Source organism: Shinella sp. G-2 (assembly GCF_050172695.1).
Lineage (GTDB): Bacteria > Pseudomonadota > Alphaproteobacteria > Rhizobiales > Rhizobiaceae > Shinella.
The window spans coordinates 166,154-277,313 of sequence record NZ_JBBEYH010000005.1; the positions used below are offsets into that span (position 1 = coordinate 166,154).

At 66.2% G+C, this 111,160-nt stretch carries 113 protein-coding genes and 1 pseudogene (1 of these 114 only partly in view); 48 read left to right on the forward strand and 66 right to left on the reverse strand.

Features of this window, described 5'->3' with window-relative positions; genetic code table 11:
• From V8U06_RS11605 to dxs, 5 genes and pseudogenes are all read left to right on the forward strand, one after another.
• On the forward strand, positions 1-230 hold the 3' portion of the coding sequence (locus V8U06_RS11605; RefSeq protein ID WP_226920121.1) for an SRPBCC family protein. Its footprint begins 214 nt before the window's first position; 230 of the gene's 444 nt are visible here — the last part of the coding sequence; its start codon lies beyond the left edge, outside the window; the stop codon is at positions 228-230.
• A complete protein-coding gene (locus V8U06_RS11610; protein WP_427140739.1) occupies positions 227-445 on the forward strand; it encodes a hypothetical protein in 219 nt (72 codons plus the stop codon). Before V8U06_RS11605 ends, V8U06_RS11610 begins: the two co-directional genes overlap by 4 nt.
• Positions 446-532: 87 nt before the next feature.
• Positions 533-941, forward strand: a pseudogene (locus V8U06_RS11615) (DUF1801 domain-containing protein).
• Between the two features lie 20 nt (positions 942-961).
• The gene (locus V8U06_RS11620; RefSeq protein ID WP_427140740.1) at positions 962-1,366 is read left to right on the forward strand and encodes a DUF1801 domain-containing protein; all 405 of its coding nucleotides are present in this window, start codon (positions 962-964) and stop codon (positions 1,364-1,366) included.
• 238 nt (positions 1,367-1,604) lie between these two features.
• Positions 1,605-3,524, forward strand: coding sequence for a 1-deoxy-D-xylulose-5-phosphate synthase (dxs, locus tag V8U06_RS11625; RefSeq protein WP_427140741.1), 1,920 nt, complete (start codon positions 1,605-1,607; stop codon positions 3,522-3,524).
• A gap of 19 nt (positions 3,525-3,543) precedes the next feature.
• Here the strand turns inward: dxs and V8U06_RS11630 are convergent, their stop codons facing one another.
• Complete coding sequence (locus V8U06_RS11630) at positions 3,544-4,554, reverse strand: DUF4424 domain-containing protein (protein ID WP_427140742.1); 1,011 nt, start codon at positions 4,552-4,554, stop codon at positions 3,544-3,546.
• Positions 4,555-4,733: 179 nt separating this feature from the next.
• Here V8U06_RS11630 and V8U06_RS11635 point away from each other — a divergent pair, with 179 nt between their 5' ends.
• The 3 genes from V8U06_RS11635 to V8U06_RS11645 are packed head-to-tail and all read left to right on the forward strand — an operon-like array spanning position 4,734 to position 7,052.
• On the forward strand, positions 4,734-5,006 hold the full coding sequence (locus V8U06_RS11635) for a hypothetical protein (RefSeq protein WP_427140743.1): 273 nt from the start codon (positions 4,734-4,736) through the stop codon (positions 5,004-5,006).
• A gap of 40 nt (positions 5,007-5,046) precedes the next feature.
• Positions 5,047-5,799 (forward strand): TlyA family RNA methyltransferase, encoded by a 753-nt coding sequence (locus V8U06_RS11640; RefSeq protein WP_427140744.1) that lies wholly within the window; start codon positions 5,047-5,049, stop codon positions 5,797-5,799.
• Complete coding sequence (locus V8U06_RS11645) at positions 5,796-7,052, forward strand: class I SAM-dependent RNA methyltransferase (protein WP_427140745.1); 1,257 nt, start codon at positions 5,796-5,798, stop codon at positions 7,050-7,052. The genes V8U06_RS11640 and V8U06_RS11645 overlap by 4 nt, the downstream gene beginning before the upstream one ends.
• 49 nt (positions 7,053-7,101) lie before the next feature.
• Here the strand turns inward: V8U06_RS11645 and V8U06_RS11650 are convergent, their stop codons facing one another.
• The 3 genes from V8U06_RS11650 to V8U06_RS11660 form a co-directional block, all read right to left on the reverse strand.
• Entirely contained in the window at positions 7,102-9,249 is a 2,148-nt protein-coding gene (locus V8U06_RS11650; protein WP_427140746.1) for a methyl-accepting chemotaxis protein, read from the reverse strand.
• A 117-nt stretch (positions 9,250-9,366) separates the two neighbouring features.
• On the reverse strand, positions 9,367-10,128 hold the full coding sequence (locus V8U06_RS11655) for a crotonase/enoyl-CoA hydratase family protein (RefSeq protein ID WP_226920131.1): 762 nt from the start codon (positions 10,126-10,128) through the stop codon (positions 9,367-9,369).
• 137 nt (positions 10,129-10,265) lie between these two features.
• Complete coding sequence (locus V8U06_RS11660) at positions 10,266-12,038, reverse strand: acyl-CoA dehydrogenase (protein ID WP_427140747.1); 1,773 nt, start codon at positions 12,036-12,038, stop codon at positions 10,266-10,268.
• Positions 12,039-12,223: 185 nt separating this feature from the next.
• Between V8U06_RS11660 and V8U06_RS11665 the strand changes: the two genes are divergently transcribed.
• Entirely contained in the window at positions 12,224-12,658 is a 435-nt protein-coding gene (locus V8U06_RS11665; protein WP_427140748.1) for a GNAT family acetyltransferase, read from the forward strand.
• On the forward strand, positions 12,651-13,211 hold the full coding sequence (locus V8U06_RS11670; RefSeq protein ID WP_427140749.1) for a GNAT family N-acetyltransferase: 561 nt from the start codon (positions 12,651-12,653) through the stop codon (positions 13,209-13,211). The genes V8U06_RS11665 and V8U06_RS11670 overlap by 8 nt, the downstream gene beginning before the upstream one ends.
• Positions 13,212-13,220: 9 nt before the next feature.
• On the opposite strand, the gene V8U06_RS11675 is transcribed toward V8U06_RS11670, so the two are convergent.
• The gene (locus V8U06_RS11675; RefSeq protein WP_427140750.1) at positions 13,221-13,766 is read right to left on the reverse strand and encodes a BA14K family protein; all 546 of its coding nucleotides are present in this window, start codon (positions 13,764-13,766) and stop codon (positions 13,221-13,223) included.
• A 164-nt stretch (positions 13,767-13,930) separates the two neighbouring features.
• Here V8U06_RS11675 and V8U06_RS11680 point away from each other — a divergent pair, with 164 nt between their 5' ends.
• The gene (locus V8U06_RS11680) at positions 13,931-15,025 is read left to right on the forward strand and encodes a glycoside hydrolase family 25 protein (protein ID WP_427140751.1); all 1,095 of its coding nucleotides are present in this window, start codon (positions 13,931-13,933) and stop codon (positions 15,023-15,025) included.
• Here V8U06_RS11680 and V8U06_RS11685 read toward each other — a convergent pair whose 3' ends face one another.
• Entirely contained in the window at positions 15,026-16,966 is a 1,941-nt protein-coding gene (locus V8U06_RS11685) for a DUF2207 domain-containing protein (RefSeq protein WP_427140752.1), read from the reverse strand.
• 14 nt (positions 16,967-16,980) lie between these two features.
• Entirely contained in the window at positions 16,981-17,529 is a 549-nt protein-coding gene (locus V8U06_RS11690; RefSeq protein ID WP_226920138.1) for a LemA family protein, read from the reverse strand.
• A 192-nt stretch (positions 17,530-17,721) separates the two neighbouring features.
• Between V8U06_RS11690 and V8U06_RS11695 the strand changes: the two genes are divergently transcribed.
• The gene (locus V8U06_RS11695; RefSeq protein WP_226920139.1) at positions 17,722-17,919 is read left to right on the forward strand and encodes a hypothetical protein; all 198 of its coding nucleotides are present in this window, start codon (positions 17,722-17,724) and stop codon (positions 17,917-17,919) included.
• A 4-nt stretch (positions 17,920-17,923) separates the two neighbouring features.
• Here V8U06_RS11695 and V8U06_RS11700 read toward each other — a convergent pair whose 3' ends face one another.
• The 9 genes from V8U06_RS11700 to V8U06_RS11740 all read right to left on the reverse strand — a co-directional run bounded on the left by V8U06_RS11700 (position 17,924) and on the right by V8U06_RS11740 (position 24,052).
• Positions 17,924-18,469 carry an AAA family ATPase gene (locus V8U06_RS11700; RefSeq protein WP_427140753.1) on the reverse strand — a complete coding sequence of 182 codons (546 nt, stop codon included), beginning with the start codon at positions 18,467-18,469 and terminating at the stop codon, positions 17,924-17,926.
• A 1-nt stretch (position 18,470) separates the two neighbouring features.
• Positions 18,471-19,433, reverse strand: a complete 963-nt coding sequence (locus tag V8U06_RS11705; RefSeq protein ID WP_371826625.1) for a glycine--tRNA ligase subunit alpha — start codon at positions 19,431-19,433, stop codon at positions 18,471-18,473.
• Between the two features lie 295 nt (positions 19,434-19,728).
• Positions 19,729-20,799: a dTDP-glucose 4,6-dehydratase gene (locus V8U06_RS11710; protein WP_427140754.1), complete on the reverse strand. Its 1,071-nt coding sequence runs from the start codon at positions 20,797-20,799 to the stop codon at positions 19,729-19,731.
• A 200-nt stretch (positions 20,800-20,999) separates the two neighbouring features.
• Complete coding sequence (locus V8U06_RS11715) at positions 21,000-21,191, reverse strand: hypothetical protein (protein WP_226920142.1); 192 nt, start codon at positions 21,189-21,191, stop codon at positions 21,000-21,002.
• Between the two features lie 58 nt (positions 21,192-21,249).
• Entirely contained in the window at positions 21,250-22,125 is an 876-nt protein-coding gene (locus V8U06_RS11720) for a S49 family peptidase (RefSeq protein ID WP_427140755.1), read from the reverse strand.
• 63 nt (positions 22,126-22,188) lie between these two features.
• On the reverse strand, positions 22,189-22,509 hold the full coding sequence (locus V8U06_RS11725; RefSeq protein WP_427140756.1) for a type II toxin-antitoxin system RelE/ParE family toxin: 321 nt from the start codon (positions 22,507-22,509) through the stop codon (positions 22,189-22,191).
• A complete protein-coding gene (locus V8U06_RS11730) occupies positions 22,509-22,772 on the reverse strand; it encodes a CopG family ribbon-helix-helix protein (protein WP_427140757.1) in 264 nt (87 codons plus the stop codon). The genes V8U06_RS11725 and V8U06_RS11730 overlap by 1 nt, the downstream gene beginning before the upstream one ends.
• A 49-nt stretch (positions 22,773-22,821) precedes the next feature.
• Complete coding sequence (locus tag V8U06_RS11735; protein ID WP_427140758.1) at positions 22,822-23,598, reverse strand: tRNA1(Val) (adenine(37)-N6)-methyltransferase; 777 nt, start codon at positions 23,596-23,598, stop codon at positions 22,822-22,824.
• A gap of 232 nt (positions 23,599-23,830) precedes the next feature.
• Positions 23,831-24,052: a DUF2007 domain-containing protein gene (locus V8U06_RS11740; RefSeq protein WP_226920145.1), complete on the reverse strand. Its 222-nt coding sequence runs from the start codon at positions 24,050-24,052 to the stop codon at positions 23,831-23,833.
• A gap of 108 nt (positions 24,053-24,160) precedes the next feature.
• Here V8U06_RS11740 and V8U06_RS11745 point away from each other — a divergent pair, with 108 nt between their 5' ends.
• From V8U06_RS11745 to moaB, 4 genes are all read left to right on the forward strand, one after another.
• Positions 24,161-25,177 carry a polyprenyl synthetase family protein gene (locus tag V8U06_RS11745; protein ID WP_427140759.1) on the forward strand — a complete coding sequence of 339 codons (1,017 nt, stop codon included), beginning with the start codon at positions 24,161-24,163 and terminating at the stop codon, positions 25,175-25,177.
• Positions 25,178-25,340: 163 nt separating this feature from the next.
• Positions 25,341-27,182, forward strand: a complete 1,842-nt coding sequence (locus tag V8U06_RS11750) for a tetratricopeptide repeat protein (RefSeq protein ID WP_427140760.1) — start codon at positions 25,341-25,343, stop codon at positions 27,180-27,182.
• A gap of 4 nt (positions 27,183-27,186) precedes the next feature.
• Positions 27,187-28,083: a 4-(cytidine 5'-diphospho)-2-C-methyl-D-erythritol kinase gene (locus tag V8U06_RS11755; RefSeq protein WP_427140761.1), complete on the forward strand. Its 897-nt coding sequence runs from the start codon at positions 27,187-27,189 to the stop codon at positions 28,081-28,083.
• A complete protein-coding gene (moaB, locus tag V8U06_RS11760; protein WP_427140762.1) occupies positions 28,070-28,618 on the forward strand; it encodes a molybdenum cofactor biosynthesis protein B in 549 nt (182 codons plus the stop codon). Before V8U06_RS11755 ends, moaB begins: the two co-directional genes overlap by 14 nt.
• 97 nt (positions 28,619-28,715) lie before the next feature.
• On the opposite strand, the gene V8U06_RS11765 is transcribed toward moaB, so the two are convergent.
• Complete coding sequence (locus tag V8U06_RS11765) at positions 28,716-29,249, reverse strand: glycosyl transferase (RefSeq protein WP_427140763.1); 534 nt, start codon at positions 29,247-29,249, stop codon at positions 28,716-28,718.
• A gap of 134 nt (positions 29,250-29,383) precedes the next feature.
• Between V8U06_RS11765 and V8U06_RS11770 the strand changes: the two genes are divergently transcribed.
• The 5 genes from V8U06_RS11770 (at position 29,384) to V8U06_RS11790 (ending at position 33,092) form a co-directional block, all read left to right on the forward strand.
• Positions 29,384-30,541: a PA0069 family radical SAM protein gene (locus V8U06_RS11770; RefSeq protein ID WP_427140764.1), complete on the forward strand. Its 1,158-nt coding sequence runs from the start codon at positions 29,384-29,386 to the stop codon at positions 30,539-30,541.
• Positions 30,542-30,773: 232 nt separating this feature from the next.
• A complete protein-coding gene (locus V8U06_RS11775; protein ID WP_427140765.1) occupies positions 30,774-31,424 on the forward strand; it encodes a ribonuclease HII in 651 nt (216 codons plus the stop codon).
• Between the two features lie 193 nt (positions 31,425-31,617).
• Positions 31,618-31,932 carry an ArsR/SmtB family transcription factor gene (locus V8U06_RS11780; RefSeq protein WP_427140766.1) on the forward strand — a complete coding sequence of 105 codons (315 nt, stop codon included), beginning with the start codon at positions 31,618-31,620 and terminating at the stop codon, positions 31,930-31,932.
• Complete coding sequence (locus tag V8U06_RS11785; RefSeq protein WP_427140767.1) at positions 31,929-32,288, forward strand: SRPBCC family protein; 360 nt, start codon at positions 31,929-31,931, stop codon at positions 32,286-32,288. Before V8U06_RS11780 ends, V8U06_RS11785 begins: the two co-directional genes overlap by 4 nt.
• 180 nt (positions 32,289-32,468) lie before the next feature.
• Positions 32,469-33,092, forward strand: coding sequence for an ATP-dependent Clp protease proteolytic subunit (locus tag V8U06_RS11790; protein ID WP_427140768.1), 624 nt, complete (start codon positions 32,469-32,471; stop codon positions 33,090-33,092).
• A 197-nt stretch (positions 33,093-33,289) separates the two neighbouring features.
• On the opposite strand, the gene V8U06_RS11795 is transcribed toward V8U06_RS11790, so the two are convergent.
• The 12 genes from V8U06_RS11795 to V8U06_RS11850 form a co-directional block, all read right to left on the reverse strand.
• Complete coding sequence (locus tag V8U06_RS11795) at positions 33,290-33,775, reverse strand: F0F1 ATP synthase subunit B (protein WP_427140769.1); 486 nt, start codon at positions 33,773-33,775, stop codon at positions 33,290-33,292.
• A gap of 11 nt (positions 33,776-33,786) precedes the next feature.
• Positions 33,787-34,440 carry a F0F1 ATP synthase subunit B gene (locus V8U06_RS11800; RefSeq protein WP_226920156.1) on the reverse strand — a complete coding sequence of 218 codons (654 nt, stop codon included), beginning with the start codon at positions 34,438-34,440 and terminating at the stop codon, positions 33,787-33,789.
• Between the two features lie 90 nt (positions 34,441-34,530).
• Entirely contained in the window at positions 34,531-34,758 is a 228-nt protein-coding gene (locus V8U06_RS11805; RefSeq protein WP_024270186.1) for a F0F1 ATP synthase subunit C, read from the reverse strand.
• A gap of 66 nt (positions 34,759-34,824) precedes the next feature.
• Positions 34,825-35,577: a F0F1 ATP synthase subunit A gene (locus V8U06_RS11810; RefSeq protein ID WP_226920157.1), complete on the reverse strand. Its 753-nt coding sequence runs from the start codon at positions 35,575-35,577 to the stop codon at positions 34,825-34,827.
• A 61-nt stretch (positions 35,578-35,638) separates the two neighbouring features.
• A complete protein-coding gene (locus V8U06_RS11815; RefSeq protein WP_226920158.1) occupies positions 35,639-36,034 on the reverse strand; it encodes an AtpZ/AtpI family protein in 396 nt (131 codons plus the stop codon).
• A 275-nt stretch (positions 36,035-36,309) separates the two neighbouring features.
• On the reverse strand, positions 36,310-37,485 hold the full coding sequence (locus tag V8U06_RS11820) for a cell wall hydrolase (RefSeq protein ID WP_427140854.1): 1,176 nt from the start codon (positions 37,483-37,485) through the stop codon (positions 36,310-36,312).
• A gap of 229 nt (positions 37,486-37,714) precedes the next feature.
• A complete protein-coding gene (locus V8U06_RS11825; RefSeq protein ID WP_427140770.1) occupies positions 37,715-39,616 on the reverse strand; it encodes a potassium transporter Kup in 1,902 nt (633 codons plus the stop codon).
• A 14-nt stretch (positions 39,617-39,630) separates the two neighbouring features.
• Positions 39,631-40,614, reverse strand: coding sequence for a magnesium transporter CorA family protein (locus tag V8U06_RS11830; RefSeq protein WP_427140855.1), 984 nt, complete (start codon positions 40,612-40,614; stop codon positions 39,631-39,633).
• 138 nt (positions 40,615-40,752) lie between these two features.
• The gene (gene apbC / locus V8U06_RS11835) at positions 40,753-41,967 is read right to left on the reverse strand and encodes an iron-sulfur cluster carrier protein ApbC (protein WP_427140771.1); all 1,215 of its coding nucleotides are present in this window, start codon (positions 41,965-41,967) and stop codon (positions 40,753-40,755) included.
• A gap of 114 nt (positions 41,968-42,081) precedes the next feature.
• Positions 42,082-42,825, reverse strand: a complete 744-nt coding sequence (locus tag V8U06_RS11840) for a helix-turn-helix transcriptional regulator (protein ID WP_427140772.1) — start codon at positions 42,823-42,825, stop codon at positions 42,082-42,084.
• 90 nt (positions 42,826-42,915) lie between these two features.
• Complete coding sequence (locus tag V8U06_RS11845; RefSeq protein ID WP_427140773.1) at positions 42,916-43,653, reverse strand: helix-turn-helix transcriptional regulator; 738 nt, start codon at positions 43,651-43,653, stop codon at positions 42,916-42,918.
• A 263-nt stretch (positions 43,654-43,916) separates the two neighbouring features.
• On the reverse strand, positions 43,917-44,705 hold the full coding sequence (locus V8U06_RS11850; RefSeq protein WP_427140774.1) for an IclR family transcriptional regulator: 789 nt from the start codon (positions 44,703-44,705) through the stop codon (positions 43,917-43,919).
• 105 nt (positions 44,706-44,810) lie between these two features.
• Here V8U06_RS11850 and V8U06_RS11855 point away from each other — a divergent pair, with 105 nt between their 5' ends.
• The 5 genes from V8U06_RS11855 (at position 44,811) to V8U06_RS11875 (ending at position 48,953) form a co-directional block, all read left to right on the forward strand.
• Positions 44,811-45,572 (forward strand): SDR family NAD(P)-dependent oxidoreductase, encoded by a 762-nt coding sequence (locus tag V8U06_RS11855; RefSeq protein WP_427140775.1) that lies wholly within the window; start codon positions 44,811-44,813, stop codon positions 45,570-45,572.
• Positions 45,572-46,501: a 2-dehydro-3-deoxygalactonokinase gene (locus V8U06_RS11860; protein WP_427140776.1), complete on the forward strand. Its 930-nt coding sequence runs from the start codon at positions 45,572-45,574 to the stop codon at positions 46,499-46,501. The genes V8U06_RS11855 and V8U06_RS11860 overlap by 1 nt, the downstream gene beginning before the upstream one ends.
• Before the next feature lie 14 nt (positions 46,502-46,515).
• Entirely contained in the window at positions 46,516-47,154 is a 639-nt protein-coding gene (locus V8U06_RS11865; RefSeq protein WP_427140777.1) for a 2-dehydro-3-deoxy-6-phosphogalactonate aldolase, read from the forward strand.
• Positions 47,151-48,035 (forward strand): SMP-30/gluconolactonase/LRE family protein, encoded by an 885-nt coding sequence (locus V8U06_RS11870; protein WP_427140778.1) that lies wholly within the window; start codon positions 47,151-47,153, stop codon positions 48,033-48,035. The genes V8U06_RS11865 and V8U06_RS11870 overlap by 4 nt, the downstream gene beginning before the upstream one ends.
• A 204-nt stretch (positions 48,036-48,239) precedes the next feature.
• Positions 48,240-48,953 (forward strand): PRC-barrel domain-containing protein, encoded by a 714-nt coding sequence (locus V8U06_RS11875; protein WP_427140779.1) that lies wholly within the window; start codon positions 48,240-48,242, stop codon positions 48,951-48,953.
• Between the two features lie 111 nt (positions 48,954-49,064).
• On the opposite strand, the gene V8U06_RS11880 is transcribed toward V8U06_RS11875, so the two are convergent.
• The gene (locus tag V8U06_RS11880) at positions 49,065-50,606 is read right to left on the reverse strand and encodes a trimethylamine methyltransferase family protein (RefSeq protein WP_427140780.1); all 1,542 of its coding nucleotides are present in this window, start codon (positions 50,604-50,606) and stop codon (positions 49,065-49,067) included.
• Between the two features lie 88 nt (positions 50,607-50,694).
• Between V8U06_RS11880 and V8U06_RS11885 the strand changes: the two genes are divergently transcribed.
• A complete protein-coding gene (locus tag V8U06_RS11885) occupies positions 50,695-51,621 on the forward strand; it encodes a LysR substrate-binding domain-containing protein (RefSeq protein WP_427140781.1) in 927 nt (308 codons plus the stop codon).
• A 158-nt stretch (positions 51,622-51,779) separates the two neighbouring features.
• Here the strand turns inward: V8U06_RS11885 and V8U06_RS11890 are convergent, their stop codons facing one another.
• Entirely contained in the window at positions 51,780-53,030 is a 1,251-nt protein-coding gene (locus tag V8U06_RS11890; RefSeq protein WP_427140782.1) for a pyridoxal phosphate-dependent decarboxylase family protein, read from the reverse strand.
• Between the two features lie 117 nt (positions 53,031-53,147).
• Between V8U06_RS11890 and V8U06_RS11895 the strand changes: the two genes are divergently transcribed.
• Positions 53,148-54,155, forward strand: coding sequence for a dimethylarginine dimethylaminohydrolase family protein (locus V8U06_RS11895; protein WP_427140783.1), 1,008 nt, complete (start codon positions 53,148-53,150; stop codon positions 54,153-54,155).
• 75 nt (positions 54,156-54,230) lie between these two features.
• Here the strand turns inward: V8U06_RS11895 and V8U06_RS11900 are convergent, their stop codons facing one another.
• The 3 genes from V8U06_RS11900 to V8U06_RS11910 are packed head-to-tail and all read right to left on the reverse strand — an operon-like array spanning position 54,231 to position 57,138.
• On the reverse strand, positions 54,231-55,406 hold the full coding sequence (locus V8U06_RS11900) for an acyl-CoA dehydrogenase family protein (RefSeq protein ID WP_427140784.1): 1,176 nt from the start codon (positions 55,404-55,406) through the stop codon (positions 54,231-54,233).
• Complete coding sequence (locus V8U06_RS11905; protein WP_427140785.1) at positions 55,403-56,338, reverse strand: hydroxymethylglutaryl-CoA lyase; 936 nt, start codon at positions 56,336-56,338, stop codon at positions 55,403-55,405. The genes V8U06_RS11900 and V8U06_RS11905 overlap by 4 nt, the downstream gene beginning before the upstream one ends.
• Positions 56,339-56,343: 5 nt before the next feature.
• The gene (locus tag V8U06_RS11910) at positions 56,344-57,138 is read right to left on the reverse strand and encodes an enoyl-CoA hydratase-related protein (protein ID WP_427140786.1); all 795 of its coding nucleotides are present in this window, start codon (positions 57,136-57,138) and stop codon (positions 56,344-56,346) included.
• A 207-nt stretch (positions 57,139-57,345) separates the two neighbouring features.
• Between V8U06_RS11910 and V8U06_RS11915 the strand changes: the two genes are divergently transcribed.
• Both V8U06_RS11915 and V8U06_RS11920 read left to right on the forward strand, forming a co-directional pair.
• Entirely contained in the window at positions 57,346-58,047 is a 702-nt protein-coding gene (locus V8U06_RS11915; protein WP_226920177.1) for a GntR family transcriptional regulator, read from the forward strand.
• 86 nt (positions 58,048-58,133) lie between these two features.
• Positions 58,134-59,267 carry a CaiB/BaiF CoA transferase family protein gene (locus V8U06_RS11920; RefSeq protein ID WP_427140787.1) on the forward strand — a complete coding sequence of 378 codons (1,134 nt, stop codon included), beginning with the start codon at positions 58,134-58,136 and terminating at the stop codon, positions 59,265-59,267.
• A gap of 50 nt (positions 59,268-59,317) precedes the next feature.
• On the opposite strand, the gene V8U06_RS11925 is transcribed toward V8U06_RS11920, so the two are convergent.
• The 3 genes from V8U06_RS11925 to V8U06_RS11935 all read right to left on the reverse strand — a co-directional run bounded on the left by V8U06_RS11925 (position 59,318) and on the right by V8U06_RS11935 (position 63,013).
• Complete coding sequence (locus tag V8U06_RS11925) at positions 59,318-59,653, reverse strand: PilZ domain-containing protein (RefSeq protein ID WP_427140788.1); 336 nt, start codon at positions 59,651-59,653, stop codon at positions 59,318-59,320.
• A gap of 111 nt (positions 59,654-59,764) precedes the next feature.
• Entirely contained in the window at positions 59,765-61,120 is a 1,356-nt protein-coding gene (locus V8U06_RS11930; protein WP_226920180.1) for a putative bifunctional diguanylate cyclase/phosphodiesterase, read from the reverse strand.
• 195 nt (positions 61,121-61,315) lie between these two features.
• Positions 61,316-63,013 (reverse strand): response regulator, encoded by a 1,698-nt coding sequence (locus tag V8U06_RS11935; protein ID WP_427140789.1) that lies wholly within the window; start codon positions 63,011-63,013, stop codon positions 61,316-61,318.
• Between the two features lie 21 nt (positions 63,014-63,034).
• Between V8U06_RS11935 and V8U06_RS11940 the strand changes: the two genes are divergently transcribed.
• The 3 genes from V8U06_RS11940 (at position 63,035) to V8U06_RS11950 (ending at position 65,451) form a co-directional block, all read left to right on the forward strand.
• Positions 63,035-63,235: a hypothetical protein gene (locus V8U06_RS11940; protein WP_427140790.1), complete on the forward strand. Its 201-nt coding sequence runs from the start codon at positions 63,035-63,037 to the stop codon at positions 63,233-63,235.
• Between the two features lie 86 nt (positions 63,236-63,321).
• Complete coding sequence (gene mutL, locus V8U06_RS11945) at positions 63,322-65,127, forward strand: DNA mismatch repair endonuclease MutL (RefSeq protein ID WP_427140791.1); 1,806 nt, start codon at positions 63,322-63,324, stop codon at positions 65,125-65,127.
• A gap of 87 nt (positions 65,128-65,214) precedes the next feature.
• Positions 65,215-65,451 carry a DUF2093 domain-containing protein gene (locus V8U06_RS11950; protein ID WP_226920183.1) on the forward strand — a complete coding sequence of 79 codons (237 nt, stop codon included), beginning with the start codon at positions 65,215-65,217 and terminating at the stop codon, positions 65,449-65,451.
• Between the two features lie 42 nt (positions 65,452-65,493).
• On the opposite strand, the gene lpxK is transcribed toward V8U06_RS11950, so the two are convergent.
• The 6 genes from lpxK to V8U06_RS11980 form a co-directional block, all read right to left on the reverse strand.
• Positions 65,494-66,534, reverse strand: a complete 1,041-nt coding sequence (gene lpxK / locus V8U06_RS11955) for a tetraacyldisaccharide 4'-kinase (RefSeq protein ID WP_427140792.1) — start codon at positions 66,532-66,534, stop codon at positions 65,494-65,496.
• Between the two features lie 96 nt (positions 66,535-66,630).
• Entirely contained in the window at positions 66,631-67,365 is a 735-nt protein-coding gene (locus V8U06_RS11960) for an HAD family hydrolase (RefSeq protein ID WP_226920185.1), read from the reverse strand.
• An 11-nt stretch (positions 67,366-67,376) separates the two neighbouring features.
• Positions 67,377-68,690 carry a lipid IV(A) 3-deoxy-D-manno-octulosonic acid transferase gene (gene waaA / locus V8U06_RS11965; protein WP_427140793.1) on the reverse strand — a complete coding sequence of 438 codons (1,314 nt, stop codon included), beginning with the start codon at positions 68,688-68,690 and terminating at the stop codon, positions 67,377-67,379.
• A 107-nt stretch (positions 68,691-68,797) separates the two neighbouring features.
• On the reverse strand, positions 68,798-69,034 hold the full coding sequence (locus tag V8U06_RS11970) for a DUF4170 domain-containing protein (protein WP_226920187.1): 237 nt from the start codon (positions 69,032-69,034) through the stop codon (positions 68,798-68,800).
• Positions 69,035-69,147: 113 nt separating this feature from the next.
• On the reverse strand, positions 69,148-69,951 hold the full coding sequence (locus tag V8U06_RS11975) for a 3'(2'),5'-bisphosphate nucleotidase CysQ (protein ID WP_427140794.1): 804 nt from the start codon (positions 69,949-69,951) through the stop codon (positions 69,148-69,150).
• 4 nt (positions 69,952-69,955) lie between these two features.
• Positions 69,956-71,302: a TldD/PmbA family protein gene (locus tag V8U06_RS11980; RefSeq protein ID WP_427140795.1), complete on the reverse strand. Its 1,347-nt coding sequence runs from the start codon at positions 71,300-71,302 to the stop codon at positions 69,956-69,958.
• A 109-nt stretch (positions 71,303-71,411) separates the two neighbouring features.
• Here V8U06_RS11980 and V8U06_RS11985 point away from each other — a divergent pair, with 109 nt between their 5' ends.
• Entirely contained in the window at positions 71,412-73,196 is a 1,785-nt protein-coding gene (locus V8U06_RS11985) for a monovalent cation:proton antiporter-2 (CPA2) family protein (RefSeq protein ID WP_427140796.1), read from the forward strand.
• Positions 73,197-73,241: 45 nt separating this feature from the next.
• Here the strand turns inward: V8U06_RS11985 and V8U06_RS11990 are convergent, their stop codons facing one another.
• The 3 genes from V8U06_RS11990 to V8U06_RS12000 are packed head-to-tail and all read right to left on the reverse strand — an operon-like array spanning position 73,242 to position 76,573.
• Positions 73,242-74,111 (reverse strand): patatin-like phospholipase family protein, encoded by an 870-nt coding sequence (locus V8U06_RS11990; RefSeq protein ID WP_427140797.1) that lies wholly within the window; start codon positions 74,109-74,111, stop codon positions 73,242-73,244.
• A gap of 26 nt (positions 74,112-74,137) precedes the next feature.
• Entirely contained in the window at positions 74,138-74,698 is a 561-nt protein-coding gene (gene rsmD / locus V8U06_RS11995; protein ID WP_427140798.1) for a 16S rRNA (guanine(966)-N(2))-methyltransferase RsmD, read from the reverse strand.
• Between the two features lie 6 nt (positions 74,699-74,704).
• A complete protein-coding gene (locus tag V8U06_RS12000; protein WP_427140799.1) occupies positions 74,705-76,573 on the reverse strand; it encodes a pseudouridine synthase in 1,869 nt (622 codons plus the stop codon).
• Between the two features lie 99 nt (positions 76,574-76,672).
• Between V8U06_RS12000 and V8U06_RS12005 the strand changes: the two genes are divergently transcribed.
• On the forward strand, positions 76,673-77,101 hold the full coding sequence (locus V8U06_RS12005; protein ID WP_427140856.1) for a nucleoside deaminase: 429 nt from the start codon (positions 76,673-76,675) through the stop codon (positions 77,099-77,101).
• On the opposite strand, the gene V8U06_RS12010 is transcribed toward V8U06_RS12005, so the two are convergent.
• From V8U06_RS12010 to V8U06_RS12035, 6 genes are all read right to left on the reverse strand, one after another.
• Positions 77,102-77,587 carry a GNAT family N-acetyltransferase gene (locus V8U06_RS12010; RefSeq protein WP_226920195.1) on the reverse strand — a complete coding sequence of 162 codons (486 nt, stop codon included), beginning with the start codon at positions 77,585-77,587 and terminating at the stop codon, positions 77,102-77,104. It abuts the gene before it with no gap.
• A 47-nt stretch (positions 77,588-77,634) separates the two neighbouring features.
• Positions 77,635-78,246, reverse strand: a complete 612-nt coding sequence (locus tag V8U06_RS12015; RefSeq protein ID WP_427140800.1) for a hypothetical protein — start codon at positions 78,244-78,246, stop codon at positions 77,635-77,637.
• Between the two features lie 177 nt (positions 78,247-78,423).
• The gene (gene ileS / locus V8U06_RS12020; protein WP_427140801.1) at positions 78,424-81,315 is read right to left on the reverse strand and encodes an isoleucine--tRNA ligase; all 2,892 of its coding nucleotides are present in this window, start codon (positions 81,313-81,315) and stop codon (positions 78,424-78,426) included.
• A gap of 257 nt (positions 81,316-81,572) precedes the next feature.
• A complete protein-coding gene (locus V8U06_RS12025; RefSeq protein WP_427140802.1) occupies positions 81,573-81,860 on the reverse strand; it encodes a hypothetical protein in 288 nt (95 codons plus the stop codon).
• A 71-nt stretch (positions 81,861-81,931) separates the two neighbouring features.
• On the reverse strand, positions 81,932-82,912 hold the full coding sequence (locus tag V8U06_RS12030) for a bifunctional riboflavin kinase/FAD synthetase (RefSeq protein WP_427140803.1): 981 nt from the start codon (positions 82,910-82,912) through the stop codon (positions 81,932-81,934).
• Between the two features lie 20 nt (positions 82,913-82,932).
• Entirely contained in the window at positions 82,933-83,781 is an 849-nt protein-coding gene (locus V8U06_RS12035) for a TIGR01459 family HAD-type hydrolase (RefSeq protein WP_427140804.1), read from the reverse strand.
• 320 nt (positions 83,782-84,101) lie between these two features.
• Here V8U06_RS12035 and groES point away from each other — a divergent pair, with 320 nt between their 5' ends.
• The 3 genes from groES (at position 84,102) to V8U06_RS12050 (ending at position 87,119) form a co-directional block, all read left to right on the forward strand.
• The gene (groES, locus tag V8U06_RS12040; RefSeq protein WP_097135412.1) at positions 84,102-84,398 is read left to right on the forward strand and encodes a co-chaperone GroES; all 297 of its coding nucleotides are present in this window, start codon (positions 84,102-84,104) and stop codon (positions 84,396-84,398) included.
• A 53-nt stretch (positions 84,399-84,451) separates the two neighbouring features.
• The gene (gene groL / locus V8U06_RS12045) at positions 84,452-86,089 is read left to right on the forward strand and encodes a chaperonin GroEL (protein WP_427140805.1); all 1,638 of its coding nucleotides are present in this window, start codon (positions 84,452-84,454) and stop codon (positions 86,087-86,089) included.
• A gap of 583 nt (positions 86,090-86,672) precedes the next feature.
• Positions 86,673-87,119 carry a hypothetical protein gene (locus V8U06_RS12050; protein WP_427140806.1) on the forward strand — a complete coding sequence of 149 codons (447 nt, stop codon included), beginning with the start codon at positions 86,673-86,675 and terminating at the stop codon, positions 87,117-87,119.
• A 186-nt stretch (positions 87,120-87,305) separates the two neighbouring features.
• Here V8U06_RS12050 and V8U06_RS12055 read toward each other — a convergent pair whose 3' ends face one another.
• The 7 genes from V8U06_RS12055 to V8U06_RS12085 form a co-directional block, all read right to left on the reverse strand.
• On the reverse strand, positions 87,306-90,104 hold the full coding sequence (locus V8U06_RS12055; RefSeq protein ID WP_427140807.1) for a bifunctional diguanylate cyclase/phosphodiesterase: 2,799 nt from the start codon (positions 90,102-90,104) through the stop codon (positions 87,306-87,308).
• Between the two features lie 181 nt (positions 90,105-90,285).
• Positions 90,286-91,503, reverse strand: coding sequence for an NAD(P)/FAD-dependent oxidoreductase (locus tag V8U06_RS12060; protein WP_427140808.1), 1,218 nt, complete (start codon positions 91,501-91,503; stop codon positions 90,286-90,288).
• A gap of 91 nt (positions 91,504-91,594) precedes the next feature.
• Positions 91,595-92,302 carry a glutathione binding-like protein gene (locus V8U06_RS12065; protein WP_427140809.1) on the reverse strand — a complete coding sequence of 236 codons (708 nt, stop codon included), beginning with the start codon at positions 92,300-92,302 and terminating at the stop codon, positions 91,595-91,597.
• 150 nt (positions 92,303-92,452) lie between these two features.
• Positions 92,453-93,148 carry an ATP phosphoribosyltransferase gene (hisG, locus tag V8U06_RS12070; protein ID WP_427140810.1) on the reverse strand — a complete coding sequence of 232 codons (696 nt, stop codon included), beginning with the start codon at positions 93,146-93,148 and terminating at the stop codon, positions 92,453-92,455.
• Entirely contained in the window at positions 93,145-94,278 is a 1,134-nt protein-coding gene (locus V8U06_RS12075) for an ATP phosphoribosyltransferase regulatory subunit (RefSeq protein ID WP_427140811.1), read from the reverse strand. The genes hisG and V8U06_RS12075 overlap by 4 nt, the downstream gene beginning before the upstream one ends.
• 6 nt (positions 94,279-94,284) lie before the next feature.
• The gene (hisS, locus tag V8U06_RS12080) at positions 94,285-95,796 is read right to left on the reverse strand and encodes a histidine--tRNA ligase (protein ID WP_427140812.1); all 1,512 of its coding nucleotides are present in this window, start codon (positions 95,794-95,796) and stop codon (positions 94,285-94,287) included.
• A 78-nt stretch (positions 95,797-95,874) separates the two neighbouring features.
• Entirely contained in the window at positions 95,875-96,510 is a 636-nt protein-coding gene (locus V8U06_RS12085; protein ID WP_427140813.1) for a helix-turn-helix domain-containing protein, read from the reverse strand.
• A 249-nt stretch (positions 96,511-96,759) separates the two neighbouring features.
• Between V8U06_RS12085 and V8U06_RS12090 the strand changes: the two genes are divergently transcribed.
• From V8U06_RS12090 to copM, 3 genes are all read left to right on the forward strand, one after another.
• Positions 96,760-97,200 carry a hypothetical protein gene (locus V8U06_RS12090; RefSeq protein WP_427140814.1) on the forward strand — a complete coding sequence of 147 codons (441 nt, stop codon included), beginning with the start codon at positions 96,760-96,762 and terminating at the stop codon, positions 97,198-97,200.
• Between the two features lie 40 nt (positions 97,201-97,240).
• Complete coding sequence (locus V8U06_RS12095) at positions 97,241-97,561, forward strand: hypothetical protein (protein ID WP_427140815.1); 321 nt, start codon at positions 97,241-97,243, stop codon at positions 97,559-97,561.
• 67 nt (positions 97,562-97,628) lie between these two features.
• On the forward strand, positions 97,629-98,024 hold the full coding sequence (gene copM / locus V8U06_RS12100) for a CopM family metallochaperone (RefSeq protein WP_427140816.1): 396 nt from the start codon (positions 97,629-97,631) through the stop codon (positions 98,022-98,024).
• Between the two features lie 309 nt (positions 98,025-98,333).
• Here copM and V8U06_RS12105 read toward each other — a convergent pair whose 3' ends face one another.
• Together V8U06_RS12105 and V8U06_RS12110 are read right to left on the reverse strand one after the other, a co-directional pair.
• On the reverse strand, positions 98,334-98,477 hold the full coding sequence (locus V8U06_RS12105) for a hypothetical protein (RefSeq protein WP_226920213.1): 144 nt from the start codon (positions 98,475-98,477) through the stop codon (positions 98,334-98,336).
• Between the two features lie 229 nt (positions 98,478-98,706).
• Positions 98,707-99,336 carry a DNA-3-methyladenine glycosylase I gene (locus tag V8U06_RS12110; RefSeq protein ID WP_427140817.1) on the reverse strand — a complete coding sequence of 210 codons (630 nt, stop codon included), beginning with the start codon at positions 99,334-99,336 and terminating at the stop codon, positions 98,707-98,709.
• A gap of 215 nt (positions 99,337-99,551) precedes the next feature.
• On the opposite strand from V8U06_RS12110, the gene V8U06_RS12115 reads away from it, so the two are divergent.
• Together V8U06_RS12115 and V8U06_RS12120 are read left to right on the forward strand one after the other, a co-directional pair.
• The gene (locus V8U06_RS12115) at positions 99,552-100,292 is read left to right on the forward strand and encodes a L,D-transpeptidase (protein ID WP_427140818.1); all 741 of its coding nucleotides are present in this window, start codon (positions 99,552-99,554) and stop codon (positions 100,290-100,292) included.
• A 144-nt stretch (positions 100,293-100,436) separates the two neighbouring features.
• The gene (locus V8U06_RS12120) at positions 100,437-101,147 is read left to right on the forward strand and encodes a L,D-transpeptidase (RefSeq protein WP_226920214.1); all 711 of its coding nucleotides are present in this window, start codon (positions 100,437-100,439) and stop codon (positions 101,145-101,147) included.
• Positions 101,148-101,199: 52 nt separating this feature from the next.
• Here V8U06_RS12120 and V8U06_RS12125 read toward each other — a convergent pair whose 3' ends face one another.
• The 4 genes from V8U06_RS12125 to V8U06_RS12140 form a co-directional block, all read right to left on the reverse strand.
• A complete protein-coding gene (locus V8U06_RS12125) occupies positions 101,200-101,640 on the reverse strand; it encodes a hypothetical protein (protein ID WP_427140819.1) in 441 nt (146 codons plus the stop codon).
• 78 nt (positions 101,641-101,718) lie between these two features.
• A complete protein-coding gene (gene glcF, locus V8U06_RS12130) occupies positions 101,719-103,017 on the reverse strand; it encodes a glycolate oxidase subunit GlcF (RefSeq protein WP_427140820.1) in 1,299 nt (432 codons plus the stop codon).
• Positions 103,018-103,237: 220 nt separating this feature from the next.
• The gene (locus V8U06_RS12135) at positions 103,238-104,437 is read right to left on the reverse strand and encodes an FAD-binding protein (RefSeq protein ID WP_427140821.1); all 1,200 of its coding nucleotides are present in this window, start codon (positions 104,435-104,437) and stop codon (positions 103,238-103,240) included.
• Positions 104,434-105,870, reverse strand: a complete 1,437-nt coding sequence (locus V8U06_RS12140; RefSeq protein WP_226920218.1) for an FAD-linked oxidase C-terminal domain-containing protein — start codon at positions 105,868-105,870, stop codon at positions 104,434-104,436. The genes V8U06_RS12135 and V8U06_RS12140 overlap by 4 nt, the downstream gene beginning before the upstream one ends.
• Positions 105,871-106,102: 232 nt before the next feature.
• Here V8U06_RS12140 and aphA point away from each other — a divergent pair, with 232 nt between their 5' ends.
• The 3 genes from aphA to V8U06_RS12155 are packed head-to-tail and all read left to right on the forward strand — an operon-like array spanning position 106,103 to position 108,263.
• Complete coding sequence (gene aphA, locus V8U06_RS12145) at positions 106,103-106,792, forward strand: acid phosphatase AphA (protein ID WP_226920219.1); 690 nt, start codon at positions 106,103-106,105, stop codon at positions 106,790-106,792.
• 21 nt (positions 106,793-106,813) lie between these two features.
• Positions 106,814-107,710: a LysR family transcriptional regulator gene (locus V8U06_RS12150; protein WP_427140822.1), complete on the forward strand. Its 897-nt coding sequence runs from the start codon at positions 106,814-106,816 to the stop codon at positions 107,708-107,710.
• A gap of 40 nt (positions 107,711-107,750) precedes the next feature.
• Positions 107,751-108,263 (forward strand): hypothetical protein, encoded by a 513-nt coding sequence (locus V8U06_RS12155; RefSeq protein WP_427140823.1) that lies wholly within the window; start codon positions 107,751-107,753, stop codon positions 108,261-108,263.
• Here the strand turns inward: V8U06_RS12155 and V8U06_RS12160 are convergent, their stop codons facing one another.
• Positions 108,264-109,541: a DUF3422 family protein gene (locus V8U06_RS12160; RefSeq protein ID WP_226920222.1), complete on the reverse strand. Its 1,278-nt coding sequence runs from the start codon at positions 109,539-109,541 to the stop codon at positions 108,264-108,266.
• Between the two features lie 143 nt (positions 109,542-109,684).
• Between V8U06_RS12160 and V8U06_RS12165 the strand changes: the two genes are divergently transcribed.
• Entirely contained in the window at positions 109,685-110,479 is a 795-nt protein-coding gene (locus tag V8U06_RS12165; RefSeq protein WP_427140824.1) for a FadR/GntR family transcriptional regulator, read from the forward strand.
• 81 nt (positions 110,480-110,560) lie between these two features.
• Positions 110,561-111,073, forward strand: a complete 513-nt coding sequence (locus V8U06_RS12170) for an NUDIX hydrolase (protein ID WP_427140857.1) — start codon at positions 110,561-110,563, stop codon at positions 111,071-111,073.
• The last annotated feature ends 87 nt before the right edge of the window (positions 111,074-111,160 follow it).

Genomic DNA, 111,160 nt, shown 5'->3' on the forward strand with positions numbered 1-111,160 from the left:
CCCTGACCTATACCTGGAACCACGTGCATGACGACCCGGCCTTCGACCTCAGGAGCGTCGTGAACTTCACGCTCACCCCCACGGCGGCGGGAACGCTGCTGCGCATGGAACAGACCGGCTTCCGGCCGGAGCAGAAGCAGGCCTTCGGCGGCGCACGTTATGGCTGGGAACAGCACTTCACCAATCTCGAGCGGGTTCTGGCCGGGCTGGAACAGGGGGAAGCGCAATGAGCTGGACCCTGAAGATCCGCCAGGTCCATCGCTGGCTTTCGATGCTCTTCACCCTTGCGGTCCTCGTCAACATCGCCGCGATGACGCAGGGCCAGCCGCCCCTCTGGGTCGGCCTCACCGCGCTCTTCCCGCTCATCCTGCTGCTGGCGAGCGGCCTCTATCTCTTCATGCTACCCTATGCGGCGCGGTGGCGGCGCAACCAGGCACTACGGTGACCCCGTTCATCGGAACCGCTCTGATCTTTGTTTGTCGCATGCCCTTCCGAAGCGACGCCGCTACGGCAGGGTATGCAGGAGGACGCCATGGCCGGCGAGAAGACCGATAAACCCGTGCTGCTTTCGGGCGGCAACCCGCAGATCGCCAAGGGTTACGGCGATGGCCCGGTCAAGGCCTATATCGCGGCCATGCCCGGCTGGAAGCGCGATGCCGGGCGCGCCCTCGATACCCTTGTCGAGAAAACCGTGCCCGGCGTGCACAAGGCGGTGAAGTGGAACTCGCCCTTCTACGGCGTGGAGGACGGCACCTGGTTCCTCAGCGAAATACATCAAGCTGACCTTCTTCCGCGGCACCTCGCTCGACCCCGTGCCGCCGGAGGCTTCCAAGACCGCGCAAACGCGCTACTTCCACATCCACGAAAACGACGCGCTGGACGAAGGGCGGCTTGCCGACTGGATCCGGCAGGCGAGCCGGCTTCCCGGCGAACGCATGTAGAGATCGAGAAAGGACCCGCCATGGACAAGGCCGCCAGCGAGACGCAATCCCCTTCCGACCTGATCGACCGGCGCATCGCCGATCTTGCCGACTGGCGCGGCGAGACGCTGGCCCGGCTGCGCGCCCTGATCCGGGAAGCCGACCCCGAGGTCACCGAGGAATGGAAATGGCGCGGCGTGCCGGTCTGGGAGCATGACGGCATTATCTGCACCGGCGAGACCTACAAGACGGCCGTGAAAATGACCTTCGCCAAGGGCGCGTCGCTGGACGATCCGGCTGGTCTTTTCAATTCCAGCCTCGACGGCAACACCCGCCGCGCCATCGATGTCCACGAGGGCGAGACGATCGATGCGGACGCGCTGAAGGCGCTGATCCGCGCCGCCGTCGCGCTCAACCAGGCCTCCCGCGCGAAAAAGAAGAGGTAGCCATCATTCCGACGCGCGGCGATGCGACATCTGCAAAATGCCGCATTTGCCCGACACGACTTCGTGAATGCGTCGGTTTGCGCGGTATCAATCCGGCGAAATACGCTCTAGACTTGCTGAAACGGTTGAAATCCCGCGCCGCATTCTGCATGTGACAGACGAGCGCGGTATATAGACCGCATGCCCGGACCATGCCTTCGCGAGGGAGCCATGGCCGGCGTGACAACGAGGCCTGAGAGTGACACAGACGCCAGCCACCCCCCTGCTCGACAAGGTCCGCATTCCGGCGGAGCTGAAGGCCGTGGACGACCGCGACCTGCCGCAGCTTGCCGCCGAACTGCGCGCCGAGATGATCGACGCCGTCTCGCGCACCGGCGGGCATCTGGGCGCGGGCCTCGGCGTGGTGGAACTGACCATCGCCATCCACAAGGTCTTCGATACGCCCAAGGACCGGCTGATCTTCGACGTCGGCCACCAGTGCTATCCGCACAAGATTCTGACCGGCCGGCGCGACCGCATCCGGACGCTGCGCCAGGAAGACGGACTTTCCGGCTTCACCCGCCGCGCCGAAAGCGAATACGACCCCTTCGGCGCCGCCCATTCCTCGACCTCGATCTCCGCCGGCCTCGGCATGGCGGTGGCCGCCGATCTCTCGGGCGAGCACCGCAATGTCATCGCGGTCATCGGCGACGGCGCGCTTTCGGCCGGCATGGCCTACGAGGCGCTGAACAATGCCGGCGCGCTCGACGCGCGCCTCATCGTCATCCTCAACGACAACGACATGTCCATCGCCCCGCCGACCGGCGCGATGAGCGCCTATCTCGCGCGCCTTGCCTCCGGCCGCACCTATATGGGCTTCCGCGAACTCGGCAAGAAACTGACGGCCTATCTCGGCAAGAAGGTCGACCGGGCCATCACCCGCGCCGTCGAGCATGCGCGCGGCTATGTGACGGGCGGCACGCTGTTCGAGGAGATGGGCTTCTACCATATCGGCCCGATCGACGGCCATTCCTTCGAGCATCTCCTGCCGGTGCTGCGCAATGTGCGCGACAATTCCAAGGGCCCGGTGCTGATCCACGTCGTCACCCAGAAGGGCAAGGGCTATCCGCCGGCGGAAGCCGCCGCCGACAAGTATCACGGCGTCAACACCTTCGACGTCATCACCGGCACGCAGGCGAAGGCCAAGCCGAATGCGCCGGCCTATACGTCGGTCTTCGCCGATGCGCTGGTGCAGGAAGCCGGCTTCGACGACAGGATCGTCGGCGTCACCGCGGCCATGCCCTCCGGCACCGGCATCGACAAGCTCGCCGCCGCCTATCCGTCGCGCACCTTCGATGTCGGCATTGCCGAGCAGCATGCCGTGACCTTCGCCGCCGGCCTTGCCGCCGAGGGCTACAAGCCGTTCTGCGCGCTCTATTCCACCTTCCTGCAACGCGGCTACGACCAGGTGGTGCACGACGTCGCCATCCAGGGCCTGCCCGTGCGCTTTCCCATCGACCGCGCCGGTTTCGTCGGCGCGGACGGGCCGACCCATGCCGGCTCCTTCGACACGACCTATCTTGCGACCCTGCCCGGCTTCGTGGTGATGGCCGCCGCCGACGAGGCGGAGCTGAAGCACATGGTGCGCACCGCCGCCGCCTATGACGACGGCCCGATCTCCTTCCGCTATCCGCGCGGTGAGGGCGTCGGCGTGGAAATGCCGGCACGTGGCGAAATCCTCGAGATCGGCAAGGGCCGCCTCGTCAAGCAGGGCTCCAAGGTCGCCCTCCTCTCCTTCGGCACGCGCCTTGCCGACTGTTTGCTTGCGGCCGAGGACCTCGACGCGGCGGGGCTTTCCACCACCGTCGCCGACGCGCGCTTCGCCAAGCCGCTCGACCATGACCTCATCCGCCAGCTTGCCCGCCACCACGAGGTGCTGATCACCATCGAGGAAGGCGCGGTCGGCGGCTTCGGCAGCCATGTGCTGCAGTTCCTGGCGATGGAAGGCCTGCTCGACCACGGCCTCAAGGTGCGCCCCATGGCGCTACCCGATATCTGGATGGAACAGGCCAAGCCCGAAGCGATGTATGCCAAGGCCGGCCTCGACCGCGCCGGCATCGTCTCGACGGTGTTTCAGGCGCTGGGCCAGAAGGCGGTCGGCGTGGGCGCCGCGGGCTGAACAAGCCCTTTCGAAGGCCCTACTGCGCCTCGCTCGGCTTCAGGAGCAGGATGTCGATCTCCCGCTCGGGATAGAAATCCTTCGCCGTCATCTCGAAGGTCGTCGGACCGGTTTTCCTGACGCCTTCGCCGCAGAAGCTGACGAGGTTTTCCGGCGCGCCCTTGTCGATGGTCAGCGAGAAATCCTTGATCGGGCCGGACCAGTTGGCCCCGGTCGTCAGCACATAGGAAATCCAGGCCTCGAAGAGGTAGGGCTTTCCCGCCTGCATGGCTTTCTCGGCCTCTTCGGCGCGCCTGACGATGTCGCCCTCCAGGCAATAGCGCTCGACATATTCCTCGTAGCGCTTGCCCCTGGCCTTGCCGTCTTCCAGGAAGCTGATGCCGACCGTGCCGCCGACGCTCGGCTTGTAGCGATGCTGCACCGTCACCGGTTTGCCGGCCGGGAAGGTGGTGCGCCACCAATAAACCGATTTCAGCGACCAGAGCGGCGTTCGATAATCCTTCATGCCGCTGCCGTCGTCGTCATAGGTATCGATGAAGATGAGGCCGCGGGCGATCCAGTCGGCCGCCACGTCCTCGGGCAGCGCCTTGAGGGCCGCCTTCGTCGCCTTGGCATAGGGCAGCAGGGGAATGCCCCGCGCCTTCAAATCCTCGGTCACATCGATATCGGCGGCATAGGCGCGCTGCTGAAGCGTGACCGCGGCGGCCTTGCCATCCTGCGCGGCGGTGAAACCGAGATAGTTGTCCGCCTCGACATCGTCGATGGCGACATTGGCATAGGGATCGCCGCCGATATCCGGCATGGGGAAGGCGACAAGGCCGGAAACGTCCTTTTCCGACGTGTTGGTGAAGACGTAGTCGACACGGATTTCCGTCGGCGAGATGAACAGCGCCTCCCGCGTCATCTCCACCTCCGGCGTGCGCACGAAGGTGAGGCCGCCGGTCTTCAGCTCCGCCATCGTATCGTTGGCCAGCGCGGGCGGGGCGGAAAGCAGAAGGAGAAACGGCAGCAGGCGGCAAGCGGTCTTCATCGATATCCCCCGAGGCGACGGGACGATAACAGCCGAAACGACGGGCCGCGGCAAGCGGTTCTCACGCTTTCTCAACCATGCCGTTTTGCCCGGCCGTAACCACGTCCCTTGGGCGTTGCGAAACCTCCGCCTGCTAGTGTCCGCGACAACGACAGAAGAACCGGACAGGGATTTCCACCATGCGCCATGCGCTGCTTGCGGCTTTCGCCGCCACGCTTTGCCATGTCTCCATCGCAGCCGCCGAAGAGCAGCCCTCGCACGACCCGGCCATCGAGGCGGCGGCCATCGCCATCCTGCAGAAGAAGCTGCCGGATATCCGCAAGTCGCACGGGATCGGCGAGGAGCCGCGGATCGTGCACGAGGCCCGGCCGGAGCGAAAGCCGCAGGGCATTTCCGCCCTTATCGACCCCGTTTCCCTGCAAAACCATGCCGGCCGCATCATCTGGCTGTGAGCGGACTTGCCTCTTTCCGCCCAAGGCGTCATGAGAGGCAATGTCCGACCCCAATGAAACCATCCGCCTCGACCAGCTCCTGCTGAATGCCGGCCTCGTCGCCAGCCGTTCGCGGGCGCGCGATGCCATCACGCGCGGCACCGTCACGGTGAACGGCCGCCTCGTCACCAAGCCGAGCGCAGGTTTTCCCGCCTCCGCCGTCCTTGCCATCGACGACCCGGCGCAGGCCTATGTCTCGCGCGCCGCGCTGAAACTGACGGCGGCGCTCGATCACTTCGCGCTCGATCCGCGGGGGCTCGAATGCCTCGACATCGGCGCCTCTACCGGCGGCTTCACGCAGGTGCTGCTGGAGCGTGGCGCGACCCATGTCGTCGCCGTCGATGTCGGTCATGACCAGTTGCATCACAGCCTGCGGGAAGACCCGCGCATCACCAATCTCGAAGGGCTGAACGCCCGGGCGCTCGGCCGGGCCGATCTCGCCGGCCGGCCCATTCGCGCGGTGGTCTCCGACGTCTCCTTCATCTCGCTGAAGCTCGCCCTGCCCCCGGCCCTCACGCTTGCCGAGCAAGGCGCCTTCTGCGCCCTTCTCGTCAAACCGCAATTCGAGGCGGGGCGCGAGGCGATCAGCAAGGCCGGCCTCCTCAAGGACCCGGACAGCGCGCCCGCTGTCGCCGCCGAGCTGGAACGCTGGCTCGTCGAGGAGATGGGCTGGCAAAGCCTCGGGCTCGTCCCCTCGCCCATTACCGGCGGCGACGGCAATGTCGAATTTCTTCTTGGAGGCCGAAAGCCATGACCACGGAAACCCTCACCATCGCCCGGCTCGGCAGCGGCGGCGACGGCATCGCCGAGGCGCCCGGCGGCCCGGTCTACGTGCCTTTCACCCTGCCCGGCGAAACGGTCGCCGTCGCACGGGTGAAGAACCAGGGCACCGTCATGTCCATGGCGGTCGCCTCGCCCGAGCGGGTGGAGCCGCCCTGCGCGCATTTCGGCCCCGACGGCAGGAACGGCACCTGCGGCGGCTGCACGCTGCAGCATGCCAGCGACGCGCTCTACCATGACTTCAAGCGCAATCTCGTCATCCAGGCGCTGAAATCCAAGGGCCTGACGTCAGAGGTCGCGCCGCTGGTCACCGCCCGGCCGGGCGAGCGCCGCCGCGTGGTCTTCACCACGCGCAAGACGGAAAAGGGCATGCTGCTCGGCTTCAACCAGGCCGGCAGCCACCACATCGTCTCCATCGACCACTGTCCGATCTCCAGCGACGGCATCGTCTCCCGGCTCGATGCCATCCGCCGCATCGCCGCTTCCATCGCCACGTCGAGCGAACCCTTCCGCGTCACCGTGCTCGAAACGCTCTCGGGTCTCGACCTTGCCTTCGAGGGCGTGAAGAAGGTGGGCGACAAGGAACGCCGCGCCGTCACCGAGACCGTGCTGGCGCTGCGCGGCATCGCCCGCGTCTCCAGCGACGGCGAAATCCTCATCGAGCCGCAGAAGCCGGTGATCGATTTTTCCGGCGTGCGCGTTTCTCCGCCCGCCGGCGGCTTCACGCAGGCGACGAAGCCCGCCGAGGACGCCATGGCAAATCTGGTTCTGGAGGCGCTCGGCAAGGCCAAGCGCGTCGCCGACCTCTTCGCCGGCTCCGGCACCTTCGCGCTGCGCATCGCACAGAAGGCCAAGGTGCATGCGGTGGAGGGCGAGGAAAAGGCGCTGAAGGCGCTGGATCAGGCTGCCCGCAACACGCAGGGCCTGAAGCCCGTGACGGTGGAGCGGCGCGATCTCTTCCGCCGCCCGCTGATGGCCTCCGAGCTCAAGGTCTACGACGCCGTGGTCTTCGACCCGCCGCGCGCCGGCGCGGAGGACCAGTGCAAGGAGCTCGCCCGCTCCGGCGTGAAGACCATCGTCGCCGTCTCCTGCAATCCCATCAGCCTTGCCCGCGACCTCGCCATCCTCACCGCCGCCGGCTACCAGATCCGCCGCGTCACCCCCATCGACCAGTTCCTCTGGTCGGCGCATGTCGAAGCGGTGGCCGTGCTGGAAAAAGCCGCATAACGAAAAAGGCCCGGAGCGATCCGGGCCTCTTGTTTTAGGGTAGCACCATTCAGGCCGCGCGGCGTGCGGGCCTGCCGGCGTAGCCGGCCGTCTCGTTGCCGAGACGGAACTGGGCGAGCAGCGCGTTCAGCGCGGCAGCCTCCGAGGCAAGACCGTGGCTGGCGGCCGTCTGTTCCTCGACCATCGCGGCGTTCTGCTGCGTGCCCTGGTCCATCGTGTTGACGGCCGTGTTGATCTCCTGCAGGCCCGTCGACTGTTCGCGGGCAGCGGTCACGATGGCGTTGACGTGGCCGTTGATTTCCTGCACCTCGCGCACGATGGCTTCGAGGGCGGCGCCCGTCTCGTCGACCAGCGATACGCCGGAGCGGACCTGTTCGCCCGATGTGGTGATCAGCGCCTTGATCTCCTTGGCCGCATTGGCCGAGCGCTGGGCGAGCTCGCGCACTTCCTGCGCCACGACCGCAAAGCCCTTGCCGGCTTCGCCCGCACGCGCTGCTTCCACGCCGGCGTTCAGCGCCAAGAGGTTGGTCTGGAAGGCGATGTCGTCGATGACGCCGATGATGTTGGAGATCTCGTGCGAGGACTTCTCGATGCCCTGCATGGCCGAGACGGCGCGGCGCACCACCTCGCCCGATTTCTCGGCGCCCGTGCGGGTGCGCGAGACGAGCGAGCCGACTTCTTCGGCGCGGCGGGTCGAATCCTTGACGGTGGTGGTGATCTCTTCCAGCGCGGCGGCGGTCTCCTCGACCGAGGCGGCCTGCTGTTCGGTGCGGCGGGCAAGATCATCGGCGGCCGAGCGGATTTCCGTCGCGCCGGCGTCGATGGCGCGGGCGTTCTGGCCGACGGTCGTCATGGCCGTGTGCAGCTTGGTCACGGAATGGTTGAAGTCGCTGCGCAGACGGTCGAGATGGCCGGCAAAGGGCGCGTCGATGCGATGGGCGAGATCGCCTTCGGCCAGGCGGCCGAGGCCATCCGCCAGCGCCTCGACGGCGTGCTGGATCTCGGCGGCTTCGCGGGCCTTGAGGGCTTCGCGCTCGCGCCGCTCGCTTTCGGAAAGCACGCGGCCCTCCTCGGCGGCGTTTTCGAGACGCGAACGCTCGATGGCGTTGTGGCGGAAGACGGCGACGGCGGCGGCCATGCGGCCGATCTCGTCCTTGCGCTCCTCACCCGGGATTTCCATACCGACGTCGCCCGAGGCGAGCTTGTCCATGGCCGTGGTCATGTCCTTGACCGGACGCACGACGAGGCGCGACAGCACGGTGGCGAGGAAGCCCATCATGACGATGACGGCGAGCACCGTAGCGATCGTCGCAGCGATGCGGAACTGGTCGATGGCGGAGAAGGCGATGCCGCTGTCGATGGTGAAGCCGAGATACCATTCCACCGACGGCAGGCCGGTGACCGGCACGAAGGAAACCAGCACCGGCTTGCCGGCATAGGTCGTGTGGGTGATGCCGCCGCCGATGGCGGGCGTCGTTTCCGGGAAGGCGTCGGCGAGTGTCTTGGTGACGAGCGCCTTGTCCTGATGCACGAGGATCTGGCCGTTCTTGCTGACGAGGAAGGCGAAGCCCGCGCCGCCGAGATCGACGGAGTTGACCATCTCGACCAGCGACTTCAGCGAAAAGTCGCTGCCGGCGACGCCGCGCAGCGTGCCTTCATGCTTGACGGGCGTGGCGGCGCTGATGATCAGGTCGTTGGTGGAGGCGTCGACATAGGGCTCGGTCAGCACGGAGCCGCCCGCCTTCACCGCATCCTGGTACCACGGGCGCTGCCGCGGATCGTAACCTTCCGGCATGGCCGATTTCGGCCACATGGTGAAGGTGCCCGCCTCGTCGCCGACATAGGTGGTCATGAACTGGCCGACCAGCACGTCGTTCTGCAGCACGCTCTCGATGCCAGCGGCATCGGCCGCCTTGCCGGCGGCATTGGCGGCCATCTCGGTCAGCGCCACGCGGGCGGTGAGCCAGTTGGCGATGCTCTGCGCGGCCTGCTTGCCGGAACTGTCGATGCTTTCCTCGACGGACTTGGTCAGCACGCTGCGCTGCAGGCTGTCGATATACAGAGAGAAGCCGGTGAAGGCGGCGATGACGACGAGGGACGCGACGACGAGAATGCGCGTCATGAGATTGGAGCGCTTGGACACGGAAATTCCTTCGGGCGCGCCCGTCGATGGGCGGGGCGCGATGCTGAACGGCATGCCGGAGGGCAAGGATCGGACGCATCATGCGGCCGCCGGCAGGACGCCGGAGAATGCCGTACCATAGGAAAACGTGTTTAAGGCCCTGTTAAAATTGACAGACCACAAATCGCAAGGTCAGCCCTTGCCGCGTGCCATGAAGGCCTCGAAGGCGGCGCGCGCTTCCGGGCTTTTCAACTGCGCGGCGAAGTGGCCGGCTTCCTCGTCGATGCGGGCGGCGACCTCCGCCCGGTCGCCGCGCACGAGGCTGCGGGCGATGGAAAGCGCCTTGGGCGGCTTGGCGGCAAGGCGCCTTGCAGCGGCAAGCGCCGCGCCCTCCACCGCGCCCGGCTCGACGACGGCATAGACGAGGCCGGCATCGCGCGCGGCCGTCGCGGAAAAGCCTTCACCGGCGGCAAGCAGCGCGAAGGCGCGCTGGTGGCCCATCAGACGCGGGGCGAGCAGGCTGGAGGCGGCTTCCGGCACCAGGGCGAGATCGACGAAGGGCGTGCGGAACTCCGTGCGGATCGAGGCATAGGTCAGGTCGCAATGCAGGTGGATCGTCGTGCCGATGCCGATGGCAAGGCCATCGACGCCGGAGACCAGGGGCTTGCCATGCGCGGCAAGCGCATGGAGGAAATCCAGCACCTCGCGGCCCATCGAGCCGCCCATGGCGAAGGCCAGAAAATCGTTCATGTCGTTGCCGGCGGAAAAGCATCCGTCGGAACCGAGGAACAGGGTGGCGCGCACGCCGTCATCCGCATCGCCAGCCTTCAGCGCGTCGGTCATCGCCTGGTACATGGCGCGGGTGATGGCGTTCTTCTTTTCCGCGCGGTTGAGGCGGATCACCTGCACGCCGGGGGCGTCGTCCGGGCGTTCGATCAGAATGTGGTCGGTCATGGTCTCTCCCGGGGCCTTGCCCCTCATCCGCCTGCCGCCCCTCCCCCAAACGGGGCGAAGGGCTGGCCGCGTCGTTTCGTTCGCACCCGCCGCGCTCCCGTTTCGCAAGAGCGCCAGGGTGCAGGGCAGCGTCGATGTCAGCCGAGCACGGCGCGCGCCGCTTCCAGGCTCGCCGCGCCCGACATCACCCGGTCCTTCAGCGCCGCCGTCTCGCCGATGACGTTTTCCGCGGCAAAGCGGCAGAGCGCGGCGCGTTCGCCGTTGCGGCCGTCGCCGCCATCGGCAAGCGCGCCCTTGGCGAGATAGGCGCCGGTCAGAACGAGGCCGAAGAGGCGCTGATAGGGCGTCGCGCCGGCGAGCGCCTCGGCCTGACGGCCTTCGGCGAGCGTGGCGAGCAGCCATTCGGTCGCCGTTTCGAGATCGGCGATGCTGGCCTCCAGCCGGTCGCCGGTCTCGCCGAGCGCCGGGGCATTGGCGGCGCGGGCCTTGGCGGCAATGTCGCGCAGTTCGGCGATGAAGCCGCGTACATGGTTGCCGTCCGAAAGCGGCAGCTTGCGCGTCACGAGGTCGATGGCCTGGATGCCGTTGGTGCCTTCGTAGATCGGCGCGATGCGGGCGTCGCGATAGAGGCGGGCCGCGCCCGTCTCCTCGATGAAGCCCATGCCGCCATGCACCTGCACGCCGAGCGAAGCGACGTCGACGCCGGCATCGGTGGCAAAGCTCTTGGCGATGGGGGTGAGCAGGCTGGCGCGCTCGGCCCAGTGCCTGGCATCATCGCCATGCGAGAGGTCGACGGCGTGGGCGCAGGCATAGGTGATGGCGCGGGCGCCCTGGGTCAGCACCTTCATGGTCAGCAGCATGCGGGCGACGTCGGGGTGCTCGATGATCGGGCTCATGCCGGAGCCCTGCCAGCCGGGCGCCTTGCCCTGCGTGCGGTCCCTGGCATAGGCGATGGCCTTCTGCGTCGCGGCCTCGGCGATGGCGACGCCCTGCATGCCCACGGCAAGGCGGGCGTTGTTCATCATGGTGAACATGCAGGCAAGGCCGCGGTTCTCCTCGCCGATCAGCCAGCCGATGGCGCCGGCTTCATCGCCGAAGCGGCCGTCGCCATAGATCATGGTGCAGGTCGGCGAACCGTGAATGCCGAGCTTGTGCTCGATGGAATGGCAATAGGCGTCGTTGCGCACGCCGAGCGAGCCATCCGCATTGACGAGGAACTTCGGCACGAGAAAGAGCGAGATGCCGCGCGTGCCGGCGGGCGCGTCCGGCAGGCGGGCGAGCACCAGATGCACGATGTTGTCGGTGAAATCGTGTTCGCCATAGGTGATGAAGATCTTCTGGCCGAAGAGGCGGTAGGTGCCGTCGTCGCGGCGCTCGGCGCGGGTCTTCATCACGCCGAGGTCCGAACCGGCATGGGGTTCGGTGAGGTTCATCGAGCCCATCCATTCGCCCGACACCATCTTCGGCAGATAGGTGGTCTTGAGGTGGTCGGAGCCGTGCGTCGTCAGGGCCTCGATGGCGCCGATGGTCAGCGTCGGGCCGATGGCGAAGGCCATCGAGCCGCTGTTCCACATTTCAAGCGCGGCGACATGCAGCATGTGCGGCAGGCCCTGCCCGCCGAAATCGGGCGATGCCGTCAGCGAATTCCAGCCGCCTTCCGCCCAGGCCTTGTAGAGCGCCGGCCAGCCATCGGGCATGGAGACCTTGCCGTCGGCAAGGCGCGCGCCCTGCCTGTCGCCGATCTCGGCGAGCGGGGCGACCTCTTCCGTCGCGAAGCGCCCGGCCTCGGAGAGGATGGCATCGACGAGGTCGTCGGTCAGGTCGCCCAGATGGCCGCCATCCAGCGCGGGCGTCAGCCCTGCCACATGCTTCAGCGTGAACGCAATCTCCTCGACCGGCGCCTTGTACATCTCTATCCTCCTCATCGTGCCCCAGACGGGCGGGGCAGCTCGTGCGGCAAGATTATTGATTTTTACGTAAACGTCAATGTTCGCGATGCCCTTCCACACGAAACAGGCGACGGCCTGCCTTGCCGCCCCCGATGCGATGCTCCATTCTGCCGGCGATCTCACGGAAGAGCGGAATCCGATCGGCGATGGCGCGCATAACGACCTATGAAAACGAGCATTTCTCCGGCGTCGAGGCGCTCTGGCAGGAGGCCTTCCCCGAGGATACGCCCTGGAACGACGCCGCCGCCGCCATTGCGGAGAAGATGCGCTTCCAGCCCGAGCTGATGCTGGTCGCCCTCGATGAAAACCGGGTGATCGGCTCCGTCATGGCCGGCTATGAGGGCCATCGCGGATGGATTTCGCGCATCGCCGTGCTGAAGTCGCACCGGGCGCTCGGGATCGGGCAGGACCTGTTGCGCGAGGCCGAACGGCGCCTCGCGGCGCTCGGCTGCATCAAGGTGAACCTGCAGGTGGTCGAATCGAATGCGGCGACGGTCGCGTTCTACGAGACGTCCGGCTACCGCGTCGAACCGCGGATCAGCATGAGCAAGCTGCTTCGCCGAGGCCCGGACCATGCATAGACCCGCGGCCGATGCCTACCGGCTGCCGGAGGCGTTTTCGACCGACCGCTTTCTCGTCCGGCGTGTCCGCGCCGCGGATGCGGAGGCGATCTTTGCGGGATGGTGCCGCGACCCCGATGTCACGCGCTATCTGACCTGGCGGCCGCATGCCGACGTGTCACAGGCCCGCGACCTTGTCCGCCGCGCGGATCAGGAATGGCGCGGCGGCACCAGCTTTCCGGCGGTCATCAGTCCGCGCACGTCACCCCATAGTTTGATCGGCATGGTGCATCCGCGCCTTTCGGGAACGCGGGTTTCCTATGGCTGGCTGGTGCGCCGTGACCATTGGGGCCAGGGCGTGGCGAGCGAGGTGGTGCGATGGGTGGTGGAGAATGCGCTTGCCCATCCCGCCATCTTCCGCGCCGAGGCGACCTGCGACGTGGAGAACGGCGCCTCGGCCCGCGTCATGGAAAAGGCCGGCATGACGCGCGAAGGGGTGCTGCGCCGTTACACGCTGCACCCCAATCTTTCCGCCGAACCACGCGACAGCTTTCTCTATGCGCGCGTGCGCTGATCCGCTCGCCTAGCGATAGGGCGAGATGCACTGGCGGCGCGGGCCGCCATAGGGCTGGAACGTATTGTCGTAGGCCCTGTAGGACCGGTAGCGGTTGGCGCACCAGCTTACATGCGTACCGCCGCCATAGCTGCGGTCGTTTGCAATGGCGCCGCCGATGATGGCGCCGGCACCGAAGGCGGCAAGTGGGAACCAGAAGCCATTGTCATGGCGGCGGTAACCGGGCCGTGCGTAACGGTATCCGCGATGGCCGCGATACCAGCCGTCGCGATAGCCGTGCCGGCGGTCCCAGCGACGGCCATCCCAGCGTCGTTCGGCCCAGCGTTCGCGCTGCGCGCTGTCGCCGTACCATTCCTTTTCTCCGCGAATGGGGCCACGCCACTGGCGGCGCAGATACCAGCGCGGATCGCCGTCGCGGACGAGCTGAATGTCGGTTCCGCCACCTGCGGGCTCCACCTTCACAACCGGCAGCGGCGTCGCGCTGACGGGAACGACGGGTGTGACGGCGAACAGCGCCGACAAGGCAACGACGAGGCATTTGCTGGACAGTCTCATGGCGCTTCTCCCTGATGGTGAGCGGTTTGACACGACAACGCGAGGCGGCGGCAATTGTTCCGCAAGGCGCCCGTTGCGGCAAGGGACCGGTTTAGCGCTTCGTTAACCATGCCGGCCGCACCATCGCCGCTTGCGGAGGACCAGCGATTCGCAAAGGAGCGTGCATGACTTCGAAGCAGCTTTTCGGCCTTGGCGCCCTTTTTCTCGCCGCGACCCTGCCCCTGCCGGCCGCTGCGGCCGATCTGGAGCCGTGGCGCAAGACCGACAACGCCATCGTCATCGATGCCTATGAGCTGAACGAGATCGACTGGTCGGACATGCTGTCCGACAAGCGCATCGCCGGCTTCATCTCGAAAGCCTCGGACGGGCTGCCGGAAAGCTATAGCTGCAAGGGCGAGCATGGCGGCGACACGGTCGCGCACTGCAAGACCATGTGGCGCAAATATGCCGTGAGCCGCGAACTCTACCAGACGCGCCGGCTGCTCGCCCGCTCCAAGGGTCTGCTCTGGGGCGCCTATCACCTGGCCCGGCCCGGCAACCCCGTCGACCAGGCCAATCATTTCCTCGACTATGCCGAGCCGCAGGCCGACGAGATGATGGTGCTGGATATCGAGGGCATCGATCCCGACAACTACATGTCGCTTGCGGATGCGCAGGTCTTTGCCGGCCATGTGAAGACGCGCACCGGCCGCTATCCGGTGCTCTACACCAACCATGCCACGGCCCGCTACATCGCCGCCAACCGCGACACGTATCGCATCCTTTCGCGCCTGCCGCTCTGGTATGCCCGCTACAAGCCGGGCATTGCCGGCAGCTTCCCCATGGGCAACTGGGACAATTACGCGCTCTGGCAGTTCTCCGCCGCCGTCAACTGTTCCAAGCGGCGCTGCCCCTACCGGGTGAAGGGCGCGGAAAACGACATCGACGTCAATGTCGCGCCGATGAGCCGGGCCGAGCTGAAAGCCGTCTGGGCCTTCGGCAGCCTGCTGCCGGAAAAGCCCTTCGAGCCGGTGGACGACATGCTCACCGCCTCCATTCCCGCCTCCGGCGCGCTGAAGGCGACGGGCGAGGCCCTGGCATCCACCGGCGCGGCGGCGCAGACGGCAGGAGCGATCACGCTCGCCTCCAGCGCCACCGGCAGCTTCGCCGTCAGCGTCTCGGCTTCCGTCGGCACCGGCCTTGCCGTGACGGGCGCGGCCACGGCAACGCCCGGCCGCAGCATGGTCGAGGTCACGCCGCTGAACTATCAGGATTTCTGACTACCAGCCGCCGCCACCACCGCCGCCGCCACCGCCGCCCGAGAAGCCGCCGCCCCCGCTCGATGAGAAGCCGGAGGATGAGCTTTTCGGCGGATCTGGCAGCGACGAGGTCATCGTGTCCGCCATCGAGCCGGCAAAGCCGCCGACCCGGTCGGAGAAGTTGCCCGACGAGAAGCTGTCGCCGTGATACCAGCCCGGCTGGTAGGCGGCCGCGGCGCCGGCGGCCGCGGCGGTCAGCAGCCAGCGGTCGAAGGTCTGCGACCACGGCTTTTCCACGCCGAGCGCCACCGCATAGGGCAGCAGGGTTTCAAAATGGCGCGGCGACATTTCGGGCGCGCCGGCCATGTTCATGCGGTCCTTTTCGGCGAGCGTCAGGTATTGGCGCAGCCCCTCGATGCCGTCCATCATCTTGCGGCCGAGCGGCGTCGGCGCCCCCATCAGGAAGAAGAAGACGAGGTTCGCCACCACGATGCCGCCGATGGCGGCAAAGAGCGGCAGATGGCCGGCCGCCGCGCCGGTGGCGAACAGCGTGATGCCGATGCCGCCAAAGACCGTCAGGAAGACGAAGCCGACGAAGGCGATGATGACGACGGCGGCGATGCGCGCGCCGAGCGATTTCGCCCGCCGGAAATTCTGCCCCAGCACCAGCGAGAAGATCGCCACGAAGACCGAGGCGAAGACGGGCAGGATGACGAGCACAATGCCCTCCTCGGGCAGCGAGCCGAGAAAGACCAGCGCGGCGAGGCAGGCGAGCGAAAGCACGATGCCGCCGAAGACCTGCGGCCAGTTGGCGAGGTAGTATTTGCGCCGGTGTTCCTTCTCCATCGCATCGCGGAAATCCCCGCCGAGCTTCTGCACGCGCTTGCCGTTGGATTTCTGGATGACGAAGAGGCTGCCGGTGGTGGGAAGCGCGGCCAGCAGCGTCGCTTCGCCGGTCGGCAGCGGGGTGTCGACCGGCTTGTTGGTGCGGGTGGCGGTGATCGACGTCTTGAGGTCGTTGAGTTCCACCAGACCCTTGACCGCGAGATTGAGGAAGGAGGCGGAGATGGCCGTCCAGCCCTGCCCGCCGAAGCCCTTCTCGTCGATATAGTTGACGAGCGCCGGCGACATGCCCTCCGGCGCATCCCAGCGCGGCACGACGACGCCGCGCGGCGGATCGCGGCCGACCGAAAGCCAGGCCCAGAGATAATAGCCGACGACGAGAACGAGGCCGCCAAGCGCCAGGATGAGGTTGCGGTTGTCCTTGAAGAACAGCGCGCGCTCTTCCGCCGCCGTCGGCTTGTCGATGCTGCCGGCAGGCATCTTGACGCCGATCGTCAGGCCCTCCTGCGGGCCGAGTTCGCGTGTCGTCTCGAAGAAGGCCGTGTTGCCGCGGTTTTCCGCCCGCGCATTCCTGTCCGTGACGCCATAGGCGCCCGTGAAATAGGTGAGTTCCTGCGCCTCGACGCCCGGCGGCAGGGTAACCGTGGCGCTTGCCCGGTAGATGGGAAAGGCCCATTGCGTGCCGGTGACGTTCCAGAACAGTTCGTCATGGGTGTCGAAGAAGCGGATCTGCCGCGTCGTCTCGTAGGAGAGGCGATACTGGTGGAAACCGGGATCGAGCAGCACGTCGGACGAACCGAAGTAGATGCGGATGCCGCCGCGGATCGTCTCGGTGCGGTAGGGCTCCGGCCGGCCGTCGCGTTCGACGCTGAGCACCTTGAAGCCCACCTCCTTCTCGCGCCCTTCGGCATCCTTGAAGGTCAGCGGGAAGTCCCGGTAGACGCCGCGGCGGATCTGGTTGCCTTCGGCATAGACGCGGATCGCCTCCGTCACCGTCAGCGTGCCGTTCTTCGCCACCGCGATGTCGGAATGGTAGCGGTCGAAATATTCTTCCGCCCGCGCCCCGCCCCCGACGAGGAGGCAGAGCCATAGCGCCAGGAGGGCGGCGATCCGCGGCATGAGGGACTCCAGATCTAGAATTTCACGGTCGGCACGGCCCGGTCGGCCGGGTTCTCGATCTCGAAATAGGGCGCCTTCACGAATTTGAAGAGGTTCGCCAGAAGATTGGAAGGGAAACTCTCGACCTTCACGTTGAGATCACGCGCCGCGCCGTTGTAGTAGCGCCGCGACATCTGGATTTCGCCCTCGATGGTCTCCAGCGTCTGCTGCAGCTCGGCGAAATTCTGGTTGGCCTTGAGGTCCGGATAGGCCTCGGCGAGTGCGAAGATGCGGCCGAGCGCCTGGCTCAGCATGCCTTCCGCCGCGGCGCGGCCGGCGACATCGCCCGCCGGCACCGCCTGGGCGCGGTTGCGCAGTTCGACGACCTTTTCCAGCGTCTCCCGCTCATGGGCGGCATAGCCCTTAACGGTCTCCAGGAGATTGGGGATCAGGTCGGCGCGGCGCTTCAGCTGCACGTCGATGCCGGACCAGGCCTCCTCCTTCATCTGCCGTGCGCGCACCAGGCCGTTATAGACGACGATGGCATAGAGGACGACCGCTGCCGCAATACCCAGACCGATCATGAAAGTCTCCGCTCCTTCTTGGCGTTTGGCGGGAGATTAACATTCGTGCGGCGGCTGGAAAGCCCCCATGGCGATAGGTCCGCCGTCAAGGGCTGCCCGGCCCGCTCTCCGGATGTCACCGGGGGAACCGCGCCGCGGACCGCTTTGCCCGATAGTCGCTTCATCGACAACACGAACCTTGAAGCAACCGTCATGAAAGCCCTCGCCCTCACCATCAATGTCATCGGTTTCACCGCCCTCTTCCTCGCCTATGCCACGGGCGCTGCGGTCGAACGTCCGACGGGTGTGCGCCGGGCCCTCCAGACCTATGCCGGCCAGCTTCCGACCGGTTCCTTCCCCACCCTGAAGCCCGTCTGGGAACTCGGCGTGACGGTTTCCGCCCAGGCCTGAACCGTCAGGCGAGACGGCCGGCAATCACGCGCGCGGCCTCCTCGGCGGCAAGCGCCGTGACATCCAGTTCAAAGCGGATATCGGCTGGGGCGCGCAGCAGGCGGTGACGGGCGCGCAGGCCCTCCAGCACCGAGAGATCGACGAGCTTGCGATGGCCGGCCCGCTCGCCCGCGACGAGCCGGCGGCGGTTCTCGTCGAGATCGCAGTCGAGCACGACGGCGGCAAGGCGCGCGCCGCGCGCTCGCGCGAGGTCGAAGTACCATTCGAAGGTTTTCTGGTCCGCCGCGTCGTCCGAAAGCGCGTCGGTGAAGACGTAGCTGCTGCCGGGCGGCACGCGCGACAGATGGTCGAAGACCGCGCCGCGCACGGCCTCACGCAGCGACCGGTTCAGGGGATCGGCGCGGGAAAACAGCGCCTCCGCCGGATTGATCATCGTGTGATTGTCGAGAAGCCTTGCGCCGAGGCGATCGGCCAGAAGGCGGCCGATCGTCAGCTTTCCCGTGCCCGGCCAACCGTTGATGTGAACGATCAGGTCGGGCACGGCCGCCATGTCAGGCGGCGTCCTTGGCCCAGTTCACGCCGCCGGCATCGGTCAGCAGGAAGGCCTCGCCGCAGGCCTTGGCCAGCGTGCGCACGCGCAGGATATAGCTCTGGCGCTCGGTGACGGAGATGACGCCGCGCGCATCGAGCAGGTTGAAGACATGCGAGGCCTTGATGCACTGGTCATAGGCCGGCAGCACGCATTTGTGCAGACGCTGGTTGTCCGCATCGCCCGGCGCCCCGGCGGCGAGCAGCGCCTGGCATTCCTTCTCCGCGTCGATGAAGTGCCGGTGCAGCATGGCGGTATCGGCAAACTCGAAGTTATGGCGGGAATATTCCTGCTCGGCCTGCAGGAAGACATCGCCATAGGTGATCTTCTCGTCGCCCTCGCGGCCGTTGAAATTGAGGTCGTAGACATTGTCGACGCCCTGCACATACATGGCGAGGCGCTCGAGACCGTAGGTCAACTCGCCCGCGACGGGCGCGCATTCGATGCCGCAGACCTGCTGGAAATAGGTGAACTGCGAGACTTCCATGCCGTCGCACCAGCATTCCCAGCCGAGGCCCCAGGCGCCGAGCGTCGGGCTTTCCCAGTCGTCTTCCACGAAGCGCACGTCATGCAGCAGCGGATCGAGGCCGATGGCGGCGAGCGAACCGAGATAGAGTTCCTGCAGGTTCGACGGGTTCGGCTTCAGGATGACCTGATACTGGTAGTAGTGCTGCAGGCGGTTCGGGTTCTCGCCGTAGCGGCCATCCGAAGGGCGGCGCGAGGGCTGCACATAGGCGGCGCGCCACGGACGGGGGCCGAGCGCGCGCAGCGTGGTCGCCGGATGGAACGTGCCGGCGCCGACTTCCATATCGTAGGGCTGCAGCACCGCGCAGCCCTTGTCCGCCCAGTAATTGTGCAGCGTCAGGATCAGCCCCTGGAAGGAGCGGGTCGGATTCATGTGGTCAGGCAGGGCGGCAGAGGTCATCGGCGTGGGTCCGGGCATTCTTTGAAAGCTGGCGGACTGGTGCCACGATGCGCCAGATGGGTCAAGGGTTTCGGGAGGCTGGTGCCGTTCGGGCGTGCCGCGCCGTACCCCCCTCTGCCCTGCCGGGCATCTCCCCCTCACGGGGGGAGATTGGATGGAGCACCGTCTCCCCCTCTCCCTGACGTCCCAGGTCAGGTACCGTCATTGCCTTTTGCCGATCTCCCCCCTTGAGGGGTAGATGCCCGGCAGGGCAGAGGGGGGTGCAGCGAAAAATCAGGCTACGTTATGGGCGCGCTCAATGCCGCTCCAGCGAGCGGAAGAGCCCGGAGCCGGCGGCCTGCGTGACGGCCTGCACGCGCTGGGGCGCAAGGTCGGGCACCTGGGCGAGGCGGCGGCGGGCGCCGCCGGGAACGCGGGCGCCATACCAGGCGGCCAGCATCGGCAATTCGCGGACGAGCGTGCCGCGGGCGCGCCAGCCGAGCGCCTGCAGCGCCGTGGTGTCGAGCGGCGGGCGGCTTGCATTTTCCGGCCGGCCATTGGTGAAGCTGACGCCGGAAATCGGATCCTGCACCGCATCGAGCACCATGCGCGCGATGGAGAGCACGTCATAGACCTCCTCGCCGGCGACATTGTAGGTGGCGTTCGCCGTGCCGCGCGTGACGACCGCGCGCAGCGCCGAGCAGAAATCCGCCATGGTGACGAAGGCGCGGGTCTGCGCGCCATTGCCATGCACCGGCAGCGGCCGGCCGACGGCGGCCAGTTCGAGGAAGAGCGGCAGCAGCTTCTCGGTGTTCTGGCGCGTGCCGACGATGTTGACCGGGCGCAGCACGCGGATATCGAGATCGAAGGAACGCGTGAGACCGGCGATCAGCATTTCGGCGGCCGCCTTGGAGGCGCCGTAGGGATTGTCGGGCAGGAGCGGCGCCAATTCGCCCACCGCCTGACCGGCGCCGGCACCGTAGACTTCCGCCGAGCTGACATGGATCATCAGCGGCACGCGGCGGCGGCCCATCGCCTCCACCAGAACCTGCGTGCCGAGCGCATTGGCCACCGTGAACCGTTCCGGCACGGAGAAGGCGCGCTCGACATGGCTTTCGCCGGCCGCATGCACCACGAGGTCGGCGTCCTTCAGCATCTCGGTCACCAGATCGAGATTGCCGACGTCACCCTCCTGCAGCGTCACGCGGCCGGAGCGGAAGGCGGCGTCGAGATGGGACATGTCGGCGGCATAGGTGAAAGCGTCGAGCACGCGGATGCGGGCATTCGGGCAATGGGCCAGAAGGTCGTCGACGATATGCGAACCGACGAAGCCCGCGCCGCCCGTCACGACGATGGTGCGGATACGGTCGAGATCGAGCGAGGCCATGGGATACTCCGTTCAGCAGGCACGTCACGGGCCGCCTCGTGCGACCCTTCTGCCTGACAGATCATCCCTCCTGCGCGCGGGCGCAATGATAGCCCCTCGTAAATCCGGCATTAACCTTACGGGGCGTGGTTAATGTGCCGAAACGGCACAAAAGGCGGTATTTCAAGGCGTTCGCGCCGGCACGCAACCGTGCCGCAACGCTACTCCTCGTCGCGGCGCACGCGATATTCGCCGGTCTCGGGATCCTTGACGAGCGTGCCCGTCGCGCCGGTGCGGCGCTCCTCGTCGGCGCGCTTGCGCAGCCGGCTCAGCCGCTCGGCATCGGCCACGAATTTGCGGTAGCCGAACCAGGCAAGGCCGACGACCAGCAGCAGAAAGATGATCTGGGCCATCGCCCCTCCCCCAATGTCTTCTTTATTCTTGTTCGTGCATTCTCGTTGTGCCGGCGCCCTATCCGGAAAGGCCGTAACGGCCCCAGAGCGCCTTTTCCTCCGCCAGGCCGGCCACCGCCGCCACGCCGGCCGAGCCTATACGCTCCGCCATGTCGCCGGAAAGCCCCCCGATACCGGGCGTCTTGCGACCGAAGAGGCCCTTCGGCGCGGCGACGAGTTCGAGGCGCGTCGTCGGTCCATAGCGTCGCTTCAGCTCCGAGCGCATGTCGGAGAGGCCATCGACCAGGCCGAGCGCGCGGCCGCGCGTGCCGGTCCAGAACAGACCGGAGAAGAGATCCGGGTCATCGGCCAGCCGGCCGCCGCGGCGCGCCTTGACCATGTCGATGAAGACCGCGTGGATTTCGAGCTGGAGGGATTTCAGATAGTCGATCTCGTTTTCCCGCTCCGGCTGGAAGGGATCGAGGATCGCCTTGTTGCTGCCGGCCGTATAGACGCGGCGCTCGACGCCGATCTTCTTCAGGAGTTCGGGGAAACCGAAACCGCCTGAGACGACCCCGATGGAGCCGACGATGGAGGTCGGGTCGGCGAAGATCTCGTCGCCGGCCAGCGCGATCATGTAGCCGCCGGAGGCCGCGACGTCCTCGACGAAGACGAGCACATGCTTGTTCTTCTCGGCCGCAAGGTCGCGGATGCGCTGGAAGATCAGCCGCGACTGCACCGGCGAGCCGCCGGGCGAATTGATGGAAATGGCGACGGCGGGCGCGTCCTTGTAGGAAAAGGCCTTTTCAAGCGCCGGCGCGGCGGTGGCAAGGTTCAGCGGCGGGCGGAACTGGCTGCCGTTCGCCATGATGGCCCCGTGCAGCCGCACGACCGGAACGACGATGCCTTCCTTGCGGAACTTCTTCGGCACCAGCCTCTTCAAAAATCCGGCCATCGTACACCTTGCCTCCTGTTTCGTTGCCCGGCTGATGTATGCATGGCGAGGCAAAACGCAAGATCACGGCACCTCGTAATCGGTGTCGTCATCGATTGGGATACCTGGCTCGGCCTGCCGGCCATGGCGCACCAGAAGAACGAGAACAGCGTCATCGACCAGCTCGTAGTCCACGCGATAATCGCCGAGAACAATGCGATAGATGCCGCTCAAGGGAATATCCTGCCGCAGGAAACCGGAATGGGGAAACCGCGAAAGCTGCTTGCCGAGGCGCGCGACGCTTGCGCGAAACGCCCCAGCCACTACGGGATGACGAACCCGCAGATAGCGCATTTCCTGTTCGATGAAGGCTCTGGCCGGCGGCGCGAACAGAACCCGGCGCATCACGCCGCGTTGCCCGGCAGACTGTCGTCCAGATCGGCCAGCAGATCGTCCAACGCCACCGCGCCGTCTTGCGCGGCGGCCTGGCGCGCCTGATCGATCTCCAGGACCTCCTGCCCTTCACCCGCCAGATAGGCCTTCATCGCCCGCACCATGACCCAACTGCGGGACCGGCCGGAAACGCGCGCGATCGCCTCAATCCCGGCCAGGACGTCACTGGGGAGGCGGAGCGCAATCGGGTCGGACAAATTTCTTTGTTTTTCCATGAAAAACCCCGTATTTTGTAATACAGATTCTTCGATTATCGCACATTTGTCAACGCGGCAGGCGGGGATAGGCGGCACGGCCGTTGTTGAGATCGTCGACGAAGGGCGTGAAATCGTGCTGGCCGGGCGCGTGCATGACGAGCGGCATGCGCAGGGCGAGCCGGGTGCGCGCGCCCTTGATGGCGGTGACGAGGATGCGCAGCGCGCTTTCTCCGTCGCGCGCATGGAGGGCGGTGATCTCGATGCCGCCGAAGCGGCGACCGCAGGCGGCGATGATCTCGGCGATCGATTGCGGGCGAGCGATCAGCGAGAGCTGGCCGCCCGGCTTCATGATGGCGCCGGCGGTCTTGATCCAGCGTTCGAAGAGATCGTGTTCCATGGCATGGGCCTCGGCCTTCAGGGCATCGGGCGTGCGGCTGTCGACGCGGTCGTTGAAGGGCGGGTTCATGATGACGTGATCGTAGACGTCGTCCGCAAGCCCCGCCGCGATGCGCGCCTTGCCGGAAAGCGAGACGTCCGCCTCCAGCACGGAAACACGGGAAGCGAAGGCGGCGTTTGCGGGCAGCGCCAGCGTCTTGCGGGCAAAGCCGGCCATCAGCGGCACGCGTTCGACCAGCAGCACCTCGGCCTTTTCGATGCGCGCGGCAACGGCAAGGCCGGCGGCGCCCGCCCCCGCACCGAGATCGGCGACACGCATCGGCCCCTCGCCCGCCACCAGCGCGGCGAGCAGCATGGCGTCCATGCCGGAGCGATGGCCGATGCCCTTCGGCTGGACGAGATGGAAGCGGCCGTAATGGAAGGCGTCGACGGTTTCGGTGACGCTCATGGGCGGGGCGCCTTACCGGAGACGTGAAGCGCGTGGCTTACCCCCCTCTGCCCTGCCGGGCATCCCCCCCTCACGGGGGGAGATTGGAAGGAGGGCATGCTCCGGCCTGCGCCACCGTCGAAGGGGATGGAAAGCCTATCCCCTTGGTCGATCTCCCCCCTCGCGGGGGAGATCGACCAAGGGGCAGAGGGGGGCATTCCGGCCGCGGACGTCTCGGCAAGAACCATCCCGTTCACGGCCGCAGCTCCGCCGCGAGCCCGGCATCCGTCAGGATGCGGCGCGCCTCGTCCTCGCGGTCGCTTTCCACGAGAAACCGGCGCGGCAGCATGCCGAGCGAGCCCTCCAGTATGCTCATGCCCTGGTCGGCGATGAGGCAGTGGATGCCGGCCTCCTTCATCAGGCTTTCCGCGAAGGAGAGCAGGACGGCGTCGTTGGTGCGGATCAGTTCGATCATTCCGGTCGTTTTCCAGCCATAATTCCGGAGGCGGGACAATTCGCCTCTTGCCGCAGATGGCCCCGCTTTCTATTGTCTTTCAACAGGAATGAACAGGAGTCCGGGCATTTGGGCGTCGTGATACCGCTTGAAGAAGGCAAAAACAAACAGGCGTCGGTAAAGCCGCTCGTCGACCTGACCAAGGCCGATATGGAACGGGTGAACCAGCTCATCCTGTCGAAGGCCGGCTCGGACGTGCAGATGATCCCGGAGGTGGCCAACCACCTGATCTCCTCCGGCGGCAAGCGCCTGCGTCCCATGCTGACGCTCGCGGCCGCCTCCATGTTCGGCTATGACGGCGACCAGCACATCAAGCTCGCCACGGCCGTCGAGTTCATGCACACGGCGACGCTGCTGCATGACGACGTGGTGGACGAGAGCGACCTTCGCCGCGGCAAATCCACCGCGCGCATGATCTGGGGCAACCAGGCGAGCGTGCTGGTCGGCGACTTCCTGCTCGGCCAGGCCTTCAAGATGATGGTCGAGGTCGGTTCGCTGGAGGCGCTCGACGTGCTCTCCACCGCCGCCACCGTCATCGCCGAAGGCGAAGTGCTGCAGCTCTCCGTCGCCAAGAACATGGAGACGACCGAGGACGACTATCTCCAGGTCATCCGCGCCAAGACGGCCGCGCTCTTTGCCGCCGCCGCCGAAGTCGGCCCGATCATCGCCAATACCAGCAAGGCCGAGCGCAACGCGCTGAAGTCCTACGGCATGAATCTGGGCCTTGCCTTCCAGCTCGTTGACGACGCGCTGGACTATGGCGGCAAGGCGGCCGATCTCGGCAAGAACACCGGCGACGACTTCCGCGAAGGCAAGATCACCCTGCCGGTCATCCTGTCCTGGCGCCGCGGCACGGCGGAAGACCGGGCTTTCTGGCGCGAGGCCATCGAAGGCGGCCAGAGCGACGACGCCAATCTCGAACGCGCGCTCGGCCTCATCACCCGCTATGGCGGCTTGACGGACACCATCGCCCGCGCCCAGCACTACGGCACCATTGCCCGCGACGCGCTCGCCCCGCTGCCGGCGACGCCGTGGAAGAATGCGCTTCTGGAAGTCATCGACTTCTGCATCGCCCGCGTCAGCTGACCGGAAAGCCGAGCCGGCGCGGCAGGATTTTCTTGCCGCACCGCGCCAAAAAAGCCATTCTCTGCCGTCATGAGTCCGTGACTGATTTGGGCGCCATCGTGGCAGGACCTGCCACGTTCGGCCTCCGGGGCGAACTTCATACTTTCAGGCGAGAGGCATTTTGATGCGGCATTCCCTTTTCCTTCGGCTTCTTTCCGGCGTGGCGCTGGCGGCCAGTCTTGCGCTCACCGGACCTCTCGCGGCCTACGCGGAGGAAAAGCCCGCAGCGGCCGCCGCCGAGGAAACGCCGTTCGATCCCCTGAGCGTCAACACCTTCTCCGGCGCGTTCCTTGCCGCCCGCACGGCGGACTTCGACAAGGATTACGAGACCGCCGTCGCGCTCTACAAGATCGCCCTGCAGTTCGACCCCACCAATGCCGACGTCAAGCAGCGCCTGATGGTGACGCAGCTGATGAACGGCGACTTCGAGGAAGGCGTCAAGTTCGCCGACGTCCTGAAGAACGACGCGGCCGTCGAGCGCATCACCTCGGTCGTGCGCGGCATGGAGGCGATCCGCAAGCGCGAATACAAGACCGCCGAGCGGATCCTCGTCTACAAGGGCCCGAACGACCTCGACCGCATGATGAACGACCTGCTGCTCGCCTGGGCCAAGTTCGGCGACGGCAAGCCCAAGGACGCGCTGAAGCTCATCAGCGGCATGGAAGGGCCCGAATGGCTCGCCATCTTCAAGAACTACCATGCCGGGGCGCTGGCCGCTGCCGCCGGTGACAAGACGACGGCGCGCGCCCGGCTGAACGAGGCGATCCTCGACCGCAACGGCGCCAGCGCCGCGCCGGATACGTTCCTGCGCGCCGTGATGGCGCTGGCGCGCCTGGAAGCGCGCGACGGCAACAAGCAGAAGGCGCTCGACGCCATCGCGGTCGGCGACAACTTCATCAGCAGCTACGCCCCGCTGAAGGCGCTGCGCCAGAGCATCGAGGCCGGCGACAAGCAGGAGCAGCAGGTGCGCACCGCCGCCCAGGGCGCGGCCGCCGTGCTCTTCTCCATCGGCGGCGCGCTCAACCGCGAGGGCGCCGAAGACATCGTCACGCTCTATCTCCAGGTCGCCCGCGCGCTCGACCCCGACAGCGACGACGTGCTGGTGCTGCTCGGCGGTCTTGCCGAGAACCAGAAGAAGGCCGACCAGGCCATCGAATATTACCGCGCAGTGCCGGAGAAATCGCCGATGCGGCGCATTTCCGAGCTGCAGCTCGGCCTCAACCTTGCCGACGCCGGCAAGGTGGAAGAGGCCAAGAAGCACCTCCAGGCGCTGATCGACGCCGACCCGTCGGACCTGCGTTCCTATCTGGCGCTGGGCAGCGTCTATTCCGACGCCAAGGACTTCCGCGCGGCGGGCACGCTCTACGACAAGGCCGTGGCGGTCATCGGCTCGGTGCCGGCCCGCAACCACTGGAGCATCTTCTTCCAGCGCGGCATCGCCTATGAGCGTCTGAAGGAATGGGACAAGGCCGAGCCGAACTTCCGCAAGGCGCTGGAGCTGAATCCGGACCAGCCGCAGGTGCTGAACTATCTCGGCTATTCCTGGGTGGACATGAACATGAACCTCGACCAGGGGCTCGACATGATCCGCAAGGCCGTGAGCCTCAAGCCGGATGACGGCTATATCGTGGATTCGCTCGGCTGGGCCTATTTCCGCATGAGCCGTTTCGATGACGCGGTGGCCGAACTGGAACGCGCGGCCGAACTGAAGGCCGGCGATCCGACGATCAATGATCACCTGGGCGATGCCTACTGGCGCGTCGGCCGCAAGCTCGAAGCCACCTTCCAGTGGAACCGCGCGCTCGGCCTGAAGCCGGAAGAGGCGGAAATCCCGAAGATCAAGCTGAAGATCGAAAACGGCCTGCCGGAACTGAAGAAGTCCGAGCCGGCCTCTGCCGAGGCCAAGGAAGACAAGCCGGTGCAGAACACCTCGCCGGAAGGCAAGGCGGCAGACCGCAAGTCCTGACCCGATGCCGGCGGACAGCCTTTCGGGTTTCGCCCGCATCGAGCGGGCGCCCGCCAAGATCAACCTCGCGCTCGCCGTCACCGGCCGGCGCGAGGACGGTTATCACCTTCTCGACAGTCTCGTGACCTTCACCGCCTTCGGCGACCGCCTCGCGCTGTCGCCGTCGCGCGAAGACCGCTTCACGCTTTCCGGCCGGTTCTCCGACGGGCTTTCCGCAGACGCCGACAATCTCGTCACCCGCGCCCGTGATCGCCTGCGCGCCGCCCTTGCCGGCAGCGGGCAGGCCGCGCCGCCCGTGCACATCCATCTCGAAAAGAACCTGCCCATCGCCTCCGGCATCGGCGGCGGCTCGGCCGATGCGGCGGCGACCCTGCGCGCGCTCGGTGCGCTCTGGCAGGCGGACCTGCCGGAGGAAACGCTTGCCGCCATCGCGCTCAGCCTCGGCGCGGACGTGCCGATGTGCCTTGCCGGCCGGCCGCTGGTTGCCCGCGGCGTCGGCGAGGACATCACCCCCCTCGCCCTGCCGGCGCTTTCCATGGTGCTCGCCAATCCGCTCGTCGGCGTCTCGACGCCGGCCGTCTTCAAGGCGCTCGCCTCGCGAAACAATCCGCCGCTTGCCCTTCCCGCCGCACCCGCCGACTGGCTGGCGGCCATCGCGACGCTGCGCAACGATCTCGAGCCGCCCGCCCGACAGCTTTGCCCGGAGATTTCCCGTATTGCCGAGGCGCTCGCCGCGACCAATGCGCGCGTCGTGCGCATGTCCGGTTCCGGCGCGACCTGCTTCGCGCTATATCCAGCGGAGGACGCGGCAAGGGCTGCGGCGGCCACGCTCTCGCAGCGCCATCCGCACTGGTTCTTCGCCGCCACCACCACGCTGGGAGCGACCGATGGCGCGCATTGACGAAACGAGACCCTTCCTTCCCGTCGGCATCGCTGTGCTGACCGTCTCCGACACACGCACGCCCGAGACCGACAAATCCGGCGATACGCTCGTCGCCCGCATCGCGGAGGCCGGCCACCGCCTTGCCGCACGCGCCATCGTCAAGGACGACGTCAGCGCCATCCGCGCGCAGGTCGAGACCTGGACGCGCGATGCCGCCGTCGACGTGGTCATCACGACGGGCGGCACGGGCTTCACCGGCCGCGACGTGACGCCGGAAGCGCTGGAACCGATCTTCGAGAAACGCATGGACGGCTTTTCGGAAGTCTTCCACCGCATCTCCTACGACAAGATCGGCACGTCGACGATCCAGTCACGCGCGACGGGCGGCGTGCTCAACGCCACCTTCGTCTTCGTGCTGCCGGGCTCACCCGGCGCCTGCAAGGACGCCTGGGACGGCATCCTCAAGGCGCAGCTCGACTATCGTCACATGCCCTGCAATTTCGTGGAAATCATGCCGCGTCTCGACGAGCACCTGAAGCGCTCGGCGGGTTAGAGCATGTCAGGTTCATATTGAACCAGACATGCTCTGAATTCTTTTGTTTTCGTTTGTCTTTTCGGGAAAACCGGTTCCCACTCTTCCCTGACAAACTCTAGCCCGCGACGTCCGCCCGCATCGCCTTCACCGCCCAGGCCGGTACGATCTCGGCGACGAGGTCGCGCGGCCTGCCGCCGCGCGCGATATCGGCCAGCGCCATGCCCGGGCGGATTGCGGTAACAAGCTGGCGCTTGCTGACGAGATAGCCCTGCTCCAGCGGCGGCGTTTTCCGGACGAGACGCTGGAGGAACGGCCTGCGGTGGCTGCGCGAGGCGCGAAAGCGCGCCGGGCCGGGGCTGACCGCCACATGATCGACGATCGCATCGACCCAGCCTGTCAGCGGCCGCGCGCCGGGCTCCAGGAAGAGGAGCCAGTCGCCCCGCGCCGAGCGCAGGACATCACCGATATCCCACTGCGTCAGGAACCGGCAGCCGGCCGCATCCGCGACCTCCGGCGAGCCGTCGCGCGACCCGTGGTCGAGCACGATCACGTCGCGCACCACGCCCTCGACGGCGCCCGGAACGAGCGCCGACAGGGTCTGCGCCAGTTCCGCCTCGTTGTCCCGGCATTCTAGGATGATCGTCAGCATGATCCTGCAATATCGCATCGCAGCATGGAACGCCACCGCACCGTCCCGATTGAAATTTGTTCTTGCATTGTTCTCATTCCGGCGATAGGAATATAGTCATGGAATCGGGGCGAACGGCCCCGCCGGAGACCACCATGAACGATCTTGTCAGCCTCAGGCAGGGCGCGCTTGCGCCCGGCCACACGAAGGATATTGCCGAAGCGCTGATGTCCCAGACGGGCATGCGGGTCGACGGGGATCGCCGGCGCGGCCGGGGCGCGGGCCTGAACTTCACCGGCCGTTTCGAGCCGGTGACGCGGGAGGGCTTCGACGACGGCTGGCAGACGCTGGAAGACCTGCCGCCCTTCCGCACCGAGGTGCAGGTGGAAAAGCCGCGCACCATCATTTCCCGCAACGAATCGCCCGACATTCCCTTCGACCGCTCGATCAATCCCTATCGCGGCTGCGAGCATGGCTGCATCTACTGCTTCGCCCGGCCGACGCACGCCTTCATGGGCCTGTCCGCCGGCCTCGATTTCGAGGCGAAGCTCTTCGCCAAGCCGGATGCGCCGCGGCTGCTGGAACGGGAACTCTCCAAGCCCGGCTACAAGCCGCGCGTCATCGCCATCGGCACCAACACCGATCCCTATCAGCCGATCGAGAAGGAATGGCGCATCATGCGGCAGATCCTCGAGGTGCTGGACAAGGCGAACCACCCGGTCTCCATCGTCACCAAATCGGCGCTGGTGATGCGCGACATCGACATTCTCTCGCGCATGGCCGCGCGCGGCCTAGCCTGGGTCGGCCTGTCGGTGACGACGCTCGACCGCAAGCTCGCCCGCACGATGGAGCCGCGCGCCGCCACCCCGCCCCGCCGGCTGGAGGCGATCCGCGCCCTGTCGGATGCCGGCATTCCGACCGCCATCATGATGGCGCCGATCATTCCGGGCCTCAACGACCACGAGATCGAGCGGGTGCTGGATTCCGGCAAGGCGGCGGGCGCGCTGGAGGCGAGCTATGTGCTGCTCCGCCTGCCGCTGGAGGTCAGCCCCCTCTTCCGCGACTGGCTGCTGCGCAACTATCCAGACCGCTACCGCCATGTCATGTCGCTGGTGCGCTCCATGCGCGACGGCAAGGATTACGACGCCGAGTTCGGCAAGCGCATGAAGGGGGCCGGTCCCTATGCCTGGCAGATCGCCCGCCGCTTCGAGATGGCCACCAAGCGACTGGAGCTGACCCGCACCCGCCGCATGCTCGCCGTCGACCAGTTCGTGCCGCCTTCGGGCAGCGGCGTGCAGCTTTCGCTGCTGTAAGCATCGGCGCTTCGGCGCTGTCGCCGGGGGATCGAAGCGGGGCCGCCACCCTTTTCGTCCCCCGGCGGAAGGCAGGACGGGCAGCATTGCCCTTGAAATGCAGCCTTGCCGGGCCGTCAGGCCCGGCCTCTTCTTCCGCCGCGCCATTCCCCGGGCGCGCGGTCGTTCCTCCGGCATCCGCCTCCTGCCGGAGGACTTGCAGGGAATCGGATGGATGTGCGAGGTTCGCCGCATGTCCCGTGTCACATCCTCCGATTCCCGCCTTCTTTTCGATCTGCCCGAAGGGCCTGATTTCGCGATGGAAAGCGCAGCGCGCGCGCGTGGCATCTGGCCCGTCGCCGGCACGGACGAGGCAGGACGCGGGCCGCTCGCCGGCCCCGTCGTCGCGGCGGCCGTGATTCTCGATCCCGACAATATTCCGCCCGGCCTGCACGATTCCAAGCAGCTCAGCGCCGCGCGGCGCGAGGCGCTGTTCACGCTCATCATGCAGAGCGCCTTCGTCTCCGTCGCCTCCAGCGGATCGCGCCGGATCGATACGACGGATATCCGCAAGGCGAGCCTCGATGCGATGCGCCGCGCCGTCGCCGGCCTCGAAATCGCACCGAACCTGGTGTTGACCGACGGCCGCGACGTGCCGCCGGGCCTTGCCTGCGAGGGACGCGCCGTGGTCAAGGGCGACGCCCTTTCCGTCTCCATCGCCGCCGCCTCCATCGTCGCGAAGGTGACGCGCGACCGCATGATGGCCCGCGCCGAGGCCACCTTTCCCGGCTATGGCTTCGCCATCCACGCAGGCTACGCCACCGAGGTCCATCGCAAGGCGATCGAGACCAACGGCCCCTGCCGTCTCCACCGCATGAGCTTCCGGCCGCTGCGGCAGGATTGATCGACGAGGTCGCCACCACCCTCCTTCCGCTGTCCCTTGGCACGCCGGCGCTCCCGCTCGTTCTCTTCCACCGCGACCAGGATGAAAGAGGCGCCGCGGCACGCGAACAGGCCGCTGCGGCCTGAACCGCCTCGCATACCTTCCTTTCCACATCGCCATTGCAAATCAGATAAGTCCGTGCTTATCTGATTTCATGATAGAACACGACATCTTCAAGGCCCTCGCCGACCCGACCCGTCGCACGATCTTCGAGAAGCTGGCGGGCGGTGCCTTGAATGCCAGTGCGCTGCGCGAGGGCATGGAGATCAGCCAGCCGGCCATGTCCCAACACCTCGCCGTGCTGCGCAATGCCCGGCTGGTGCGCGAGGAGCGGCAGGGACGCTTCGTGAACTACGAGGTCGATCCGGACGGCCTCGCGCTCATAGCCGGCTGGCTTGCCAAATACCGCGCCTACTGGCCGGCGCGCATCGATGCCTTGCGGGATCTGCTGAAGGAAATGGACCAATGAACGACAGGACAAGCGAGCGACAGGCGCCCGGTCTGGTGCAGGAATACGATCTCGACGCGCCGCCGGAAAAGGTCTGGCGGGCGATCAGCCTTCCGGCCTTCCGCGAACGGTGGCTGCCCGGCGACCGGCTGGCCGACGCCGCGCCGCTGGCCACGGTACCCGGCGAGGAAATCCGCTACCGGATGCGCGACGACGATCCGCCCTATCTCGAAAGCAGCGTGGCCTTCCGGCTGACGCCCAATGGCCATGGCGGCACCCGGCTTCGGATCGTCCACGAACTCACCGATGCACGGCTGAGACCGGCCGGACCGCGGGCTCTGAACGACAACGGGCACGCGCTGCTGAGCGCCGCCTGAAGCATTCCAGCCAAAGCGCTATCGCTTTGGCGCAGGACAATGCGACAACAAAGGCTCAAGCATTTCCAGCGAAGGCGGCGCCGCTTTCGCGTCGGATAAGGCGTCAGCAATTCCGGGCCAGCAACCGCTCCGGAACGGCTCCCATTCCCCTCCCCCAACATCACAGACAGGAGATCGCCGATGCGCGACACGATGCAGCTCGTCCCCATGGTCGTCGAGCAATCCAGCCGGGGCGAACGCTCCTTCGATATCTATTCCCGCCTGCTGCGCGAGAGGATCATCTTCCTCAACGGCGAGGTGAACGACGCGGTCTCCGCGCTCGTCTGCGCGCAGCTTCTCTTCCTGGAGGCGGAAGACCCGAAGAAGCCCATCCAGCTCTACGTCAATTCGCCCGGCGGGGTCGTTACCAGCGGCTTTGCCATGTACGACACCATGCGCTACATCCGCGCGCCCGTGCACACGCTGTGCATGGGCACGGCACGCTCGATGGGCTCGTTCCTGCTGATGGCGGGCGAACCCGGCACACGGGCGGCCCTGCCCAATTCCAGCATCCTCATCCACCAGCCGCTCGGCGGCTTTCAGGGGCAGGCCTCCGACATGCTCATCCACGCCGAGGAAATCCTGAAGACCAAGCAGCGCATGACGCGGCTCTATGCCGAGCATTGCGGCCGCAGCTACGAGGACTTCGAGCGCGCCATGGACCGCGATCGCTTCATGACGGCCGAGGAGGCTTTGGAATGGGGCCTGATCGACCGCATTCTCACCGAGCGCGCTATCGGCAAGATCCCTCGCGAGGGGAACTGACGGTCCGCGTCGAGAGCATGCCAGGTTCAGATTGAACCAGACATGCTCTAAATTCCTTTGTTTTCGTTTGTCTTTTCGGGAAAACCGGTGCCCACTTTTCCCTGACAAATTCTAGCGGACGGGCGCTTTCGCTGTCGGTGCAAAGCAAAAAGGCCGGAGCAGAGCCCCGGCCTTTTGCAATCCTTCGTGAAGATGCCTCAGTTGAGGCGGACCTTCACTTCGCTGATGGCGTTGTCGAAGAGCGACTTGCCGGTCGCGGCATCGGCCTTGGCGGCGATGACCTTTTCAGCGGCGGCGACAGCGAGGTCGACGGCAGCGGAACGCACGGCGTTGATCGCGTCGGCTTCCGCCTGCTTGATCTTCTGCTCGGAGAGCGCCGTGCGGCGGGTGACGTATTCCTCGGTCTTCTGCTTGGCTTCGGCCGTCAGGGCGCTTGCTTCGCGTTCAGCGGCGGCGACGATGCTGGCGGCTTCCGCTTCGGCATCCTTGCGCTTGCGCTGGTATTCGGCGAGCAGGTGCTGGGCTTCCTCGCGAAGACGCTTGGCTTCCGCCAGCTCGTTCTGGATCTTCTCGGCGCGGGCGTCGAGACCCTTTGCCATCATGCCCGGAACCTTGAGGTAGGCAATGAGAGCCAGGAACAGAAGGAGGCCGACAAAGGCGTAAAATGTTGCGTCGAATTCCATCGAAACCTCCCTTACTCGCTTGCAGCCGACTTAACGGCGGAAGCGATCTCGGCCTTGGTGGCCTTGGTGCCGATCAGCTGTTCGACGACGGCTGCCGTGGTTTCCTCGGCGATAGAGCCGACATCGGCAAGGGCCTTGGCCTTGATCTCGGCGATGCGCGTTTCGGCGCCGGCGATCTTGTCCTGCAGCGAGGCTTCGATCTTGGCGCGCTCGGCGTCGGCCTTGGCCTTGGCTTCGTCGCGGGCGGTCGAGGCGATCGCATTGCCCTTGGCACGGGCGGACGCAAGGTCCTGCTCGTAGGAGGCGACGGCGGCGTCGGCTTCCGCCTTCAGGCGGGAGGCTTCGTCGAGGTCCTGCGCGATGCGATCATGGCGCGTCTCGAGGATGCCGCCGATGCGCGGAATGACGACCTTCGACATGAGAAGGTAGAAAAGACCGAAGGTGATCGCGAGCCACAGGAGCTGCGATGCGAACGTGGTCTGGTCGAAAGGCGGGAAAACGCCGGAACCGGCTTCCTCGCCATGGGCGACACCCGTTTCGGTGTGCACTTCGCCTGCCGGCTGGGCCGCATGCGCGTCCGCAGGGGTCTCGTGCGAGGTTGCAGGAGTTTCCGCCTGGGCGATTTCAAAAGGGGTGGACTCGGCGGACGCCGGGGTCACAGACATGCTCACCTCCAGGGGGCACTCTCAGATCATGTACGGAACGTACGGTGGACCACGGCCCTTGCGGGGCCATGGTCCAGTCCTCGGCCGATATCAGACGGCGAAGAGGAGAAGGAGAGCGATGAGCAGCGAGAAGATGCCCAGAGCTTCCGTAACGGCGAAGCCGAATACGAGACGGCCGAACTGGCTGTCAGCAGCAGACGGGTTGCGCAGAGCGCCGGCCAGGTAGTTGCCGAAGATGTTGCCGAGGCCGAGAGCCGTGCCGGCGAGACCGAACGTGGCAAGACCTGCGCCGATGAACTTTGCTGCTTCCGCTTCCATGTTGAACTCCTTGAATGGGTTGTTGCGGCTTATGAGCGACGCCCGAGGGCGCCGACGACTGTTTCCTTAGTGACCACCCGGATGCACGGCATCGTTGAGGTACATGCATGTCAGAACTGCGAAGACATAGGCCTGCAGGAACGACACGAGGAATTCGAGACCGGTCAGGGCGACGGTCATGAGAAGGGGCAGGATCGAACCGACGACACCCACGGCGCCGAGCGCGCTCAGCGAGGTGACGAAGCCGGCGAAGACCTTGAGCGTGATGTGACCCGCCAGCATGTTGGCGAAAAGACGGATCGAGAGGCTGATCGGACGCGAGAGGAACGAGATGACCTCGATCGAGACGACCAGCGGCAGGAGCGCGCCGGGAACGCCCGACGGCACGAAGAGCTTCAGGAAGCCGAAGCCATGCTTGTAGAAACCGTAGAAGACCACCGTGCCGATGACGAGAAGCGCCAGGGCGAAGGTGACGATGATCTGGCTGGTGACCGTGAAGAAGTACGGCATCATGCCCAGAAGGTTCGCGGTGAGCACGAACATGAAGAGCGAGAACACGAACGGGAAGAACTTCATCCCGTGGCTGCCCGCCCCTTCCCGGAGCATCGAGGCGATGAACTCGTAGGACATTTCCGAAACCGACTGCATGCGGCTCGGAACGAGGCCGCGCTGGCCGGTCGTGAAATAGAGGAAGCCCGTGGCGGCCGCGACGGTCGCGACCATGAAGAGCGAAGCGTTGGTGAACGAGAAATCGATGCCGCCGATTTCGATCGGAACAATCTTGTTGACCAGGAACTGATGGGTCGGATCGTTGGACACCGTTTATCTCTCTCGCTTGCCCGCCTTTCGGCGGAAGTCACCCACTATTGAGACCGCGCCGTCAGGCGCCGTCCTTCGTCTTGGTTTCGTCCCGTCCGCTGTCCGGCCTGGCGTGCTCTCGGCCTGCCAGCCTGTCGACCGGATGGGGCGATGCCACCATGCCAGCCGCGCGCATGACGTTCAGAACGCCGGCACTGAAGCCAAGGAGCAGAAGAACGATCATCCCCCAAGGCCCTGTACCCGCAAAATGGTCCAAAAGATAGCCCAGAAGCGCCCCGACGATGACGGCCGCGACGAACTCGCTCGAGAGCTTCATGGCAACCGCATAGCCCGTACGGCTTTCGGCTGCGCGCGCCTCGGCGGCGGCGTCCGCCCCGTCTGTCTTGCGCTTTTCCGCGAGTTCCGCGTCCAGGCGCTTCAGCCGGTCTTCCAGACTTTCCTTTCGATCGTCGGTCATGGCGTCCTCCTCGTCGTTCCCGCCGGCGCTTTCGCCCCATTGCGGACATATTGAAGGCTAGGATTCAAGCCGTATCCGACCCCTTTTGAAGTCGGCCGCAACATAGTTTTAGGTGCCAGCATAGTCAAGGCATGGCGAAGCTTTGCGCAACAGCAAATATAATCTGGAAAATCAATAACTTACAAAGATTCACGCGTCGAGCGCGACTCTCTGTCCCGGGAATCGCCGGGGGTGTGGCGTGGACTCACCACGCCGGGGCGCATGCCTTTCGCGCCTCAGCTCCAGCCGCCGCCATAGGTGCGGTAGAAGATATGCTTGCCGATCTTGGCGACGCGCTTCATGGTCCGGCCCCAGGGCGGGCTGACATAGGTCGCGTGATAATGGGTCGCCGAGCCGACGTCCTCGAACCAGATCTTGCCGGCCGTAACGGCCATGGCGATCTCCTTGGCCGTCTTCCAGTGCCAGGGCGAGAGGATGAGGTCGGGAATGCGGTCGCAGGCGAAGGAGAACTGGCAGCGGTTGCGCCAGTTTTCGTTCTGGTAGACGACGCCGCAGATGGTTTTCGGATAGGCGGGATTGCGCACGCGGTTGAGGATGACCTGGGCAACGGCGGCCTGGCCCTTCACCTCCTCGCCGCGCGCCTCGAAATAGATGCCTTCCGCAAGGCATTTCTGTTCCTTGGCGGTGAAGACTTCCGCCGGCAGCGCCGTCGCGGCCCAGGCGTGATCGTCGGGCGAAATGTCGGGGATGAAGCGGCCGAGTTCCTTCTTCGGCTTCAGGATCGAATCGAAGGGCGATTCCCGGGCATAGTCCGGCTCGACGCGCGCATAGGCGGTCGCCAGGATGTCGGCCTTGTCGTTGGTGACCAGGCTGGCGATGACCGGCGAGACGCCGATATTCCCGTGGACCGACTGCTTCTTGTAGAAGGCCGTCGCGATCTCGATTTCCTTGCCCTTGATGTCGGACTTGGCGAAGGCCATGCGCTGGCCCGTGTCGAAGACCGGCGAGAGGAGCGAGCTGGTGCGCTCGAGGATGGAGCCGGCCGTGAAGTCCTTCGGCGGCAGGACGGGCATGACCGCGACGATGCGGCCCTTCTTGTCGCGGCGGTTGATACGGTCTTCGTCGGGGATGGCGCCATTGCCCTTGTGCTCGCTGCGCACGGCCGCCTTCATGCCGCCCGGCAGTTCCACCCCTGCCCCGCTTTCGATGCCGCCGGTGATCATGGCGTCGGCGAACTCGATCTCCACCTCGTGCACGGAGCCGGCGGGAGAGCGGGTCAGCACCATGGTCTGGTTGCCGCCCTTGCGGTTGAGGCCGGCGAGATAGGTGGCGAGGTCCGTATGGGCGGACGGCGTGGGCAGGACGGCGGCGATGCCGAGGCCGAGCGCCAGGGGGATTTTCCATTCCCGCTTCAGATATGCGAAGAAGCGGCCTGCACCTGCATGACGAATGCTACGCTTACGCAACTGACTACTCCGCACCCTGATGCGCGCGCAGGCCCTGCCGCCGGCCTGAACCGGCGTGTCTTCCTGCCCGGATTGTTCGTATGGGAGCCGGCCGCGCCGAAGCACGGGCCCGAAGCGGCTCGTTCTCAGGGTAAAATGAAGCATTAACCTTGATGCTTGGTTAATGCGGAAAGACGCGAATGGGGGAGGCTGCCGCCTCCCCTTCACGTTTTCGTCAGATCACGACATGCGAGCCGAGCTCGACCACGCGGTTGGTCGGCAGGCGGAAGTAGTCGGAGGGATCGGTGGCGAGGTTGGCGAGCGCAATGAACAGGCGGTCCTGCCACATCGGCATGCCGGACTGCGCATCGGGCACCAGCTTGCGCCGGCCGAGATAGAACGAGGTCGACATGATGTCGAACTTGTGGCCCGCCTTGCGCATCAGACCGAGGCCATGGGAGACGTTCTGCGTCTCCATGAAGCCGAAGCGCATTTCGATGCGTGAGAATCGCTCCGAGATCGGTTCCACGGAGAATCGCTCGGCCGGGATGACGCGCGGCGTGTTGGCGGTCTTGACCGTCAGGATGAAGTTCTTCTCGTGCAGCACGTGATTGTGCTTGATGTTGTGCAGCAGCGCGGCGGGGGCGAAATCGGGATCGCTGGTGAGGAAGATCGCCGTGCCGCTCACCTGGACCGGCGCATGGGCGCTGTGCTTTTCCACCGACTTGATGAAGGCCGGCAGCGGCACTTCGATGCGGCGCGTCTTGTCGCGCAGGATGCGGGTGCCGCGCGTCCAGGTCCACATCAGGACGACGACCGCGGCGGCGATCGTCACCGGCACGTAGCCGCCGTCATGCACCTTGAGGAGGTTGGCGCCGAGGAAGGTGAGTTCCAGCAGGAAGAGCGGCAGCAGCGCGGCGGTGGCGGCGAGCGGCGTCCAGCGCCAGCGCATGCGCAGGAACTCGAAGGCGAGCACGGTCGTCACCACCATCGCGCCGGTGACGGAGATGCCATAGGCCGTCGCCAGGGCCTCGGACGAGCCGAAGATGAAGACCAGCAGCATGACGCCGAAGAGCAGCACGGTGTTGACGCCCGGCAGGTAGATCTGGCCGGTTTGGGTTTCCGAGGTGTGGAAGATTTCCATGCGCGGCAGGAAGCCGAGATGGATGGCCTGGCGCGTCAGCGAGAAGGCGCCCGTTATCACCGCCTGGCTGGCGATGATGGTGGCGGCCGTCGCGAGGATGACGACGGGCAGCAGCGCCCATTTCGGGAACATCAGGAAGAACGGGTTGGAAATGGTCTCGGGATGGGCGAGCACCAGTGCGCCCTGGCCGAGATAGTTCAGCGTCAGCGCCGGGAAGACCAGGCAGAACCAGGCCCACTGGATCGGCCGACGGCCGAAATGGCCAAGGTCGGCATAGAGCGCTTCCGCGCCGGTGACCGTCAGGAACACCGCCCCGAGCACGACGAGGCCGACATAGCCCTCGTTCAGCATGAAGAGCACGGCGTAATAGGGGTTGAAGGCGGCGAGGATGCCGAGATCGTCGCTGATATGCGTGACGCCGCCGAGGCCCATGACGATGAACCAGACGGCGGTGATCGGCCCGAAGAACTTCGACACCGCAGCCGTGCCGAGCGACTGCACGGCAAAGAGCATGACGAGAATGACGACGGAGATGGGCACGACATAGTCGCCGAGCGTCGGCGTCACCAGCTTCAGGCCCTCCACCGCCGAGAGAACCGAAAGCGCCGGCGTGATCATGGCGTCGCCGATGAAGAGCGCCGCGCCGATCGCGCCGAGGAAGAACAGCACGGGCGCATGGCTGCCGGCCGTCTTGGACAGCAGCGCCAGCAGGGAGAGCGTGCCGCCCTCGCCGTGGTTGTCGGCGCGCAGCAGGAAGAGCACGTATTTCAGCGTGACGATGATCGTCAGCGTCCAGATCATCAGCGAGATGAGACCGATGATCTCGACGCGCTCGACGCCGTCGTGGGCCACGGGCCGCAGCGCCTCGCGGAAGGCGTAGAGCGGGCTGGTGCCGATGTCGCCATAGACGACGCCGACGGAGCCGAGGGAGAGAAGGAACAACGTGCGCGCCCGGCCGTGGGAATGCGGTGCGCTACCGGAATGTGCGTGCATGGGGCTAACAGGCTCTAGAGCCAGCCTTTCCAGCGGAAAAAGAAGAAGGGAAGAATCGCCGACAGCACCATGGCCGCAAGCGTCATCGGATAGGCGGCGGCAACGTGCAGTTCCGGCATGAATTCAAAGTTCATGCCGTAGATGGAGGCGATCAGCGTCGGCGGCAGCAGCACCACCGAGGCAATCGAGAAGATCTTGATGATGGCGTTCTGCTCGAGATTGATGAGGCCGAGCGAGGCATCGAGCAGGAAGGTGATGTTGCCGGCGACGAAGCCGGCATGTTCGGACAGCGACTGCACGTCGCGCGTCACCGTGCGGCAGAGTTCCAGACTGTCGCGGTCGGATTGCAGCGACGGCAGCGCATGCAGGAAGGTCAGCATGCGCGAGAGCGACATCAGGCTGTCGCGCGTCTTGGCGATGAGCCGGTGCAGCGCGGAGACCTGCACGACGCGGTCTTCGAGATAGCGCGGCGGACGGCGGGACAGGTGGCGCTTGTCGCCGAACACTTCGAGCGACAGCGTGTCGGCGCGCGAGACGGCGATCTCGAGGATTTCCGCCGTGCGGTCGGCGATGGTTTCGAGAAGGCGCGTGATCATCACGGTCGGCGAGGAACAGCCGCCGGGAATGCGGTGCATCGCGCTCTTGAAGAGGACGAAGGAACGCGGCTCGGCATAGCGCACGGTCAGAAGCTTGCCCGCCGTCAGGATGAAGGCGACATCGGTCAGCTGCGGCAGGTCGCTTTCCGCCTTCACCATCAGCGAGGCGGTCATGTAGGCAGCGTTGCCGTCCGTGTAGAGACGGCTGGAGGGCTCGATGTCCTTGAGTTCGTCGCGGGTCGGCACTTCGATGCCGAGCACGCGCTCGATCAGCGCCTCTTCGTCGCGGGTGGGTTCGACGAGATCGACCCACACGGCGCCGGCAAGTGCGGCGGCGGCGTTGGAATCGGTTTCAGTGGGCAGGGCGCGCGCCTCGCCGTTGGAACGGAAAACCGTGATCACCGGCGAATGGCTCCAGAACGGACCATCGCTCACACTCCTGATTGAACCCGCCCATCAGCGGTCGGCCGCGCATATTGCGCGGCGCAACATAAAAATCAAGCTACCGTCGATGAACGCCGAAGGGCGGTGAAGGTTCGGCTATTCGAACACGATGGCGGGCGCGTCGCGCCCGCCCTTGCCCTGCGCCGTTTCCAGCTCCTGCCAGACGCGCGCCGCGATCTGGCGATAGACCTTCGCCGCCGCGCCGTCCGGATTGGAGACGACGACGGGCGTGCCGGCATCCGAGGTCTCACGGATATCCATGGTCAGCGGCACTTCGCCGAGGAAGGGCACGCCGATGCGCTCGGCCTCCTTGCGCGCGCCGCCATGACCGAAGATGTCGTAGCGGTTGCCGGTGTCGGGGGCGATGAAATAGCTCATGTTCTCGACGATGCCGAGCACCGGCACCTCGACCTTGCTGAACATGTTGAGGCCCTTGCGCGCATCGATGAGCGCGAGGTCCTGCGGGGTCGAGACGATGACGGCGCCGGCGAGCGGCACCTGCTGGGCCATGGTGAGCTGGGCATCGCCCGTGCCCGGCGGCATGTCGACGACGAGCACGTCGAGATCGCCCCAGGCGACCTCGCGCAGCATCTGCATCAGCGCCGACTGGATCATCGGGCCGCGCCAGATCATCGCCACCTCCTCGTCGACGAGGAAGCCCATGGACATGACCTTGATGCCGTAGTTCTCCATCGGCTTGATCATGCGGCCTTCCAGCTGCTGCGGCCGGCCGGAAATCTTCAGGAGCCGCGGCATGGAGGGGCCGTAGATGTCGGCATCGAGAATGCCGACGCGAAGCCCGTTCGCCTTCAGCGCCAGCGCAAGATTGACCGCGGTGGTCGACTTGCCGACGCCGCCCTTGCCGGAGGCGACCGCGATGATCGCGCCGACGCCGGGGATGCCGGATTTGGCGCGCTGCTGCGGCTGGCCGGCGGGCGCGGCGTGGCTGTGGCCCGCATGGTTGTGACCGGCATGGCTATGGCCGGCATGGTCGTGAGCGGCGCCGCGGCCGGGCGGCGGCGGTGCGGCCGCGCGCGACGCGGCGGGGCCGGCGGCGGCGCGCTTGTCGGCGGTCAGCGCCACCATGGCGGCCTTGATGCCGGGGATTTCCTTGACGACGCGCTCGGCGGCGGCGCGCATCGGATCGAGCTCGCGGGCGCGCTCGGCCGGCACGGTGATGGAGAAATAGGCCTTGCCGTCGGAAATGAAGACATCGGAAACGAGGCCGAGATCGACGATGTTGCCGTCCATGTCAGGCCCGCGCACCGTGCGCAGCCGTTCCAGCACCTGTTCCTTGCTTACGTCAGTCATGAAACCCTCGAATAGCCTGTCGCGGCGTAGCAGCCCTTCGCCGTAAATAGTGCACGGGAAGCCCGTCGCCAAACGAATTCACCTGCGACGGGAAGCAGCAGCTTTGCGGCGATGTCAGGCAATCAGCCCGCGGCGGATGGCCTTGACGACGGCCTGGGTGCGGTTGACCGCCTCGAGCTTGCGGGTGACCTGGTTGAGGTAGTGGTTCACCGTATGCTCGGAGAGGCCGAGGATTTCGGCGATCTCCAGGCTCGTCTTGCCCGCCGCCGTCCAGCTCAGGCACTGGATCTCGCGGTCGGTGAGCACGACCTGGCCGGACTTCCAGGCCGAGCCGATCTCGGCGAGGCGGTTGAAGAGATGCACGGAGATCATCTGCAGCATCAGCCGGTCGTCGCGGCCGAGCGTCGCGCTCTCGCCGCCCCAGACGATGGCGCCGCGATTGCCGAGCGCGTCATGCACCGGGAAGAAGTGACCGACCAGCATGCCATGACCCGTCATGACATCGAGCAGTTCGGAGAAATCGGCATTCTCGGAGGATTCGCCGATCCATTCGCGCATGTCGTAGGAGAAGGGCACGGTGGTCAGCCGCAGCTTGCGGATGCCGGCGCTGTGGCGAACCATGCGCATCGTGTCGTATTTGGCGAGGATTTCCTGCGGCCAGTTGCTGACGATGGAGTAGGCGGAGAGTTTTTCGGCCTCGAAACCCGGCAGGGTGAAGACGATGAAGTATTTGAGACCGTATTCCTCGCATTTGCGCCGCATGTAGCGCACGATGTCGAACTGCGTTTCCAGGGCGGCGATCTCGGCGCCTTCGTCCTGGATCTGATTTGCGCCGCTGCTGGTTTCGTCAGCCGTCATGGTGCCCCGCAATGGTTATTCCTGCCTTCACGCAATTGGAGCGGGACCGCACGCATTCCAGAGAGTCGCAAGGGTTATTATTATTATGCATCAGTTCAAAAGTCCGGCGCGGATCGCCTTGGCGACCGCTTGAACCCGGTTGACCGCATCGAGCTTGCGCGTCGCACGGTTCAGGTAATGATTGACCGTATATTCCGAGAGACCGAGAATTTCGGACATTTCGACGCTGGTCTTGCCGGCCGAGGCCCAGGAAAGGCACTCGATCTCGCGGCGCGACAGCGAAACGTTCTGCCGGCGGCCGGCGCGCAAATCCACGACCTCGGTGAAGATGGCGTTGGCCAGTGCGTTGAGTTCGGCCATTTCCTGCGAATTGAACGCCTCACGCGTGCCGCCGAAGGCGAGCGCACCGCGCAGGCCCGCGGAATTGTGCGCCGGGAAATAGGCCCCGCGCGACAGGCCGTGCCTGTCGAAGAGGCTCGCCGCAATCGCCGCCTTGCCATCGGCGCGGCGGCGGTTCGTGCGGTCCGCGTCGTAGGTGAAGGGGTTGGTGCTCTGGCGCAGCCGCTCGATGACCGGGCTGCCGAAGATCAGACCGGCATGGTCGTAGGTCTTCAGCATCTCGTCCGGCCAGGACGTCAGCAGAACGTTGGAAGAGAAATCGGTCGACGTCTCGGAGGGAACGTTGATCAGCAGGTAGCCGCGAAGGCCGTAACGCTTGACGATCAGGTCGAGCTTTTCGGCGACGCTTTCCTCCGACCCCAGAGCCGAGAGACCCGAGCCCCAGCGGTTCTGGAAGTGTGCAGATGTCGTATGGAATCGATCCGCCATGTCCATCTTCCTTCAGCAACGCACGCGAATGCAGGGGCAGACCCTGCCCGTACATTTCACTTGCTTGCCTCAGGAACCCCCGTATCCCAATGCAAGTATTTTCGAGAACCGCGCCTCAAGATCGCGGTGAGCGACGCAACGCAGAGGCTGGTCGTGAGGGAAGCTAATGGCGCCCCCAATCCACGTCCAGCGCGATTTTCTAATTTACCGTAAAATAGGGCGATAAGACAACTCTGCGACCACTTGATACCTCATAAATCGACTTACCGTTGCGGGCCGAGCTTTGCAGCCAGCTCGCCCATGATGGCGCGGGCCGCTTCAAGCACGCGCGGCGCCCATTCCTGAAGCTGCGCCTCGCTGACCCGATAGGCCGGCCCGGTGACGGAAACGCCCGCCACCAGCGCGCGGCCGGCATCGAAAACCGGCGCGGCGACACAGCGGATGCCCGTTTCGTGCTCCTCCCGGTCGAAGGCGATGCCGCTTTCGCGAATCTCTGCCAGTTCGGTGAAAAGCGCGGCGCGGCCGGCAAGCGTCTGCGGCGTATAGCGGCGGAACTCCAGGCCGGCGAGCGCCGCATCCAGTGCGGCCGCATCGAGCACGGAAAGCGCCGCCTTACCGACACCCGTGCAATAGGCGGGCGAGGCATTGCCGATCTGCGAGTTCATGCGCACCGCCTGCCGGCTCTCCACCTTGTCGAGATAGATGATCTCGCGCCCGCGCAGCACGCCGAGATGCACCGTCTCACCGGTTTCCCGGTGCAGCGCCTCCAGAAAGGGCGCGGCGACGGCACGGAAATCGTTGCGCGCCCAGCTGGTGGAGGCGAGCTTGAGGAGGCGCAGGCCCGGCACATAGGCATGATCGGGCCTCAGCTCCAGCAGCCCCTCCTGCACCAGATGGGAAAGCTGGCGGTGCAGCGTGCCGCGCGGCTGGCCGCTGACGGCAAGCACATCGGTAAAGCGCAGGGGCCGTTCGGAGAGCGCCACCGTTTCCAGCACGGTCATGGCCTTGCCCAGCGTGCCGGTGCCGCCGTCGTCTTCCCGCTCGCGCGCCATGGCTAAGCTCCCCATTCCACCTTGACAGCATTGCACGATAGCGAAATAATTCCAAATAGTCAAACTTAGTTCCAAATAATGGAACTTCTTCTCAGGAGAGCACGGATGGCGGGCCGCTACCCGGACCTCGCAGGACAGGGCGTTCTCGTCACCGGCGGCGGCTCGGGCATCGGCGCGGCGCTGGTCGCCGGCTTCGCGGCCGAGGGCGCACGGGTCGCCTTTCTCGACATCGCCGAGGTGGAAAGCCGCGCGCTCGTCTTAGAACTCGAAGGCAAGGTCGCCCACCTGCCGCACTATATCCATGTCGACCTTCGCGACATCGCGGCCCTGCGCGCGGCCGTCGAAGATGCCGCGACTGCGCTTGGCGGCCTTCGCGTGCTCGTCAACAATGCCGCCCGCGACGACCGACAGGAACTCGATACCGTCGAGCCCGACGACTGGGACGAGAACCAGGCGGTGAACCTGCGCCATCATTTCTTCGCCGCCCAGGCCGCCGCGCACCATATGAAGAAGGCGGGCGGCGGGGCGATCGTCAATTTCTCCTCCATCGCCTTCCTGCTCAACATGGGCGAGCTTCCCGCCTATGCCACCGCCAAGGCCGGCATTATCGGCCTGACCAAATCGCTCGCCGGCAAGCTCGGTCCGGATGGCATCCGCGTCAACGCCATCCTGCCCGGCATGGTGCTGACCGAGCGGCAGAAGCGCCTGTGGATCGATGAGGCGGACATGGCCGCCGGCATCGCCCGGCAATGCCTGAAGCGCCCGCTGCTTGCCGACGACATGGTCGGCCCCTGCCTTTTCCTGGCGTCGGAGGCCTCCGCCGCCATCACCGCCCAAACGCTCATCGTCGATGGAGGCATGCTCTGATGACCACTCCCGCCCTGGAACCCGCCTATGTCGCGGTCGACTGGGGAACCTCCAGTTTCCGCCTCTGGCTCATCGGCCGCGATGGCAGCGTCATTGCCGAGCGCCGCAGCGGCGACGGCATGACGACGGCCGCCCGCACCGGCTTTGCCGAGGTGCTGAACGCTCACCTCGCCGCCGTCTCGGCGCCCGCGGACCTGCCGGTGCTCATCTGCGGCATGGCGGGCGCCAAGCAGGGCTGGATCGAGGCCGGCTATCTCGATACGCCCGCTGCCCTTGCCGACATTCCCGCCGCCGCCGTGCGCATTCCCGGCGTTGCGGCCGATATCCGCATCCTGCCCGGCCTTGCCCAGCGCGACGCCGTGACGCCCGACGTCATGCGCGGCGAGGAAACGCAGCTTCTCGGCGCGGCCAACGCGCTTGGCACGGGCGACCATCTCGTCTGCATGCCCGGCACGCACAGCAAATGGGTGCGTCTTTCCGGCGGCAGGGTCACCGGCTTCTCCACCTTCATGACCGGCGAACTGTTCGAGGCCATCGCCCGCAACACGATCCTCAGCCATGCCATCGCCGAGGCCGGCGCGATCTCCGGCGAGAATGCCGCCTTCCGCGCCGCCGTGGCCCGCATGGTCGAGACGCCGGCGCTGGCGACCAGCCAGCTCTTTTCCGTGCGTGCCGGCTCCCTCATCGCCGGCCTTTCACCCGACGATGCCAAGGCGCGCCTTTCCGGCACGCTGATCGGGCTGGAAATCGCGGGCGCGCTGTCGCTCGTCGCCGATGGAACGCCCGTCGCGCTCGTGGTGTCGGGCGGGCTCGGCGCGCTTTACGAGGCCGCGCTCGCCGCCGCCGGCCTTGCCCCCACCCTCATCGATGCCGATACCGCCGTGCGCAACGGCCTTGCCGCGGGCGCCAAGGCGCTCTGGTCCCTCTGAGAAAGTCGAAGAACATGAGCCGCATCCCCTTCCCCGCCATGAAATATCCCCTCATCGCCATCCTGCGCGGCCTGAAGCCGGCCGAAACCGAGGATGTCGTCGGCGCACTGATCGAGACGGGCTTCACCGCCATCGAGATCCCGCTGAACTCGCCGGAGCCCTTCAAGTCCATCGAGATCGCCGTGAAGATGGCGCCCGAGGGATGCCTGATCGGCGCCGGCACCGTGCTGACCGTCGCCGACGTCAACCGCCTCGCCGATGTCGGCGGGCGACTGATGGTGAGCCCCAATGTCGAGCCTGAGGTCATCTCCACCGCCGCCGCCAAGGGCATGGTGACGATGCCGGGCGTCTTCACGCCCACGGAGGCGCTTGCCGCCGCCCGCGCCGGCGCGACGGGCCTCAAGTTCTTCCCGGCCAGCGTGCTCGGCCCGTCCGGCATCCAGGCGATCCGCGCCGTGCTGCCGGCCGAACTGGAAATCGCCGCCGTCGGCGGCGTGTCGGACAAGAACTTCGCCGACTATGCCGCCATCGGCATCCGCAGCTTCGGCCTCGGCTCCAGCCTCTACAAGCCGGGCATGGACGGCAGCGAGGCGCGCGCCCGCGCCAGGGCGACGATCGAGACCTATGACGCCGTCTATGGAGCCGGCCGATGAGCGAGACCCACGCCTTTACCGGCCGCGTGCTCTGCGAGGCCGCCTGCCAGCTCGGCGAAGGGGCGACCTATGACCCGGCGAGCGGCAAGGCCTTCTGGTTCGACATCAAGGGCCAGAAACTGCACGAACTGCACCTCGCCACCAGGACGAAGGCCGTGCACGACCTGCCCTTCCTCGGCAGTGTGCTCGCGGTCGTCGACGCGGCGCGCCAGCTCATCGTTTCCGACCAGGGCCTTTTCCTCCGCACCGTGGCGGACGGCCGGCTGACGCCCTTCCTCACGCTCGAGGACAAGGCCGTCAACCGCTCCAACGACGGGCGCGTGCACCCTTGCGGCGCGCTGTGGGCGAGCACGATGGGGCGCAGCGCCGAAAAGCACTCCGGCGCGATCTACCACGTCGCCGGCACGGTGGTGACGAAGCTCTTCTCCAACATCACCATCGCGAACAGCATCTGCTTCTCGCCGGACGGCGGCACCGGCTACTTCGTCGATTCGGCCGTCAACCGGCTGATGCGCGTGGCGCTCGATGCAAAGACCGGGCTTCCGACCGGCGAGCCGGAAGGCCTCAGCGACCAGAGCGGAACGCCGGGAGACGTGGACGGCTCGGTCTGCGATGCCGAAGGGCTGATCTGGAATGCGCGCTGGGGCGGCAACGGGATCGACGTCTACACACCCGACGGCACGAAGGTCGCGCACCATCACGTGCCGGCGCTGCAGACGACCTGCCCCGCTTTCATCGGCGAAAAGGCCGACCGGCTGCTGGTCACCTCCGCCTGGGCGGACATGGACGGTGCGGCGCGCCGCGCCGATCCCTTGGCAGGCCAGACCTTCGAGCTCGGCATCGCGGTGAAGGGCCGCTTCGAACCGACCTTCACCCTCTGACGTCCGCCCGCAGTTTCGGACGGGAAACGGCCATCCTGAGCGTGGTGGCCGTTTCTTTTTGCATGGCTGCGACGAAAAAGAAGGCAATTTTCATCGGAACCAAACCCTGACGACCTCGTTCCTTGTCCATCAGCCGGTGCGGACGGGCACTTTCCAAAACCGCCGCCGCGCCTTGATACCAACGAGACGAAAGGCAGATTTACCATGACCAAGAAACTTCTTACTTCCGTTGCCGCTGGTGCACTTTTCCTGGGCGCGGCTCTGGCTCCGGCAGCATATGCACAGGACACCAACCAGCCGGCGGCCGGCCAGACCCAGACCATGGAACAGCAGCCGGGCATGACCGGTGACGCAGCCACGGGCACGACCCCTGACGATACGGCCGCAAACCCGGCCACGACGCCGACCGAGGACACGGCCCAGACGCCGGCCACCAGCACGGATACGGATACCGCCCAGACCCCGGCAACGCCGAGCGAAGATACCGCACAGGCTCCGGCCGCTGGCGGCGACTATCTGACGGCCCAGTCGGAAGAACAGATCAGCGCCAACACCTATATCGGTCAGGCGGTCTACAACAGCGCCGATGAAAGCATCGGCAAGATCTCCGACCTGATCATGGAGAAGGATGGCGGCATCACCGCAGCCATCATCGGTGTCGGCGGCTTCCTGGGCATCGGCGAGAAGTGGGTCGCCGTACCGTTCGAGAAGATCGCGATCACGCAGGTTCCCGATTCCGATGACGTCAAGCTGACGACGACGGAAACCGCAGAAAGCCTGCAGGCAGCGCCGGAATTCAAGACAAGGGCGCAGCAGGTCGCGGAACGTCAGGCCAATACTCCGGTGGACAACTCGACGACCTCGTCGACGACCACGACCACGGAAACGGCCCCGACCACGACCCAGCCGGCCGAATAACCCGGCGGGTTCCCCTGACCTCCAGCCCGGTGGCGTTCCCCTGCGCCGCCGGGCTTTTTCATGCGCCGATGGGAGAGCGCTTCAGGCCGAAGCGGCGCTGCCGTTCAAGGCTCAATACCAGGCATCGGCCATCGCGGCTTTCTTCCGGTCCATGTAGTCGCGAAGCGCATCGTCGATGGCGGCGTCCAGCGGCGGCGCCTCGTATTCGGCGAGCGTCTTCTTCCACTGGCGGTTGGCGCGCGTCGCCATGTCCGTCGAGCCGCCCTCCTCGCTCCATTTCTCGAAGGGCTCGTTGTCGGACAGCGTCGAATCCCAGAAGGCTGTCTGGTAATTGCGCATGGTGTGATCGCAGCCGAGGAAGTGGCTGCCGGGGCCGACCTGCAGGAAGGCATCCATGGCGAGCGTGTTGTCGTCGACCGTCACGCCGGCGAGATAGGAATGCAGCGCGCCGCAGAGGTCGGCGTCCATGACGAACTTCTCGTAGGACATGGAGAGCAGACCGTCGAGGAAACCGGCGGAATGCAGGATGAAGTTCGCGCCGCAATGCACGGCCGACAGCATGGACATCAGCCCTTCCTGCATGGCCTGCCCGTCCGGCAGCTTGGAATTGGAGAAGTTGCCGGCGCAGCGCAGCGGCAGTTTCAGCCGCCGTGCAAGCTGGCCGACGACCATGGAGCCGATGGCCGGCTCCGGCGTGCCGAAGGTGGGCGAGCCGGACCGCAGCGACATGGAGGAGAGGAAATTGCCGAAAATGACCGGCGCGCCCTTCCGTTCGAGCTGCGTCAGCGCACAGCCGGCCAGCGTTTCGGCGAAGGACTGGGCGATGGCGCCGGCATTCGTGACCGGCCCCATGGCCCCGCCGAGGATGAAGGGAACGATGACGGCGGCCTGGTTGGCGCGGGCGTAGGCGCGCAGCGACTTCGTCATCGTGCCGTCCCAGACGAGCGGCGAGTTGACGTTGACATTGCCGAGAATGACGCAGTTCCGGTCGACGAAATCGGCGCCGAACAGGATGCGCGCCATGTCGATGGAATCCTCGGCGCGCTCTTCCGCCGTGATCGAGCCCATGAAGGCGCGGTCGGAATATTTGATATGGCTGTAGACCATGTCGAGATGGCGCTTGTTGACCGGGATATCCACCGGCTCGCAGATCGTGCCGCCGGAATGGTGCAGCCAGGGGCTCGCCTGGGCAAGCTTGATGAAGTTGCGGAAGTCCTCCAGCGTGCCGTAGCGCCGGCCCTTGTCGAGATCCATCACGAAGGGCGACCCGTAGGCCGGCGAGAAGACGACGTTGTTCCCGCCGATCTGCACGTTGTTGGCGGGGTTGCGCGCATGTTGCGTGAACTCGGCCGGGGCGGAAGCGACGATCTCGCGCAGCATGCCGGGCTCGAAGCGCACCAGCAGCCCTTCCACCTTTGCGCCCGCGCGCTTCCAGTGGTCGAGGGCGACCGGGTCGTCGCGAAACTCGATGCCGACTTCGGCAAGGATGCGGTCGGCGGCGCGCTCGACCTTCTGGAGGTTCTCCTCCGAGAGCACGTCATAGGTCGGGATGCCGCGCTGGATATAGGGCACGCCGAGCGGCTTTGCCGCGCTGTCGCGCCTTGTGCCCCTGCCCCGCCGTGCCGGCGCGTCCACCGTCGCTGCTTCACCCATCTTCGCCTCCATAATTCACGATGAGGCTAGGCGCGAAAAAGACCGCTGTAACGCTGGAAAAATTTATTCGACACTATAAGCTCGATTTATGGAAACCCTGCGCCGCCTGCTCCCCTCCGCCTCAAGCCTCATCATCTTCGAGGCCGCCGGGCGACACCAGAATTTCACCCGCGCGGCCACCGAGCTCGGCATGACGCAGGCGGCCGTCTCCTATGCGGTGCGCAATCTGGAGGAACAGCTCGGCGTCGCGCTCTTTCACCGCGTCCACCGCGCCGTCGAACTCACCGATGCCGGCGAGCGCTTCCATGCCGACGTGACGCTCGGCCTGTCGCGCATCCAGAAATCGGCGGAGGACATTCGCGCCAAGGGCCGCGAGGCAAATGTGACGCTCGCCGCCTCCACCGCCTTCGCCTCCATGTGGATGCTGCCGCGCCTTGCCAAGCTGCGCGCCGACCTGCCGGACATCGACCTTCGCATCCAGACCAGCGTGCGCGACCTCGATCTCGACGAAGAGCCGATCCCGCTCGCCATCCGTGGCGGCGATCCGGCCAAATGGCCGCGCTACCACGCCGCGCTGCTCGCGCCCGAGGTCATCACCGCGGTGGCGAGTCCCGCCTTCCTGGAAAGCCGCGGCCATCCGAAGACGCCCGAGGAACTGCTGAAACTGCCGCTGATCCATCTGGAAGAACCGGTGCGCGCGGCCTGCGACTGGCCGGAATGGTTCGCCAGCGCAGGCGTACGCTATCCCGCGCAGGCGCGCCGGCTCGCGATCAACGATTACGTCCTGGTCATCCAGGCGGTGCTGGCGGGCGAAGGCGTGGCGCTCGGCTGGCGCCACCTCATAGAGGGGCAGGTGCGCTCGGGAACGCTCGTTCCCGTCGGCGGCCATGCCCTCGAACTCGACGAGGCCTTCTACGTCGTCTGGCCGCGCTCGCGCGAGCTCAACGGCCCGGCGCGGCGCGTGCGCGACTGGCTGGTAGAGGAAGGGCGATTGAGCCGCAATGGCGCGGCCTGAGGGGCGACCTTCGGACTCCCCTCGCCCGGCCACCCCCTCTCCCGTTCCCATACGCCTCTAGAGAATGTCAGGTTCAGATTGAACCAGACATGCTCTCAATTCTTTTGTTTTCGTTTGCCTTTCCGGGAAAACCGGTTCCCACTTTTCCCTGACAAACTCTAATCCACGTAAGAGAGCGTGCCGCAGGCCATGGCCTCACCGGCTTCGAGGCGGGCGACGGTTTCGCGCAGGTCCTGCAGAAACGCGTCGACGGCCTCGGCGGCCATGGCATCGACGACGAGATGGACGAGCGGCGGTTCCAGCGTGCCGCCCATCGGCCAGTTGCGCGCAGCCATGCCGGCGACGATCTTCTGCACGGGCACGTTGCGCGAGCCGAAGACGAGGATGGTCAGGTCCGTTTCCCAGGGCTCCAGCCCGTCGATGGCGGCGATGCCCTCGATGAAGCGTTTCTTGGTGTCCATCGCCTTTGCCGCGAGCGCGGTGTAACCCTCTTCGCCGAGATACTGGAAGAGGCTCCAGGCGGACGCCGTGGAGCCGGCCGGCCGCGAGCCGGAAAAGGCCGGCGCCATATAGGGACCGCACGGCCAGTCGTCGGGAAAGACGTGGTTGAACGCCTGACGTTCGGCGGAACGCCAGGAAATGGTCGAGAGCGGCTTTGCCGCATAACCGTATTTGTGCGCGTCGGCGGAGATCGAGCTGACGCCGTCCACGCGGAAGTCCCAGGCCGGCACCGCATGACCCGCACGCTCGACGAAGGGCGCGATGAAGCCGCCGACGCAGGCGTCGACATGCAGCCACAGGCCCGTTTCGACCGCCAGCCTGCCGACATCGACGACCGGATCGTAGAGGCCATGCGGCCATTGCGGGGCCGAGACGGCAAAACCGATCGTGTTCGGGCCTACCGCCGCGGCCATCGCCGCGACATCGGCGCGGTAGTCCGGCCCGAGCGGCGTTCGCACCAGCTTCAGGCCGAGATAGTGACAGGCCTTGGAAAGGGTCGCATGGGCCGTATAGGGCGCGACGATCTCGGGTGCGGTGACGCCCGGCCGATGCACCTTCGCCCATTCGCGCGCGGCATGCATGGCGCAGAAATTGCTCTCCGTACCGCCGGAGGTGAGATTGGTGACGATACCCTCAGCGCCGCCGCTCACCAGGGCCGCGACCGCACCCGTCACCGCGGCCTCCAGATCGAGGAAGCCCGGAAAATAGCGCCGGACGAGCGCATTGTAGGAGAAGTAGCGCAGATAGGCGGCGCGGCTGACGGCCTGAACATCCTCGCCGCCGCGCATGGCATGGGCACTCATGGCGCCGCGGATGTAGTCCGGCTCACGCGCCTGGAATGCGTCGAGGTCGGCCAGAACATCGTCGGCCGGCTTGCCACGGGGCGGAATCGAATGGGGATACGGCATCTGTTCGCTCCTTAAATGTCCTGTCGGTGGCTTCCGCCGCGCGGTCCTTGACCGGAATAGAAGAGCGTTATAACACTACGTTATTCAATGCAAGGCAAAAGCCGTGGGAGGCAGAACTTGATCACGCAGAACACACCCGCCACCGCCGGGGCGATTTGGGTCGAGCACGAATTCGGAGCGCTGACGGAGGTCGTCGTCGGGCGGCCGGACGGATTGACGCTGCCGGTGCTGACGGCCGAAATGGCCAGCGAGATCGACGAACTGAACCAGCTCGGCCCCGAATTCATGACCAGCGGCCAGGGCAAGCTGCTGGTCGATTTCGCCCCGGCGCTGGCCGCGCGCATCGCCACGCAGGTCGAAGGCCTTGCCGCGCTGCTGCAAGCCCGCGGCCTCATCGTACACCGGCCCCGCCCCCTCACCGAGGCCGAACAGCTTTACCCCGGCAACGGCCAGCCGGGCGGTTCGCTGATCTTCATGCGCGACCCCATCGTCGTCATCGGCGACCGGATCATCGAATTGGCAATGCGCTACCCGTTCCGCCGCCGCCAGAAATTCACCCTGCGCGAGACGCTGCAGCGCCGCGCCGCCGAGGCTGGCGCCCTGTTCGTCGCGATGCCCGAGCCGATGCCCATTCCCATGGAGGCAGGCTGGGGTGACGGCCCCTTCCTCGAAGGCGGCGATGTCCTGCTCAACGGCCGGCACGTCTATGTCGGCCTTTCGGGTCATGCCTCCTCCGCCCTCGGCGCGGCGTGGCTGCAACGCCTGCTCGGCAACGGCCATGCGGTCGAGACCGTCGCGGTCAGCAAGGGCTTCATCCATCTCGACTGCGTGCTCAGCCTGCCCCGGCCGGGTCTTGCCCTCGCCTGCCTCGACGCCCTGCCGGACGGTCTGCCCGCCTCCCTTGCCGGCTGGGACGTCATTGAAGTCTCCATCGACGAGGCCAAACGGCTCGGCTGCAACGGCCTCATCCTGGACACGCAGACCTATGTCATGGATGCCACGCACCAGCGACTGGCCGAGGAACTGTCGAAACGCGGCACGGAGGTCATCACCGTTCCCTATGACGCGCCCGCCATGTTCGGCGGCGGCCTGCGCTGCTCCCACCATCCGCTGCGCCGCACCTGAGCGGTCATCATCTCCAGAAAAGTGGAAGGGGGCGGCCGGGGCACCGGCCGCCCCCTTCCTTCGCAACGGGCTCCGTCAATAAGACTTTTCGAGCCCGAGAACCTTGTTGGCGAAATAGGCCAGGATCAGGTTGGTCGAAACGGGGGCGATCTGATAGACGCGGCATTCCCGCCATTTCCGTTCGACATCGTATTCCCGCGCATAGCTGAAGCCGCCGAGCGTCTGCATGGCCGCCTCCGCCGCGCGCCAGCAGGCCTCCGATGCAAGGAGCTTGGCGGCATTGGCCTGCGAACCGCAGGGCCGGCCGGCGGCAAACAGCGCGGCCGCCTGGCGAGCCAGCACATCGGCGGCTTCAAGCTCCACATAGCTGCGCGCCAGCGGAAACTGGATGCCCTGGTTCTTGCCGATGCTGCGGCCGAAGACCTTGCGCTCGTTGGCATAGTGCACGGCCCGTTTCAGGAAGAAACGCCCGTCGCCGATGGCCTCCGAGGCCACGAGGATCCGCTCGGCATTGAGGCTGTCGAGGATATAGCGGAACCCCTTGCCCTCCTCGCCGATCAGCGCATCGGCCGGCACATGGAGGTCGTTGAAGAACACCTCCGTCGTGTTGTGGTTGATCATGGCATCGAGCGGGCGGATATCCAGCGCGCCCTCGGGCTGGTTGCGCATGTCGATGAGGAAGACGGAAAGCCCCGCATCGCGCGTCGCGCATTCCTGCACGGGCGTCGTGCGTGCAAGCAGCAGCATGAGATCGGAATGCAGCGCGCGCGACGTCCAGACCTTCTGGCCGTTGATGACATAGCCGTCCGCCGTGCGGACCGCGCGGGTCTTGATCTGCGTCGTGTCCGATCCCGTCGTCGGCTCCGTCACGCCGAAAGCCTGCAACCGCAACCGGCCGGCCGCGATATCGGGCAGATAGCGCCGCTTCTGTTCCTCAGACCCATGCCGCAGCAGCGTGCCCATGATGTACATCTGGGCGTGGCCCTGCGAGGCCGAGCAGCCGGATTCGTTGATCGTCTCGAGGATCACGGCGGCAGCCCTCAGCGGCAGGCCCGAACCGCCATATTCCTCCGGAATGAGACAGGCAAGGAAACCGGCTTCGGCAAGCTCGTTGATGAAATCGGTGGGATAGCCGTGCACGTCCTCCAGATCGCGCCAGTATCTGGCGGGATACTTCGCGCAGATGGCGCGGACGGCATCCCGGAGGTCGTCGTGGTTTTCGTCGAGCGGCATGGCCAGGTCTGTCGTCATCGTGCGGCTTTCTCTCTTGAAGGAAATTGCAATGCCATGAGGTCCGGCCGCCGGATGGGACGCCGGCAGCCGGCCTCAGGCAGACTCTGCTCGATGTCGTCGACGACAGCGAGCAGGCCGTCGAGATCGACGCCGGTGGAAAGCCCCATGGCTTCCAGCATCAGCACCAGATCCTCGCTGGCGATGTTCCCCGTCGAACCAGGGGAATGGGGGCAGCCGCCGACACCGCCGACCGAAGCGTCGAAGCGCCTCACGCCGGCATCGAGCGCCGCCACCGCATTGGCAAGGCCAAAGCCCAGCGTGTCATGCAGGTGCAGCGTGACGGCGGCCGTGCCGGCGCGGCTCACGACGGCAGCCATGAGCGCGCGAACCTGCGCCGGATTGGCGGCGCCGATCGTATCGGCAAGGATGATCTCGTCCGCCCCCGCCTCCAGCATGGCATCGGCCATCATCAGCACATCCGCCCTCTCGACACGGCCGGACAGCGCACAGCCGAAGGCGGCGGAAATACCGGCGGCGACCTTCGGCTGCGGCCCGGGCGCCTGCCGCACCAGGGCGAGCAGATCGCGGAAGGCCTGAAGGCTCTCTTCCCGCGTGCAGCGCAGATTGGCCGCGCTGAACGCCTCGGAGGCCGAAGCGATGAAGGTCATGTGGGAGACGCCGAGTTCCAGTGCACGGCGGGCGCCCGCAAGATTGGGCACCAGCACCGACACTTCGAGCCCGTCGATGGCCCGCGCCGCCGCGACCACCTCGCCGGCATCGGCGAATTGCGGCAGGTATTTCGGCGGAACGAGCGACGTGACCTCGATCTCCCGCAAACCCGATGCGGCAAGCCGGGCGATCCATTCGGTCTTGCGGTGGGTGGGCACGATATCGGGCAAGATCTGCAGGCCCTCGCGCAGCCCGACTTCGCGGACGGTGACATCGACCATGGCCGTCACTCCCCCGTAAAGACGGGCGGGCGGCGCTCGTTGAACGCCAGGACGCCTTCGCGGCGGTCCCGCGTGCCGACGAGATGATTGTAGGCTTCCACCTCGAAATAGAGCCCGGTGCGATAGTCCATCTCCGCCCCGTGCCGCATGGCCTTCTTGGCCTGCACCACCGCAAGCGGCGCATTGGCCGCGATGGCGGCAGCCCGGTCGAGCGCGAAGGGCAGCAGGTCCGGCGCGGGCCTCACCGCATTGACGACGGCCCAGCGCTCCGCTTCCGCAGCGGAGAATTCGGAGGCGGAAAAGATGAGCTCCTTCGCCCGTCGCGTGCCAGCCGCCCGCAGAAGCGCCTGGGTGCCGCCGGTGCCGGGCATGATGCCGATGCGCGTTTCCGGCAGGCAGAAACGCGCGCCCTCGGCCGCATAGGCAAAGTCCGCGTTGAGCGCCAGTTCGCAACCCCCGCCATAGGCGCTGCCGTTGATCGCGGCGAGGACCGGCATCGGAACATCATGGAGGTGGCGCACCATCTCCTCGGCCAGCGCATGCTGCGCGCGCCATTGCCCATCCGTCATGCCGTTGCGCTCCTTGAGGTCGCCGCCGGCACAGAAGAAGCGCTCCCCCGCGCCGGTCAGCACCACGCAGCGCGGGCGTTCATGCTCGTCGCGCGCCAAGCCGTGAAAGAGGTGCGACAGCTCCCGCACCATCTGCGTGTTCATCGCATTGGCCGCCTGCGGCCGGTTGAGCGTGACAAGCGTCACGCCCGGCCGCGGGGTTTCCACCAGAAGCGTTTCCAGATGATGCAAGGTTGCCCTCCCCTCCCGCCATGGGCGGAAACAGTCTTTCGTTATTTCTAATTGTTATAACACTACGATGTGACTGTCAACTAGAGGGAACGGCCGTAGAGCGGTCGTGATTTCTCTCTATTTTCAATGCGTTAATACGCCATACCCTGTGCCGGCTTGAAATGTTGCGTCATATCGTTATAACAGAAAGCACCAGAGGAGATCAGCGTGAACACACAGGACAGAACCCAGCCGCACGAAACCCTGAACGGGGCGGCCTATGACCGCATACTCGATGCGCTCACGGGCGGAGCCTTCCAGCCGGGTCAGGGTCTGACGACACGGGCCATCGCCAGCGAACTCGGCATCAGCGCCACCCCGGTACGGGAGGCGCTCGGCCGGCTCGTCGCGCAAAACGCGCTCGAGCTCGACCCGCGCACCCGCGCCGCCATGGTGCCGCACATCACCCGCGCCTTTCTGGTCGAACTCTACGATATCCGCCTCGTTCTGGACGGCATGGCGGTCGCCGCCGCCGTCACGGAAGCCACAGACACGGAACTGACCGCACTCGTCGCGCTGGCCGATGAGCTCGATGCGCTGGAGGCCGGCAGCGACCATGCCGCCTTCCTCGACAGGAGCAGAACCTTCTTCTTCAGCGTCTATGCCGCCGCCAGACGCCCCATCCTCTCGGCGCTTCTCGAATCCCTCTGGGTGCGCAGCAGCGTGATCCTCGGCCTGCTCGCCCGCCAGCGCCCCGTCGGCTTCTCCATATCGTCGGAGCGCCGCGCGCTGGTCGAGGCTCTCTCGGCGCGGAACCAGGCGGCGGCGAGCGCCGCGATCAACGCCGCACTCGGCCGCACGCGGGACATGGTGCTCGACCTCATCGGCGACGCCCTGGAGAACCGGCCCAGGATACGCCCCATCCGCTAACCCGCCTCTATCGTCATCGCAGCAATGATCCACGCTGGCCCCTTCGGGCCGGCGCCGTCGTCCTGCGCCCAATTTTCGGAGTTCCCATGACCAGCGCCTCGCCGCTTGCCGGCATCACCGTCGTCGAACTCGGCCACAACGTTGCCGCCCCCTTCTGCGGGAAGATCCTGGCCGGCCTCGGCGCGACCGTCGTCAAGGTCGAAAACCCCGCTGGCGGCGACCCGACGCGGGACTGGGGTCCCCCCTTCATCGACGACGTGGCCGTCACCTTCCACGCGCTCAACAACGGCAAGCGTGGCCTTGCGCTCGACCTGCGCGACGAAGACGCACGCCGGGCGCTGCGCGCTTTCATCGAGAACGACGCCGATGTCGTCATCCAGAACCTGAAACCCGGCAGCACCGAAGCCTTCGGGCTCGACGGCCAGACCATGACGGCCGCCAAGCCGGGCCTGATCTACTGCAATCTCTCCGCTTTCGGCGCAAAAGGTCCGTTGCGACACAAACCGGGCTACGATCCCCTGATGCAGGCTTTTTCCGGCTTGATGGGCGTGACGGGTGAAGAAGGCCGCCCACCCGTGCGGGTCGGCGTCTCCCTGATCGATATCGGCGCGGGCCTGTGGTCGGCGGTGGGCATCCTCGCCGCGCTGAACGAGCGCGCGGCAACCGGGATCGGCGGCATCGTCGACACATCGCTCTTCGAAACGGCCCTCAGCTGGATGTCCCTGCCCGCCGCCGCCTATCTCGCCGCGGGGACGGTCCCGAAGCGGCATGGCTCCGGCGCGGGCCAGATCGTGCCCTATCAGGTCTTTTCGACGGCGACCGACGACATCATGATCGCCGCGGGCAACGACCGCCTGTTCGCCAAGCTCTGCGCCGCCCTGGAGCGCCCCGACCTGACGGACCGCTTCCCGACCAACCGCATGCGGGTGGAACAACGAGAGACGCTCGTCGCCGCCCTCTCCGCCGTGCTCGGCGGGCGCTCGGCGGACCACTGGAACATCGCCCTCGACGCAGCCGGCGTGCCAAATGCGCCCCTCCGAGATATCGGCCGCGCCGTCACCGACCCGCAAACCATCGCACTCGGCATCGTTCAGGAACCGGATGGGGGCAACACGGGCACGATCGGCCTCCCCCTCTCCTTCGACAGCATCCGTCCGTCGCCCCGCACGGCGGCGCCGGCGATGGGGGAGTTCAACGCCGCTTTCGGCCTGTTCCCGTGACACACGCTCAGGTCCGCGGCCGAAGCGTCCCCGCTTCGGCTGGGAATGATCTAGCGGCGCAGCACCGGGCGCACTTCCTCGTGGAAGAAGCGGAAATAGGAATTGATCTGCGCCAGCGCATTGGTCGACAGTTTGTACTCGATGCCGAGGCGGCCGTTGCGGAGCCAGCGGATCGTGCCGCTGAGACGGCCGAGTTCTTCGCTTTCGATGGTCACGAGCTGGCCGGGCATGGCCTGGATCGGCTTTTCCAGATCAAGCGCCATGCCGGTCGGCGACAGATCCACCACGCGCCCCCGGCATGCCTGGTGCATGACCCTGATATCGGCGAATATGCGGACATTGGAACGATCTGCCGCCCGGACGGGCGTATCCTTGATGGTCGTCATCCGTGGTTCCCCCACACGAATTGATCTTGAGAACGACCATAACGCGGATGGCTTTCCACCCCGCTAAACCAATCGCTGCAAGTTTAGCGAACTGGCCTATTCAGGGACGGATCAGGAGGCGGCGCGGCCTTCGACACTGACATAGCGATCGGCAAGGAAACGCATGGTGGCGACGGCGTCCGCCGGCTTGCCGTAGAAATAGCCCTGCCCCATGCCGCAGCCGAGCGCCTTGAGCTTCAGCGCCTCGGAGAAATCCTCGATGCCCTCGGCGACGACGGCAAGGTCCAGGCCCTCGCACATGGCGACGATGGCCTTGATGATGTGCTCGGAGGCCTTGTCGTTGGAAATGCGCGAGACGAAGGCGCGGTCGATCTTCACCTTGTCGAAGGTGAAGTCGCGCAGGCGCCCGAGGCTCGACTGGCCGGTGCCGAAATCGTCGAGCGAAATGCGCACGCCCGCCGCCCGCAACTCGCCGACGATCTTCTGCGCCGTGTCGGCGTCCGTCATGACGGCGGTTTCGGTGATCTCCAGTTCCAGCCGGCGCGGATCGAGCCCGACGCGGTTGAGGATCGCCAGCGTGTTGAACGCCGTCTTGGGGTCCATCAGCTGGGCGGAGGAAAGGTTGAAGGAGAGGAAGAGTTCCTTCGGCCAGGAAAGCGCCGCTTCCGCCGCCTTGCGCAACAGCGTGTCGGAAAGCGCGTCGATGAAGCCGCGCTCTTCGGCCAGCGGCACGAAGACGGCCGGAGAGACATAACCGAGATCGGCATCGCACCAGCGGGCCAGCGCCTCGAAGCCGACGACCGTGTCGTCGCGCAGGCTGACGATCGGCTGGAAATGCACATCCACCTCATTGGCGATGATGGCATTGCGCAGCGCCTGTTCGAGCTGCGTCGCGCGCTTCATCTCCTGGGCGATTTCCTGCGAATAGACGGTGATCTGCCCGCGCCCGCGGCGCTTGGACCGGTAGAGCGCGGTGTCGGCGCTCTTGAGGAGTTCGGTGAAGTCCTCGCCGGCGAAGGGGTAGATGGCAAAGCCGAAGGAGGCGGAGAGGCGCACATTGCGGTCGCCGAGATCGAAGGGAGCGGACAGCACCTCGCGCAGCATCTGGCCGATCTTCTCCGCGCCCTTGCGCTCGAAGACCAGCGGCAGCACGAAGGCGAATTCGTCGCCGCCATGGCGGGTGACGGTGGCGCCGTCGGGAATGCAGGCTTTCAGGCGGTGGGCGACCTGGCAGAGGATCTCGTCGCCGGCGCGCGGACCGAAGAGATCGTTGATCGGCTTGAAGCCATCAAGATTGGCGATGCCGATGGCGAAGGGCGCGGGATCTTCCTCGCGCTCCTGGGCGATCTGGCGCACCTTGTCGCGCAGGCGATAGAGATTGCCGAGCCCGGTGAGCGGGTCGGTATAGGCCATGGCATGGAGGTCAGTCTGGGAAACATCCAGCGCCGCATGGTCAGCAGACTTCATCAATGATTTCCCGTACTTGCACCCGACCTCCGACGACCGCTCCACGATGAGGCATGACCGTTAACAAAAATATAGCAAGCGATCGTCAGTCCTTCCCTCTTGCCTCCCCAAATCTGGGGAGTTGACCGCATGCTTTCAACCTGAAGCTTTCCACGCTTGCGGATGCAAGGCGTGGGGGCACTTTGCCGGATCGTCTCAGGCGACGGACTTTTCCGGCGGCCGACCGGCGTAACGCCGGTAGATGACCTCGATCATGTCGGGGCTGACCGGCTTGGTGATGTAGTCGTCCATGCCGGCGTCCATGCAGTTCTGCATGTCGACATTGAGCGCCTGGGCGGTGACGGCGACGATGGGCGTGTGGGTGCCCGTCAGCTTCTCGGCCTCGCGGATTTCCATCGCCGCGTCGATGCCGTTCATCACGGGCATGGAAATATCCATCAGCACGAGGCGCGGCTGGTGCTTGCGCCACAGCATCACCGCCTCTTCGCCGTTCTCGGCGATGCGATGGGAAATGCCCATGCCTTCGAGGATCTGCGAGAAGACGAACTGGTTGATCTGGTTGTCCTCGGCGACCAGCACCTCGACGTCGCCGACGGCGGCCGGCAGCATGGTGGAAATGTCCGTGGCGATGTACCAGTCGTCGGAGAAGGAGACGGGCGTGACGATATCGCCGAGCGGCGATCCGTTTTCCGACAGAAGCTCGTGCTCCTCGACGAGGGCGCGCATGAAGTCCGAGCCGATGCCGTCGGGCGCAACCAGCCGCGTGGCGATGCCATGGTCCCCGGCGACGATAGCGCCGTGACCCGGCAGGTTGTCGTCGACGACGATAAGGTCGACGGCAAGCCCATGCTGTCTCGCAAGGGCGAGGAAGGCTTCGTGTTCGTGCACGCTGGAGACGGCGCAGCAATCCGCGCCGCGCGCCTTGAACTCGCCGACGAGGAGGTCCTCGATGCGCATGTTGGCGGTGGCGACGAGCACCTTCCTGCCGGAAACGCTCTTCAGGTCGTCGGGATTGAGCTGGTCCAGCAGCAGGCGGCGCTCGGCGTCGCGCACCGGATCGAAGCAGTTCTGCGCCTCGACGAAACCGCCCGGCACGCGCATCAGCGCGTCCTCCGCGCCGTCGATGGCCCGTTCGCCCGCCGCAAATGCCGTCACGTCCTCCATGATCGTCACGATGGCGTGGTGGCCGGGGGCGCCGATGCGGTACTTGCGGGTGATGACGTAGAGATCGGAGCCGTCGGCGCGGATGAGATGTTCGGCGAGCATGTAGGGCTCGCCCGTCTCCAGCACCGCCCGGTCGCTCGCCTCGATGCGGCCGGCGCTTTCGGCATCGGCCAGCGCCCAGATGGTGCGGCCGAGAATGCTGTCGGCATTGGTGTCGTAGATGCCGCAGAAGGCGCGGTTGACGGCGATATAGGTGAGGTTGCGGTCCTTGATGACCATCGGCGAGGGCAGCGTCTCGAGGATTTCCTCGGTCAGCGCGATGCGCTCGAGGTCCGAGCGCCACTGCTCTTCCTGCTTCTTCTGGTCGGAGACGTCGACCAGCGTGGTGACGTTGTAGCCGTTGGGCAGGCGGCGCTTGCGGAAATGAATCCAGCGGTCGCGCCCGAGGCGCTCGACGGCATCGTACTGTTCGCGCCAATGGGCGGAAATGCGGTTGGAAATCCACTCTTCGCGGTTGATGGCCCTGCTGCGCTGCTCCGGCGCGATGCCGTAGCGCACGCCGCTGTCGAAGATCGCGCCCATGACGTCGCGCAGGCGCGTGCCGGGCTTCAGCGTTTCGGCGGGAATGGGAAAGTAGCGCAGAACCTGGCGGCTGGCGAAGACGAGGCAGTCGTTCTTGTCGTAGACGATCACCGCTGCGGCGAGGATATCGCACGCGGCCTCGAACATTCCCAGCCGGATGTGCGCGTCTTGCGACGCTACATCATTCATAATGGCAGTCCTCGCCTGTCTGGCATTCCCGAAAACATGCTGATCGGCGTCGATGCGCCCTGGACGTTCTGGGAAATGTCAGCGGCCAGCGACGCTGAAATCGTCCGCCGGGAACCCGGCCGGCTTGTGCTCATACAAGCTCAACGGCACGTTCGCAGCATTTTATTAAAGCCTGATTAAACGATTTCGGGTGGCCGATACGCAGAGGCCGGGATAAGCCGATCCCACCACTGGCGGCGCGCCGCCGAATCCGCGAAAATGACCGCATGACCATCAGGCAGCTTTCCGAGACCCTCATCAACCAGATCGCCGCGGGCGAAGTGATCGAACGCCCGGCGAGCGCTGCCAAGGAGCTGATCGAGAACGCGCTGGACGCCGGCGCGACCCGTATCGAGATCGCCACGGCCGGCGGCGGCAAGACATTGCTGCGCGTCACCGACAATGGCGGCGGCATGGCGCCGGCCGACCTGGAACTGGCGATCCGGCGGCACTGCACCTCCAAGCTCGACAAGGACCTGCTCGACATCCGTACGCTCGGCTTCCGCGGCGAGGCCCTGCCCTCCATCGGCTCGGTCGCGAAGCTCTCGCTGCTCAGCCGCACGGCGGAGGCCGGCGAAGGCGCGGAGATCAGCGTGACAGGCGGCAAGGTGGAACCGGTGCGCCCGGCCGCCGCCAACCGAGGCACCGTGGTCGAGGTGCGCGATCTCTTCTTCGCCACTCCGGCACGCCTCAAGTTCCTGAAGAGCGAGAAGGCCGAGGCCTCGGCGATTTCGGACGTGGTGCGGCGCATGGCGATCGCCTTTCCCCATGTGCGCTTCGTGCTGTCGGGCTCCGACCGCACGACGCTGGAATTCCCCGCGACCGGCACGGACCGGCTTGCCCGCATCGCCCAGGTGCTCGGCCGGGATTTCCGCGACAATGCCATCGAGATCGATGCCGAGCGCGAAGGCGTGCGGCTGACCGGCTTTGCCGGCGTGCCGACCTTCAATCGCGGCAACAGCCTCAACCAGTTCGCCTTCGTCAACGGGCGGCCGGTGCAGGACAAGCTGATCTGGTCGGCGCTGAGGGCTGCCTATGCCGAGACGATCCCGCACGGGCGCTATCCGGTCGCCGTGCTCTCCCTCGACATCGATCCGGCGCTGGTCGACGTCAACGTGCATCCCGCCAAATCGGACGTGCGCTTCCGCGATCCCGGCCTCGTGCGCGGCCTTATCATCGGCGCGATCCGTGAGGCGCTGGCCCGGGAGGGCGACCGCGCCTCCACCACGGGCGCCAGCGGCCTGATGCGCGCCTTCCGCCCGGAAGCAGCGCGCCCCCCCGCGCCCTGGACACCCGCCGCCTCGCCCTACCGGCCCTTCGAGGCCGCGCCCGCCGCGATGCCCCTGCGCGCGCAGCAGACAGGCTTTGCCGACTTCGCCGCGCCCTCGGCCCGCAGCGAGCCGGCCTTCACGCCGGCCGCCACGGGATTTCGTGAGGAAGAACCGCCCCAGCGCCATCCGCTCGGCGCGGCGCGGGCGCAACTGCACGAGAACTACATCGTCGCGCAGACCGAGGACGGCCTTGTCATCGTCGACCAGCATGCCGCCCATGAACGGCTGGTCTTCGAAGCGATGCGCAATGCGCTGCATGCCCGCGCGGTGCCGGCGCAGGCGCTGCTGATTCCCGAGATCGTCGACCTGCCGGAAGACGATTGCGACCGGCTCGTCGCCCATGCGGAGGAATTCGCAAAACTCGGCCTCGGCATCGAGCGCTTCGGCCCGGGTGCCGTCGCCGTGCGCGAGACGCCGGCCATGCTCGGCGAGATGGATGCGGCCGGCCTTATCCGCCAGCTTGCCGACGAGCTGGCGGAATGGGACACGGCGAGCGGCCTCAGGAACGAGCTGGAATATCTTGCCGCCACCATGGCCTGCCACGGCTCGGTGCGCTCGGGCCGGCGCATGCGGCCGGAGGAGATGAACGCGCTCCTGCGCCAGATGGAGGCGACGCCCGGCTCGGGCCAGTGCAACCACGGCCGGCCGACCTATATCGAGCTGAAGCTTTCCGATATCGAGCGCCTGTTCGGCCGGAGCTGACGGCAGCCTTGGACACGTGCGGGGGCTGGCTATTTCGCGCCTGCCGCGATATTGCATGACGATCGGATGATACGGATATTGAAATCGATGATGAACCGTTTTGAAGGCCGGGGCGGCAGCCGGGAAGCGAAGATCCGCTATCTCGACGGCGATTTCCAGATCCTGATGCCCGGCTCGCACGTCACCTGCGCCATGACCGGCGAAACGATCCCGGTCGACGAGCTGCGCTACTGGAGCGTCGCGCGGCAGGAAGCCTATGTCAGCTGCGCCGCCTCGCTGGATGCGGAACAGCGTGCCGGCGCCCTGCCGAACCAGAAGCGCTGAGCCCCGAAAGCACCGGGACCGGGCCTCTCTCTCCTCGAAAATCTACTTCTCCGCCAGCCGGTGCAGCTTGCGCCGGCGCGCATTGGCAATCGCCGCATCGATGATCGCATCCGGCCCCTTCGGGTCGTCGAAGCGGATTTCCACCTCGATCACCCGGCTCTTCTCCTTCAGCTCCTCCGACCGGCCGTGCCCGCCGCCGAGCCGCACGCTGTCCTTGGCCGTGGTGACGAGCCGGTAGCCGAGCCCTTCGGCATGGTCGAGGATTTCGCTCACCTCATCGTCGCTGAGATAGTGATGGTCCGGGAAACTGCGGGTGACGTAGAGATGCGCGCCAGTCTCGTTCACCGTGCGGAAGAACTTCTCGTTGTCGGCGATGCCCGACCAGGCCATGACGACCTGATCCCTGAGGTCCTCGGCCCCGACGGTGACGAGCGTCGCCGGATGGATGGCCTTGCCGGCGCGGGCGGCCTGGCGGATCAGCCGGTCGGCCGCATCGCCGTCGCCGATGGCGAGCAGCGCGCTTGCCTGCCGCATCTGTTCGCCCAGCGGCGCGCGCACCGGCCCGCTCGGCACCAGATGGCCGTTGCCGATGCCGCGGCGCGTGTCGATGACGAGCAGCGCATAGTCGAAGGTGAGCTGCGCGCTCTGGAAGCCGTCGTCCATGATGATGAGGTCGGCGCCCGCCTCCACCAGCGTCATCGCGCCCTTGACGCGTTTGCGCGAAATGACGGTCAGCGCCTCGCGGGCGAGCAGCAGCGGCTCGTCACCGACGGCGCGGGCGCGGTGATGGTGGGGATCGACGACGGTGGTCACATCCAGCGAGCCGCCATAGCCGCGCGATAGGAAACCGGGCTTGAGGCCGCGCGCCTTGGCGGCGCGGGCGATGGCGATGGCGGTCGGCGTCTTGCCGGCCCCGCCCACGGTGAAATTGCCGACGCAGATGACCGGCACCGGCACCTCGACCCGCTGCCCCTTGCGCAGCCGCCGGCCGGCGACCCAGCCATAGAGGCGCGAGACGGGCCAGAGCGCATAGGCGCGCCAGTCCGGCTTCGTCCACCAGAACGGCGGCGCTTCACTTACCATCATATCCCCCGCGGGCGTCCCTGCCCGGTCCTTGGGCCTCAAGAAACGCGAGAATGGCGGGAAAAGCAACCGGGGGCACGGTGCTGCGATGCGTGCTCACGCCGCCGGGCGCGCCGCGGCCGCTTCGGGGAAGATCGGCACCAGTTCCGTGATGTCGTTGAGGCAATAGTCCGAGGCGGCCGACAGGGATTCTCGCGAGCCGGTGCCCGTCAGCACGGCGACGGTGAGACCGGCGCCGGCATTGCGGCCCATATGCAGGTCGTGATTGTTGTCGCCGACGACGGCGACCTGGTGCGGTTCGAGGCCCGTCGCCGCGCAGAAGCCGAGCACCATGCCCGGTTCCGGCTTGATGCCGAAGCCACTGTCATAGCCGGCGACATAGTGCAGGTAGTTCTCGAAGCCGAAGCGCTTGGCGGTCGCCCGGATCGAGGCCTCGTTGTCGCTGGAGGCGACGCCGAGCCAGTAGCCGCGGGCATGCATGGTGGCGAAGAAATCGGCAAGGTCGGTGACGGCGACGGCAAGCTGGGCGGAATTGGCGAAGAGCCCGTCGAAAAGCTCCGAGAGCGCTTCCACCGTGAAGGGCGCACCGGCGCCGACCATGCCCTCGGCAATCTCCACCGTGTTGCCGGCGGCCAGCAGGCTGTCCGGCGTGACATAGCCGGTATCGGGATCCATGCCGCCCGCGACCAGCAGCTTGCGGGCGAGCGCCTCGTCGCCGGCGGCGGCGATGCGGGCAAGCTCGTAATTCACCGGCACCCAGCTTTTGGCATAATCGAGCAGCGTGCCATCCTTGTCGAAGAGGATGCCGGAAATCGTCGCTGCCTTGGTCATGGTCCGTCCTTTCAGGAGGTCTGGCGCGGGTGCAGGCGCGCCTTCACGGTAAGCGGATTGATGTAGGGCTCCAGCCCCTTGATCGTGGCGCGCAGGGCCCCGCGCATTTCCTGCACGGTCTCCTGTCCTGCCTCGATCATCTGCCGGCGCGTCTCGTCGTTCATGAGCAGATAGTGCACGCCTTTGGCGAGCATTTCCACATCGCGCACCATCTTGGCGCTGCCATTGCGGGCAAGCTGCTGATAGGCCTCGCGGAAATTCTGCACATTGCCGCCCGACAGAACCGCGCAGCCGAGCATGGCCGGTTCCAGCGGGTTCTGCCCGCCTTCGGCAAAGAGCGAGCGGCCGACGAAGGCGATCTCCGTCATGCGCAGGTAAAGCCCCATTTCGCCGATCGTGTCGCCGAGGAAGACGTCGGTATCGGGCGTCAGCGGCTCGCCGGAGGTGCGCCTGACGACCTTGAGGCCGCGCGCCGTCAGCATGTCGAAGATGGCATCGCCCCGTTCGGGATGGCGCGGCACGATGATGGTGAGCAGGCCCGTGCGTTCCTTCAGCACCCGGTGCACGTTGCCGGCCGCCGCTTCCTCGCCCTCGAAGGTCGAGATCGCCGCCCAGGTCCGCCGGGTGCCGATCTGGTCGAGATAGGTTTTCAGCGCGACGGGATCGACCGGCGGCGCATCCGTATCGACCTTGAGATTGCCGGAAACCAGCACCGGCAGCGCGCCGAGCGTGCGGAACCGTTCGGCATCCGTCTCCGACTGAGCGATGACGAGCGCGAAGTTTTCGAAGAGCGCATCGGCGATGGCATGCCGGCGCTTCCAGCGCGGGAAGGAGCGGTCCGAGATGCGGGCATTGACCAGCACCTGCGGAATGTGGCGCTTGCCGAGTTCCAGGATGGTCATCGGCCAGATTTCCGATTCCACCATGATGGCAAGGTCGGGATGCCAGTATTCGAGGAAGCGGCTGACCGCCGGCTTCAGGTCGAGCGGCACATATTGGTGGATGACGTCGTTGCCGAGGCGATCCTGTACGACCTTGGCGGAGGTGACGGTGCCGGTGGTGAGCACGACGGCGATGCCGCGGCGGCGCACTTCCTTGATCAGCGGCACGATGGCGTTGGTCTCGCCGACGCTGGCCGCGTGGAACCAGACCAGCGGGCCATGCGGCCGCTCGATGCTGGCGACGCCGTAACGCTCGCGGCGCCGGGAACGCTCTTCCTTGCCCTTGGCCGCGCGCAGCGCGAGATAGGGACCGACGACCGGATAGAGCGCGAGGCCACCCCAGCGGTAAAGGGCAAGCGCGGCGCGGGCGAGCCGTCTGCTCATGGGCGGGGCACCCTCGTTGCGGCTTTGGGGCGATCAAGGATCATGAACGGTCCTGTCCTTCTGTCCGGCGCGGCGCGGCCGCGCGGGACGGTGTCGAAACGCGGGGCTCAGGCTTCCTTCGGATCCAGCAGGCGGTGCATGTGCACGATGAAGTATCGCATATGGGCGTTGTCGACGGTCTGCTGGGCCTTCGACTTCCAGGCGGCGAGCGCGCTGGCATAATCGGGGAAGATGCCGACGATATCGAGGGCATTGAGGTCGCGGAACTGCATGTCCGCAAGGGTCTTCAGTTCGCCGCCAAAAACGAGATGAAGAAGCTGCTTGGGCTCGGTCGAGTCGGTCATGTTTCTCTCTTTTGTTCTTTCGCAATTCCGGGCGGGAAGCCGGTCCCCGCTTTTTTGGAATTGCCTCAATATGCCGATTTCGGCAGACGGTTTGCGGGATTCCGCGGGAAAGGTCAATGGCCGGCGAGGTGCCGGGAGGCCTCCACAAGCCCGGAAAGCCGGGACAGGCCGGCCGCGGCCAGCGTCTCGTGGCTGACGGTTGGCCGGTTGTAGACGAGCGGCTTGCCATCGAGCGTCACGAGCGCGCCGCCGGCCCGCGTCAGGATGAGGTCGGCGGCCGCCAGATCCCAGTCGTGCGAATTGCGCTTGACCAGCGTCGCGTCGATACGGCCGTCCGCCACCATGGCGAGACGATAGGCGAGCGAGGGCACATGGGAGATGCGGTGCACGCCGCCCGTCATGGTCCGGTCGATACCCTGTGCCATGTCCTCGGCGGCGGCGATGCGCATCGGGCGCGCGGCGTCGGCCCCGGTCACGGCGATGGCTTTGCCGTTCTTCAGCACCGAGCCATCCGCGGCCGCGGTGAAGAGTTCGTCGAGCGCCGGGGCGAAGAGCACGCCCGCCACCGGCCGGCCGTGATGGACGACCGCGGCGCTGACGCACCAGACGTCCTTCCCGGCGATGAAGGCGCGCGTGCCGTCGATCGGATCGATGACGAAGACGGTCTCGCAATCGAGCCGGCCGGCGTCGTCATCCGTCTCCTCCGACAGCCAGCCGTAATTCGGCCGGGCGGAGAGCAGTTCCTTCTTGAGGATGTCGTTGGCGGCGAAATCCGCCGCGCTGACCGGCGAGCGACCGCCGTTCTTCCACCAGACATCCGGCCCCTTGCGGAAGAAATCGAGCGCGCGGGCGCCCGCCAGCCGCGCGGCGCCGACGAGAAGGTCGAGATCGGCATTCCAGGCGGCTGGGGTGGTCATGGTCTCACGTCCCGGCAAGCGTCATGCCTTCGATGGCCAGCGTCGGCGCGGCGACGCCGAAGGAGCGGTCGATATCGTTCGCCGGCGTGATGTGCAGGAACATGTCGGTGAGGTTGGAGGCGATGGTGACCTCCGAGACCGCGAAGGTGAGCTCGCCGTTCTCGATCCAGTAACCGGAGGCGCCGCGGCTGTATTCGCCCGTCACCATGTTGACGCCCTGGCCGATCAGCTCGGTGACGTAGAAGCCGTTGCCGACGGAGCGGATCAGGTCCTCCGGTGAAATGTCGCCGGGCTCCAGCGCAAGGTTGGTGGAGGCCGGGCTGACCGAGGTGCCGCCGCGCACGCCGCGGCCGTTCGTCCTGAGGCCGAGTTCGTTGGCGGTGGAGGTGGAGAGGAACCAGTGCTGCAGCACGCCGTCCTCGATCATGGCGAGGCGCGCGCCCGTGATGCCTTCGCCGTCGAAGGGGCGGGACGAGGAGCCGCGCACGATGAGCGGGTCGTCGGTGACCGAAAGACCCGCCTTCAGCACCTGCTGGCCCATGCGGTCGCGCAGGAAGCTGGTCTTGCGGGCGACAGCGGCGCCGTTGATGGCGCCGGCGATGTGGCCGGCAATGCCGCGCGCGACGCGCGGATCGTAGACGACGGTGACATTCCTGGCCGTCGGCACCTGGCGTGGGTTCAGCCGGCGCACGGCGCGGGCGGCCGCCTCGCGGCCGATCTCTGCGGCATCGCGCAGATCGGCGAAATAGAGGCTCGAATCGAAGTCGTAGTCACGCTCCATCTTCGTGCCTTCGCCGGCGATGACGCTGACGGAACGGCCGAAGCGGCTGGCGCTGTAGGCGCCGGAAAAGCCGTGCGAGGTGGCGAGCACCAGCCCGCCCATGCCGGCCGAAGCGCCCGCCCCGCCGGAATTGGTGACGCCGGAGACGGCAAGCGCTGCGGCCTCCGCCGCAAGGGCGGCTTCCGTCAACTGCTCGGCGGTGACGGCGGTCGGGTCGAAGAGTTCGAGATCGGGCCAGTCCGTCGCAAGGTCGGCCTTGTCGGCGAGCGTGGCATAGGGGTCTTCCGGCGAGGCCTTGGCCATGGCGACGGCGCGCTCGGCAAGCACCTTCAGGTCGAAGCCGGGATTGGCCGAGACGCTGGCGACGCGCTTGCCGACGAAGACGCGCAGCGAGAAATCGTCGCTCTCGGAGGCCTCGGTGCCCTCGACCTTGCCGAGCCGCACGCTGACCGAAGAGGATCGGCCCCGGACGACGACGGCATCGGCCGCATCGGCCCCCGCTTGAATGGCGCGGTCGATGAGTTCACCGGCACGCGCGAGAAGGCTTGCGGAATCGATCGTCTCTGACATGACTTGGCCTTTCTTTGCTGCCCCATTTATTGTGCACCGGCACGGGCATCAAGGGAGGCCGCTCCTTTTTTGCCGCAGAGCCGGCGCCATCAAGCAGAAAGCCCTCCGCATGCCCTATACCCACAGCCCCTACAACGAGGTCCTGCTGATGCTCGGCGGCGCGCTGCTTGCCGCGCCGATCTTCAAGCGGCTGGGGCTCGGCACCATTCTCGGCTACCTCGCCGCCGGCGTCGTCATCGGCCCGATCCTGCACCAGATCCGCGACGGCGAGGAGCTGCTGGGCGTCGCCGAACTCGGCGTCGTCTTCCTGCTCTTCCTCATCGGGCTGGAACTGAAGCCCTCGCGTCTCTGGGCGATGCGGCACGATATCTTCGGCCTCGGCATGGCGCAGGTCGTCATCACCGGCCTGGCGCTGGCGGGGCTGACCCTCGCCTTCGATCTGGAACAATGGGACGGCGCGCTGATCATCGGTTTCGGCCTGGCGCTCTCCTCCACCGCCTTCGCCATGCAGATCCTCGACGAGCGCGGCGACACCAACACCCGCTATGGCCAGCGCGCCTTTTCCATGCTGCTCCTGCAGGATCTTGCCATCGTGCCACTGCTGGCGCTGATCCCGCTGCTCGCCGAGCAGGCGCCGGAGGACACGACCAGCGCCTTCGAGGACTTCCTGATCGCGCTGTCGGCCATCGCCGCACTGCTCGTCGCCGGCCGCTACCTGCTCAATCCGCTGTTCCAGGTCATTGCCCGCACCGGCGCGCGGGAGGCGATGATCGCCGCCGCGCTCTTCGTCGTGCTCGCCGCCGCCATGCTCCTGCAGATGGCCGGGCTTTCCATGGCGATGGGCGCGTTCCTCGCCGGCGTGCTGCTGGCCGATTCCTCCTATCGCCATGAATTGCAGGCCGATGTCGAGCCGTTCCGCGGTATCCTGCTCGGCCTGTTCTTCATGGCCGTGGGCCTGTCGCTGCATCTCGACGTCATCTTCTCGAGCTGGCTGACGATCCTCATCGCCACGCCCGCCGTCATGCTGGTCAAGAGCCTCGTCATCTACAGCCTCTGCCGCTTCACCGGCTCCTCGCACAACGATGCGGTGCGCATCGCGCTCGTCCTGCCGCAGGGCGGCGAATTCGGCTTCGTGCTGTTCACCGCCGCCGCGGCCGCCGGCATCTTCTCCGGCGGGCTCGCCTCGCTGCTGATCGCCATCGTCACCATCTCCATGGCGCTGACGCCGATTGCCGCCGCCCTCTCCCGCTTCCTCCTCGTCGAGGATGCGGAAGAGGAAATGGAGGAGGATTTCGAGGGCGCCGGGGCGGACGTGCTGATGATCGGCTTCTCGCGCTTCGGCCAGATCGCCGCGCAGATCCTGCTTGCCGGCGGGCGCGAGGTGACGGTCATCGACCATTCGACCGACCGCGTGCGCCAGGCGGCGAATTTCGGCTTTCGCATCTATTTCGGCGACGGCACGCGCAAGGACGTGCTGCGCGCGGCCGGCATCGAGCGGGCGAAGATCGTCGCCATCTGCACGCAGGGCAAGGCCGCGACCGACCGCATCGTCGACCTCGTGCAGTCGGAATATCCCAATGCCACACTCTTCGTGCGCTCCTACGACCGCGTGCACACGCTGTCGCTCAGGGCGCGGGGCGTGCAGCACGACGTGCGCGAGACCTTCGAATCCGCCCTCGTCTTCGGCCGGGAAACGCTGGAGGAACTGGGCGTCGATCCGGACGACGCGCTGGCGATCGGCGACGACATCCGTCGCCGCGACGTGGCGCGGCTGGAGCTGCAGGCCGCCGAGGGCATCACGGCCGGGCGGCACATGCTGCATTCCAAGCCGGTGAAGCCGGAACCGCTGGTCAAGCCGAAGAAGAAGGCGCTGACGGAGGAAGAGGACGCGTGAGGCAGGCCTGCCGCCACCGCTCTGCCCGGCAGGGCGGAGCGGATGCTACCGTGCGCCGAGCGCCGCGAGCTTTGCCTCCAGCGCCCGCTTCAGGTCGTCGCGAATGCCCGCCGAGGCGGCCAGCACCTCCTCGGCCTTCATGAAATCCATCACGCGGAAGCGCCCGACCTCCGGCCGCAGGAAGATATCCGGCGCGCCCTTTTCCAGCTTCAGCGTGACGATGGAGCGCATGGTGAGCTGGGTGGCGCCGTAAAGGCTGTCGATGCCGCTCGGCACCTCCGCCGTGCCGGCCGGCGGCTGGCCGACGACATCGACGCCGATGGTGATGTCGGCCTTGCCGGCAAGGTGATCGAAGGGCACGGGGTTCCAGAGCCCGCCGTCGATCATCACGCGGTTGCCGATGATCACCGGTCGGAAGATCGCCGGCAGCGCGGCGGAGGCGGCGAGCGCCGGCAAGAGCGGGCCGCTGTCGCAGACGCATTCGCACTGGGCGTAGTAATCCGACGCGATGACCTTGAGCGGAATGGGCAGCGCCTCGAAGGTCTCCGGCAGGGTCTCCGGCAGGAAGGCCTTGAGCACGCGCTCCAGGTTGAAATGCCCGACGCGCAAGCCGCCGATATCGGAAAAGCGCGTGGGACGCAGGCTCCAGAGCCGGTTGACCAGCCGGCCGGGGCGGCCGATGGAGGCGAGCGTGTGTTCGCGGATTTCCCGGCCCGACAGGCCGGCGGCCATGGCCGCGCCCATGATGGCGCCGATGGAGGCGCCCGCGATCAGCACCGGGCGGATGCCGAGTTCGTCCAGCACCTCGATGACATGGATATGGGCAAGGCCGCGCGCCCCGCCGCCGCCGAGCGCGATGGCGACGGTGGGGCCGCTTGCTGTGGATGCTGGCAGGGAAACGAGGGCATCGGTCATTGCTCAGGTCTCCTCGGGCCGCAGGATCAGCCGGACCGGTAGCGATAGAAATGCATGCGCGTGTCGCCGAAGGTGCGCGTTTCGAGCATCTCGAAACCATCGACCGCGACAGGCTGAATATCGGCGCGCTCTTCCAGGATCGCAAGGGCGCCGTCGACCAGCCAGCCGCCCCGGGCGGCCGCATCGAGCGCGCGCTCGCCGAGACCCTTCGCATAGGGCGGATCGGCGAAGAGGAAATCGAACGGCTCCATGGTGCCGACCGTGCCGAGCGCGGTGGCGTCGCGCCGGAAGATCTTGGCGCGGCCGATGACGCCGAGCGCTTCGATATTGGAATGCAGAAGCCCCCTGCCCTCGACGCCCTGCTCGACGAAGAGCACGGCGCGCGCGCCGCGCGACAGCGCCTCGAGGCCGACCGCGCCGGTTCCCGCGAAGAGATCGAGCACGCGCGTGCCGTCCAGCGCGTCCGTATAGGCGTGGTTCAGGATGTTGAACAGGCTTTCGCGCGTGCGGTCCGTCGTCGGACGGATATCGTCCGACTTCGGTGTCGCGAGCGACCGGCCGCGGAACTCTCCGCCGACGATGCGCACTGCCGCTTACTTCCCCTTGCCGCGCGGGCGGCTGCCGCCTGCGGGACGGCCGCCACCGGGGCGATCCCCGCTGGGGCGACCACCGGGCTTGCCACCGGCCGGGCGTCCACCCGGCTTGCCGCCGAAGGATTTGCCGCCGCCGGGCTTGCCACCAAACGGCTTGCCACCGTCACGGCGCGGCGGGCGATCCGAGAAGGAACGTTCTCCTTCCGCACGCGGCTTGCGATCGCCACGGGCCGGACGGTCGCCGAAAGACCGCTCGCCTTCGGCGCGCGGTTTGCGATCACCAAAGGGACGGTCGTCGCCGGAGCGCCGGCGGCCACCGAAGCCGCCGCGGCCGCCTTCGTCGCGCTGTTCCGGCTCGGAGGCGCGGATCCATTCCCCGTCCTCGTCGCGTGTCTTCAGGATGCGCGGCTTTTCCACCCGGTCGTCGCCGGGGCGGCCGCGAGCCGGACCCTTGCGGTCCGGATCGAACTTCTTGGCCGAACGCGTCAGCGCGCCTTCGTTCGTGCGGCCGTAGCGCTTGGTCTTGGGCGCGCCATCGGGGCGCTCGCGCGGCTCGCGCTTCACGCCCTCGGCGCTTTCGGCCTTCTTTTCCGCAACCGGGCGGGCGCCGGGCGCCATCCAGACATTGGACTTGCGGGCGCGGGTCGCCGGCTCGCGCTTCGGCTTGGCCTCGAAGCGGTCGTCATCGCGATCCCGGTCACGCGGGCCACCGCGCGGCTTGTCGCCGAAACGGTCGTCGCGCTTGGTGTCGAGGCGGGCACGGGCCTTCTCGCGGCGGTCCGCGGGCTTTTCATGCCGTCCGGCGGGCTTTTCGCCGCCCCAGGCGGGCGCGGCCTCGGCACGGGGCTTGCGGGCCGGCTTCTCCTCGGCTTCCTCGGCGGCGTGGTCGAAGAGCGGCGCGTCGAAATTGGCCTTGGATTCCTCGATGAGGCGCGGGCCGAGCTGGTCGCGCAGCGTGCGGCCGCGGATTTCCTGGGCGTGTCCCTCCGGCAGTTCGCCGAGCTGGAACGGGCCGTAGGAGATACGGATCAGGCGGTTCACGTCGAGGCCGAGCGCGCCGAGCACGTTCTTCACTTCGCGGTTCTTGCCTTCGCGCAGGCCGAGCGTCAGCCAGACGTTGGAGCCCTGCGCCTTGTCGAGCGTCGCGTCGATGGCGCCGTAGAGCACGCCGTCGACGGCGATGCCTTCCTTCAGCTTGTCGAGATCGGCCTGTTCGATCTTGCCGTGGGCGCGCACGCGGTAGCGGCGCAGCCAGCCGGTCGTCGGCAGTTCCAGCATGCGGGCAAGGCCGCCGTCATTGGTCAGCAGCAGCAGGCCTTCGGTGTTGATGTCGAGGCGGCCGATGGACATGACGCGCGGCAGGTCTTCGGGAAGGTTCTCGAAGACGGTCGGGCGGCCCTCGGGATCGGCATTCGTCGTCACGAGGCCGGCTGGCTTGTGGTAAAGCCAGAGGCGCGTGCGCTCGATGCCGCGCACCGGAACGCCGTCGACCTCGATGCGGTCGGCGAAGGTGGCGTTGACGACGGGCGTGTCCAGCACCGTGCCGTTCACGCTGACGCGGCCTTCCATGATCATGCGCTCGATGTCGCGGCGCGAGGCCACGCCCGCGCGGGCGAGCAGCTTGGAAATGCGCTCGGGCGCAAGCTCCGCCGCAGCCGAGGCGGCCGGCGCGGGTTTGCCGGCGCGGGCGGGCTTGGCATCGCGCGGCGCGGATTTTTCAGCGAACGGTTTGCCGCCCGGCTTCTTGCCGGCCGGCTTGTCGGCCGCAAAGGATTTCTTGCCCGCGGCCGCCGATGCGGCGCCACGCGGCTTGGTGTCACGGCCCGCGGGCTTGGCGCCCGGCCGTTTTGGCTTGTCTTTGAATGTCATTTGTGCTGCCTGCGTTTTGCCGTGTCCTATCAGGTCAGGCGTCCGGGGTTAAGAGGAATTCGTGCGCGCGTGACAAATCATGTCGTGACAAACCGCTTCATGGAGATCGCGCTTGCCGAGGCGCGGGCCGCCGGCGCGCGCGGCGAGGTGCCCGTCGGGGCGGTTCTGGTCAAGGACGGCACGGTCATCGCTCAGTCGGGCAACCGCACCCGGGCGGAGAACGACGTGACCGCCCATGCCGAGGTCGCGGTGATCCGCGAGGGCGCCCGCAAGCTCGGGCAGGAGCGCCTGACGGGCGCGGATCTCTATGTGACGCTGGAACCTTGCACGCTCTGCGCCGCCGCCATTTCCTTCGCCCGCATCCGCCGGCTCTACTACGGCGCGGAGGACCCGAAGGGCGGCGCGGTGGACAATGGCGTGCGCTTCTTCGCGCAGCCGACCTGCCACCATGCGCCGGACGTCTATTCCGGCCTCAGCGGCACGGAGGCCGCGGATATCCTGAAGGATTTCTTCACCGAGCGGCGCTGATCAGCCCGCCGCGAAGGCTTTCAGCTTTTCGCCCGTCAGGCGGTAGCGGATCCATTCGGTCTGCTGTTCGGCGCCGATGGCGTCGTAGACGCGGATCGCCGGCTCGTTCCAGTCGAGCACGCTCCACTCGAAACGCCCGCAGCCCTCCGCCACGGCGACGCGCGCGAGATGGCGCAGCAGCATCTTGCCGACGCCGGCGCCGCGATGGGCGGGCGTGACATAGAGGTCTTCGAGATAGAGGCCGTTCCTGGCCTGCCAGGTGGAATAGGTCTTGAACCAGATGGCGGAACCGGCGGGCTCGCCCGCTTCGGTTTCGCAGATCGCCGCATGGCTGACGGAGCCTTCGCCGAAGATCGAGGCGGCGACGGTCTCTTCCGTCGCGGCAACCTCGTGCAGCGCCTTTTCGTAGTCGGCAAGTTCGCGGATGAACCGCAGGATGACGCCGGCGTCGGCCGGTGTCGCCGGGCGGATGCGATAGTCCGTCATCGATCGGAGCCTTCCCGTTTTGCGTAGAACCGCGCTGCGGACTTACCTCAGAAAGGCCACCAGGAACCCTGCTTGGCCGCCTTGGCTTCCTTCTTGCGGCGGCGTTCCTTCTGCTTTTCCGGTTCGCCGAGATCGGCCTGCGCCTCTTCCGGCATGCGGCGGTACTCGACCGGCGGATCGCTCAGGTAACGGCGCTTGTCGGCATAGGCGCCCATCTGCAGCCGGCGCGCTTCGCGATAGGCAGCGGTCTGCTCGGCGGACGAAAGCTTGCGGTTCGTCGTGCCCTGGGAGGCGAGCGGCGAGCGGTAGTTGGTGCTGCCGGAATTCTCGTCGGCTTCCAGGCGCAGGCGCTCACGCATTTCCTCGGGGCTTTCCAGCCATTCCGGATTGTCCTTGCCGGAAACGGACTGCTGCGGGTTGGCGAGCGCCACCTTGTCCTTCGGCACGACCAGGCTGCCGCGCGGCTGGTAGCGAATCTTCTTGGCTTCCTCGTTGCTCGAGGACTGAACCATGATGGCATCGCCGAGGTCGTCGATGAGCTGTTCGCCGGCCGTCTTGCTCGTGCCGTAGGTGGGGCCCATGCAGCCGGTGAGAAGGAGGCTACCGCCGAGAAGGCCGAGGAGGCCGGTCCGCACCCGAATATTTCGCGTCATTCCCATGAACACCCTTCCAGCAGAGCCGGTACGCCGACAACCAATCACACGGCAATAGTCCGCCGTGCCATGGCGGAACAATCCGACCATTTTCAGGCAGCATTACCGGATGAAACAGGCAAGCGCAATTCATGCCGGCAAATCGACGGCCGGAAAGACCCGGCCGTCAACAGGCGCGCCCTCTCAGGCGGCGCGGCGGAAGCCGATCTCACGCAGCGCGGCGGCGTCGCGGGCCGAGACATCGGGATAGTCGGCATCCGAGCCGACATCCGTCGTGATGCGCCAGGAACGGGCGCACTTGGCGCCTTCGGCGAGCTTCGGCTCGACGGAGACCTTGGCGACTTCCGGCAGGCGGAAGGCGTCGGCCGGGCCGTTGCCGGCGACGATGGCGATGGCCGAGGTGATGCAGATTTCCGCAAAGTCCTGGCCTTCCAGCGCCTTCAGCAGCTCCGGATCGTCGACATAGACCACCGGAGCGGCTTCCAGCGAGGCGCCGATGCGCTTCTCGCGGCGTTCGATTTCCAGCGCGCCGGTGACGACCGAACGCACGTCGCGGATCTTCTCCCACTTGGCTTCCAGCGCATCGTCGCGCCATTCGGCCGGCACGGCGGGGAACTGCTCCAGATGGACCGAGACGGCGTCGGGCCTGCGCGACAGCCAGGCCTCTTCCATCGTGAAGGGCAGCATGGGCGCCAGCCAGGTGACGAGGCACTCGAACAGCTTGCGGATGACGCAGAGCGCGGCGCGGCGCTTCAGCGAGGACGGGGCGTCGCAGTAGAGCGCATCCTTGCGGACGTCGAAGTAGAAGGCCGAGAGCTCGACGTTGGAGAAGTCGATCAGCGCGCGGGCGATCTTCTTGAAGTCGAAGGCGTCGTAGCCCTCACGCACGACGGCATCGAGCTGCGAGAGCCGGTGCAGCATCAGCTTTTCCAGCTCCGGCATGTCGGCATGGGCGATCTCCTCGCCCGTGTCGTGCGCCAGCGTGCCCAGCATCCAGCGCACCGTGTTGCGCAGCTTGCGGTAGGCGTCGATGTTGGTCTGGATGATCGTCTTGCCGAGGCGCTGGTCTTCCCAGTAGTCCGTCGTCATGACCCACAGGCGCAGGATATCGGCACCCGATTCCTTCATCACGTCCTGCGGCGAGACGACGTTGCCCTTGGACTTCGACATCTTCTCGCCCTTCTCGTCCATGGTGAAGCCATGGGTGACGACGGCGTTGTAGGGCGCACGGCCCCGCGTCGCGCAGCTTTCGAGCAGCGAGGAATGGAACCAGCCGCGATGCTGGTCCGAGCCTTCGAGATAGACGTCGGCCGGCCACTTCAGGTCCGGACGGTCTTCGAGCGTGAAAGTGTGCGTGGAGCCCGAGTCGAACCAGACGTCGAGGATGTCCATGACCTGCGTCCACTTGGCCGCGTCGTGGTCGTTGCCAAGGAAGCGCTCCTTGGCGCCATCGGCGAACCAGGCGTCGGCGCCTTCCTTCTCGAAGGCATCGAGGATGCGGGCATTGACGGCCTCGTCCAGCAGAACCTCACCGTTCTCGTCGGCGAAGACGGCGATCGGAACGCCCCAGGCGCGCTGGCGCGAGAGCACCCAGTCCGGCCGGCTTTCGATCATGGCGCGCAGACGGTTCTGGCCGCTCGCCGGCACGAAACGGGTATCGTCGATCGCCTTCAGCGAGCGCGAGCGCAGCGTGGTGCCGTCACCCAGTTCCTTGTCCATGTAGACGAACCACTGCGGCGTGTTGCGGAAGATGACCGGCTTCTTGGACCGCCAGGAATGCGGGTAGGAATGCTTGAGACGGCCGCGGGCGAACAGCGTGTTGGAGGCGATCAGCGCCTTGATGACACGCTCGTTGGCATCGCCCTTCTTGCCGTTGTCGTCCATGACGCGCGCGCCGTCGAAGCCGGGAGCGTCGGCCGTGTAGAAGCCCGCGTCGTCGACCGGGAACGGGATCCTGGACGAGATGCCGCGCGCTTCCAGTTCGCGGGCGCTGGCCGTCCAGGCGTCAAAGTCCTCGCGGCCGTGGCTCGGCGCGGTGTGCACGAAGCCCGTGCCGGCATCGTCGGTGACGTGGTCGCCGTCGAGCAGCGGAACCGGGAACGTGTAGCCGAGGTCCTTGAGCGGATGGGCGCAGGTGATGGCGGCAAGTTCCGCCGGCTCGACGTCGCGCACGAACTTGAAGGTGAGCTTCGCCTTGGCGGCTGCCTCGTCGGCAAGACGCGTTGCGAAGATCAGCTTTTCGCCGGGCTGCGGGCCGAAATCGTTCTGCGCGCTCTCGACCTCGAAGAGGCCGTAGGGATAGCGCGAGGAGAAGGCGATGGCGCGGTTGCCGGGGATCGTCCAGGGCGTGGTCGTCCAGATGACGACATAGTTGCCCGTAAGGTCCGCGGCGCCTTCCACGACCGGGAACTTCACCCAGATCATGTCGCTCTCGACATCGGCATATTCGACTTCGGCCTCGGCCAGCGCCGTGCGCTCGACGACCGACCACATGACGGGCTTGGAGCCGCGATAGAGCTGGCCGGACCTGGCGATCTTCAGGAGTTCGCCGGCGATGCGGGCTTCCGCGTGGAAGTTCATCGTCGTGTAGGGGTTTTCGAAGTCGCCCTCGATGCCGAGGCGCTTGAACTCGTCGGCCTGGATCTTGATCCAGCCGCTGGCGAAGTCACGGCATTCCTGGCGGAATTCGTTGACCGGGACCTCGTCCTTGTTCTTGCCCTTTTCGCGGTACTTTTCCTCGATCTTCCATTCGATCGGAAGGCCGTGGCAGTCCCAGCCGGGCACGTAGTTGGCGTCGTAGCCGCGCATCTGGAACGAGCGGGTGATGACGTCCTTGAGGATCTTGTTCAGCGCGTGGCCGATATGGATGTTGCCGTTGGCATAGGGCGGGCCATCGTGCAGCACGAACTTCTCGCGGCCGGCGGCGGAGGCGCGCAGCTTCTTGTAGAGGTCCATCTTCTGCCAGCGGGACACCGTTTCCGGCTCCTTCTGCGGCAGGCCGGCGCGCATCGGGAAATCCGTCTGCGGCAGGTAGAGGGTGGACGAATAATCGACTTTTTCGGGCGTATCGGTCATGGATAGGGCTATCGTCTTTTCGCGCGCATTCGCGCATGCGGGGAAATATTGTCAGGTACTGACGGCGGGGGCGTTTCTCACAAACACCCGAAATCCCGGACCTTCCGGCCTCGCTCAGAGCGCGCGGAAGGCCGGGCCACTAATTCGCAGATCGATGGTCAGCCGGTGGAGCATCATGCGCGCGGTCTTACGGCCTTTTCAGCCTTTTGAAAAGACGGCACGCGCCGCAATCGACGGCGTGGCGATGCGAAAGTCCGCTACGTGCCGGCGAGCGGCGGCCTGGCGGGCCGCCTGTCCTCCGCGCTGCGCATGACCAGACGCACGTCCGGCGCCTCGCGATGAAGGACGACGGGCATGCGCGCGCGCATCTCGCGGCGGAAGCGGGCGGCATTGCGCGTGCCCCAGACACCGGCGAACAACGCGCCCGTTCCCTCGTGCCTGAAGACGGCCGCCCCGCCAAAGGCCGCACGCAGCCCATCGGCGTCGAAGGCTCCGCCGCCGCCATAGACGGCGACGACCCTTTCCACCGGGGCAATGCTAACCATCGTGTCGCCCGAAGGGGCGAAACCGGCCGAACGGAAGAGATGGATGGCGCAGGGCTCTTCGCGCATGGCGCCTAGAAACAGAGCCGCTGGTCGATTGCGCCGAGCGGGCGCACGCCGGCCAGCAGCGCCCGCGCCTCCTCCTCGTCGCGCTTCATCTGCACGACGAGCGCATCGAGGCCGTCGAACTTCAACTCGTCCCGCAGGTGGCCGAAGAAGGAGACGGCGGAGATTTCGCCGTAGAGATCGCCGGAGAAGTCGAAGAGGAAGGTTTCGAGCAGCGGCGCGCCGTCCGTATCGACCGTCGGGCGGCGGCCGTAGCTGGCGACGCCGTCATGGAGGCTGCCATCGGGGCGGCGGAAGCGCACGGCGTAGATGCCGTTGCGCAGTTCCGCCTCGGGCGGAAGCTGCATGTTGGCGGTCGGGAAGCCGAGCGTGCGGCCAAGCTGCTTGCCGCCGATCACCTCGGCTTCGACCGTGTAGCGATAGCCGAGCTGGCCGGCCGCTTCCGTGACGGCCCCCTCGCCGAGCAGCGAGCGGATGAAGCTGGAGGAGATGACCGAGGCGTTCTCGTCCCGGAAGGCATCGACCAGCGTCACGCCGAAGCCGTTCTCCTCGCCGGCCGCCATCAGGAAGGCCGGTCCGCCTTCCCTGCCCTTGCCGAAATGGAAGTCGAAGCCCGTGACGACCTCGGAGGCGTGCAGCCAGTCCATCAGGATGTCGCGGATGAAATCGTGGGCGGAGATTTCCGAGAACGAGCGGTCGAAGGGATATTCGATGACGGCGGAAAAGCCCATGCCTTCGAGAATGCGCGCCTTCAGCGGCGCGGGCGTCAGGCGGAACACCGGGGTTTGCGGGCGGAAGACGGTGCGCGGATGCGGCTCGAAGGTCAGCACCAGCGCGGGAACGCCGCGCGCCGCGGCGATGTCGAGCGCACGCTGCAGAACGGCCTGGTGGCCGCGATGCACGCCGTCGAAATTGCCGATGGCGATGACACCGCCATGCAGATGCTCCGGCAGCGGCTGCTTCGTCTCGTTCCTGTGAAATACCGTCATGACGACCGCCTCCGTCCCCGTCACTGCAGCCGGGGGATCCACCATTTCGGGTGGGCGTTTTCTTGCGCGAGGAAGGCGTCCAGCTTCGCCTCGTCGGTGCGGCCGGCTTCGACATAGTGCTGGGCGTGGATGCCGCCCGAGATATAGAGCACGTCGAGGCCATAGGCTTCGGCGCCGCGCACGTCGGTGGGCATGCCGTCGCCGATGGCGATCACCCGGGACATGTCGAAGTCGCCGTGCACCGCGCGCGCCTCGGCCAGCGACTTTTCGTAGATCGGGCGATGCGGCTTGCCGGCGATGCGCGTCGTGCCGCCGAGGTCTTCGTAAAGCTGTGCGATCGCACCGGCGCAGGGGATGAGCCTGTGACCGCGTTCGACGACGAGATCGGGATTGGCGCAGATGAAGGGCAGCTTGCGGGCGGCGAGCGCCGTCAGCTCCGCGCGATAGTCCTCGATCGTCTCCACCTCGTCGTCGCGCAGACCCGCACAGACCACGACCTCGGCCTCGTCCGCCCCGACCTCTTCGGTGCCGAGACCGTCGAGCAGCGGAGAATCCTTGTCCGCCCCGATGAAATAGACCTTCTTCGGCGCGGCTTCGATCAGCGCACGGGTGACGTCGCCCGAGGTGACGATGCGGTCATAGGCCTCATCGAGCACGCCGAGGCCGCGGATCTGCACCTTCACGCCGGGATGCGGGCGCGGCGAATTGGTGATCAGCACGACGGCGAGGCCCGCGGCACGGGCTTCGGCCAGCGCCTCGGAGGCGTAGGAAAAGGCCTCGACGCCGTTGTGCAGGACGCCCCAGACGTCGCAGAGCACCACGTCATACTGCGCGGCGATGTCGCGGAAGGATTGGATGCGTTGAGCCATCAGGGTTTCCCGTGTCGAAATCGAGCCCGGCTGACATTGCAAAGGGACGGCAAGAAAACAAGCCTCTCCACGCAATTTTGCCCCGTCCACAGGGAAACAGCCGAAAATTCACGATGTTGACTTGATGGCGTGCGACAGCACCCCCATCTGGCGGGCGGCGGTAACCATTCCGGCCGAAATAAATTGAAGGCGCCGTTCTTGACTCCGAACGTGCCGCCGCCTATCTCGGCTCCGCTAGCACTCTGCAAAGAGGAGTGCTAACACCAATCCAACGGATCCGTTTCGTGATCCGCAATGTCATTTGATCGAGGGAAAAGACAATGGCAAGCACCAACTTCCGCCCGCTTCACGACCGCGTCGTCGTTCGTCGCGTCGAGTCCGAAGAAAAGACCAAGGGCGGGATCATCATCCCGGATACCGCCAAGGAAAAGCCGCAGGAAGGCGAAATCGTCGCCGTCGGTTCCGGCGCCCGTGACGAAAGCGGCAAGATCGTCGCTCTCGACGTCAAGGTTGGCGACCGCGTCCTGTTCGGCAAGTGGTCGGGCACCGAAGTCAAGCTCAACGGCGAAGACCTTCTGATCATGAAGGAAGCCGACATCATGGGCATCATCGGCTGATCCGCCGATAATTCCTTCCCAATTCAGCTGACACCTCTTCAGGAGTTCTCACAATGGCAGCCAAAGAAGTAAAGTTCGGCCGCAGCGCGCGCGAAAAGATGCTGCGTGGCGTCGACATCCTCGCAGACGCAGTCAAGGTAACGCTCGGCCCGAAGGGTCGTAACGTCGTCATCGACAAGTCCTTCGGCGCACCGCGCATCACCAAGGACGGCGTTTCCGTCGCCAAGGAAATCGAACTGGAAGACAAGTTCGAGAACATGGGCGCCCAGATGGTCCGCGAAGTCGCTTCGAAGACCAACGACATCGCCGGCGACGGCACGACGACCGCAACGGTTCTCGCCCAAGCCATCGTTCGCGAAGGCTCCAAGGCTGTTGCCGCCGGCATGAACCCGATGGACCTGAAGCGCGGCATCGACCTCGCCGTTGCCGAAGTCGTCAAGGATCTCCAGGCCAAGGCCAAGAAGATCAACACCTCGGAAGAAGTTGCCCAGGTCGGCACGATCTCGGCCAACGGCGAGCGCCAGATCGGCCTCGACATTGCCGAAGCCATGCAGCGCGTCGGCAACGAAGGCGTCATCACGGTTGAAGAAGCCAAGACCGCCGAAACCGAACTCGAAGTCGTCGAAGGCATGCAGTTCGACCGCGGCTACCTGTCGCCCTACTTCGTGACCAACCCGGAAAAGATGGTCGCAGACCTCGAAGACGCCTTCATTCTCCTGCACGAGAAGAAGCTGTCGAACCTCCAGGCCATGCTCCCGGTTCTCGAAGCCGTCGTCCAGACCGGCAAGCCGCTGGTCATCGTCGCTGAAGACGTCGAAGGCGAAGCCCTTGCTACGCTCGTCGTCAACAAGCTGCGTGGCGGCCTCAAGATCGCTGCCGTCAAGGCTCCGGGCTTCGGCGACCGCCGCAAGGCCATGCTCGAAGACATCGCCATCCTGACGGGCGGCACTGTCATCTCCGAAGACCTCGGCATCAAGCTCGAAAACGTCACGCTCGACATGCTCGGCCGTGCGAAGAAGGTTTCGATCTCCAAGGAAAACACGACGATCGTCGACGGTGCCGGCCAGAAGGCTGAAATCGAAGGCCGCGTCGCGCAGATCAAGGCCCAGATCGAAGAAACCTCTTCGGACTACGACCGCGAGAAGCTGCAGGAACGCCTTGCCAAGCTCGCTGGCGGCGTTGCCGTCATCCGCGTCGGCGGCTCGACGGAAATCGAAGTGAAGGAAAAGAAGGACCGCATCGACGACGCCCTCAACGCGACGCGCGCTGCCGTTCAGGAAGGCATCGTACCGGGCGGTGGCGTTGCCCTGCTCCGTTCCTCCACGAAGATCACCGTCAAGGGCGTCAACGACGACCAGGAAGCCGGCATCAACATCATCCGCCGCGCGCTCCAGGCCCTCGTTCGCCAGATCGCTGACAACGCAGGTGACGAAGCCTCCATCGTCGTCGGCAAGATCCTCGAGAAGAACGAAGACAACTACGGCTACAACGCCCAGACCGGCGAATATGGCGACCTGATCCAGCTCGGCATCGTCGACCCGGTCAAGGTTGTCCGCACGGCCCTGCAGAACGCCGCTTCGGTTGCTTCGCTGCTGATCACGACGGAAGCCATGATCGCCGAACTGCCGAAGAAGGACTCTCCGGCAATGCCGGGCGGCATGGGCGGTATGGGCGGCATGGACATGATGTGATAGGCGAACAGCCTATCGCAACGTGACCATCAAGCTTCGCCCATGCACTTAAGTGGTTCAGCGCGTCAAGCGCGCTGAACTGCGGCATGGACATGATGTAAGACTTTCGGGTCTTGCATCTGAGCCAAACCGGTTCAGTTCGGAAAGGGCGGTCTTCGGATCGCCCTTTTTGTTTGCCCGGGCGGTCGCGGGGCTGCATCGTTGCCGTGAAAAGAATTTTTTCAATTGTACAATAATTATCAAAAAGCCGTTGATGGTATCAAAAAACCCACTATAAAGTCGCCCCAAGTGAACTTTAAAGATTCACTGGGGTTCAGGCGCCAGCTTTCGATAGCCAGTCGGTGCGCAGCCGGAATTCCCGTAATCCCATAATTGCCGGACGACCTTGAGGGAGCGTCACCGGCAGTTTTTGCGCGTACGTCCGATCCGATGCACATCGCAGGAGCCGGACGCAGTTCAGTACATGAGAAAGTGGTTCGGCGGACTTCGAGGGAATGTCAGCCGGGGGCCGCTTTTTAGCATGTCGTTCCCAGCAAGGGTGGGACGTGCGGATTCAATTCGAGCAACTGCCCTGGGGTCGTAGGTGTTCAAAATAATCAAGACCGATCTCTCGTCGCCCTTCCTGCCGGGCTCGATGGATTTCGACGACACGGACAACGAGCTGCTGACGCAATATTGCGTGACGGAGCGCTGGACCGGCGATCTCTCCAACGGCCTCTTCGCGCTCGGCGAAAAGGCGATGCAGGCGCATGGCCTGCCGCAGCGCACCTGCGGCCTCCTGAACCTCATCCGCTGTTACGAGCCGCTCGATCGCACGCGTGTGCTGGAACTCTTCGAGCAGGCCGCGGCCTCCTCGTCGTCCTTCTGTTTCTCGACGACCATCCATCTCGACGGCGCGCCGCGCCAGCCGGTGTTCTGCGTCGGGGAATCGACGGGTCTCGAGGAGAAATATGCCGGCACGATCATCGGCGTCTTCATCTTTCCGCGCTTCCAGATCGACCTGGCGGGGCGCCGCTTCAAGCGGCAGTAAGCTGCCTTACGGCAATCGAAAAGCATCGCAGGCCTGACGGCACGCTCTGCCCGCACGTGGAGCGAGGAGGTCGAGGCACGGGGTTTCCGAATGGACGCTTGAGGGCAGCGGCAGCGCCCTCTCCTCTCCTCTTGCCGGCAGACGGTTCCGGCAGGGAACGCGGGACGGTACCGACGAGCGGCCCTCTCAGGCCGCCTCGTCCTTTTCATCATCGACGCGAATGCGCTCTATCGGCACCGGGCGGCCGAGGAAATAGCCCTGCGCCTCGTCGCAGCCTTCGTCCAGCAGGATATCGAGCTGGCTGCGCGTCTCGACGCCTTCGGCGAGAACCGGCACGCGCAGCGTCTGGCCGAGGGCGAGAATGGCGCGGATAATGGCCTTCGCCTCGGGGCTTGCCTCCACCTCGTTCATGAAGCTGCGGTCGAGCTTGATCTTGTCGAAGGGGAAGGCGCGCAGGGTTTCCAGCGAGGAATAGCCCGTGCCGAAGTCGTCGATGGCGATGGTGACGCCGAAGGCCTTGATGCGGCGCAGCGTGTGCAACGCGCGCTCCTTGTCGCCGATGATGGTCGATTCGGTGATTTCCAGCTCGAGACGGTGCGGGCTGAGGCCGGTTTCGATGAGGACGCGCTGCACGAGATCGGCAACATCGGCATTGCCGAGCTGGACCGGCGACAGGTTGACGGCGATCTTGTGGTCGTTGTCCCAGGTCGCGGCCTCGCGGCAGGCTTCGCGCAGCACCCATTCGCCGATCGGCAGGATGGCGCCGCATTCTTCGGCGATCGGAATGAACTCGCCCGGCGGAATGGTGCCGCGCACCGGATGGTGCCAGCGCAGCAGCACCTCGTAGCCGACCGTCTCGCCGGAATGGACCGCCTTCTGCACCTGATAGTGCAGTTGCAGTTCCTTGCGCTCCACCGCCTGCCACAGATCGTTGGCGATGAGACGGCGGCTGCGCGCGGCCTCGTCCATGGAAACCTCGTAGAAGCAGACCGTCTGGGTCAGCGCTTCCTTGGCGCGGTACATGGCAAGGTCGGCATTGTTGAGCAGCGCTTCGATATTGTCGGCGTCCTGCGGATAGATCGCGACACCGAGGCTTGCGCCCGGCTTGATGTCGTAACCGTCGATGCGGATCTCTTCGTTCAGGCAGGTTTCGAGACGCTGGAGGAAGTCGGTCAGGTCCGACATGTCCTCGAAGCGCTTGGCGGCGGCGAATTCGTCGCCGCCGAAACGGGCGACCGTCTCGTCGGCCTCGAGGCAGGCCTGCATGCGGCGCGACAACGTCACCAGAACCTCGTCGCCCGCCGCATGGCCGCGCGTGTCGTTGATTTCCTTGAACTTGTCCAGGTCGATGCCGATGGCCGCCACCTTGCCGCCCGAGCGGCGGGCGGAAACGAGTTCGCCATCGAGCCGGTCGTTGAAGCTCGCACGGTTCGGCAGGCCGGTGAGGCTGTCATGGCGGGCGAGGAACGAGATCTGCTCCTCCGAACGCAGGCGCTCGGACACGTCCTCATAGGTCGCGACCCAGGCGCCATCCGGCAGGGTGCGATAGCGCAGCTGCACCGAGACGCCGTTCGGCAGCTTTTCGACCGTCGCCCCGCCGTCGTTGGCCTGGATCGCCGCGCGGCGGCGCGCATAGACGTCACGCGCCTTGGACTGCCGGACAGCCGGATCGGCGTAGATGGCGGCGACGCCCGCATCGACGATCTCGCGCAGCGTCATGCCCGGCTGGACGCTGCCTTCCGGGAAACCGTAGATTTCGCTGTAGCGGCGGTTGGCGATCAGCAGGCGCTCGTCCTTGTCGAAGAGGCAGAGGCCCTGCGACATGTTTTCGAGTGCCAGATCGAGATTCTTCGTCACCGCGGCCAGCCGGTCGGCATTGGCCTTTTCAACGGTGATGTCCTTGGTGATCTTGGCATAGCCGACAAGCAGGCCGCCGGCATCGTGGATCGGGTCCAGCACGACATTCGCCCAGAAGCGGGAGCCATCCTTGCGGTAGCGCCAGCCCTCGTTCTCGTACTTGCCTTCCAGACGGGCAATACGCAGGGCGCGCTCCGGCAGGCCGGCAAGCCGGTCTTCCGCGCTGTAGAATTCGGAAAAATGCCGGCCGACGATTTCATGCGCCTTGTAGCCCTTGTGCCGCTCGGCGCCCTCGTTCCAGTTGGCGACGCGGCCGTCCGGATCCAGCATATAGATGGCGTAGTCCTTGACGCCCTGGACGAGCATGGCGAACTGGCGCGTGCTTTCGCTGGCGGCAAGTTCGGCCTGGCGGGCGAAGACGGCGGCCGTAAGGCCCGTGAAAAGCAGCGAGAAGGCGACGACGGCGATCAGCGGCACCATGAGGCTCGTCGAGATCAGCGTGTCGTCGCTGATCGGCATCAGGCCGGCTTCGACCGTGACGGCGGCCATGGCGGTGAAATGCAGCGACACGACGCCGAGTGCCATCAGGACGGTGGCAAGCGCGCGCTCGCGCCCGGCCGATTGCGGACGCATGCAGACGAGGAAGGCCGCCACGCCGAACACGCCCGAAAAGACGAGCGAGGCGGTGACATAGGCGATGTCCCAGCGCAGGGTGCCCGGCAGTTCTATCGCGGACATGCCGATATAGTGCATGGCGGTGACGCCCGCCCCGAACAGGAGACCGCCGGCCACCACGGTGCTGCGCCCCGGAAGATAGGTCGCCACCGCCAGGCCGATCGTCGTGACGACGATGGCGACGCCGAGCGAGAGCAGCGTCAACTCCATGTCGTAGCCCATGATGACGCCGGGATCGTAGGCCAGCATGGCGATGAAATGCGTCGCCCAGATGCCGAAGCCGCTCGACGTGCCGGCCGCGCCGAGCCAGAGCTTGCGCGCCGTTCCCTCCGCCACCCGCGCCCTTTGCACCAGCGTCACCGCGACATAACAGGACAGGAAGCAGATGAGCGCCGCGAGCAGGACGAGGCGAAGATCATGCTCGACAACGATGCAGGAGAGGATACGGAGCATTTCTGGATCACCGGGGTGGGGAGGCAAGATGCCACCACACAGCCCGACAACCCTAAAAAATCAGTGAATTGGCGCGAAGCGGGACAGGCCTGCCCGCGGTTGCATTGGATTGTACTTAACAGATATCAAAGCAGCACAACTGTTTTGCTCAACAACAAAAATTCCGTTCAATTTTACCGTGTCAAAGGGTCAGGGCCTTGAGGTCCGTTTCCGGATTCTCGAGTGCCGCGCGCTCGGGCGTGCGGCCCATCTCGATCAGCTTCTTGCCGACCACATAGGCCTTGGCGTCGTTGACGGCATCCACCGCGATCAGCCGGCCCTGCCGGAAATACCAGACGGAAACGGCGCCCTCGCGCTGGCCGGCGCGCACGAACGTATCGTCGAAGCCCATGCAGAAGCCGGCGATCTGCAGCTTCACATCGTACTGGTCGGACCAGAACCAGGGTTTCGGCTCATAGGGCGCATCGCCTCCGGCAATGACGGCCGCAGCCGCCTCCGCCTGGTCGACGGCGTTCTGCACGGATTCGAGCCGCACGCGGCCGCCCTCGAAGGGCAGCACCGCGCAGTCGCCCATGGCGAAGATCGCCGGATCCGACGTGCGGGCATGGGCGTCGACGACGATGCCGTTCGCAACCTCCAGCCCCGCATCGCGGGCCAGCCGGTCGTTGGCGGCGACGCCGATGCCGGCGATGACGATGTCGACCGGCAGCACGAAGCCATCGCTCAGTTCGGCGCCGGTGACGCGGCCGTTCTCCCCGAGGAGACGCACGAGGCCGGTCTTTTCGCGCACATCGACGCCGCGCGCCGTGTGGATGGCCTTCAGGATCGTCGCCGTCGCCGGGGATGCGACGCGGGCGAGAATGCGGTCGGCCATTTCGATGACCGTGACATGGAGGCCCCTGCCCCGCGCGACTGCCGCCGCTTCGAGGCCGATATAGCCGCCGCCGACGACCAGCGCCCGGCGCCCTTCCTGCATTTCGAGGCCGAGGCGGTCTGCGTCGCGGTAGTCGCGAACGGTGAAGACGCCGTCGAGGTCGCCGCCGATCTCGGCCGGCAGGCGGCGGGGCGTCGCACCGGTGGCAAGCGCGAGGAATTCATAGTCGAGGCGGTCGCCGTCGCTGAGCGTCACGGTCCTGGCGGCGCGGTCGATGGCCGTCACTTCCGTCGACAGGCGGATATCGACATCGTTATCGGGATACCAGGTTTCCGGGCGGAACATCAGGCGGGAGAGGTCCGCCTCGCCGAGCAGGTACTTCTTGGAGAGCGGCGGACGCTGGTAGGGATGGCTCGCCTCCGCGGCGACGATGGTGATCGGCCGCGTGTCCTTCAGCGCACGCAGCTTGGCAACGAGGGCGAAGGCGGCCTGACCGCCGCCCGCAACAACCAGTCTTCCCGTCACGATGATCCGTCCCGTCCTGTTTTCTCAAGTGGTAGCGCGCGGCGGCGCGGGGCGTCAACGCGCCGCCGCGCCGCCGGATTTTTCGTTTGCGTCAGACCTTGGCCGGAATTTCCAGCCCCTTCCGGGCGGCCGGGCGGGCAAGGCAGCGCTCCAGCCACGCCATGACGGCGGGGAAGCCGGCATAATCCAGCGCCTCGCGGCCGCCATAGAAAATGTCGGCGCCGCGGATCCAGGGATAGGTCGTGATATCGGCGATGGTGTGCTCGTCGCCCATGATCCACGTTCGGTCCTTCAGGCGCTCTTCCAGGATCGAGAGGAGGCGCTTGGCCTCGTCGCGGTAACGCTCCACGGGATAGGAATTGTTGGCGACCTTGTCGGCGGCGAATTTGTGGAAATGGCCGAACTGGCCGAACATCGGACCGACGCCGCTCATCTGGAACATCACCCAGGCAAGCGTCTCGTAGCGTCCGGCCGCATCGGCCGGGATCAGCTTGCCGGTCTTTTCCGCGAGATAGACGAGGATCGCGCCGGATTCGAAGAGACCGATCGGCTTGCCGTCCGGGCCGTTCGGATCGATGATCGCGGGAATGCGGCCATTCGGGTTGAGCGAGATGAATTCGGGGGACTTCACGCCGTCAGGGCCGAATTCGATACGATGCGCCTCATAGGGCAGGCCCAGTTCTTCCAGTGCGATGGAAACCTTCACGCCGTTCGGCGTCGGCAGCGAATAGAGTTGGATGATATCGGGATTCTTGGCTGGCCACTTCTTCGTGATGGGGAAGGACGACAGGTCGGACATGGGGACTCCTTGCGGGTGGGAGTTCATAGATAGGACAGGTCGCCGGGCGATGTCAGGGTGGCGCGGCGGGAATTTTTCCCGCGGGTGGCCACGCTCCGCATCCGGCGCCGCCGGGACTTTCTCCCCGCAAGCGGGGAGAAAGGGCAGCCTCTAGAGGACCGCGCGCACCCGCTCGACGATCTCGGCCACGACGGGATTGCCCTCGTGCTCCGGCTTGCGCGCCCGCACGAGGCAGGCTTCCGATTTCAGGATGACGCCGTCCGACAGGATCTTCAGGTGATTGGCGACCAGCGTCGAGCCCGTCGAGGTGATGTCGACGATGATGTCGGCCGACCCCGAGGCCGGGGCGCCTTCCGTGGCGCCGAGGCTTTCGACGATGCGGTAGAGCTGGATGCCGTGATTGCCGGAGAAGAACTGCTGGGTCAGGCGCCAGTATTTCGTGGCGATGGTGAGCCGGCGGCCGTGGCGGGCGCGGAAATCGGCGGCGACGTCGCCGAGATCGGCCATGGTGTCGACGTCGAGCCAGATTTCCGGCACGGCGACGACGACATCGGCATGGCCGAAGCCGAGGCGGGCGCAGAATTCGACGCGGGCATCGGCCTCCGCCAGGCCTTCGCGCACGAGGTCTTCGCCCGTCACGCCGAAATCGACGGTGCCGGCGGCGATCTCGCGGGAGATTTCCGAGGCGGAAAGGAAGGCGATCTCGATATCGTCGCGCCCTTCGACGCGGCCGCGATAGGAGCGGTCATTGCCGACGGCAGTGACGGCAAAGCCGGCGCGGGCGAGCACGGCGGAGCTGTCTTCCTTCATGCGGCCCTTGGAGGGAAGCCCGATGGTGACGGTCATGCGGCGGCTCCCTTCACGCTGGCGATGCGGTCGAGCCAGAGCGAGAAGCCGACGGCCGGAATGCGTTCCTGCGCGCCGAGCAGCGTCAGCAGCCGGTCGAACCGGCCGCCGCCGGCCAGCACCAGCGCATTGTCTCGGGGCGCGATCTCGAAGACGAGGCCGGTGTAATAATCGAGCGGGCGGCCGAAGGCGGCGCGATAGACGATGGCCGCGGGATCGACGCCGGCGGCGCGCAGCGCATCGACGCGGCTCTCGAAGCGCGCCAGCGCCGGGCCGAGCGAGAGGCCGGCCTTCTCCGCGAAGGCGGCCAGCGCCCGCGGCGCATCGGCAAGGCTGAGTTCGAGCGCGAGGAATTCCTTGAGCAGCGCGAGCGTGCGGCCGTCGAGGCGCGTATTGGCAAGCTCCATCTTCTCGCGCAGGCGGCGGGCGATATCGGCCGGGCTGCGGCTGGCATTGGTGGAATAGCCGGTCGCTTCCATGGTCGCGTCGATATGGGCGATGAGCTTGCCCTCGTCCTCCAGCGTGCCGAGGATGGCGAGGCGGTCGACCTCCGGGCCGAAGACGCCGGATGGCGCCGGATCGGACAGATCGGCCATCAGCTTCTGGAGCTGCGCCTGGTTGCCGAAGGCATGAACGAGCCGCTTCTGCCAGCCGGCCGGCAGGCCGCAGGCGGCGACGACCGCCTCGAAGACCGACTGGTCGCCCAGCATGATGGACAGATCGACGCCCGGCAGGCGGTTTTTGAGGACGCTCAGCGCGTCGCGGACGGCGCGCGCATCGGCGCGGGCGACGTCGGGCTCGCCAAGGTCCTCGATGCCGGCCTGGTAGAACTCGTTCGAGCCCTCGCGGCGCTGGCGGAAGACCTCGCCGAGATAGGCATAGCGCTTCGGCGTGCCGGTCGCGGTCTCGATGTGGCGCAGGCAGACCGGAATGGTGAATTCGGGGCGCAGGCACAGGCTCTTGCCCGTCTCGCTCTCCGTCATGAAGATGCGCCGGCGCAGGTCCTCGCCCGCCATATCGAGGAACGGCTCGGCCGGCTGGATGACCGGCGTGTCGACGCGCTCCGTGCCAAGGCTTTCGAGATCGGCGATCAGGTCGGGCGCGAAGGCCGGAAGGTTGACGAGCGGCATGGGACGTTATCCCTGCCGCGCCCGGTCTTCGGCCTGCGCGTCGAGAATCTCGCGGACCCTGGCGACCAGCTCGCTCTCCGGCACGGAGACCTGGGCCACCCGCGCCTCGCGCCAGGAGGTGTTGTCCTCGATCTCGCCGGAAAGGCGCTTGCCCTCGATGAGGTCCTTGACCTGCACGAGGCCCTCGGCGCGTTCGTCGCCGCCCTGGATGATGGCGACCGGCGCATTGCGGCGGTCGGCATATTTGAGCTGGTTGCCGAACTTCTTCCAGTTGCCCTGGTACATCTCGGCGCGGATGCCCGCGGCGCGCAGCTCCTGCGTGAAACGCTGGTAGCGGCCCATGCTGTCCATGTCGCCGTCCATGACCGTGACGAGCACGGGCGCGACGACATCGGCGTGGCCGAGCTTGCCGAGGTTCTTCAGCGCCGTCAGCAGGCGCGAGACGCCGATGGAAAAGCCCGTGGCCGGCACCGGCTGGCCCATGAAGCGCGAGACGAGACCGTCATAGCGACCGCCGCCACCGACCGAACCGAAGACGACCTTCTCGCCCTTCTCGTTGGTGACGGCGAACTGCAGCTCGGCCTCGAAGACCGGGCCGGTGTAATATTCGAGACCGCGCACGACGGACGGGTCGATCTTGATGCGATCCGCGCCGTAGCCGGCGGAGGTGACGAGGTGACCGATCTGGTTCAGTTCCTCGACGCCTTCGCTGCCGCGCGCGCTGCCTTCGACCAGTTTCGCAAGGTCGGCGGCGCTCGCCGCATAGTCCTTGATGCCGACGAAGAAGAGCACCTTCTCGATCTGTGCGTCATCGAGGCCCGCGCCCTTGGTGAAGTCACCGGATTCGTCCTTGCGGCCGGAACCGAGCAGCAGCCTGACGCCCTCGGGACCGAACTTGTCGAGCTTGTCGATGGCGCGCAGCACGGTCAGGCGCGCGCCCGCCTTGTCGTCGCCGAGGCCGATCGCCTCCATCACACCGTCGAGAACCTTGCGGTTGTTGACGCGGATGACGTAGTCGCCGCGCTGGATGCCGAGTGCTTCCATCGTGTCGGCGAACATCATGCACATCTCGGCATCCGCCTGCACGCCGGCCGCGCCGACCGTATCGGCGTCGAACTGCATGAACTGGCGGAAGCGGCCCGGGCCAGGCTTCTCGTTGCGGAAGACGTAGCCGGCGCGATAGGTGCGGTAGGGCAGCTGGATCTCGTTGAAATTCTCCGCGACATGGCGGGCGAGCGGCGCCGTCAGGTCGTAGCGAAGGCTCATCCACTGCTCGTCCTCGTCCTGCAGCGAGAAGACGCCCTCGTTCGGACGGTCGCTGTCGGGCAGGAACTTGCCGAGCGCGTCGGTATATTCCAGAAGCGGGGTTTCCACGGGGTCGAAGCCGTAGCGTTCGTAGACCTCGCGGATCTTCGCCGTCATCTCGTTCACGGCGCGGAGGTCCGCGGCGTCACGGTCGACGAAGCCGCGCGGCAGGCGGGCTCTCAGCTTCTGCGGTTTTTTCTGCTTGTCGCTCATCGGGATACCCGAAATCCGTATTTCCGTTGCGGTTTCCCTAGCGGATTGAGAAAGCAGCGGCAAGGGCGCAGGCGCCCATCACGGCCGGCGCGACAGCGTATCCCAACTGTGCACGATGACGGCGGAGGCGACGGGCGCCTGCGCCTCGGGGATGAGGATGGAATGCGTGTCGCCGCGGATGACGCCGCGCATCTCCGACTGGAAGGAGAGCCGCTTCATCTGCACATGGCCTGTCGGGATCGAGGTCACCGAAAGCGCCGGGCCGCCATAGATCTCGATGCTGGCGACCTCGCGGGCATAAAGGCTCGCCACCAGCGCCTGGTCTTCCAGACAGGCGCGGTAATGGCCCGTCAGGTAGCCGCGGATGCTCATGCCGATGACGGCGCGCATCTCGGGGCTCTCGCGATATTCCTGCTGCGAGCCGCCGAGATAGCGGATGTCGCGCCCCTCCCAGAGATTGCGGCTTTCCCGCGAGGCGAGGATGGAGGCGAGAAGCCGCCGTTCGGTCTGGGCGTCGGCGCGGCGCAGGAAATCCACGATGGCGCCGGTTGCCCTGAGGTCGGGCACGGCGACGCCGCGCTCCCAGCGCGAGACGGTGGTGGCTGCGAAGCCGAGCTTCCAGGCGATGTCGTCCTGCGTCAGCCCCATCTTCTGGCGATAGGCGCGCAACTGGTCGACGAGATCATGGCCGGTCGTGAAGACGAAGTCGGGCAAATTCAACCCATGCAAGTGACGAAAGATAAGTCCGCGCCCAAAGGTCGAGTAAACGACCAGTCCATCCGCTTCCGGCGGCTTTCGATGTCGGCTACCCTTGAGGCTAGGTAAACGTGCATCCCCACCGTTTGGCAAGCCGCCAGCGAGCCGCGAATGGATGTTTTCCGAGGCGACGCCCAGAGGGTCCCGTGCCCTCCGTCGTCGGCCGCGTCTTCCAGGGCCGCGGCAGCATCATCGCGGACCGACCGAATGGCATTGAAATCGACGACCACAGCCCTGCGTCTTGCCTCCGTCGCCGACCTCATCGGCATCGAACCCGCGGCGCTTGAAAGTGCCTTCGTCTGCGAGGAATGGAGCGCGGAGCTTTCGACCGGCCTCGTCTGGCTCGGCCCCGAAACGGCGGCGCTGCACGGAGCGGCCGGCGCGCGCTGCGGCATCATGGACCTCATCCAGGTCTATGATCCCGGCGACTGGCAGAAGGTGCTGCTGGCGCTGGAGGAAGCCGCGACGATCGCCACCACCTTTTCCTTCGTCACCGCCATTCGCCCGGGGCCGGGCCTCTACCGGCCCGTCTTCTGCTTCGGCCGTTCCGAGACCATCGACGGCACCGGCGGCGTCATCCAGGGCACCTTCGCGGTCGCCCGCCTCTGTCTCGAAACGGCGGCGGCCAAACACGATAGGTTGAACTGACCCTTTTCTTTTGCGAGGCGAGCGCCTATCTCCTTCGGCAATGAGACAGGTCTTCTTCATCCTCGCCATTCTGGGCGCCTTGTTTTCCGGATGGGTTCCGGCGGTCGCGGCGACGCTGAGCGCCGGGCAGTCGGCCGGCATGCATGCGATGCACCAGACGACGAAGGAAGATGGCGGCAGCGAACACGGCAAGTCGAAACCGGCCGCCCATCCGCTCGCCTGTTCCGCCTGTTTCGCCATCGAGGCGCACCGGCCCGAACCGCGCGGCCGCACGCTCGACATTTCCAGCCGCCTGTCCGCCGCCGTACCGCGGCTTGCCGGCCTTGCGCTTATCCCGCTGGATCCCCCTCCCCGGTCCTGAACCACGCTTGACTGACATCCGGGCGCCCGCGCCCGACAATCAACCGTATCAAGAACTGGACATCATCATGAACGTCAAAAACGTGTTTCTCGGCGCGGCCCTTACGCTCGCCCCGATCCTGCTCGCCACCACCCTGCCCGCCTTCGCCCAGGAGGCCGACCATTCCGCCCATCAGGGCATGACCATGGCCGAACCGGCAGGCGACCAGAGCCCTTCCACCAAGGCCTTCATCGACGCCAACACGAAAATGCACGCCGCCATGGAAATCGACTTCACCGGCAATGCCGACGTGGATTTCGTGCGCGGCATGATCGCCCACCATCAGGGGGCCATCGACATGGCGAAGGTGGAGCTTGAACATGGCAAGGATCCTGCGATCCGCAAGCTCGCCGAAGAGGTCATCAGCGCCCAGACGGGCGAGATCAAGATGATGGAAGAGTGGCTGGCGAAAAACGCCAAGTAACCGAAGCCGAACGCTCCAGGAAGGCCCGCCGCAAGGTGGGCCTTTTTCGTCGGCGCCATTGAAGAGGATGCGCCGTGCGGCATGGATCCCCGGGTCCAGACCGAGGGGACGGGAGGGAATGCCGTCTGCTCATCAAACGGCGCCGTTTCCGGCGAGGCCGCGTTCCCCGCGGCCTTTCATCTTCGTCATCCCGGGCTCGACCCGGGGATCCATGTTCCACGATGCAAGGGCCGAGCAAGGGGGACCGAGCAAGGGAATCGGGCAGGGTCAACGGGCCGTGCCCGCGCCAACCTTCGATCCGCGGCGCGCCTATTCGCCCGCCGGACGGCCAGCGGCCGAGGCTTCGACCAGCGAAGCCGCGATGACGCGGGCCATCATGAGGCTCGTTTCGCGGATTTCCGTGTTGCTGCCGTTGCGCGCGGACCGGATCAGGCGGAAACCTTCCCGCAGCATGATCTCCTGGGCCTTGTCGCAAGCCCAGTGTTCCAGGCGTGATTCATCGATTGCAGATAGGTTTGGCGCCATGATTCCCCCATGCCAAATCATTCAGCACAAAGCGGCACCCCCGACAGCGCATGCGCATGTCGACCCCAGAACTCTTGATGTATGAATTTGCCGCTCAACCTTAAGCTACATGATTCGTTTTAAAATCAAATAGCTATTTGCCAGAACAAACCCCGATTTATGGCCGGTCGAGCTGATTTCTTCTGGTTTCGACTTCGGCGCGGCAGAAACAACCTTCCACATGATCGTTGACGAGGCCCATGGCCTGCATGAAGGCGTAGACGGTGGTGGGGCCGACGAAGGTCCAGCCGCGCTTCTTCAGGTCCTTCGACAGGCGCACCGAGGTCGGCGTGGTGGGATTGGCGACGATGGTCTCCCAGTCCACCCGCGCCGGGCGCTCCTCCGGCTTCGGCTCGAAGCTCCAGAAGTAGCGGGCGAGCGTGCCGAACTCGTCGCGCAGCGCCTGCGCCCGGCGGGCATTGTTGATGGTCGAGACGATCTTGCCGCGGTGGCGCACAATGCCCGTATCGGCCAGGCACCGGGCGATATCCTCGTCGCCGAAGGTCGCGACCCGGTCGAAATCGAAACCGGCGAAGGCGGCGCGGAAGGCCTCGCGCTTGCGCAGGATGGTGAGCCAGGAGAGGCCCGACTGGAAGCCTTCGAGGCAGATCTTCTCGAAAAGGCGGTGATCGCCCGTGACGGGACGGCCCCATTCCTCGTCGTGGTAGCGGCGATAGTCGTCCAGCCCGCCATGCCAGGCGCAGCGCATCCGTCCGTCTTCCCCCACGTGCAGCCCGCGTTCCGTCATCACCGTCTCCGTTTCCTGTTTGTTCCGCTTTACCACTCGTCAACCACATTTGGAAAGCGGGCAATAACCCTACTCAAAGCTTTATCGGCATCGTGCATGTTTAATGAACGGCCGTTTACCATTCGCTTCATCCATGGGTGCAAGCATTTCCCCCGAACCGGCGCCGTATCTCCCAGGCGGCGCAGTCCGGCGACGATCAGTAGCGAGTACGTCCGATGTTGATACGCACCATTCTTGCAGCGGCCATCCTGGCCACCACGACCACCGCCCATGCCGGCGACCGCTATGGCAGCCGGCCGCCCATCATCGTCAGCCCCGACCTGACCGCGCCATGGCTGATGCAGCTGACCGGCGAAGGCGTGCAGCCCGCCGTCACCACGCGCCGCATCATCCAGCGCCAGCAGGTGCAGCAGCGCCGCGTCATCCGCCGCGAGGGCACCGCCCGTGTCGAGCAGGTGGCGGTGACGAGCCGCGTGCAGAACCCGATCCGCTCCAAGCTCGATCCGATGTTCCTGCCGCAGATCGTTTCCTACGAGAGCCAGTACAAGGCCGGCACCATCGTCATCGATACCAACAACCGCTTCCTCTACCTCGTGCTCGGCGACGGCAAGGCGCGGCGCTATGGCGTCGGCGTCGGCAAGCCGGGCTTCGAATGGGCGGGCGCGCACAAGATCACCCGCAAGGCCGAATGGCCCGGCTGGACACCGCCCAAGGAGATGATCGAACGCGAGGCCGCCAAGGGCCATTACCTGCCGGCCTATATGGACGGCGGACCGGAAAACCCGCTCGGCTCGCGCGCCATGTATCTCGGCTCGACGCTCTACCGCATCCACGGCACGAACGCGCCCTGGACGATCGGCTATGCGGTCTCCTCCGGCTGCATCCGCATGCGCAACGAGGACGTCGTCGACCTCTACGAGCGGGTGAATGTCGGCACCAAGGTCATCGTGATCTGACGCCTCCGGCCCTTTTGCGGCCCGAAAGACGCCACCGACCCGAAGAAATCCGCCCTCACGCGCGTCTTACAGCGCGTGAGCCGGCTTGAAATCGGTCGAGACTCGGCTAGCCTCGCAAAATTGAGGATTGAGAGGGACTATATCATGCGGAAATACGCATCGATCCTGCTGGCGGCGGCCTTTGCCGTTCCGGCGATCATGCCGGCCACGTCGGCGAACGCCTTTCCCGGCGCCCTGAAGGGCGGCCAGGTCGAGACCGTCTCGAACGTGACGCTCGTCGCCCAGCCCCAGAGCAAGAAGCAGGTCGCGCAGAAGTTCAAGCGCACCAAGGTGCGCTTCGTCACCGACCAGGCACCCGGCACCGTCATCGTCGATACCAACAACAAGTTCCTCTACTATGTGGAAGGCAACAACAAGGCGACGCGCTATGGCATCGGCGTCGGCCGCGAAGGCTTCGGCTGGTCGGGCGTGGTGAAGGTCGGCCGCAAGGCGGAATGGCCGAGCTGGACGCCGCCGGCCGAAATGCGCCGCCGCGAGGCCAAGAAGGGCCGAATCCTGCCCGCCGTACAGCCCGGCGGCGAGGACAATCCGCTCGGTGCGCGCGCGCTCTATCTCTTCAAGGGCGGCCGCGACACGATCTTCCGCATCCACGGCACGAACCAGCCCTGGACGATCGGCCTGAACATGTCGTCCGGCTGCATCCGCATGATGAACAAGGACGTGGAGCACCTCTACGCCCGCGCCGACATCGGCACCAAGGTCATCGTGGTCGGCCCCGGCAACAAGCAGGGCGCCGTCAGCTACAACGATCGCGGCGTCGATTTCTTCGGCACGCTCTTCGGCTTCGGCGGCTGATCCGCCCTGCCATCGCCTTTCGGGATGCCGGCCTTGCGCCGGCATCTTCGTTTCAGCCGACGGAGCAGGACACTTTCCCGCTGCGCTCCACCCCCTCGCCTTCGCCGCGGTGCACGATCATCCTGTAGTCGCCGTCATAGGTCGTCTCGTCCTCGCCCATCACCGTCTTCACGATGATATCGACCGAGGCGAACGGCAGGTCGCCTTCGGTTTCGGCATGCAGCAGCAGGCGCAGCTCGCCGTCATAGAGCCAGTCGTGGCCGAGATGCGCGGGCGTCAGCGTCACGCGCTCCAGCCCCTTCGGCGCAAGATCCGCCGGCAGAACGAATTCCCCCCGGAAATTGAGGAAACCGCCGCCGAGGCTGTAGCTGAAGCCGCCCTCCGCATCGAGCGTGAGGTTCGCGTCCTTGACTGCGCAGCTGAAGCCGCCGGTGGCGAAGGCGGGCGAGGCAAGGGTGACAAGGGCGGCGAGGGAAAGCAGGACGCGGCGCATGGCGATCTCCGAAAGCGTGGAATGCCGCTCCTCTAGCGCGCTCGCACGGGGCGCGGCTGTTCCGCACGTGACATGAGATCAGGAAAGCACGGCCGGCTTGTCTCCGCCATAGGCCCAGTCGAGCAGTTCCACCGTGTGCAGGATCGGGATTTGAGTGCCGGTCGCGATCTGCGTGATGCAGCCGATATTGCCCGTCGCAATGAGGTCGGGCTTCGTCGCCTCGATGTTCTTGACCTTGCGCGCCTTCAGCTTGCCGGAAATTTCCGGCTGCAGGATGTTGTAGGTGCCGGCCGAGCCGCAGCACAGATGCCCTTCCGCCGGATCGCGCACCACGAAACCCGCTGCCTTCAGCAGCGTCTTGGGGGCCATGGTGATCTTCTGGCCGTGCTGCATGGAACAGGCCGAGTGATAGGCGACCGTCAGGCCCTTCGCCTCCTGCTGCGGCAGGTCGAGGGTCGCAAGGTATTCCGTGATGTCCTTGGCAAGCGCGGAGACACGCGCGGCCTTTTCCGCATAGGCGGGATCGAGGCGCAGCATGAAGCCGTAATCCTTGATCGTCGTGCCGCAACCGGACGCGGTGATGACGATGGCGTCGAGCCCGCCCGTCTCGATCTCGGCGAGCCAGACGTCGACATTACGCCGCGCGGCCTCCAGCGCCTGGGCCTCGCGGCCCATATGATGCACGAGCGAGCCGCAGCAGACTTCGCCGGCGGGCGCCACGACCTCGACGCCGAGCCGCGTCAGGAGGCGGATCGTCGCCTCGTTGATGCCGGGCTTCAGCACCGGCTGGGCGCAGCCGGAAAGGATCGCCACCCGTCCCCGCCGCGGGCCGGCGGCCGGATGCGTTCCGGGCTGCGCGCTTGCCGAAGCCCTGGGCAGGCTGCGCGGCGCAAGATCCAGCATGGCGGCGAAGGATTCGAGCGGCTTGAAGCGCCTGAAGAGCCCGGCAAAGGGCCGGCCGAGCGCGGCGGCCTTCAGCGCCAGACGGAAGCGGCCCGGATGGGGCAGCACCGTGGCGAGGATGGCCCGGGTCAGCCGGTTCCAGAAGGGGCGCTTGTAGGTGGCCTCGATATGCATGCGGGCATGGTCGACCAGATGCATGTAGTCGACGCCGGAGGGACAGGTGGTGGTGCAGGAGAGGCAGGAGAGGCACCGGTCGATATGCGTGACCACCTCGGCATCCGCCGGCCGGCCGTTCTCCAGCATGTCCTTGATGAGATAGATGCGGCCGCGCGGGCTGTCGAGCTCGTTACCGAGCGTCACATAGGTCGGACAGGTGGCCGTGCAAAAGCCGCAATGCACGCATTTGCGCAGGATCTTTTCGGAGGTCGCGACATGCGGATCGGCGAGCTGTTCGGCGGTGAAGTTGGTCTGCATCAGCGGGCGTCCTTCTCGTTGAAGGGCGCGGTTGCGGCACCCTCCGCTGCCCTGCCGGGCATCTCCCCCTCACGGGGAGAGAGCGCATGGAGAAATGTCACGCCCCCGTCCAACGGTGCCGTTTGAGTGCCGTTTTTGCTCCTTGCCGATCTCCCCCCTTGCAGGGGATATGCCCGGCAGGGCAGAGGGGGCTGAGCCATAGACTCCGTCATCATCATTCTCATTCCATCATCCGCGACACGAACAATCCCTCCGGATCGAAACTCGCCTTCACCCGCGCCTGCAGCGCGGCGACGGGCTCCGTCTGCGGCTGGAAGGCCTGCGTTGCCGCCAGCATTTCCGGCCGGGCGCGCAGAAGGGTCGCGTGCCCGCCGCCGACGGCCTTGAGGTAGCGGCGCAGCAAGGCGGCTTCGGGGTCCGCCTCCATGCGCAGCCAGACGAGCCCGCCCTGCCAGTCGTAGAAGGCGTCGACGCCGGCTTCGAGGCGGAGCGCGGCGACGAGCTGCTGGCCGGCGACGGGGGCCGTGGAGACGCGCCAGAGCGGGCGTGGCGTGCCATCGGCATAGGGCGCGCCGTCGCGGATCTCGCGCCACAGGCGCCGCGTCCCCTCGGCTTCGAGACGCGAGACGGCGCCGAAGCGGGCCATGGCGGCGGCGAGTTTTTCGGCACGCACGGCAACGGAGGCGGCAAGGCCTTCGAGGCGCAGCACGGTCGCCGCGCCCTCCGGCAGGACGCCGCCGGCAAACCGGCCGCGCACGCTTTCCGGCAGATGCGCGGCACCGGAAACCTCGACCGTCAGCGACATCGCAGTCGCCATGGCGGCGGCGGCTTCCGCGTCGTTGAGGTCGGATATGACGATGGTGACGGAGGTTTCCGGCACCGGCAGCAGGCGGAAGGTGACTTCGGTCAGAAACGCCAGCGCACCGTGCGAGCCGGCGAGCAGCTTGACGAGATCGAGGCCGGTGACGTTCTTCATCACCCGCCCGCCGGCCTTGACGATCTCGCCCTTGCCGTTGACGAAGCGCACGCCGAGCAGGCTGTCGCGCGCCGCGCCCGCCACGAAGCGGCGCGGGCCGGAGGCATTGCTGGCGAAGACGCCGCCGATGGTGGGAATGCCCGACGTGCCGAGCACGCCGCGCAGGTCGTTCGGCTCGAAGGCGAGCATCTGGCGCTTTTCGGCGAGCGCCGCCTCGATCACGTCGAGCGGCGTGCCGGCGCGGGCCGTCATGGTCATTTCGGCGGGATTGTAGGCGACGATGCCGTTGAGGCCGCGCGCCGAGAGCACGTCCACGCCGTCGGGCGCGGCATGGAGGCTGCGCGTGCCGCCGCCGCGCACGACGAATTTCGACCTGGTGAGGGCGGCGACCTGAATGAGACGCACGGCGCCGTCTTCGGAGAGCGGTTCGTGGATCGGCGTCATGCGGCGGGACGCCCTTCGAGCGGGAAGACTTTCGACGGATTGAGCAGCCATTGCGGATCGAAGGCGGCGCGCACGGCCATCTGCTGGGCGAGGTCCACCTCGGCATATTGATGGCGCATCAGGTCGCGCTTCTCGATGCCGACGCCGTGTTCGCCGGTCAGGCATCCGCCGGCATCGACACAGAGCTTCAGGATATCGTTGCCGGCCGCTTCCGCCCGCGCGGCGTCCTCCGGGTCGTTGGCGTCGAAGAGGATGAGCGGATGCATGTTGCCGTCGCCGGCATGGAAGACATTGGCGACGCGCAGGCCGTATTTCGCGACGATCTCCGCCGTGCCGCGCAGCACGTGCGAAAGCTGGCCGAGCGGCACCGTGCCGTCCATGCAGATATAGTCGGCGATGCGGCCGGTGGCGCCGAAAGCGGATTTGCGGCCCTTCCAGATCAGCGCCGCCTCCGTGGCCGACTGGCTTTCCTTGACGACCTTGACGCCATGGCGGCGGGCGATCTCGATGATGCTTGACAGCATCGCCTCCATCTCGGCTTCCGAGCCCTCGACCTCGACGATCAGCAGCGCCTCGACATCCATGGGATAGCCGGCATGGGCGAAGGCCTCGCAGATCTCGATGGCCGGCTTGTCCATGAATTCGATGGCGACGGGGATGATGCCGGCGCCGATGACGTCGGCGACGCAGGCCCCCGCCTCTTCCGAACTGTCGAAGCCGAAGAGCACCGGGCGCGCGCCCTCGGGCTTGGCGATGAGGCGCACGGTCGCCTCCGTGACGATGCCGAGCTGGCCCTCGCCGCCGCAGACGACGCCGAGCAGGTCGAGGCCGCCGGCATCGAGCGCCTTGCCGCCGAGCTCGACGATCGTGCCGTCGATCAGCACCAGTTTGACGCCGAGCAGGTTGTTGGTCGTCACGCCGTATTTCAGGCAATGCGCGCCGCCGGAATTCATGCCGATATTGCCGCCGATGGTGCAGGCGAGCTGCGAGCTCGGGTCCGGCGCGTAGAAATAGCCGTCTGCCGAAACGGCGTCGGAAATCGCAAGATTGGTGACGCCGGCCTGCACCGTGGCCGCACGATTGGCGTAATCCACCTCGAGGATGCGCGCCATCTTGGAGAGGCCGATGACGACCGCGTCCTCCTGCGGGATGGCCCCGCCAGAGAGCGAGGTGCCCGCCCCGCGCGGCACGACCGGCACGCCGTAGCGGTGGCAGTATTTCAGGACGGCCGCCACCTGCTGCGTCGTTTCGGGCAGGGCGACGGCGAGCGGCAGGCGGCGATAGGCGACGAAGGCGTCGGTCTCGAAGGGCACGAGCGCGCGCGGCTCGTGCACCAGACAGCCCTCCGGCAGGAGGTCGATGAGATCGGCGACGATTTCCCGGCGGCGGGCGAGAACCGCCGGTCGCGGGGCCAGAAACCCGATCTGATCCATGTCTCACTCTCCACTCTAAACTGGTCTTTTTTCTTTACCACTCAGGCTGACCGGGTGCAAATGCTAAGCATTTCCCCGGCCCCGGCAACAGGGAAAGACCGCCTGCCGACAAAAAGGGTGACAGCAGGAACATGCAATTGACCGCCCCGGATGCGAATGCGACAGTCGCGGAATCGGAAGACGGCGTAAGGGGAGACCCGCCTTCCGGCATGCATTGAAAGGGAGGACCACCATGCGCAAATCGTTCACCGCCATCTCGGCCCTGTTGCTTCTGGCGGGCGCCGCCTTCGCGGAAGATCTGCCGAACCTCAATCCCGGTGTGACGACGTCCGAGCTTCTGGCGACCGCGCCGGTGCACTGGGTTTCCGTCGACCAGATCGCGGCGACGCTCGAAGGACAGCCCGCCATGGCCGTGGGCTTCGACGTGGACGACACGGTGCTGTTCTCCAGCCCCTGCTTCTATTACGGCAAGATGAAATACTCGCCGACCTCGGAAGACTACCTGAAGATGGATGCCTTCTGGACGGATATCCACACCAACAATTGCGACCAGTATTCGGTGCCGAAGGAGGTCGCGCGCAAGCTGATCGACCTGCATGCGGCGCGCGGCGACGAGATCTTCTTCATCACCGGCCGCACGCGCGGCACCGGCGGCGAGACGCTGACCGCCGCCATCCAGAAGGCCTTCAACATCCAGAAGATGAACGACGTCGTCTTCACCGCCTCCTCTGAAAACAAGGTGGAATTCCTCAAGGAGCACAAGCTGAAGATCTATTACGGCGATGCGGACAGCGACATGAAGGCGGCGATCGCGGCCGGCATCCGTCCCATCCGCGTCATGCGTGCGCAGAACTCGACCTACAAGCCGGAGCCCAAGAACGGCAAGTTCGGCGAAGAAGTCATCGTCGATTCGACCAATTGAGACGGTTTAAGGAAGCGACGCGTGACAAATCTCGGCGATCTTGAAATCTTTTCCCGCGTCATTTCCATGGGCAGCATGTCGGCGGCGGGCCGGGCTCTCGGGCTTTCGCCCGCTGTCGTCTCCAAGCGGGTGAAACGGCTGGAGGAGCGCCTCGGCACCCGCCTCTTCCAGCGCACGACGCGCCAGATCTCGCTGACCGAGGCGGGACAGGGCTTCTACGAGCGCATCGTCGGCATCCTCTCCGGCATCGAGGAGGCGGAAGCCTTCGTTTCCGGCCGGTCCGGGGCGGTGCGCGGCACGCTGCGCATTTCCGCGCCGACCTCCTTCGGCCGCATGCATATCGCGCCCCACCTCAAGGGCTTCATGGACCTTTATCCCGACCTCATCGTCAATCTCGTCCTCACCGACGATTTTTCCGATATCGTCGGCGGCGGCTTCGACCTTGCCATCCGCATCGGGGAGCTTTCGGACTCCTCCCTCGTCGCCCGCCGGCTCGCCTCGGTGCGCCGCGTGCTCTGCGCCTCGCCGGCCTATATCGCCCGCCGGGGCATGCCGACCTCGCTGGAGGACCTTGCCGAGCATGTCTGCCTGCCGCCGCACACGCAGGACGTCTGGCGACTGGAAGGACCGGATGGCAGCGTGACCTATCGTCCGCATGGCCCGCTCTATACCAATTCCAGCGAAGTGGTGCGCGAAGCGGTGTTTTCCGGCATGGGCATCGCGCTGCGCTCCACCTGGGATGTCGGTCCGGCCGTCAAGAGCGGCGAGCTCGTCCAGGTGCTGCCGGACTATGAGGGATCGCGCAACGTGGTGCTTTCGGCGGTCTATCCGAGCCGGCAGTTCCTGCCGGTCAAGGTGCGCCTGTTCATCGACTATCTCGCCGAACTCTACGGCTCCCTGCCCTATTGGGAGCGCTGAGGCGGCCCATCCGTTTGCAAATCCCCGAGGAGGATGACGCATGATCGGTAGAATGACGCTTGCCGCGGCCCTCATCGCATTCGCCGCGACCCCCACGCTGGCCGGATCGCTCGATCCGCTGCTGAAAGGCTTCGACGACGGCTGCGACTATACCGAGGCGCTCGGCGGCCTGCTCCAGTCGAGCTATGCCTTCGCCCGCAAGGAGGGCAAGGTCGAGCTGCCCTCGGGCTACAAGGCGCTCTTCGGCGAGGTCACGGTCACGCCCATCGAGGACTATCTGGAGATCACCATTCCGGTGAAGAACAGCACCTGGCGCGGCGTGCCGGTCAGACAGATCAACGCCTATATCACGCCGCTCGAAAGCGGCCTCAGCTCGCATGTCATCGTCTTCCCGAAGGACGCCGAGAAGGCCGCGGAAGCGGCCTTTAGGGAACGCGGCATCGCCTCCCAGAAGAAGGTCAAGGCGAAGGACGACGGCGGCTTCGGCTGGGGGACCGGCTATTCCATCGACAAGGATGGCGCGCCGTCCTACATGTGCGACCTGTCGACCTGATCAGTGCCGGTCTTCTTCCGCGTGGCGATTGCGGATCGCGCGGACGAGCAGCCACATGCCGAGAATGACGAAGGGCACGGCGACGCCGGTCAGCGTCTCCGGCTTCACCGGCAGGCCGAGGCCGTGCGCGGCCTTGGCCATGTAACCGAACAACCCGACGACATAATAGGAAATCGCCGCCACCGAAAGGCCTTCGACGGTCTGCTGCAGGCGGAGCTGCAGCTTGGCGCGCCGGTCCATGGAATTGAGCAGCGTCGAGTTGAGCTGTTCCAGCTCCACGTCGATCCAGCTTCGCAGCAGCGCCGTGGCGCGGGCGAGCTTGCGCGACAGGTTCGCCTGGCGCTCTTCCACCGACTGGCAGGTGCGCATGGCGGGCGCAAGACGGCGCTCCAGGAAGAAGCCGAGCGTTTCGTAGCCGGGCACCGCCGTTTCCGCCAGCGTGCGGATACGCTCCTGCACGATGCCGTAATAGGCGCGGCTGGCGCCGAAGCGATAGAGGCTGACGGCGGCGTTCGCCTCCAGCTCGGCGGCAAGGCGGGTGATCTCGGTCAGCAGTTCGTCAGCCTTGTCGCGGGCATGCTGCTTCATGCAGTTGGTGATGCCCGTCAGCCCGTCCTCGATGCGCCGGATATCCGGCGAGAGCGACTGGGCGAGCGGCAGGCCCATCATGGCGAGCGTGCGGTAGGTCTCGATGTCGAGCAGGCGCTGGACGAGCGCGCCGCGCCCGGCCTCCGTCATGCCGCGGTCGATGACGAGGATCTGCGTCAGCCCGTCGCCGTTCTGGCGGAAGTCGGTGAGGATGACGCCCTGGCCGTTCTTGATCTCGCTGTAACAGAGGCTCGTCGGATCGAAGGTGGAGATGGCCTCGCGCGTCTCCGGCGAATCCGGCCGGATTTCGAGGCGGATACCCGAGATCAGCGTGCCGGGCGGCGAAAAGCTGTCGCCGAAGGGATGGACGGGCACGTCGGCGCCGAACGCCTCCGGCGCGGGCGCATCCCAGAAATAGGTCGAGAATTCGGTATGCCGCTCCCAGCGCAGCGTGCCCTGCCCCCAGCTCAGCGCGTGGTGGCTGGAATCGCGTCCCGGCGGCGAGATGCCGCGCGAGCGCGACAGTTCCGCCATGACGGCGTGATCGACCGCCGAACCGCCCTCGGTGAGGAACGCCAGCTGGAAGATGACGCGCGGCGATGGAACCAGCGCATACGGTCTTGCGTGAATTTCCCCGAGCGCCTGCGCGCGGGCGGTCGCCTGCGGAAAGGCGAAGCTGCCTTTAGCCATGTCCTGCACCTTCCCCTCATGTGCAACAGCATAGTCTTAACAAATGTCAGGCCCGCGCAGATGGGACGCATTGACGCAGGCCAGCGCGCAAGAAGTGGACAAGATTGTTGACCAGTTTCCGCCCGCATTGGTAGTGTTCACCCGTGACCGACGCCGCCTTCGACCTTTTTGCCCGCATCAGCCATAGCCGGACCTCCGACGAGGTCGTGCGGCAGATCGAGCTTTTGCTGCTGGAAGGCGTGCTGCGCGACGGCGACCGCCTGCCCGGCGAGCGGGAATTGTCCAAACGGCTCGACGTGTCCCGCCCGATCCTGCGCGAGGCGCTGAAGGAACTGGAGAACCGGGGTCTCCTCGTCAGCCAGCATGGCGACGGCACCTATGTCGCCGATATCATCGGCCAGGTCTTCTCCCGCCCCGTCGTCGACCTCATCGCCCGCCATCAGCGCGCGACGGAGGATTACATCGAATATCGCCGGGAGCTGGAGGGCATCACGGCGGAACTCGCCGCGCGCCGGGCGACGGACTACGACCGGCAGATGCTGACGCGAATCATGGAGGCGATGCGCGCGGCCCATGACGGCGGCTCCTTCGAGGCCGAACTCGAGACCGATGTCGAACTGCACAATGCCATCGGCGAGGCCGCGCACAATATCGTGCTGCTGCACACGCTGCGCGCCTGCTACCGGCTGCTGGCGCAGGGGATCTTCTTCCACCGCCACCTCGTGTTTTCCTCCGCCGAAGCGCGCGGGCACCTGCTTGCGCAGCACGAGGCGATCTATGCGGCGATCATGGCGGGCGACGGGACCGCGGCACGCCGGGCCGCCCAGGCCCATATGGATTACATCGCCGCGGCGATCCGCGACGCCGAACGAAGCGGCGAATGGCAGAGGATTTCGCAATTGCGCATGCAAAAGCGCAGCCTGCCCCCACAAGCCTGACTTGCGCCGCAAATTCCGCGCAAGCAAGATATGAGACAACCGACTCAGCAGGCATCTTGCGAAAGAGGGATGAAGAAGACCTTGAACATTCTCAACCGTATCGTCAGCGACGTGCACCTGATGTTCCGCCGGCCCGTGCGCGAACAGTACGGCGCGCTGTGCTACCGGTTGAAGAAGAAGCGCCCGGCCGTCGAAGTCCTCCTCATCACCAGCCGCGACACCGGCCGCTGGGTCATTCCCAAGGGCTGGCCGATGGACGGCAAGAGCGCGCCGGCCGCCGCCGCGCGCGAGGCCTGGGAAGAGGCCGGCGTGAAGGGCGCGATCGGCGAAGAGCCGATCGGCAGCTACCATTACATGAAGGGCCTGCCGCAGGGCCTGAAGGTGGATTGCCGGGTGCGCGTCTTCGCGCTCGCGGTCGATGACATCTGCAAGAATTTCCCGGAAAAGGGCGAGCGTCGCGCCGAGTGGGTAGATTGCGCCGAAGCCGCCACCCGCGTGCAGGAGCCGGGCCTGAAGACGCTGCTTCTGGCTTTCGAACAGAAAATGCTCGCCGAGATCGGCGCCGCCGCCAAAAACGGCACGCCGGACGCCTGATTGGACCGTTGTCATATTGCCGCCGCTGCGCTGAGGCGATAGTGCCTTTTGTCAAAGAGCCGCTGTCAAAACGTCCGGGCATCGCCA

Bases quoted from the DNA above. Each gene is read 5' to 3' on its own strand.
- V8U06_RS11970 (WP_226920187.1), bottom strand. From the start codon at position 69,034: ATGACCGACTCGACCGAGCCCAAGCAGCTTCTTCATCTCGTTTTTGGC.
- V8U06_RS12135 (WP_427140821.1), bottom strand. From the start codon at position 104,437: ATGACGCCGATCCACGAACCGCTCTCCGAAGACGGCGCCGTGCGTCTC.
- V8U06_RS11795 (WP_427140769.1), bottom strand. From the start codon at position 33,775: ATGGAATTCGACGCAACATTTTACGCCTTTGTCGGCCTCCTTCTGTTC.
- V8U06_RS11660 (WP_427140747.1), bottom strand. From the start codon at position 12,038: ATGTACAAGGCGCCGGTCGAGGAGATTGCGTTCACGCTGAAGCATGTG.
- V8U06_RS11845 (WP_427140773.1), bottom strand. From the start codon at position 43,653: ATGGCGGATCGATTCCATACGACATCTGCACACTTCCAGAACCGCTGG.
- V8U06_RS11860 (WP_427140776.1), top strand. From the start codon at position 45,572: ATGACCACTCCCGCCCTGGAACCCGCCTATGTCGCGGTCGACTGGGGA.
- V8U06_RS11620 (WP_427140740.1), top strand. From the start codon at position 962: ATGGACAAGGCCGCCAGCGAGACGCAATCCCCTTCCGACCTGATCGAC.
- V8U06_RS11675 (WP_427140750.1), bottom strand. From the start codon at position 13,766: ATGAGACTGTCCAGCAAATGCCTCGTCGTTGCCTTGTCGGCGCTGTTC.
- V8U06_RS11680 (WP_427140751.1), top strand. From the start codon at position 13,931: ATGACTTCGAAGCAGCTTTTCGGCCTTGGCGCCCTTTTTCTCGCCGCG.
- V8U06_RS12005 (WP_427140856.1), top strand. From the start codon at position 76,673: ATGGAGATCGCGCTTGCCGAGGCGCGGGCCGCCGGCGCGCGCGGCGAG.
- V8U06_RS11710 (WP_427140754.1), bottom strand. From the start codon at position 20,799: ATGGCCTCGCTCGATCTCGACCGTATCCGCACCATCGTCGTGACGGGC.
- V8U06_RS12090 (WP_427140814.1), top strand. From the start codon at position 96,760: ATGGCATTGAAATCGACGACCACAGCCCTGCGTCTTGCCTCCGTCGCC.
- V8U06_RS11935 (WP_427140789.1), bottom strand. From the start codon at position 63,013: ATGTTCGAGGCCGCGTGCGATATCCTCGCCGCAGCGGTGATCGTCTAC.
- V8U06_RS12120 (WP_226920214.1), top strand. From the start codon at position 100,437: ATGCGGAAATACGCATCGATCCTGCTGGCGGCGGCCTTTGCCGTTCCG.
- V8U06_RS11755 (WP_427140761.1), top strand. From the start codon at position 27,187: ATGCCGGCGGACAGCCTTTCGGGTTTCGCCCGCATCGAGCGGGCGCCC.
- V8U06_RS11890 (WP_427140782.1), bottom strand. From the start codon at position 53,030: ATGCCGTATCCCCATTCGATTCCGCCCCGTGGCAAGCCGGCCGACGAT.
- V8U06_RS11640 (WP_427140744.1), top strand. From the start codon at position 5,047: ATGTCCGACCCCAATGAAACCATCCGCCTCGACCAGCTCCTGCTGAAT.
- V8U06_RS11765 (WP_427140763.1), bottom strand. From the start codon at position 29,249: ATGCTGACGATCATCCTAGAATGCCGGGACAACGAGGCGGAACTGGCG.
- V8U06_RS11855 (WP_427140775.1), top strand. From the start codon at position 44,811: ATGGCGGGCCGCTACCCGGACCTCGCAGGACAGGGCGTTCTCGTCACC.
- mutL (WP_427140791.1), top strand. From the start codon at position 63,322: ATGACCATCAGGCAGCTTTCCGAGACCCTCATCAACCAGATCGCCGCG.
- V8U06_RS11730 (WP_427140757.1), bottom strand. From the start codon at position 22,772: ATGGAAAAACAAAGAAATTTGTCCGACCCGATTGCGCTCCGCCTCCCC.
- V8U06_RS11980 (WP_427140795.1), bottom strand. From the start codon at position 71,302: ATGTCAGAGACGATCGATTCCGCAAGCCTTCTCGCGCGTGCCGGTGAA.
- V8U06_RS11725 (WP_427140756.1), bottom strand. From the start codon at position 22,509: ATGCGCCGGGTTCTGTTCGCGCCGCCGGCCAGAGCCTTCATCGAACAG.
- V8U06_RS11950 (WP_226920183.1), top strand. From the start codon at position 65,215: ATGATGAACCGTTTTGAAGGCCGGGGCGGCAGCCGGGAAGCGAAGATC.
- V8U06_RS11880 (WP_427140780.1), bottom strand. From the start codon at position 50,606: ATGGGTGAAGCAGCGACGGTGGACGCGCCGGCACGGCGGGGCAGGGGC.
- hisS (WP_427140812.1), bottom strand. From the start codon at position 95,796: ATGAGCGACAAGCAGAAAAAACCGCAGAAGCTGAGAGCCCGCCTGCCG.
- V8U06_RS12115 (WP_427140818.1), top strand. From the start codon at position 99,552: ATGTTGATACGCACCATTCTTGCAGCGGCCATCCTGGCCACCACGACC.
- V8U06_RS11645 (WP_427140745.1), top strand. From the start codon at position 5,796: ATGACCACGGAAACCCTCACCATCGCCCGGCTCGGCAGCGGCGGCGAC.
- V8U06_RS12125 (WP_427140819.1), bottom strand. From the start codon at position 101,640: ATGCGCCGCGTCCTGCTTTCCCTCGCCGCCCTTGTCACCCTTGCCTCG.
- V8U06_RS11925 (WP_427140788.1), bottom strand. From the start codon at position 59,653: ATGACGACCATCAAGGATACGCCCGTCCGGGCGGCAGATCGTTCCAAT.
- V8U06_RS11905 (WP_427140785.1), bottom strand. From the start codon at position 56,338: ATGGTCGATGTCACCGTCCGCGAAGTCGGGCTGCGCGAGGGCCTGCAG.
- V8U06_RS12105 (WP_226920213.1), bottom strand. From the start codon at position 98,477: ATGCTGCGGGAAGGTTTCCGCCTGATCCGGTCCGCGCGCAACGGCAGC.
- V8U06_RS12030 (WP_427140803.1), bottom strand. From the start codon at position 82,912: ATGACGGTATTTCACAGGAACGAGACGAAGCAGCCGCTGCCGGAGCAT.
- V8U06_RS11785 (WP_427140767.1), top strand. From the start codon at position 31,929: ATGAACGACAGGACAAGCGAGCGACAGGCGCCCGGTCTGGTGCAGGAA.
- V8U06_RS11775 (WP_427140765.1), top strand. From the start codon at position 30,774: ATGTCCCGTGTCACATCCTCCGATTCCCGCCTTCTTTTCGATCTGCCC.
- V8U06_RS11750 (WP_427140760.1), top strand. From the start codon at position 25,341: ATGCGGCATTCCCTTTTCCTTCGGCTTCTTTCCGGCGTGGCGCTGGCG.
- V8U06_RS11975 (WP_427140794.1), bottom strand. From the start codon at position 69,951: ATGACCACCCCAGCCGCCTGGAATGCCGATCTCGACCTTCTCGTCGGC.
- V8U06_RS12035 (WP_427140804.1), bottom strand. From the start codon at position 83,781: ATGGCTCAACGCATCCAATCCTTCCGCGACATCGCCGCGCAGTATGAC.
- apbC (WP_427140771.1), bottom strand. From the start codon at position 41,967: ATGACTGACGTAAGCAAGGAACAGGTGCTGGAACGGCTGCGCACGGTG.
- V8U06_RS11960 (WP_226920185.1), bottom strand. From the start codon at position 67,365: ATGACCAAGGCAGCGACGATTTCCGGCATCCTCTTCGACAAGGATGGC.
- V8U06_RS11900 (WP_427140784.1), bottom strand. From the start codon at position 55,406: ATGACGACAGACCTGGCCATGCCGCTCGACGAAAACCACGACGACCTC.
- V8U06_RS11700 (WP_427140753.1), bottom strand. From the start codon at position 18,469: ATGGCGGCCGTGCCCGACCTGATCGTTCACATCAACGGTTGGCCGGGC.
- moaB (WP_427140762.1), top strand. From the start codon at position 28,070: ATGGCGCGCATTGACGAAACGAGACCCTTCCTTCCCGTCGGCATCGCT.
- V8U06_RS11790 (WP_427140768.1), top strand. From the start codon at position 32,469: ATGCGCGACACGATGCAGCTCGTCCCCATGGTCGTCGAGCAATCCAGC.
- V8U06_RS12015 (WP_427140800.1), bottom strand. From the start codon at position 78,246: ATGGGAATGACGCGAAATATTCGGGTGCGGACCGGCCTCCTCGGCCTT.
- V8U06_RS11705 (WP_371826625.1), bottom strand. From the start codon at position 19,433: ATGACCTCTGCCGCCCTGCCTGACCACATGAATCCGACCCGCTCCTTC.
- V8U06_RS11985 (WP_427140796.1), top strand. From the start codon at position 71,412: ATGCCCTATACCCACAGCCCCTACAACGAGGTCCTGCTGATGCTCGGC.
- V8U06_RS12075 (WP_427140811.1), bottom strand. From the start codon at position 94,278: ATGCCGCTCGTCAACCTTCCGGCCTTCGCGCCCGACCTGATCGCCGAT.
- V8U06_RS12160 (WP_226920222.1), bottom strand. From the start codon at position 109,541: ATGGCTAAAGGCAGCTTCGCCTTTCCGCAGGCGACCGCCCGCGCGCAG.
- V8U06_RS11920 (WP_427140787.1), top strand. From the start codon at position 58,134: ATGACCAGCGCCTCGCCGCTTGCCGGCATCACCGTCGTCGAACTCGGC.
- V8U06_RS11715 (WP_226920142.1), bottom strand. From the start codon at position 21,191: ATGGCCCAGATCATCTTTCTGCTGCTGGTCGTCGGCCTTGCCTGGTTC.
- V8U06_RS11815 (WP_226920158.1), bottom strand. From the start codon at position 36,034: ATGACCGACGATCGAAAGGAAAGTCTGGAAGACCGGCTGAAGCGCCTG.
- V8U06_RS12010 (WP_226920195.1), bottom strand. From the start codon at position 77,587: ATGACGGACTATCGCATCCGCCCGGCGACACCGGCCGACGCCGGCGTC.
- V8U06_RS11870 (WP_427140778.1), top strand. From the start codon at position 47,151: ATGAGCGAGACCCACGCCTTTACCGGCCGCGTGCTCTGCGAGGCCGCC.
- V8U06_RS11825 (WP_427140770.1), bottom strand. From the start codon at position 39,616: ATGCACGCACATTCCGGTAGCGCACCGCATTCCCACGGCCGGGCGCGC.
- V8U06_RS11655 (WP_226920131.1), bottom strand. From the start codon at position 10,128: ATGACCGACCACATTCTGATCGAACGCCCGGACGACGCCCCCGGCGTG.
- V8U06_RS11685 (WP_427140752.1), bottom strand. From the start codon at position 16,966: ATGCCGCGGATCGCCGCCCTCCTGGCGCTATGGCTCTGCCTCCTCGTC.
- V8U06_RS11990 (WP_427140797.1), bottom strand. From the start codon at position 74,111: ATGACCGATGCCCTCGTTTCCCTGCCAGCATCCACAGCAAGCGGCCCC.
- V8U06_RS12155 (WP_427140823.1), top strand. From the start codon at position 107,751: ATGATCGGTAGAATGACGCTTGCCGCGGCCCTCATCGCATTCGCCGCG.
- V8U06_RS11630 (WP_427140742.1), bottom strand. From the start codon at position 4,554: ATGAAGACCGCTTGCCGCCTGCTGCCGTTTCTCCTTCTGCTTTCCGCC.
- hisG (WP_427140810.1), bottom strand. From the start codon at position 93,148: ATGACCGTCACCATCGGGCTTCCCTCCAAGGGCCGCATGAAGGAAGAC.
- copM (WP_427140816.1), top strand. From the start codon at position 97,629: ATGAACGTCAAAAACGTGTTTCTCGGCGCGGCCCTTACGCTCGCCCCG.
- V8U06_RS11665 (WP_427140748.1), top strand. From the start codon at position 12,224: ATGGCGCGCATAACGACCTATGAAAACGAGCATTTCTCCGGCGTCGAG.
- V8U06_RS11865 (WP_427140777.1), top strand. From the start codon at position 46,516: ATGAGCCGCATCCCCTTCCCCGCCATGAAATATCCCCTCATCGCCATC.
- V8U06_RS12140 (WP_226920218.1), bottom strand. From the start codon at position 105,870: ATGGATCAGATCGGGTTTCTGGCCCCGCGACCGGCGGTTCTCGCCCGC.
- V8U06_RS11805 (WP_024270186.1), bottom strand. From the start codon at position 34,758: ATGGAAGCGGAAGCAGCAAAGTTCATCGGCGCAGGTCTTGCCACGTTC.
- groL (WP_427140805.1), top strand. From the start codon at position 84,452: ATGGCAGCCAAAGAAGTAAAGTTCGGCCGCAGCGCGCGCGAAAAGATG.
- V8U06_RS12065 (WP_427140809.1), bottom strand. From the start codon at position 92,302: ATGTCCGACCTGTCGTCCTTCCCCATCACGAAGAAGTGGCCAGCCAAG.
- V8U06_RS11610 (WP_427140739.1), top strand. From the start codon at position 227: ATGAGCTGGACCCTGAAGATCCGCCAGGTCCATCGCTGGCTTTCGATG.
- V8U06_RS11740 (WP_226920145.1), bottom strand. From the start codon at position 24,052: ATGATCGAACTGATCCGCACCAACGACGCCGTCCTGCTCTCCTTCGCG.
- V8U06_RS12000 (WP_427140799.1), bottom strand. From the start codon at position 76,573: ATGACATTCAAAGACAAGCCAAAACGGCCGGGCGCCAAGCCCGCGGGC.
- V8U06_RS11800 (WP_226920156.1), bottom strand. From the start codon at position 34,440: ATGTCTGTGACCCCGGCGTCCGCCGAGTCCACCCCTTTTGAAATCGCC.
- aphA (WP_226920219.1), top strand. From the start codon at position 106,103: ATGCGCAAATCGTTCACCGCCATCTCGGCCCTGTTGCTTCTGGCGGGC.
- V8U06_RS11770 (WP_427140764.1), top strand. From the start codon at position 29,384: ATGAACGATCTTGTCAGCCTCAGGCAGGGCGCGCTTGCGCCCGGCCAC.
- glcF (WP_427140820.1), bottom strand. From the start codon at position 103,017: ATGCAGACCAACTTCACCGCCGAACAGCTCGCCGATCCGCATGTCGCG.
- V8U06_RS11930 (WP_226920180.1), bottom strand. From the start codon at position 61,120: ATGAAGTCTGCTGACCATGCGGCGCTGGATGTTTCCCAGACTGACCTC.
- V8U06_RS11885 (WP_427140781.1), top strand. From the start codon at position 50,695: ATGGAAACCCTGCGCCGCCTGCTCCCCTCCGCCTCAAGCCTCATCATC.
- V8U06_RS12095 (WP_427140815.1), top strand. From the start codon at position 97,241: ATGAGACAGGTCTTCTTCATCCTCGCCATTCTGGGCGCCTTGTTTTCC.
- V8U06_RS11840 (WP_427140772.1), bottom strand. From the start codon at position 42,825: ATGACGGCTGACGAAACCAGCAGCGGCGCAAATCAGATCCAGGACGAA.
- V8U06_RS12110 (WP_427140817.1), bottom strand. From the start codon at position 99,336: ATGACGGAACGCGGGCTGCACGTGGGGGAAGACGGACGGATGCGCTGC.
- V8U06_RS11695 (WP_226920139.1), top strand. From the start codon at position 17,722: ATGAAAGCCCTCGCCCTCACCATCAATGTCATCGGTTTCACCGCCCTC.
- V8U06_RS12025 (WP_427140802.1), bottom strand. From the start codon at position 81,860: ATGGTTAGCATTGCCCCGGTGGAAAGGGTCGTCGCCGTCTATGGCGGC.
- V8U06_RS12055 (WP_427140807.1), bottom strand. From the start codon at position 90,104: ATGCTCCGTATCCTCTCCTGCATCGTTGTCGAGCATGATCTTCGCCTC.
- V8U06_RS11780 (WP_427140766.1), top strand. From the start codon at position 31,618: ATGATAGAACACGACATCTTCAAGGCCCTCGCCGACCCGACCCGTCGC.
- lpxK (WP_427140792.1), bottom strand. From the start codon at position 66,534: ATGGTAAGTGAAGCGCCGCCGTTCTGGTGGACGAAGCCGGACTGGCGC.
- waaA (WP_427140793.1), bottom strand. From the start codon at position 68,690: ATGAGCAGACGGCTCGCCCGCGCCGCGCTTGCCCTTTACCGCTGGGGT.
- V8U06_RS11670 (WP_427140749.1), top strand. From the start codon at position 12,651: ATGCATAGACCCGCGGCCGATGCCTACCGGCTGCCGGAGGCGTTTTCG.
- V8U06_RS11635 (WP_427140743.1), top strand. From the start codon at position 4,734: ATGCGCCATGCGCTGCTTGCGGCTTTCGCCGCCACGCTTTGCCATGTC.
- V8U06_RS11650 (WP_427140746.1), bottom strand. From the start codon at position 9,249: ATGCCGTTCAGCATCGCGCCCCGCCCATCGACGGGCGCGCCCGAAGGA.
- V8U06_RS11690 (WP_226920138.1), bottom strand. From the start codon at position 17,529: ATGATCGGTCTGGGTATTGCGGCAGCGGTCGTCCTCTATGCCATCGTC.
- V8U06_RS11850 (WP_427140774.1), bottom strand. From the start codon at position 44,705: ATGGCGCGCGAGCGGGAAGACGACGGCGGCACCGGCACGCTGGGCAAG.
- V8U06_RS11875 (WP_427140779.1), top strand. From the start codon at position 48,240: ATGACCAAGAAACTTCTTACTTCCGTTGCCGCTGGTGCACTTTTCCTG.
- V8U06_RS11720 (WP_427140755.1), bottom strand. From the start codon at position 22,125: ATGGCCGGATTTTTGAAGAGGCTGGTGCCGAAGAAGTTCCGCAAGGAA.
- V8U06_RS11735 (WP_427140758.1), bottom strand. From the start codon at position 23,598: ATGAGCGTCACCGAAACCGTCGACGCCTTCCATTACGGCCGCTTCCAT.
- groES (WP_097135412.1), top strand. From the start codon at position 84,102: ATGGCAAGCACCAACTTCCGCCCGCTTCACGACCGCGTCGTCGTTCGT.
- ileS (WP_427140801.1), bottom strand. From the start codon at position 81,315: ATGACCGATACGCCCGAAAAAGTCGATTATTCGTCCACCCTCTACCTG.